113 protein-coding genes and 2 tRNA genes (2 of these 115 cut by a window edge) are annotated in these 112,540 nt (G+C 70.0%); 72 read left to right on the forward strand and 43 right to left on the reverse strand.

Going from position 1 to position 112,540, the window contains the following annotated elements; translation table 11 throughout:
- The 4 genes from fabG to AB0O15_RS06145 form a co-directional block, all read left to right on the forward strand.
- Positions 1-409: the 3' portion of a 3-oxoacyl-ACP reductase FabG gene (gene fabG / locus AB0O15_RS06130; protein ID WP_364314686.1), read on the forward strand. 341 nt of this gene lie to the left of the window's left edge; 409 of the gene's 750 nt are visible here — the last part of the coding sequence; its start codon lies off the left edge, out of view; the stop codon is at positions 407-409.
- Between the two features lie 108 nt (positions 410-517).
- Positions 518-940 (forward strand): hypothetical protein, encoded by a 423-nt coding sequence (locus AB0O15_RS06135; protein WP_364314688.1) that lies wholly within the window; start codon positions 518-520, stop codon positions 938-940.
- A 1-nt stretch (position 941) separates the two neighbouring features.
- Positions 942-2,396 (forward strand): glutathionylspermidine synthase family protein, encoded by a 1,455-nt coding sequence (locus AB0O15_RS06140; RefSeq protein WP_364314691.1) that lies wholly within the window; start codon positions 942-944, stop codon positions 2,394-2,396.
- Between the two features lie 11 nt (positions 2,397-2,407).
- Complete coding sequence (locus AB0O15_RS06145; RefSeq protein WP_364314693.1) at positions 2,408-2,881, forward strand: pyridoxamine 5'-phosphate oxidase family protein; 474 nt, start codon at positions 2,408-2,410, stop codon at positions 2,879-2,881.
- Positions 2,882-2,941: 60 nt separating this feature from the next.
- On the opposite strand, the gene AB0O15_RS06150 is transcribed toward AB0O15_RS06145, so the two are convergent.
- Together AB0O15_RS06150 and AB0O15_RS06155 are read right to left on the reverse strand one after the other, a co-directional pair.
- The gene (locus AB0O15_RS06150; protein ID WP_364314695.1) at positions 2,942-3,364 is read right to left on the reverse strand and encodes a hypothetical protein; all 423 of its coding nucleotides are present in this window, start codon (positions 3,362-3,364) and stop codon (positions 2,942-2,944) included.
- The gene (locus AB0O15_RS06155; protein ID WP_364314697.1) at positions 3,357-3,722 is read right to left on the reverse strand and encodes a hypothetical protein; all 366 of its coding nucleotides are present in this window, start codon (positions 3,720-3,722) and stop codon (positions 3,357-3,359) included. Before AB0O15_RS06155 ends, AB0O15_RS06150 begins: the two co-directional genes overlap by 8 nt.
- A gap of 43 nt (positions 3,723-3,765) precedes the next feature.
- On the opposite strand from AB0O15_RS06155, the gene AB0O15_RS06160 reads away from it, so the two are divergent.
- The 5 genes from AB0O15_RS06160 to AB0O15_RS06180 all read left to right on the forward strand — a co-directional run bounded on the left by AB0O15_RS06160 (position 3,766) and on the right by AB0O15_RS06180 (position 8,691).
- Positions 3,766-4,653, forward strand: a complete 888-nt coding sequence (locus tag AB0O15_RS06160) for a Gfo/Idh/MocA family oxidoreductase (protein WP_364314700.1) — start codon at positions 3,766-3,768, stop codon at positions 4,651-4,653.
- A gap of 238 nt (positions 4,654-4,891) precedes the next feature.
- A complete protein-coding gene (gene sigK / locus AB0O15_RS06165) occupies positions 4,892-5,488 on the forward strand; it encodes an ECF RNA polymerase sigma factor SigK (RefSeq protein ID WP_364314703.1) in 597 nt (198 codons plus the stop codon).
- On the forward strand, positions 5,485-6,225 hold the full coding sequence (locus AB0O15_RS06170; RefSeq protein ID WP_364314705.1) for an anti-sigma factor: 741 nt from the start codon (positions 5,485-5,487) through the stop codon (positions 6,223-6,225). The genes sigK and AB0O15_RS06170 overlap by 4 nt, the downstream gene beginning before the upstream one ends.
- 3 nt (positions 6,226-6,228) lie before the next feature.
- Positions 6,229-6,825: a cadmium resistance transporter gene (locus AB0O15_RS06175; protein WP_364314708.1), complete on the forward strand. Its 597-nt coding sequence runs from the start codon at positions 6,229-6,231 to the stop codon at positions 6,823-6,825.
- 690 nt (positions 6,826-7,515) lie between these two features.
- The gene (locus AB0O15_RS06180) at positions 7,516-8,691 is read left to right on the forward strand and encodes a cytochrome P450 (RefSeq protein ID WP_364314710.1); all 1,176 of its coding nucleotides are present in this window, start codon (positions 7,516-7,518) and stop codon (positions 8,689-8,691) included.
- On the opposite strand, the gene AB0O15_RS06185 is transcribed toward AB0O15_RS06180, so the two are convergent.
- Positions 8,668-9,210, reverse strand: coding sequence for a TetR/AcrR family transcriptional regulator (locus tag AB0O15_RS06185; RefSeq protein ID WP_364314713.1), 543 nt, complete (start codon positions 9,208-9,210; stop codon positions 8,668-8,670). The genes AB0O15_RS06180 and AB0O15_RS06185 overlap by 24 nt on opposite strands.
- Positions 9,211-9,262: 52 nt before the next feature.
- Here AB0O15_RS06185 and AB0O15_RS06190 point away from each other — a divergent pair, with 52 nt between their 5' ends.
- From AB0O15_RS06190 to AB0O15_RS06200, 3 genes are read left to right on the forward strand one after another with little or no spacing between them, the layout of a single operon-like run.
- Positions 9,263-9,748 carry a GNAT family N-acetyltransferase gene (locus tag AB0O15_RS06190; protein ID WP_364314715.1) on the forward strand — a complete coding sequence of 162 codons (486 nt, stop codon included), beginning with the start codon at positions 9,263-9,265 and terminating at the stop codon, positions 9,746-9,748.
- Positions 9,749-9,788: 40 nt separating this feature from the next.
- On the forward strand, positions 9,789-10,187 hold the full coding sequence (locus tag AB0O15_RS06195; protein ID WP_364314718.1) for a helix-turn-helix domain-containing protein: 399 nt from the start codon (positions 9,789-9,791) through the stop codon (positions 10,185-10,187).
- Positions 10,184-10,543, forward strand: a complete 360-nt coding sequence (locus AB0O15_RS06200) for a DUF4180 domain-containing protein (RefSeq protein WP_364314720.1) — start codon at positions 10,184-10,186, stop codon at positions 10,541-10,543. Before AB0O15_RS06195 ends, AB0O15_RS06200 begins: the two co-directional genes overlap by 4 nt.
- A 47-nt stretch (positions 10,544-10,590) precedes the next feature.
- On the opposite strand, the gene AB0O15_RS06205 is transcribed toward AB0O15_RS06200, so the two are convergent.
- Positions 10,591-10,881 (reverse strand): hypothetical protein, encoded by a 291-nt coding sequence (locus AB0O15_RS06205; RefSeq protein WP_364314722.1) that lies wholly within the window; start codon positions 10,879-10,881, stop codon positions 10,591-10,593.
- 423 nt (positions 10,882-11,304) lie between these two features.
- Between AB0O15_RS06205 and AB0O15_RS06210 the strand changes: the two genes are divergently transcribed.
- Positions 11,305-11,649, forward strand: coding sequence for a hypothetical protein (locus AB0O15_RS06210; protein ID WP_364314725.1), 345 nt, complete (start codon positions 11,305-11,307; stop codon positions 11,647-11,649).
- A gap of 4 nt (positions 11,650-11,653) precedes the next feature.
- Here the strand turns inward: AB0O15_RS06210 and AB0O15_RS06215 are convergent, their stop codons facing one another.
- Positions 11,654-12,559: an AraC family transcriptional regulator gene (locus AB0O15_RS06215; protein ID WP_364314728.1), complete on the reverse strand. Its 906-nt coding sequence runs from the start codon at positions 12,557-12,559 to the stop codon at positions 11,654-11,656.
- A 337-nt stretch (positions 12,560-12,896) separates the two neighbouring features.
- Between AB0O15_RS06215 and AB0O15_RS06220 the strand changes: the two genes are divergently transcribed.
- Positions 12,897-13,253 carry an STAS domain-containing protein gene (locus AB0O15_RS06220; RefSeq protein WP_364314730.1) on the forward strand — a complete coding sequence of 119 codons (357 nt, stop codon included), beginning with the start codon at positions 12,897-12,899 and terminating at the stop codon, positions 13,251-13,253.
- An 18-nt stretch (positions 13,254-13,271) separates the two neighbouring features.
- A complete protein-coding gene (locus AB0O15_RS06225; RefSeq protein ID WP_364314732.1) occupies positions 13,272-13,604 on the forward strand; it encodes a YnfA family protein in 333 nt (110 codons plus the stop codon).
- Between the two features lie 1,196 nt (positions 13,605-14,800).
- Here the strand turns inward: AB0O15_RS06225 and AB0O15_RS06230 are convergent.
- Both AB0O15_RS06230 and AB0O15_RS06235 read right to left on the reverse strand, forming a co-directional pair.
- Positions 14,801-16,369 carry an MDR family MFS transporter gene (locus AB0O15_RS06230; RefSeq protein ID WP_364314735.1) on the reverse strand — a complete coding sequence of 523 codons (1,569 nt, stop codon included), beginning with the start codon at positions 16,367-16,369 and terminating at the stop codon, positions 14,801-14,803.
- Positions 16,366-16,989, reverse strand: coding sequence for a TetR/AcrR family transcriptional regulator (locus AB0O15_RS06235; RefSeq protein WP_364314737.1), 624 nt, complete (start codon positions 16,987-16,989; stop codon positions 16,366-16,368). The genes AB0O15_RS06230 and AB0O15_RS06235 overlap by 4 nt, the downstream gene beginning before the upstream one ends.
- A gap of 69 nt (positions 16,990-17,058) precedes the next feature.
- Between AB0O15_RS06235 and AB0O15_RS06240 the strand changes: the two genes are divergently transcribed.
- The 5 genes from AB0O15_RS06240 to AB0O15_RS06260 all read left to right on the forward strand — a co-directional run bounded on the left by AB0O15_RS06240 (position 17,059) and on the right by AB0O15_RS06260 (position 21,823).
- Positions 17,059-17,472 carry a VanZ family protein gene (locus AB0O15_RS06240; RefSeq protein WP_364314738.1) on the forward strand — a complete coding sequence of 138 codons (414 nt, stop codon included), beginning with the start codon at positions 17,059-17,061 and terminating at the stop codon, positions 17,470-17,472.
- A 34-nt stretch (positions 17,473-17,506) separates the two neighbouring features.
- Positions 17,507-18,634 carry a serine hydrolase domain-containing protein gene (locus AB0O15_RS06245; RefSeq protein WP_364314741.1) on the forward strand — a complete coding sequence of 376 codons (1,128 nt, stop codon included), beginning with the start codon at positions 17,507-17,509 and terminating at the stop codon, positions 18,632-18,634.
- A complete protein-coding gene (locus AB0O15_RS06250; protein WP_364314743.1) occupies positions 18,631-18,993 on the forward strand; it encodes a nuclear transport factor 2 family protein in 363 nt (120 codons plus the stop codon). Before AB0O15_RS06245 ends, AB0O15_RS06250 begins: the two co-directional genes overlap by 4 nt.
- Positions 18,994-19,161: 168 nt before the next feature.
- Positions 19,162-20,730: a protein kinase gene (locus AB0O15_RS06255; protein WP_364314746.1), complete on the forward strand. Its 1,569-nt coding sequence runs from the start codon at positions 19,162-19,164 to the stop codon at positions 20,728-20,730.
- A gap of 67 nt (positions 20,731-20,797) precedes the next feature.
- Entirely contained in the window at positions 20,798-21,823 is a 1,026-nt protein-coding gene (locus AB0O15_RS06260) for a LacI family DNA-binding transcriptional regulator (protein WP_364314749.1), read from the forward strand.
- A 378-nt stretch (positions 21,824-22,201) separates the two neighbouring features.
- Here the strand turns inward: AB0O15_RS06260 and AB0O15_RS06265 are convergent, their stop codons facing one another.
- Positions 22,202-22,663, reverse strand: coding sequence for a hypothetical protein (locus tag AB0O15_RS06265; protein WP_364314752.1), 462 nt, complete (start codon positions 22,661-22,663; stop codon positions 22,202-22,204).
- Between the two features lie 68 nt (positions 22,664-22,731).
- Here AB0O15_RS06265 and AB0O15_RS06270 point away from each other — a divergent pair, with 68 nt between their 5' ends.
- Together AB0O15_RS06270 and AB0O15_RS06275 are read left to right on the forward strand one after the other, a co-directional pair.
- Positions 22,732-23,169, forward strand: a complete 438-nt coding sequence (locus tag AB0O15_RS06270; protein WP_364314755.1) for a MarR family winged helix-turn-helix transcriptional regulator — start codon at positions 22,732-22,734, stop codon at positions 23,167-23,169.
- A 262-nt stretch (positions 23,170-23,431) separates the two neighbouring features.
- Positions 23,432-24,334: an alpha/beta hydrolase gene (locus tag AB0O15_RS06275; protein WP_364314757.1), complete on the forward strand. Its 903-nt coding sequence runs from the start codon at positions 23,432-23,434 to the stop codon at positions 24,332-24,334.
- Positions 24,335-24,337: 3 nt separating this feature from the next.
- Here the strand turns inward: AB0O15_RS06275 and fxsT are convergent, their stop codons facing one another.
- The 5 genes from fxsT to AB0O15_RS06300 are packed head-to-tail and all read right to left on the reverse strand — an operon-like array spanning position 24,338 to position 33,059.
- Positions 24,338-28,192 (reverse strand): FxSxx-COOH system tetratricopeptide repeat protein, encoded by a 3,855-nt coding sequence (gene fxsT / locus AB0O15_RS06280; RefSeq protein WP_364314759.1) that lies wholly within the window; start codon positions 28,190-28,192, stop codon positions 24,338-24,340.
- On the reverse strand, positions 28,185-29,387 hold the full coding sequence (locus tag AB0O15_RS06285) for a TIR-like protein FxsC (RefSeq protein ID WP_364314761.1): 1,203 nt from the start codon (positions 29,385-29,387) through the stop codon (positions 28,185-28,187). The genes fxsT and AB0O15_RS06285 overlap by 8 nt, the downstream gene beginning before the upstream one ends.
- Positions 29,384-30,052 (reverse strand): toll/interleukin-1 receptor domain-containing protein, encoded by a 669-nt coding sequence (locus tag AB0O15_RS06290; RefSeq protein ID WP_364314763.1) that lies wholly within the window; start codon positions 30,050-30,052, stop codon positions 29,384-29,386. Before AB0O15_RS06290 ends, AB0O15_RS06285 begins: the two co-directional genes overlap by 4 nt.
- The gene (locus tag AB0O15_RS06295) at positions 30,049-30,831 is read right to left on the reverse strand and encodes an AAC(3) family N-acetyltransferase (protein ID WP_364314765.1); all 783 of its coding nucleotides are present in this window, start codon (positions 30,829-30,831) and stop codon (positions 30,049-30,051) included. Before AB0O15_RS06295 ends, AB0O15_RS06290 begins: the two co-directional genes overlap by 4 nt.
- Positions 30,828-33,059, reverse strand: a complete 2,232-nt coding sequence (locus AB0O15_RS06300; protein WP_364317094.1) for an FxsB family cyclophane-forming radical SAM/SPASM peptide maturase — start codon at positions 33,057-33,059, stop codon at positions 30,828-30,830. The genes AB0O15_RS06295 and AB0O15_RS06300 overlap by 4 nt, the downstream gene beginning before the upstream one ends.
- A 279-nt stretch (positions 33,060-33,338) precedes the next feature.
- Between AB0O15_RS06300 and AB0O15_RS06305 the strand changes: the two genes are divergently transcribed.
- Positions 33,339-33,854 (forward strand): hypothetical protein, encoded by a 516-nt coding sequence (locus AB0O15_RS06305; protein ID WP_364314767.1) that lies wholly within the window; start codon positions 33,339-33,341, stop codon positions 33,852-33,854.
- Between the two features lie 51 nt (positions 33,855-33,905).
- Here AB0O15_RS06305 and AB0O15_RS06310 read toward each other — a convergent pair whose 3' ends face one another.
- Positions 33,906-37,220, reverse strand: a complete 3,315-nt coding sequence (locus AB0O15_RS06310) for an efflux RND transporter permease subunit (protein ID WP_364314770.1) — start codon at positions 37,218-37,220, stop codon at positions 33,906-33,908.
- Positions 37,221-37,360: 140 nt separating this feature from the next.
- Here AB0O15_RS06310 and AB0O15_RS06315 point away from each other — a divergent pair, with 140 nt between their 5' ends.
- Positions 37,361-37,846 carry a MarR family transcriptional regulator gene (locus AB0O15_RS06315; RefSeq protein WP_364314772.1) on the forward strand — a complete coding sequence of 162 codons (486 nt, stop codon included), beginning with the start codon at positions 37,361-37,363 and terminating at the stop codon, positions 37,844-37,846.
- Here AB0O15_RS06315 and AB0O15_RS06320 read toward each other — a convergent pair.
- From AB0O15_RS06320 to AB0O15_RS06340, 5 genes are all read right to left on the reverse strand, one after another.
- A complete protein-coding gene (locus tag AB0O15_RS06320) occupies positions 37,802-38,926 on the reverse strand; it encodes an acyltransferase family protein (RefSeq protein WP_364314774.1) in 1,125 nt (374 codons plus the stop codon). The two genes, AB0O15_RS06315 and AB0O15_RS06320, sit on opposite strands and share 45 nt — an antisense overlap.
- Before the next feature lie 7 nt (positions 38,927-38,933).
- Complete coding sequence (locus AB0O15_RS06325) at positions 38,934-40,079, reverse strand: acyltransferase (RefSeq protein WP_364314777.1); 1,146 nt, start codon at positions 40,077-40,079, stop codon at positions 38,934-38,936.
- Positions 40,076-40,696, reverse strand: coding sequence for a hypothetical protein (locus tag AB0O15_RS06330; RefSeq protein ID WP_364314779.1), 621 nt, complete (start codon positions 40,694-40,696; stop codon positions 40,076-40,078). The genes AB0O15_RS06325 and AB0O15_RS06330 overlap by 4 nt, the downstream gene beginning before the upstream one ends.
- Positions 40,689-41,201 (reverse strand): SigE family RNA polymerase sigma factor, encoded by a 513-nt coding sequence (locus tag AB0O15_RS06335; protein ID WP_364314782.1) that lies wholly within the window; start codon positions 41,199-41,201, stop codon positions 40,689-40,691. Before AB0O15_RS06335 ends, AB0O15_RS06330 begins: the two co-directional genes overlap by 8 nt.
- A 395-nt stretch (positions 41,202-41,596) precedes the next feature.
- Positions 41,597-41,660: transfer RNA gene (locus tag AB0O15_RS06340), tRNA-Arg, on the reverse strand.
- Between the two features lie 364 nt (positions 41,661-42,024).
- Between AB0O15_RS06340 and AB0O15_RS06345 the strand changes: the two genes are divergently transcribed.
- The 3 genes from AB0O15_RS06345 (at position 42,025) to AB0O15_RS06355 (ending at position 45,283) form a co-directional block, all read left to right on the forward strand.
- Positions 42,025-44,313 (forward strand): hypothetical protein, encoded by a 2,289-nt coding sequence (locus AB0O15_RS06345; protein WP_364314785.1) that lies wholly within the window; start codon positions 42,025-42,027, stop codon positions 44,311-44,313.
- A gap of 158 nt (positions 44,314-44,471) precedes the next feature.
- Positions 44,472-44,966, forward strand: a complete 495-nt coding sequence (locus tag AB0O15_RS06350) for a nucleoside-diphosphate kinase (RefSeq protein ID WP_364314788.1) — start codon at positions 44,472-44,474, stop codon at positions 44,964-44,966.
- Positions 44,966-45,283, forward strand: a complete 318-nt coding sequence (locus AB0O15_RS06355) for a hypothetical protein (RefSeq protein WP_364314790.1) — start codon at positions 44,966-44,968, stop codon at positions 45,281-45,283. Before AB0O15_RS06350 ends, AB0O15_RS06355 begins: the two co-directional genes overlap by 1 nt.
- Positions 45,284-45,295: 12 nt before the next feature.
- Here the strand turns inward: AB0O15_RS06355 and AB0O15_RS06360 are convergent, their stop codons facing one another.
- The 3 genes from AB0O15_RS06360 to AB0O15_RS06370 form a co-directional block, all read right to left on the reverse strand.
- On the reverse strand, positions 45,296-45,706 hold the full coding sequence (locus AB0O15_RS06360; protein ID WP_364314792.1) for an NUDIX hydrolase: 411 nt from the start codon (positions 45,704-45,706) through the stop codon (positions 45,296-45,298).
- On the reverse strand, positions 45,699-46,379 hold the full coding sequence (locus tag AB0O15_RS06365) for an NUDIX hydrolase (protein ID WP_364314795.1): 681 nt from the start codon (positions 46,377-46,379) through the stop codon (positions 45,699-45,701). The genes AB0O15_RS06360 and AB0O15_RS06365 overlap by 8 nt, the downstream gene beginning before the upstream one ends.
- A gap of 77 nt (positions 46,380-46,456) precedes the next feature.
- A complete protein-coding gene (locus tag AB0O15_RS06370) occupies positions 46,457-46,807 on the reverse strand; it encodes a winged helix-turn-helix domain-containing protein (protein ID WP_364314796.1) in 351 nt (116 codons plus the stop codon).
- 137 nt (positions 46,808-46,944) lie between these two features.
- On the opposite strand from AB0O15_RS06370, the gene AB0O15_RS06375 reads away from it, so the two are divergent.
- From AB0O15_RS06375 to AB0O15_RS06420, 10 genes are all read left to right on the forward strand, one after another.
- Positions 46,945-47,229: a hypothetical protein gene (locus AB0O15_RS06375; protein WP_364314799.1), complete on the forward strand. Its 285-nt coding sequence runs from the start codon at positions 46,945-46,947 to the stop codon at positions 47,227-47,229.
- Between the two features lie 596 nt (positions 47,230-47,825).
- Positions 47,826-48,059 (forward strand): DUF6284 family protein, encoded by a 234-nt coding sequence (locus AB0O15_RS06380; RefSeq protein WP_364314801.1) that lies wholly within the window; start codon positions 47,826-47,828, stop codon positions 48,057-48,059.
- Positions 48,060-48,099: 40 nt separating this feature from the next.
- A complete protein-coding gene (locus AB0O15_RS06385) occupies positions 48,100-48,324 on the forward strand; it encodes a hypothetical protein (protein ID WP_364314804.1) in 225 nt (74 codons plus the stop codon).
- Positions 48,321-48,920 (forward strand): DUF2637 domain-containing protein, encoded by a 600-nt coding sequence (locus tag AB0O15_RS06390; protein WP_364314806.1) that lies wholly within the window; start codon positions 48,321-48,323, stop codon positions 48,918-48,920. Before AB0O15_RS06385 ends, AB0O15_RS06390 begins: the two co-directional genes overlap by 4 nt.
- A gap of 46 nt (positions 48,921-48,966) precedes the next feature.
- Positions 48,967-49,284: a hypothetical protein gene (locus AB0O15_RS06395; protein WP_364314808.1), complete on the forward strand. Its 318-nt coding sequence runs from the start codon at positions 48,967-48,969 to the stop codon at positions 49,282-49,284.
- Positions 49,285-49,377: 93 nt separating this feature from the next.
- The gene (locus tag AB0O15_RS06400) at positions 49,378-51,519 is read left to right on the forward strand and encodes a cell division protein FtsK (protein WP_364314810.1); all 2,142 of its coding nucleotides are present in this window, start codon (positions 49,378-49,380) and stop codon (positions 51,517-51,519) included.
- A 429-nt stretch (positions 51,520-51,948) separates the two neighbouring features.
- Entirely contained in the window at positions 51,949-53,889 is a 1,941-nt protein-coding gene (locus tag AB0O15_RS06405; protein WP_364314813.1) for a DUF3987 domain-containing protein, read from the forward strand.
- A gap of 178 nt (positions 53,890-54,067) precedes the next feature.
- Positions 54,068-54,340 (forward strand): helix-turn-helix domain-containing protein, encoded by a 273-nt coding sequence (locus tag AB0O15_RS06410; RefSeq protein WP_364314816.1) that lies wholly within the window; start codon positions 54,068-54,070, stop codon positions 54,338-54,340.
- Complete coding sequence (locus tag AB0O15_RS06415; RefSeq protein ID WP_364314817.1) at positions 54,341-55,717, forward strand: integrase; 1,377 nt, start codon at positions 54,341-54,343, stop codon at positions 55,715-55,717.
- A 116-nt stretch (positions 55,718-55,833) separates the two neighbouring features.
- Positions 55,834-56,877 carry a hypothetical protein gene (locus AB0O15_RS06420; RefSeq protein WP_364314820.1) on the forward strand — a complete coding sequence of 348 codons (1,044 nt, stop codon included), beginning with the start codon at positions 55,834-55,836 and terminating at the stop codon, positions 56,875-56,877.
- A 641-nt stretch (positions 56,878-57,518) separates the two neighbouring features.
- Here the strand turns inward: AB0O15_RS06420 and AB0O15_RS06425 are convergent.
- The 3 genes from AB0O15_RS06425 to AB0O15_RS06435 all read right to left on the reverse strand — a co-directional run bounded on the left by AB0O15_RS06425 (position 57,519) and on the right by AB0O15_RS06435 (position 59,135).
- Positions 57,519-57,593: transfer RNA gene (locus AB0O15_RS06425), tRNA-Arg, on the reverse strand.
- A 70-nt stretch (positions 57,594-57,663) separates the two neighbouring features.
- Positions 57,664-58,332: a DUF305 domain-containing protein gene (locus AB0O15_RS06430; protein WP_364314822.1), complete on the reverse strand. Its 669-nt coding sequence runs from the start codon at positions 58,330-58,332 to the stop codon at positions 57,664-57,666.
- The gene (locus AB0O15_RS06435; RefSeq protein WP_364314825.1) at positions 58,332-59,135 is read right to left on the reverse strand and encodes a DUF3105 domain-containing protein; all 804 of its coding nucleotides are present in this window, start codon (positions 59,133-59,135) and stop codon (positions 58,332-58,334) included. Before AB0O15_RS06435 ends, AB0O15_RS06430 begins: the two co-directional genes overlap by 1 nt.
- Before the next feature lie 85 nt (positions 59,136-59,220).
- Between AB0O15_RS06435 and argS the strand changes: the two genes are divergently transcribed.
- The 8 genes from argS (at position 59,221) to AB0O15_RS06475 (ending at position 67,734) form a co-directional block, all read left to right on the forward strand.
- Positions 59,221-60,870: an arginine--tRNA ligase gene (argS, locus tag AB0O15_RS06440; RefSeq protein WP_364314828.1), complete on the forward strand. Its 1,650-nt coding sequence runs from the start codon at positions 59,221-59,223 to the stop codon at positions 60,868-60,870.
- Positions 60,871-60,873: 3 nt separating this feature from the next.
- On the forward strand, positions 60,874-62,259 hold the full coding sequence (lysA, locus tag AB0O15_RS06445) for a diaminopimelate decarboxylase (RefSeq protein WP_364314831.1): 1,386 nt from the start codon (positions 60,874-60,876) through the stop codon (positions 62,257-62,259).
- Entirely contained in the window at positions 62,256-63,551 is a 1,296-nt protein-coding gene (locus AB0O15_RS06450; protein WP_364314833.1) for a homoserine dehydrogenase, read from the forward strand. The genes lysA and AB0O15_RS06450 overlap by 4 nt, the downstream gene beginning before the upstream one ends.
- 91 nt (positions 63,552-63,642) lie before the next feature.
- Positions 63,643-64,692 carry a threonine synthase gene (gene thrC / locus AB0O15_RS06455; protein WP_364314836.1) on the forward strand — a complete coding sequence of 350 codons (1,050 nt, stop codon included), beginning with the start codon at positions 63,643-63,645 and terminating at the stop codon, positions 64,690-64,692.
- Positions 64,693-64,706: 14 nt separating this feature from the next.
- Positions 64,707-65,756 (forward strand): acyltransferase family protein, encoded by a 1,050-nt coding sequence (locus tag AB0O15_RS06460; RefSeq protein WP_364314838.1) that lies wholly within the window; start codon positions 64,707-64,709, stop codon positions 65,754-65,756.
- A 23-nt stretch (positions 65,757-65,779) separates the two neighbouring features.
- Positions 65,780-66,067 (forward strand): DUF6855 family protein, encoded by a 288-nt coding sequence (locus AB0O15_RS06465; protein ID WP_364314840.1) that lies wholly within the window; start codon positions 65,780-65,782, stop codon positions 66,065-66,067.
- A 76-nt stretch (positions 66,068-66,143) separates the two neighbouring features.
- The gene (locus AB0O15_RS06470) at positions 66,144-66,311 is read left to right on the forward strand and encodes a hypothetical protein (RefSeq protein WP_364314843.1); all 168 of its coding nucleotides are present in this window, start codon (positions 66,144-66,146) and stop codon (positions 66,309-66,311) included.
- 175 nt (positions 66,312-66,486) lie between these two features.
- Positions 66,487-67,734 (forward strand): MFS transporter, encoded by a 1,248-nt coding sequence (locus AB0O15_RS06475; RefSeq protein ID WP_364314845.1) that lies wholly within the window; start codon positions 66,487-66,489, stop codon positions 67,732-67,734.
- Here AB0O15_RS06475 and AB0O15_RS06480 read toward each other — a convergent pair.
- Positions 67,682-68,038 (reverse strand): hypothetical protein, encoded by a 357-nt coding sequence (locus tag AB0O15_RS06480; protein ID WP_364314847.1) that lies wholly within the window; start codon positions 68,036-68,038, stop codon positions 67,682-67,684. The genes AB0O15_RS06475 and AB0O15_RS06480 overlap by 53 nt on opposite strands.
- Before the next feature lie 38 nt (positions 68,039-68,076).
- On the opposite strand from AB0O15_RS06480, the gene thrB reads away from it, so the two are divergent.
- The 3 genes from thrB (at position 68,077) to AB0O15_RS06495 (ending at position 72,751) form a co-directional block, all read left to right on the forward strand.
- Positions 68,077-69,021, forward strand: coding sequence for a homoserine kinase (gene thrB, locus AB0O15_RS06485; protein WP_364314849.1), 945 nt, complete (start codon positions 68,077-68,079; stop codon positions 69,019-69,021).
- A gap of 312 nt (positions 69,022-69,333) precedes the next feature.
- Positions 69,334-71,439, forward strand: coding sequence for a transcription termination factor Rho (gene rho / locus AB0O15_RS06490; protein WP_364314852.1), 2,106 nt, complete (start codon positions 69,334-69,336; stop codon positions 71,437-71,439).
- Positions 71,440-71,578: 139 nt separating this feature from the next.
- Positions 71,579-72,751 carry a nitric oxide synthase oxygenase gene (locus tag AB0O15_RS06495; protein ID WP_364314854.1) on the forward strand — a complete coding sequence of 391 codons (1,173 nt, stop codon included), beginning with the start codon at positions 71,579-71,581 and terminating at the stop codon, positions 72,749-72,751.
- A gap of 8 nt (positions 72,752-72,759) precedes the next feature.
- Here AB0O15_RS06495 and AB0O15_RS06500 read toward each other — a convergent pair whose 3' ends face one another.
- Together AB0O15_RS06500 and AB0O15_RS06505 are read right to left on the reverse strand one after the other, a co-directional pair.
- The gene (locus tag AB0O15_RS06500) at positions 72,760-73,335 is read right to left on the reverse strand and encodes an RNA ligase family protein (protein ID WP_364314857.1); all 576 of its coding nucleotides are present in this window, start codon (positions 73,333-73,335) and stop codon (positions 72,760-72,762) included.
- Complete coding sequence (locus AB0O15_RS06505) at positions 73,332-73,742, reverse strand: AAA family ATPase (RefSeq protein WP_364314859.1); 411 nt, start codon at positions 73,740-73,742, stop codon at positions 73,332-73,334. The genes AB0O15_RS06500 and AB0O15_RS06505 overlap by 4 nt, the downstream gene beginning before the upstream one ends.
- Positions 73,743-73,919: 177 nt before the next feature.
- On the opposite strand from AB0O15_RS06505, the gene rpmE reads away from it, so the two are divergent.
- Positions 73,920-74,144, forward strand: coding sequence for a 50S ribosomal protein L31 (gene rpmE / locus AB0O15_RS06510; RefSeq protein ID WP_364314861.1), 225 nt, complete (start codon positions 73,920-73,922; stop codon positions 74,142-74,144).
- A 75-nt stretch (positions 74,145-74,219) separates the two neighbouring features.
- Positions 74,220-75,311, forward strand: a complete 1,092-nt coding sequence (gene prfA / locus AB0O15_RS06515; RefSeq protein WP_364314863.1) for a peptide chain release factor 1 — start codon at positions 74,220-74,222, stop codon at positions 75,309-75,311.
- Here the strand turns inward: prfA and AB0O15_RS06520 are convergent.
- Positions 75,295-76,725 (reverse strand): PQQ-binding-like beta-propeller repeat protein, encoded by a 1,431-nt coding sequence (locus tag AB0O15_RS06520; protein WP_364314866.1) that lies wholly within the window; start codon positions 76,723-76,725, stop codon positions 75,295-75,297. The genes prfA and AB0O15_RS06520 overlap by 17 nt on opposite strands.
- An 84-nt stretch (positions 76,726-76,809) precedes the next feature.
- The gene (locus AB0O15_RS06525; protein WP_364314868.1) at positions 76,810-78,327 is read right to left on the reverse strand and encodes a GGDEF domain-containing protein; all 1,518 of its coding nucleotides are present in this window, start codon (positions 78,325-78,327) and stop codon (positions 76,810-76,812) included.
- An 85-nt stretch (positions 78,328-78,412) separates the two neighbouring features.
- On the opposite strand from AB0O15_RS06525, the gene prmC reads away from it, so the two are divergent.
- From prmC to AB0O15_RS06545, 4 genes are all read left to right on the forward strand, one after another.
- Complete coding sequence (prmC, locus tag AB0O15_RS06530; protein ID WP_364317096.1) at positions 78,413-79,249, forward strand: peptide chain release factor N(5)-glutamine methyltransferase; 837 nt, start codon at positions 78,413-78,415, stop codon at positions 79,247-79,249.
- Between the two features lie 68 nt (positions 79,250-79,317).
- Complete coding sequence (locus tag AB0O15_RS06535; protein WP_364317099.1) at positions 79,318-79,962, forward strand: L-threonylcarbamoyladenylate synthase; 645 nt, start codon at positions 79,318-79,320, stop codon at positions 79,960-79,962.
- Positions 79,963-79,964: 2 nt separating this feature from the next.
- Positions 79,965-80,558, forward strand: a complete 594-nt coding sequence (locus tag AB0O15_RS06540) for a phosphotyrosine protein phosphatase (RefSeq protein ID WP_364314871.1) — start codon at positions 79,965-79,967, stop codon at positions 80,556-80,558.
- The gene (locus AB0O15_RS06545; protein WP_364314873.1) at positions 80,555-81,487 is read left to right on the forward strand and encodes an L-threonylcarbamoyladenylate synthase; all 933 of its coding nucleotides are present in this window, start codon (positions 80,555-80,557) and stop codon (positions 81,485-81,487) included. Before AB0O15_RS06540 ends, AB0O15_RS06545 begins: the two co-directional genes overlap by 4 nt.
- Here the strand turns inward: AB0O15_RS06545 and AB0O15_RS06550 are convergent.
- Entirely contained in the window at positions 81,411-82,922 is a 1,512-nt protein-coding gene (locus AB0O15_RS06550; protein WP_364314875.1) for an SDR family oxidoreductase, read from the reverse strand. The two genes, AB0O15_RS06545 and AB0O15_RS06550, sit on opposite strands and share 77 nt — an antisense overlap.
- Positions 82,923-82,999: 77 nt before the next feature.
- Here AB0O15_RS06550 and glyA point away from each other — a divergent pair, with 77 nt between their 5' ends.
- The 13 genes from glyA to AB0O15_RS06615 all read left to right on the forward strand — a co-directional run bounded on the left by glyA (position 83,000) and on the right by AB0O15_RS06615 (position 93,925).
- Complete coding sequence (gene glyA, locus AB0O15_RS06555; protein ID WP_364314877.1) at positions 83,000-84,259, forward strand: serine hydroxymethyltransferase; 1,260 nt, start codon at positions 83,000-83,002, stop codon at positions 84,257-84,259.
- A complete protein-coding gene (locus AB0O15_RS06560; protein ID WP_364314880.1) occupies positions 84,256-84,783 on the forward strand; it encodes a hypothetical protein in 528 nt (175 codons plus the stop codon). Before glyA ends, AB0O15_RS06560 begins: the two co-directional genes overlap by 4 nt.
- Positions 84,784-84,988: 205 nt before the next feature.
- Positions 84,989-85,225: a hypothetical protein gene (locus AB0O15_RS06565; protein ID WP_364314883.1), complete on the forward strand. Its 237-nt coding sequence runs from the start codon at positions 84,989-84,991 to the stop codon at positions 85,223-85,225.
- Positions 85,226-85,241: 16 nt separating this feature from the next.
- Complete coding sequence (gene atpB / locus AB0O15_RS06570; RefSeq protein WP_364317102.1) at positions 85,242-86,036, forward strand: F0F1 ATP synthase subunit A; 795 nt, start codon at positions 85,242-85,244, stop codon at positions 86,034-86,036.
- Positions 86,037-86,123: 87 nt separating this feature from the next.
- On the forward strand, positions 86,124-86,363 hold the full coding sequence (locus AB0O15_RS06575) for an ATP synthase F0 subunit C (RefSeq protein ID WP_364314885.1): 240 nt from the start codon (positions 86,124-86,126) through the stop codon (positions 86,361-86,363).
- Between the two features lie 24 nt (positions 86,364-86,387).
- Positions 86,388-86,942 (forward strand): F0F1 ATP synthase subunit B, encoded by a 555-nt coding sequence (locus tag AB0O15_RS06580; RefSeq protein WP_364314886.1) that lies wholly within the window; start codon positions 86,388-86,390, stop codon positions 86,940-86,942.
- Positions 86,942-87,760 carry a F0F1 ATP synthase subunit delta gene (locus tag AB0O15_RS06585; protein WP_364314889.1) on the forward strand — a complete coding sequence of 273 codons (819 nt, stop codon included), beginning with the start codon at positions 86,942-86,944 and terminating at the stop codon, positions 87,758-87,760. Before AB0O15_RS06580 ends, AB0O15_RS06585 begins: the two co-directional genes overlap by 1 nt.
- Before the next feature lie 59 nt (positions 87,761-87,819).
- Positions 87,820-89,466: a F0F1 ATP synthase subunit alpha gene (gene atpA, locus AB0O15_RS06590; protein ID WP_364314892.1), complete on the forward strand. Its 1,647-nt coding sequence runs from the start codon at positions 87,820-87,822 to the stop codon at positions 89,464-89,466.
- Positions 89,467-89,468: 2 nt separating this feature from the next.
- On the forward strand, positions 89,469-90,398 hold the full coding sequence (locus AB0O15_RS06595; protein ID WP_364314895.1) for a F0F1 ATP synthase subunit gamma: 930 nt from the start codon (positions 89,469-89,471) through the stop codon (positions 90,396-90,398).
- A complete protein-coding gene (gene atpD, locus AB0O15_RS06600) occupies positions 90,395-91,840 on the forward strand; it encodes a F0F1 ATP synthase subunit beta (RefSeq protein ID WP_364314898.1) in 1,446 nt (481 codons plus the stop codon). Before AB0O15_RS06595 ends, atpD begins: the two co-directional genes overlap by 4 nt.
- 146 nt (positions 91,841-91,986) lie before the next feature.
- A complete protein-coding gene (locus AB0O15_RS06605; protein WP_364314900.1) occupies positions 91,987-93,120 on the forward strand; it encodes an LCP family protein in 1,134 nt (377 codons plus the stop codon).
- A gap of 48 nt (positions 93,121-93,168) precedes the next feature.
- Positions 93,169-93,450 carry a F0F1 ATP synthase subunit epsilon gene (locus AB0O15_RS06610; RefSeq protein WP_364314903.1) on the forward strand — a complete coding sequence of 94 codons (282 nt, stop codon included), beginning with the start codon at positions 93,169-93,171 and terminating at the stop codon, positions 93,448-93,450.
- 7 nt (positions 93,451-93,457) lie between these two features.
- On the forward strand, positions 93,458-93,925 hold the full coding sequence (locus AB0O15_RS06615) for a DUF2550 domain-containing protein (RefSeq protein WP_364314905.1): 468 nt from the start codon (positions 93,458-93,460) through the stop codon (positions 93,923-93,925).
- A 3-nt stretch (positions 93,926-93,928) separates the two neighbouring features.
- Here the strand turns inward: AB0O15_RS06615 and AB0O15_RS06620 are convergent, their stop codons facing one another.
- Positions 93,929-94,504, reverse strand: coding sequence for a cob(I)yrinic acid a,c-diamide adenosyltransferase (locus AB0O15_RS06620; protein WP_364314908.1), 576 nt, complete (start codon positions 94,502-94,504; stop codon positions 93,929-93,931).
- A gap of 41 nt (positions 94,505-94,545) precedes the next feature.
- Between AB0O15_RS06620 and murA the strand changes: the two genes are divergently transcribed.
- A complete protein-coding gene (gene murA, locus AB0O15_RS06625) occupies positions 94,546-95,844 on the forward strand; it encodes a UDP-N-acetylglucosamine 1-carboxyvinyltransferase (RefSeq protein ID WP_364314910.1) in 1,299 nt (432 codons plus the stop codon).
- On the opposite strand, the gene AB0O15_RS06630 is transcribed toward murA, so the two are convergent.
- Positions 95,845-96,174: a hypothetical protein gene (locus AB0O15_RS06630; protein ID WP_364314912.1), complete on the reverse strand. Its 330-nt coding sequence runs from the start codon at positions 96,172-96,174 to the stop codon at positions 95,845-95,847.
- Positions 96,175-96,279: 105 nt separating this feature from the next.
- Between AB0O15_RS06630 and AB0O15_RS06635 the strand changes: the two genes are divergently transcribed.
- Positions 96,280-97,128 (forward strand): 3-hydroxyacyl-CoA dehydrogenase family protein, encoded by an 849-nt coding sequence (locus tag AB0O15_RS06635; RefSeq protein WP_364314914.1) that lies wholly within the window; start codon positions 96,280-96,282, stop codon positions 97,126-97,128.
- On the opposite strand, the gene AB0O15_RS06640 is transcribed toward AB0O15_RS06635, so the two are convergent.
- Genes AB0O15_RS06640 through AB0O15_RS06655 form a run of 4 tightly spaced genes read right to left on the reverse strand, consistent with a single transcriptional unit; the run spans position 97,129 to position 102,437 of the window.
- Entirely contained in the window at positions 97,129-97,860 is a 732-nt protein-coding gene (locus tag AB0O15_RS06640; RefSeq protein ID WP_364314916.1) for a hypothetical protein, read from the reverse strand.
- Positions 97,847-100,459, reverse strand: a complete 2,613-nt coding sequence (locus AB0O15_RS06645) for an FtsK/SpoIIIE domain-containing protein (RefSeq protein ID WP_364314919.1) — start codon at positions 100,457-100,459, stop codon at positions 97,847-97,849. Before AB0O15_RS06645 ends, AB0O15_RS06640 begins: the two co-directional genes overlap by 14 nt.
- 37 nt (positions 100,460-100,496) lie before the next feature.
- Positions 100,497-101,846 (reverse strand): hypothetical protein, encoded by a 1,350-nt coding sequence (locus AB0O15_RS06650; RefSeq protein WP_364314922.1) that lies wholly within the window; start codon positions 101,844-101,846, stop codon positions 100,497-100,499.
- 12 nt (positions 101,847-101,858) lie between these two features.
- Positions 101,859-102,437, reverse strand: a complete 579-nt coding sequence (locus AB0O15_RS06655; RefSeq protein ID WP_364314924.1) for a DUF4126 domain-containing protein — start codon at positions 102,435-102,437, stop codon at positions 101,859-101,861.
- A 56-nt stretch (positions 102,438-102,493) separates the two neighbouring features.
- Between AB0O15_RS06655 and nucS the strand changes: the two genes are divergently transcribed.
- The gene (gene nucS / locus AB0O15_RS06660) at positions 102,494-103,153 is read left to right on the forward strand and encodes an endonuclease NucS (protein ID WP_364314927.1); all 660 of its coding nucleotides are present in this window, start codon (positions 102,494-102,496) and stop codon (positions 103,151-103,153) included.
- Positions 103,154-103,726: 573 nt separating this feature from the next.
- On the opposite strand, the gene AB0O15_RS06665 is transcribed toward nucS, so the two are convergent.
- From AB0O15_RS06665 to AB0O15_RS06675, 3 genes are read right to left on the reverse strand one after another with little or no spacing between them, the layout of a single operon-like run.
- Positions 103,727-105,208: a DUF6297 family protein gene (locus tag AB0O15_RS06665; RefSeq protein WP_364314929.1), complete on the reverse strand. Its 1,482-nt coding sequence runs from the start codon at positions 105,206-105,208 to the stop codon at positions 103,727-103,729.
- A complete protein-coding gene (locus AB0O15_RS06670; protein WP_364314931.1) occupies positions 105,205-105,873 on the reverse strand; it encodes an ABC transporter ATP-binding protein in 669 nt (222 codons plus the stop codon). The genes AB0O15_RS06665 and AB0O15_RS06670 overlap by 4 nt, the downstream gene beginning before the upstream one ends.
- 23 nt (positions 105,874-105,896) lie before the next feature.
- Complete coding sequence (locus AB0O15_RS06675) at positions 105,897-107,390, reverse strand: aldehyde dehydrogenase family protein (RefSeq protein WP_364314933.1); 1,494 nt, start codon at positions 107,388-107,390, stop codon at positions 105,897-105,899.
- A 38-nt stretch (positions 107,391-107,428) separates the two neighbouring features.
- On the opposite strand from AB0O15_RS06675, the gene AB0O15_RS06680 reads away from it, so the two are divergent.
- Together AB0O15_RS06680 and AB0O15_RS06685 are read left to right on the forward strand one after the other, a co-directional pair.
- Positions 107,429-107,758, forward strand: coding sequence for a hypothetical protein (locus tag AB0O15_RS06680; protein ID WP_364314936.1), 330 nt, complete (start codon positions 107,429-107,431; stop codon positions 107,756-107,758).
- 10 nt (positions 107,759-107,768) lie between these two features.
- A complete protein-coding gene (locus tag AB0O15_RS06685; RefSeq protein WP_364314939.1) occupies positions 107,769-108,569 on the forward strand; it encodes an alpha/beta hydrolase in 801 nt (266 codons plus the stop codon).
- A 68-nt stretch (positions 108,570-108,637) separates the two neighbouring features.
- On the opposite strand, the gene AB0O15_RS06690 is transcribed toward AB0O15_RS06685, so the two are convergent.
- From AB0O15_RS06690 to AB0O15_RS06700, 3 genes are all read right to left on the reverse strand, one after another.
- Positions 108,638-109,768, reverse strand: a complete 1,131-nt coding sequence (locus AB0O15_RS06690; RefSeq protein WP_364314941.1) for an AI-2E family transporter — start codon at positions 109,766-109,768, stop codon at positions 108,638-108,640.
- Between the two features lie 45 nt (positions 109,769-109,813).
- A complete protein-coding gene (locus AB0O15_RS06695) occupies positions 109,814-111,226 on the reverse strand; it encodes a Laminin subunit beta-1 (protein ID WP_364314943.1) in 1,413 nt (470 codons plus the stop codon).
- A gap of 220 nt (positions 111,227-111,446) precedes the next feature.
- Positions 111,447-112,540: the 3' portion of a DivIVA domain-containing protein gene (locus AB0O15_RS06700; RefSeq protein ID WP_364314946.1), read on the reverse strand. 229 nt of this gene lie beyond the right edge of the window; only the last 1,094 of its 1,323 coding nucleotides appear in the window; its start codon lies off the right edge, out of view — the gene reads right to left on this strand; it ends in the stop codon at positions 111,447-111,449.

Genomic DNA, 112,540 nt, shown 5'->3' on the forward strand with positions numbered 1-112,540 from the left:
CTTCCTGTTCACCCGGGCCGTGCAGAAGCACATGGTGGACGCCGGCTGGGGCCGCATCGTCAGCCTCTCCAGCACCTCCGCGCTCGGCAACCGCGGCCAGGCCAACTACGCGACGGCCAAGGCCGGCCTGCAGGGCTTCACCAAAACGCTGGCGATCGAGCTGGGCCGCTTCGGGGTGACCGCCAACGCGGTCGCCCCCGGTTTCATCGCGACCGATATGACCCAGGCGACCGCGGCGCGGGTGGGTGTGGATTGGGACGATTTCGTGAAGAACGCCGTGAGTCAGATTCCGGTCGGCCGGGCGGGGCGCCCCGAAGACGTCGCGAACACCGTATCCTTCCTGGTCAGCGAGGGCGCCGGTTTCGTGTCCGGTCAGGTGATCTACGTGGCCGGCGGTCCCCGCGGGTAGACCTGTTTCAGATTCACATCCGAGGCGATGAATCCGAGGCGAATCTGGACCAGGTCTCAACGCCCGGTTGCTCTCGGGCGCTACAAAAGACCTGTGGAGAAGCGGACTGTGAAACGACGGATGACCTCCCGCAGCGTGTCGCTGACCAGCACCTTCCTCCTGCTCGCGGCAGGCGGGACGGCCGCGTGCGACAACGGCAACGACAGCCAGGACGAGGGCTTCTACTGCGCCGACGAGAACGGCACGATCGTCGACGAGGACCACTGCGACGACGACGACGGCAACGGCGGCGGCGGGGGCGGATTCTTCATCTGGCACTCGTCGGGCTACCGGTCCGGCTACCCGGTGGGTTCCCGGCTCCCCTCCGGCGGCAGCAAGTTCGCCTACAACGACCGGGCCGCGCGCTCGTCGTTCGGCCTGCCGTCGAGCGGCCGGATCAGCAACGGCACGATCAAGACCGGCTCGGTGGGCAAGGGCGGCAGCGGCTCGTCCAGCAAGTCCGGATCGTCCGGCTCCAAGTCCGGCAGCTGAGGTGAAACGGGTTCCCTACGGTCCGGTCCGCGACGGCTGGCGGCTGACCAACTACAGCCTCGGTCTCACCTACAACGACACCGAGCTGCCCGACGGCTCGATGATCTCGTACTGGCAGGAGGGGCCGTACTACGACTTCTCGGCGGCCGAGATCGAGGAGCTGGAGACGGCCACCACCACGCTGTACGCGATGTGCCTGGAAGCGGGCGACTGGATCGTGCAGCAGTGCCCGCGGCGCACGGTCGAGGGCCGCAAGCAGGGCTACTTCACGTCGGTGTGTACGCCGGAGACCTGCTTCATGGCCCGGATCGGCATCCCCGAGTACGCCCACGAGCAGATCATCCGGACCTGGTTCGACGGCGACGCGGAAACGTGGACGCACTACGACAAAGATCCGGACATGCGCTTCCCGATGGAGACGCCGGACTTCTCGCCGACCATCTACGGGCGGTTCGACCTCTGGTACAACGGCGCCGGCAGCGTGCCGCGACTGCTCGAGTTCAACGCGCAGACGCCGACGTCGCTGGTCGAGGCCTCGGTCATCCAGTGGCACTGGGCCGACCAGACCAACCTGACCCAGCACCCGTGGCGGCAGTGGAACTCGATCCACGACCGCCTGGTCGGCTGGGAGGCGGCCGACGGCGAGCCGGCCGACCCGGGCGCGTGGCGGCGCAACATCAACAAGCTGCGTGAGGCGCGCACCTGGCTCCCCGAGAAGCCCAAGATCTTCTTCGCGTACGAGACGTCGGAGACCACCGGCGAGGACCGGATGAACGTGGCCTACCTGATGGCCACGGCCGAGGAAGCCGGTTATCCGGTCGAGCTGATCGCGATGAGCCAGATCGGCTGGGACGTGGCCGGCGACCGGGTGCTCTTCGTCCCCGCGCCGGGCCAGGAGAGCAAGGCCGAGCCGATCAACATCATCTTCATGCTCTACCCGTGGGAGTGGTTCTGGAACGAGGAGGGCGGCAAGGCCTTCTTCCGGAACATGGCCGACCCCTCGAAACGGGGCACGGTGTGGATCGAGCCGCCGTACAAGGCCGCGCTGCTCGGCAACAAGGCGCTGCTGCCGGTGCTGTGGAAGCTGTTCGGCGACGACCCGGTGCGCGGCAAGTACCTGCTGCCGGCGTACTTCGCCGAGTCCAAGGCGGCCGGCACGCTGAAGAACTACGCCCGCAAACCCATCTGGGGCCGGGAAGGCGGTTCGGTCACGCTGGTCCGCGAGGACGGAACCTCGACCGACAACCCCAGCGAGTACGGGGCGGACGGGCGTTTTGTCGTCCAGGAGTTGTGCGAGCTGCCGTCCTTCGACGGGCTCGAGGGCACCGTGCACCCGGTCATCGGCTCGTGGCTGATCGACGGCGAACCGGCCGGGATGGGCATCCGCGAGGGCCTCGGCGAGGAGGGCCTGATCACCAAGGACCAGTGCAACTTCGTGCCGCACATCATCACCTAGGGAGAGCGCTCGTGGACCTGGCCGGGATGGCGCGGGACGTCATCGACAGCAACCGCTACATGGTGCTGGGCACGACCGAGCCGGACGGGCGGCCGCGGGTGTCGCCCGTCTACTTCACGCACAACGGCTACCGCGACTTCTACTGGGTCTCCGGGCCGGACGCGCACCACTCGCACAACGTCCGCGAGCGCTCCGACGTCGCGATCGTCATCTACGACTCGACCGCGGCCGTCGGTGAGGGCCGCGCGGTCTACCTGACCGCCCGCGCGCACGAGGTGCCCGAGGAGGACCTGCCGGCCCGGGTCGCGGTGGCGTGGGCGACCATCCCGCCCGGCGGCGCCCGCGCGTTCGACCCCGAAGAGCTGCGCGGCGAGGCCGACCTGCGGCTCTACGTGGCCCGGGCGACCCGGCACGAGGTGCACATCCGGGGCGGCGACCCGACCTACGGCACCGGCATCGACACCCGGCGCGAGGTCATCGTCTGACCGTGGTAGCCCAGGGCGGCATCCGGGCACCGGATGCCGCTCCTGGCCGCCACTGCGGAGTCAGCGGGTGGCCGGGCGGTGGCGCCAGACCCACCACAGGCCGATGAACGGCAGCGCCAGCGGGACGTAGCCGTAGCCCTGGCCGAACCTCGACCAGACCGTGGCGTCCGGGAAGGCCACCGCGTCGACGATGGTCAGCGTGCCCACCACGAGCACGCCCAGCAGCTCGATCGAGCACGAGGTCAGGGCGAGCGCCCGGCCGCGCGGGCCGCCGACGGCCAGACCCACGGTGGCCGCGATGTAGACCAGGCCGGCCAGGCCCGACAGCAGGTAGGCCAGCGGCGCCTCGGAGAAATGGGTGCTGATCTGCACCAGCGCGCGGGCGCTGGCGGACAGCGCGAAGATGCCGTAGACGAGCAGCAGCACCCGGCCCAGGCCGGAGTTGAGCGCCGCGTCCCGCGGGCGGGTCCTCGGTTCAGCCACCGGTCACCGACGCAATCTGCTGCAGCCGCAGCACCAGCACGGGCATGACCAGCGCGGCCACGCCCAGGATCAGAGTGCCCCACCGCGTCGGCTCCATCCGGGCCAGCACGAACGCCGTGGGCATGAACGCCACCGCGGTGAAGAGATAGCCGACGAACGTCGCGACCTCGGCGGGCCGGGTGCCGCCGAAGAGACCGACGACGGCCACCAGGCAGAGCACGGTCACCAGGGCGCCGAGGGCCAGGGCGGCGTACAGGTCGAGCCGGCTCGGGGCCCGGTCCATGGCACTGCGGATCAGGAACCAGACCGCGAACACCAGCGCCACCACGATGGTCGCCACCGACAGAGGACCGTTCACGCGGGACAGCGTAGCCACCTCGCGGCCCGTGTTAGCTTGCGCCATGCGCTTCGGACTTCTCGGCACCGGGCCCTGGGCCCGGCTGGCTCACGCCCCGGGTCTCGCCGCCCACGACGAGGTCGACTTCGCCGGCGTCTGGGGACGCGACCCATCGAAGGCGGCCGCGCTGGCGTCGGAGCACGGCGTCGCGACCTATCCGGATCTCGAGGACCTCCTGGCCGACGTCGACGCGGTGGCGATCGCGCTGCCGCCGCACATCCAGGGAGACCTCGCGTTGCGGGCGGCTCACGCCGGTAAGCACCTCTTCCTCGACAAACCGGTCGCCATGACCGCGGCCCAAGCCGGTCAGATCGCCCAGGTCGTCCACGACAAGGGCCTCAAGTCGGTGGTGTACTTCACCCGCCGGTTCCTGCCCACGCTCGCGGACTTCATCGACTCCGCGGCGGCCGAGGGCGGCTGGATCGAGGCCCGGGTCGACCACGTCGGCACGATCTACGACGAGGGGAACCCGTTCGGCGAGTCCAAGTGGCGGCGGGAGATGGGCGGGCTCTGGGACGTCGGACCGCATGCGACCGCGCTCGTGGTGCCGATCCTCGGAGCGGTCACCGAGGTGTCGGCCATCGTCGCGCCCCGGGACATGACCTACCTGACGTTGCGCCACACGACCGGAGCGGTCAGCAGGATCACACTGTCCGTGGACGTGCCGCCGGCCGCCGCGCGCGAGGAGGCGGTCCTCTTCGGCGAGGCCGGGATCCGGCCGGTGCCCGACCCCGCGTGGGATCCGATCCTCGCCTTCGGCAACGCGATCGACGCCCTGCTGGCCGGGGACACCCGGATGGACGTGGCCTTCGGGACGTCGATCACGGCGGTGCTCGAGGCGGCCGCCGAGTCGGCTTCCAGCGGACGCGTTGTCACGGTCACGACGGCCTAGAACAGTGGTAGGCCGTGGCGGTGTCCGGGCGGGAAATGGCGCCATGGGCTACCACTGGCGGGACCACCGGGACAACCCGGCGGTGGGGCACCGGGGGTGACCCACCGGCCGGCCCGCGGGTGGGCCACGCCGGCGATGGGTCGGGCGTACCCATAAAGGGTTTTTGTGGTGGACCCATCCGACGCGCTGCCCGCGCCGAAGAACGGTTGTGACGATCGATGCGGCGAAAGGGCCATTCATGACGGAGCGTGCCCGGAATCTCTCCGCCGTGCCCGAGCCGCCGCCGACCGACGCCGGAACGCTGCTGCGTGAGGTCGCGCAGGGTGACGAGAAGGCCTTCACCCGGCTGTACGACATGGTCGCGCCGCGGGTGTACGGGCTGATCCGTCGGGTGCTCCGTGACCCGGCGCAGACCGAAGAGGTGACGCAGGAGGTCATGGTCGAGGTGTGGCGCACGGCGGCCCGCTTCGACACGTCGCGTGGATCGGCCACCTCCTGGATCTTCACGATCGCCCATCGGCGGGCGGTCGACCGGGTGCGCTCCGAGCAGTCCGCGGCCGACCGGGTGATGAAGGTCGGCGTGGGGCAGGTCGAGATCCCGCACGACGAGGTGGTCGACGAGGTGACCGGGCGGCTGGAACGCCAGCAGGTGCGGCGCTGCCTCGACGACCTGACCGGCCTGCAGCGCCAGGCCGTGACGCTGGCCTACTACCAGGGCCACTCCTACCGTGAGGTGGCCGAACTGCTGTCCACCTCGCTGCCGACGATCAAGACGCGGATGCGCGACGGCCTGATCCGCCTGCGCGACTGCCTGGGCGTGGAGTTGACGGCATGATCACTACTGACATCCACGCTCTGGTCGGGGCGTATGCGCTGGACGCGGTCGATGACCTCGAGCGGGCCGCGTTCGAACGGCACCTGCGTGACTGCGAGAGCTGCCGCACCGAGCTGGACGAACTGCGCGAGACGGCCGCGCGCCTGGCCGACAGCACGTGGTCGGTCCCGCCGCCGCGCCTGCGGACCTCGGTGCTGGCGGCGGTCGCGCAGACCCGTCAGGTGCCGCCCGCCCCCGCGGTGGTCACCCCGGCCGCCCGCCCGGCCCGTCGCCGCTGGCTCGTCGCCGCGGCCGCCGCGGTGGTCCTGGCCGGTGGGACCGGCACGGCCGTCTATCAGGTTCAGGAGCAGCGGGTACGCGACAAGACGGCGATCGCCGCGGCGGCCGCCCGGCAGGAGGCCCGCACCCGGGACATCCTGGCCGCCCCCGACCTGGTCGTCCGGACCGCCCCGATGATCGGCGGCGGCAAGGTGACCGTGGCCCAGTCCACGGCCCGGAACGCCGGCGTCATCCTGCTGGGCGCGGACGCGGCCCCGGCCGGCGGCAAGGTCTTCCAGCTCTGGACCATCCGCGGCACCGCGCCAACCTCGGCCGGCGCCCTGCGGGTCGGCCAGACCAGCGCGGTCCAGATCGTCGACGGCCTCCCCGGCGCCGACATGGTCGGCGTCACCGCCGAACCGCCCGGCGGCTCGAAGACCCCGACCGTGCCCCTGGTGTCCCAGGTCCCGCTGGTCTGATCGGTGGACCTGGGCATCATCGGCCCGGCGGCCGGCCTGTTCGCGGTGACGAACATCGACGACATCGTGATCCTCGCGCTGTTCTTCGCCCGGGGCGCCGGACACCGCGCGACCACCCGCAACATCGCCGCCGGCCAGTATCTCGGCTTCACCGGGATCCTGGCCGCCGCGGTCGCCGCGGCCTTCGGGGCGACGTTCCTGCCCGCCGCGGCCATCCCCTACCTCGGCCTGCTGCCACTGGCGCTGGGCGTCAAGGCGGCGATCCAGTCGTGGCGGCACCGCGACGACCCCGCCGAGGAGGCCGCGGACCGGTCGACCGCGCCGCGGATCCTCGAGGTCGCCGCGGTCACGTTCGCCAACGGCGGCGACAACATCGGCGTCTACGTGCCGGTCTTCGCGACCGCCGGCGCCGGCGGCATGGCCGGCTACGCGGTCGTTTTCCTGATCCTGGTGGCCATGTGGGTGGCGGCGGGCCGGTTCTTCGCAACGCGCCCGGTGATCGCGAGGGCACTCAGCCGCTGGGGACACGTCCTGCTGCCCGTCGTCCTGATCGGCCTCGGGCTGCTGATCCTCATCGAGGGCGGGGCGTTCGGCCTCTAGCCGTTCCGGGGCAGCCGTTTGCCCGGGCCTTTCCTCCCCCATCGCGACCGCCGCCCGCCGTCACGATCACCGACGCCCGCCAACGCGACCACCGCCCGCCATCGCGACCACCGATGCCCGCCTCGGCCGCTCTGCTCGTCATCGTGCGATAGCGCCGTGCTGCCCGTTGCCCGGACGAGGGCAGTAGTCCCTGACGCGCTTTTGCTCTGCGCACTCATACGCACCCCCTTGTCGTGCGCCAAGTGTCGCCAGAGGACGCGCAGGTCACCGACCCTGAGGGCTTGCGCGCACCCGACGATGTGCCGGGTGCGCGGGGGCGAGAGTGATGACCCCGCCGCCGCCGGCGTGCACGAAAGCGCTGTTCAGCGCGAGGAATGCGGGTGACTCGCGACTAGAGGTGAGTATTTGTGCGCAGAGCAAAGCGGTGGGGAAGGCAGGTGTGGCCAGCGCGGACGGGCGGCGGGGGGTGGGGGGCGGTGTGGCGGTTGCCGGGGTGGAGGTGGAGGAGGTGGTTGCGCGAGAGGCGCGTTCACGGCCTTGCCTGGCAGGGGGTCGCGGAGTGGGGACGGAGCTCGGTGGTGCGGTTGGGGCCTTGCCTGTGCGTACGTTGCGTATTGGGGGTTGTGCATTGCGTTCTTGGCGGGTGGCGGACCATCATCTCGAAGGGTGTCGATGGATGGGAGTCTCCGGGTGACCGCTTCGCAGAGCAGGGCTTCGCAGCGCAAGGTGGGGCGGGGCGAGTTGAGCCCGGGGTGCCCGGTGCGGGTGGACGAGGACGGCGTGTGGCAGGTGCGAGATTTCGCCACGGCGCGGGAGGTGCTGCGGAACACGGCTACGCGGCAGGCCGGGTTCGCGGCTGAGCATGCGACCCGGGCTGAGGGGCGGATGCGGGTGCCGGTGCTCTATCGGGACGGGCCGGAGCATCGGGAGCATCGGCGGCAGACGGCGCGGTTCTTCACGCCCAAGCGGGTTGACGCTTCGTACCGGTTGTTGATGGAGCGGCTGGCCGACGAGCAGATCGCGACGCTCCGGCGGGAAGGCGAGACCGATCTGACCAAGCTGTCGTTCGCGCTGGCGGTCGCCGTCACGGCCGAGGTGATCGGGCTGACCGAAGCCGGGCCGGGGATGGCGAAGCGGCTGGAGAACTTCTACAAGAAGCACGCCTCGGCCAACCGCGTGACGGCGTTCGCCCGGCGGCGGCGCAACGACTTCCACCTGGGCCAGTTCTACTGGTACGACGTCCGGCCGACGGTGCGGGCGCGCCGCGCGGAACGGCGGGACGACCTGATCTCGCACCTGCTCGACGAGGGCTGCAGCAGCGGCGAGATCCTCGGCGAATGCGTGACGTTCATGGCGGCCGGCATGGTGACGACCCGCGAGTTCATCATCGTCGCGGCCTGGCATCTGTTCACCGACGACGCACTCCGCGCGGACTACCTGGCGGGGGACGAGAAGCGGCGGGTGGCCGTCCTGCACGAGATCCTGCGGCTCGAGCCGGTGGTGTTCGACCTGTTCCGGCGGGCCACCGAGGACATCGTGGTGCCGGGGGCGGTGATCCCGGCCGGCGCGCTCGTCGACGTGAGCCTGGCCGCGGCCAACGTCGACCCGTCGGTGGTCGGCGCGGACGGCGACCGGGTGTGCCCGGCCCGGCCGCTCGGTGAGGGGGTACGGGACGAGGTGCTGGCCTTCGGCGAGGGACCGCACCGCTGCCCGGGGTCGTACGTCGCGATCCAGGAGACCGACATCTTCCTCACCCGGCTGTTCGCCGAGCCGGGACTGCGCATGGTCTCGTCGCCGGTGGTGGGCGCCCGCGAGGAGATCTCCTCGTACGAGCTGACGAACCTACGGGTCGCCGTCACGACGTAGCACCGCCGCCGTCGTCCGGGTCAGGTCGCCGGTGGCCAGCAGGTCGAGCAAAGCGCCGCGGAGCAGGGCCAGGGTCGCGGTGCGCTCGGCCTCGCCCGCGGGGGTGTCGCGGATGGACTCCGGCTGGGCCGCGGCCAACAGGTCGAGCCAGTCACGGACGGTTTCGGGGGCGAAGGACGACCACGGACCGTCCGGTTCGATGAGTGACCGGGCGTAGGCCTCCGTCCACAGGGTCAGCAGCGCGCGGAGGGCCGGGTCGGAGATCCAGCCCCACACCAGCCGCGTGGTCGCGGCCAGGTCGCCGGGTGGCGCCGAGCGCAGCAGCGCGATCTCGTCGGCCCGGGCCCGGGCCAGCAGCTCGCGGATCAGGCCGTCCTTCGAGCCGAAGAGGTACAGCAGCACGCGCGGGCTCGACCCGATCGCCGCCGCCAGCGGGCGCAGCGACAGGTCGGCCAGGCCGTGCGCCAGCGCATAGCGGTACGCGGCGTCCAGCAGCTCTTCCCGGCGCGGGCTTCCCATGGCGGCCAGTCTACTGAAACACTCGTTTCAGTCTTCGCGCGGGAGGTTCGTTATGTCGGTGCTGGTCAGACCCCTCGGTGAGCCGGGCGACCTGGGCTGGGTGGTGATGGCGCACGGTGAGATCTATGCGGCCGAGTACGGCTGGGACACCACGTTCGAAGAACTGGTGGCCGGGATCGTGGCGGAGTTCGCGGAGAAGCGGGACCCGGCTCGCGAGGCCGCGTGGATCGCCGAGGTCGACGGGCAGCGGGCCGGGTGCGTCTTCTGTGTCACGGCCGACGAACACACCGCCAAGCTGCGGACCCTGCTGGTCGATCCGGCGTTCCGCGGGCACGGGCTGGGCGCCCGGCTGGTCGGCGAGTGCGTGTCCTTCGCGGCGGCGGCCGGCTACCGGCGCCTGACCCTGTGGACCAACGACGTGCTCACCTCGGCCCGCAAGATCTATCAGGCGGCGGGCTTCACGCTGGACGACGAAGGTCCCGAACACCGGTTCGGCGCGGACCTCACGTTCCAGAACTGGTCCCGTACCCTTCCCTGAAGTTCCTTAAAAGCATGTGTTGAGCGTACGATAGGGAATCATGGAGTGGCACTCACCCGAGCAGGTCGCCGACCTTCTGGGCCTGCATGTGCGGACGGTGCGGGGCTACATCCGTGACGGCCGGCTGCCCGCGGTCCGCATCGGCAAGCAGTACCGCATCGCCCAGAGTGACCTCGACGCGTTCACCGGCCGTCCTGCTCCGGCCGGGCCGGCGGTGAGTGTGACGGCGGTGGTCGAGTTCGACGACGTGCCGGCGGCCCTGGCCGACCGGATCGCCACCCTCGTCGTGGCCGGCGTGCAGGGGGTCGACGGGCTGCGCGTGCAGGCCGTCCACGACGCCTCGCGCGCTCATCTCAAGCTCATCGTCCTCGGTCCGCCGGGCGTCACGGGCGACGTGCTGCACACCATCGACGGGCTTCTCGAAGGGGAGACACGATGACCGACCAGGTGATCGAGCGGCGCAACGGCACACCGGTGCTGGTGTGCGCGGCCGAGGGGCCACGCATCAGCACGCCACAGGACGCGCTCGACGTCATCGGCGGCGCGTTCGGGCAGGCCGACGTGGTCGCGATCCCGGCCGGGCGGCTCGACGACAGCTTCTTCCAGCTGCGGAGCGGGCTGGCCGGCGAGATCATGCAGAAGTTCGTCAACTACCACATCCGGCTGGCCGTGCTCGGCGACATCGGCGCGCACGTCGCGGCCAGCGACGCGCTGCGTGACCTGGTGCGCGAGTCGAACCGTGGCCGGCACATCTGGTTCGTCACCGACCTGGACGAGCTGGATTCTCACCTGTAGAACGCCCGCGGGGCGGACCGGTGGGAAGGGCCGCCCCGCGGACGGGATCAGGGAACGGTGCGCTCGATCGCGGCCGGCCCGTCACGTTCGAGCTCGACCCGGGCGGCCTCGACGTTCGCCGGTGTCGGGTCCTTGCCCTCGGCGACGGCCAGGTCTTCCGGGTCCCACGGCTGGTCCGCGCCGGTCCGGATCTCGGGCTGCGCGCCCGGCGCCACGAACTGCGGGTTGTCGTCGTCGGGGCCGCCCCCGGTGATGAACGCCTCCACCGCGACGTCGTCCTCGACCGCGGCCGCGACCTCGGGCGTCTCCTCGAGCGGCGGCTGATTCGGTTCGACCATTCTTCCTCCCCTGGGAACGCTCCTCCGGGTCCCTTACCCCTGTGCGGGGCCCGCTACCCGCGATCTTCCCCCGGCGCAGCCGTACCCCGTCCGGGTGGTTGTCGCATTTCATCATCGACGCACCGGCCGGGGCGGCGTCCACTCGGACCTGCCGTCCGCCGCCGCCCCTGCTAGAAGCGGCCGCGACCTGCGTCGATTAGCCCTTGCCGGCGCCCTACACCATGCCGCTCGGTGCGAAACGGACGATCAGTGAGTCCGGGGGCGAACCGAGCGTGAAGCGGACAGCGACTGCGCTCTTCGGATGGACGCTGAGTAGCCGGGCGAATACGTTCTCGCTTGTTGCATGTGCACAAACCCTGGCTGGAGCACATGCGTGGGTGAGGAGAACTTGAGCGTAATGACCGATCGCGAGGAACCCCGGCGGTGACGAACCTGCCGGATACCGAACGCGACGCCTGCGACGTGGTGCAGGCGTTGGGCGGTCTCGCTGCTCTGCTGGCCCGGCTCCAGCCCGACGACCCGGCGTTCGACGAGGCCGTTCGCGTGCTGCGGAACCTCGCCGACGACGGGTCGGTCGCGGCGCAACGCGTCGTCGCCTACCTGCAGACCCTTCGCGGAGCCGGCGACGGCGAGGCCGCGGCCGTGCCGCCCCGCCTCGCACCCTGGCGCGACTGGGTCCCCCCGCGTGGCCACCTGCTCGGCGAGCCCGGCCCGATCCAGCACATCGGCGAGCTCCCCCAGCCCCGCCGCACCGATCCCGGCGAATAGCCCCTCACCGGCGCAGCGTCGCCGACGGCGATTCGCCGTAGGAAGCGCGGTAGGCCGATGCGAACCGCCCCAGATGCGCGAACCCCCAGCGGTGGGCGACCGCGGCCACCGTGTCCTTGGCCGGGTCGGCGTGCCGCAGGTCGTCGAACGCGCGCTGCAGACGCACCTGCTGCAGGTAGCTCATCGGCGATCGGCCGGTGTGCTTGCGGAAGCCGTCCTGCAGCGACCGCACGCTCACCCGGGCCAGCACGGCCAGATCGGCCACCGTGAACGCCCGCTCCGGCTCGGCCTCGATCGCGTCCTGGGCGCGGCGCACCGCCCGCGGCGGGCTCGGGCGGGGCGGGGCGGTCAGCTCGTCGTAGTAGCGATGGGGCAGGGCGTAGAGCAGGCCGCTGAGGATGAGCCGGCGCATCCGGCCGGCGATCGGCGGCAGGGTGACCAGGCTGTCCGGGTGCCCGCACTCGTCATGCATGAACCGGACCAACTGGCACCAGCTCTGCCCCGCGCCGTCGCCGAGGTCGATCTCGGACGGGAGGTTCAGGGGTCCCTCGATCGGGTGACCCAGCAGGACGGCCAGTTCCGCCTCGAGGGCGATGCGTTCTATCTTCACATCGATCTCGGCCGAATCGGCGCTGTGCAGCGTGTAGACCGGGTTGCCGGGCCCGAAGACGGCGCCGGTGGACGCGTGCGCCAGCACCTCACGTCCGGCGTGCCGCGACTGCATGCTGCCGGCCGTGGGCATCGTGACGTGATAAGCGTCCAATTCCGACGCTATGAGGGTCACCGGGGCCCCGAAACTGAGGTGCCCGATCGTCACGGGTCCGAGTTGGATCACTTCGGCGGCCACCTTGAAGCTGCCGTGACCCTCGGGCGCACCCACCGAGATCGGGTAGTAGTACCGATTGAGCATGCTCCGTACCTGATCGACATCCGCGCTGTTGAACAGCGACATTACCGGGCGATCAGACATGGCTGAAGGCGATCCACCGCATACCCAGAGTAAAGGGGAAGCGGGCGCCAGGCGTCAACGTTCATGACTGCCCCTGACCGTTCCAGCACATTCAGGCCATATGAACTACTCTGGCGTTCCACGCCTACGTGGCGTAACTTGCAGACCAGCGGAACGTTGTTGGAACGCGGTCCCGAGGCGCCAAGGGCAGGGCGCCGACATGCGCCGCAGGTCAGCGCATCGGGACCCCCGCGGGAGAGGTTGGCGTCGGCCGTACGACGCCAGAAAGAGGGCTGCCGTGTATCTGCCGATCACCACGCGCCAGCTGGCCGACGGCACCGTCGAGATCGCGCCGAGCGGCGAGATCGACCTCGACAACGCCCACGTGATGCGAGACGCCGTCAACGACGTGCTCACCTCCTCGACGCCAGTCAAGATCTGCCTGGATCTCCAACGCGTGATGCTGATCGACAGCATCGGCATCGGCATCCTCGTCGCGTGCTTCCACGCGGCCGCCGCCAGCAACGTCAAACTCGTGGTCAGCCACCCGAGCCCGACGGTCTACCGGCAGCTCTGGGTCTCCGGCCTGGTCGGCCTCCTGGGCTGCGCCGAGCCGCCGTCCCCCCGCACGTCGGTGGGCCTCCGCCCGGCCTGATCAGGTTGACTGCAGGGCATGAACGTCCTGCGGTCGATCGCCCTCTTCATCGTGGCCGCCCTGGCCGAGATCGGCGGCGCCTGGCTCGTCTGGCAGGGCATCCGCGAACACCGCGGCCTGCTCTTCGCCGGCCTGGGCGTCCTGGCCCTCGGCGCCTACGGCTTCGTCGCCACCCTCCAGCCCGACCCCCATTTCGGCCGCATCCTGGCCGCGTACGGCGGGGTGTTCGTCGCGGGCTCCCTGCTCTGGGGCGTGGTGGTGGACGGCTTCCGGCCTGATCGCTGGGATCTCATCGGCGCGGGCCTCTGCCTGGTCGGCGTGGTGGTCATCATGTATGGGCCGCGGGGGTGAGGGAAGGTGAGTACGCCGACGCGTGGGAAGAGGACGCCGGTCTTCTTTCTTGGGTACGGCTGCGTGGTTGGCCAAACGCAATGGCCGCTGCTGTTCCCGCTCCGCGGCCCGGGGGTGCGGCGCCGGGCCGTGAACGCGTGTCTCGCGTGAGGATGTTGGTCGCGCGGCGGGGGTTCTCAATGGCGCGGCGTTCCGTTTGTGGGCTCACGTAGTTGTCCGCTGCGGTGGGCATTGATTCGGCGGGGTCTTGCGATGTCCGGGCGCGCGCTCGGGTTGGGTGCTTTGGCTGTCCACTTTCGACATTGGGCGTGGGGGCGGGCGCCGACTGATTCGGTGTGGAGCCTTTTGCGCTGGTCGTCGAATGTGTTGGTTTTCCACAGTGGTGGTGTCCTGTGGATAGCCGCGGCGAAATGTCATGCGTTGCGGCTACGTTTGCGCCCACCCAGTGGCTGGGTGGGGGAGGTGGCGGTGCGCCGGATTGAAGTCGATCTTGGGGAGATGCTGCTTTCTTGTGGCGGTGGGGCGGCGCTGTGGTGTTTGCGGTGCGGGAACCTGAGGGGAGCTCGGCGGGGAACTTCGCTTGGTCAGGGACGGCGGCTGGGTGATGGCGAGTGGGTGCCTGGGGTGCGGAGGGGCGGCGGGTGACGTCGGGGGCTTTGCTGCTTTGAGTCGTGCGGACAGCTAGAGCGAGGTCGGACCGTGGCGGCTCAGCCTGGGCGTTGGAATGCGCGGTGAGGCGATGCGGTGCGCGGCGATGCGTGCACGGCGCGGCGATGCGGTGCGCGATGCGGCGGTGCGGTGCGGTGCGCGGCGATTCGGTGCGCGATGCGATGCGGTGCGGGATGCGGTGATGTGCGGCGATGCGGGGCGGTGGGCGGCGGTGCAGGGGGCGGCGCGCCATGGTGGTGTTCGGCGGGATGGCTTGAGGGTTGTTGCGCGGCGCGATCGGGAAGGCGGCGCCGGCGGCGGGTGCGTGGTGGTGTGACGGCGGGACTGGCCTGGGCGGGTCGGTCACGCGAGAGGCGCGTTCACGGCCTTGCGCTGCACCCCGGCCGCGGAGGGGGAACAGGACTCGGTGTTGCGGTTGGGGGCCTCGGCTGGGCGTACCTGAGCGGTTTGATCTTGAGGTGGATTCGCTGGAAAGGGAAGGGCGAGGCGGGCCACGTGCGATGCGGCCCGCCTCGGAAGGAGGGAGATCAGTCGGAGAGCATGCGCTCCTGGGCGGCTCGTTCGTCGCCGCTCAGGGTGTGCAAGGGCTTTTCCCTGATGAAGAGGACGGCTACTACGGCCAGGGCGGCGATGGGGGCGCCGACCAGGAAGAGGTCGGCGGTGGCCTGGCCGTAGATGTCGGCGATCACGGACCTGATCTCGGGTGGGAGTTTGGTGATGTCGGGGACCTCGGTGGAACCGCCGGTTGCGGGCAGGGTAGGGAACTTCTCCTGGAAGAGGGTCGTCACCCGGCTGGCCAGGACGGCGCCCAGGGCGCTCACACCGATGGCGCCGCCCAGGCTGCGGAAGAACGTCACCGAGGAGGTTGAGGCGCCCAGCTCGGCGGCGGGCACGTCGTTCTGCGCGGCCAGCACCAGGTTCTGCATGAGCATGCCGACGCCGATGCCCAGGACGGCCATGTAGATCGAGACCGTGACGACGCTGGTGCCGGCGCTGATCCGGGAGAGCAGGAGCATGCCGGCGACCATGATGACGGCGCCGGCCACCAGGTAGGCCTTCCAGCGGCCGTACTTGGTGATCAGCTGGCCGGCGACGGTGGACGAGACGAGCAGGCCGAAGATCATCGGCAGGCTCATCAGGCCGGCGATCGTCGGGGTCTTGCCCAGGGAGAACTGGAAGTACTGGGACAGGAAGACCGTGCCGCCGAACAGGGCCACGCCGACCAGGGTGCTGGCCACGATGGCCAGGGTGACGGTGCGGTTGCGGAAGATGCTGAGCGGGATGATCGGCTCGGCCGCGCGGGACTCGACCAGGACGGCCAGGCCGAGCAGGAGGACGCCGCCGGTCACGAACGCGGCCGTGGTCCAGGAGGCCCAGGCGAACCGGTTGCCCGCAAGGGTCGACCAGATCAGCAGGTCGGAGACGCCGGCGGTGATCAGGAACGCGCCGAGCCAGTCGATCGAGACCTGTTTGCGCGGGGTCCGCGGCAGGTGCAGTGTGCGCTGGAGCAGGAAGATCGCGGCCAGGGTGAACGGCACGCCGATCAGGAACGTCCAGCGCCAGCCGAGCCAGCTGGTGTCGACCAGGACGCCGCCGATCAGCGGGCCGGCGATGGTGGCGACGCCGAAGACCGCGCCGAAGAGGCCGGAGTAGCGGCCCAGTTCGCGCGGCGGGATCATGGCCGCCATCACGATCAGCGCGAGCGCGGTCATGCCGCCGGCGCCGACGCCCTGCACCACGCGGCTGACGATCAGGACGCCGACGTTCGGGGTGAAGCCGGCGATCAAGGAGCCGGCCACGAACAGCGACAACGAGAGCTGGATCAGCAGCTTCTTGTTGTAGAGGTCGGCCATCTTGCCCCAGAGCGGGACGGTGGCGGTCATCGCGAGCAGCTCGGTGGTGACGATCCAGGTGTAGACGGACTGGGTGCCGCCCAGGTCGGCGATGATGCGCGGCAGGGCGTTGGCGACGATCGTGGACGCCAGGATCGACACGAACATGCCGAGCATCAGGCCGGACAGCGCCTGCAGCACTTCGCGCCGGGACATGCGGCCGGAGGACTCGGTGTCCTCCATGACCGCGGGCTCTGAGGTCATCTCACGTCCTTGGAAGGATCAGGCTTGGAAGGATCGGGCAAGCCCGCGGCGAGTGCGCCGAAGGCCTCGTGCACGTGATCGGCGAAGGTTCGAGGCGAGTCGGTCTTCGCCCAGGTGAGCAGCGCCGACCGGACGGCGGCGCCGGTGACGAACGCGGCGAGCAGCGGCCACCCGGTCTCGGGGGCGACTCCGACGCGTGAAGCGATCGCCACGATCAGGTCGTGTTCGGAACGCGCGCTGCGGGTCATCATCCCGGCCACCAGCTGCGGATTGTCGGTCATGACGCGGATCCGACGGCGCCAGATCTCGCGGTCCTGCTCGATGGCGGCCACGACCGGTTCGGCGGCCAGGAGCAGCGCCTCGATCACGGACAGCGAAGGGTCGGCGGCCAGGAACCGGGCCCGCATGGCCGCGTCGTCGGCGGTGTGGTCGCCGATCAGCGCCTCGTCCTTGGTCGCGAAGTAGTTGAAGAACGTGCGCGGCGACACGTCGGCGGCGGCGCTGATGTCCTCGACCGTGACGGCGTCGAGCCCGCGCTCGTCGACCAGGCGCAGGGCGGCTTCGGTCAGGGCGGCCCTGGTTTGTTGTTTCTTGCGATCACGCAGGCCCGAATCGTTCACGCAGCCACAGTACGACCAACATGCAGTCGCTGCAAACTTTTATCGGCTGCATTGGCTAGCGTGGCGGTTGTGCTGCGGCTCCGAGTCCTCTTCCTGGTGTACGCCTTCGGCGTGCTCGCCGTGACGGTGGTGCCGGTGCGCGCCTTCGACTACTGGGGCCACGTCCCGTGGCAGGCGATGATCCGCTGGGTCCCGTTCGTCGTCGACCCGGTGAGCATGGTCCTCAACGTGGTGATGTTCATGCCGTTCGGCGTCCTCGTGCCGCTGCTCTGGCAATGGGCCGGCGCCACCGCGCTCCGCCTCAGCCTGTGCGCGCTGGGCGCCTCGCTCAGCATCGAACTGACCCAGCTGCTGCTCGACATCACGCTCGGCGCGCGCCGCACGGTCGACATCAACGACCTGATCGCGAACACCGGCGGCGCCCTGATCGGGCTCTGGCTGCTGCGGCTGGCGCGCCGGGAGAGCAAGGCTCTGGCAGGCTGAGCGGCATGCCAACCGAAGAACCAGGCTGAGCCGCATGCCAACCGATGAGCTCCGGGCCGCGATGACGGACCGGGTCGAGCGGGGCGAACTGCCCGGCCTCGTGACCCTGGTCGCCCGGGACGACGATGTGACGGTCGAGGAGATCGGCGTGACCGCGTTCGGCGGCGACGTGCCGATGCGGCGGGACACCCCGTTCCGGATCACCTCGATGACCAAGCCGATCGTGGCCGCCGCCGCGCTGATGCTGGCCGAGGACGGGCTGTTCGATCTGGAGGAGCCGGTCCGGCGACTGCTGCCGGAACTGGCCGGGCAGCGGGTGCTGCGGGCGTACGACGCCGAGCTGGACGACACGGTGCCCCTGTCGCGGCCGGTCACCGTGGATGACCTGCTCACCTTCCGGCTCGGGCACGGGATGATCGTGGAGCCCGAGATGGACCCGCCGGTGCCGGTGGTCCGCCGCGGCGAGGAGCTGCGCCTGATGTTCGGGCCGCCCGAGCCGCGGTCGCCGTTCGGGGTGGACGAGTGGATCGGGCGGTTCGCGAGCCTGCCACTGATCCATCAGCCCGGCGAGAAGTGGATGTACAACACCGGGTCGCTGGTGCTGGGCGCCCTGATCGCGCGGGCCACCGGTCAGTCGCTGGGCGCCGTGCTGACCGAACGGATCTTCGAGCCGCTGGGGATGCGGGACACCGGCTTCTCGCTGCCCCGCGAGCGGGCCGAGCGGTTGCCGGCCCAGTACGGTCCCGAGCTCACCGAGACCGTCGCGACCCGGCCCGAGCACTGGGTCGAGGAGCCGCCGTTCCCGTCGGGCGCGGGTGGCCTGGCGTCGACCGCGGACGACTACCTGACCTTCGCGCGGCTGCTGCTGAACCGCGGCGTGCACGGCGGCACCCGGCTGCTGTCCGAGCACTCGATCGACCTGATGACCACCAACCACCTGACCCCGGAGCAGATCGCGGGCGGCGCCTTCCTGCTGAGCGGTCAGGGCTGGGGGATGGGTCTGGGTGTCGGGCCGACCCGGTACGGCTGGTCCGGCGGCTACGGGACCGACTTCTTCGTCGACCCGTCCCAGCGGCTGATCGCGATCGCCCTGACGCAGGTGTCGCCGTTCCTCTGGAACGGCGGGATGGAGGAGTTCATGAAGCTGGCGTACCGGTCATGACCAACCTGGACGCGGTCACCGCGTGGGTGGAGAACTACCGGCGGGCCTGGGAGAGCAACGACCCGGCCGAGATCGGCGCCCTCTTCGCCGAGGACGCCGCCTACTACCCGGAGCCGTGGGGCACGCCGTGGCGCGGCCGGGCCGAGATCGTCGCCCGGTGGCTGGAGCGGCGGGACGAGTCGCGCACGTGGAGTTTCACGTGGCATCCGCTGATCGTCACCGACGAGGTGGCAATGCTTGAAGGCGAGACCACCTACCCGGATCGTACGTATTCCAACCTGTGGGTGCTCCGTCTGGACAATGCCGGTCAGGCGCGGCAATTCACCGAGTGGTGGATGGACCAGTCAAAGAAAAGCTGACTGCATGGGACACGTAACTTTGCGTGATAGTGGCTCGTTGATCCGTGTGGATCAGTAGGATTTGACCTTGCAAAAGCGACATCGCCCACTACTCGATCCGTGAATGTGAATTGAATTCCCCGGGATCGGGGTTCGCGAATTCGGCATTTGGTTGGCAGACTGCCTCGGGTGGAGGTGCAGGAGAATCTGGGCGGCCGCTACAAACTGCTGAATGAGCTCGGCAGTGGCGGCATGGCCGTCGTGTGGAAAGCCCACGACGAGGTCCTGAACCGGCCGGTGGCGATCAAGGTGCTCGCCGGGCGGTACGCGGGCGACGACCAGTCACGGGCCCGCATCCAGGCCGAGGCGCGCGCCGCCGCCACCATCTCGCACCCGAACATCGCGCAGATCTACGACTACGGCGAGTCGGACGACGACGAGGCGAAGCTGCCGTACGTCGTGATGGAACTGATCAACGGACCGACGCTGGCCGAGCGGGTGAGGCAGGGCCCGATCCCGCCCCGGGCCGCGTTCCGGATCGGCGGCGAGGTGGCCGCCGCGCTGGCCGCCGCGCACGCGCACGGGCTGGTGCACCGCGACATCAAACCGGCCAACGTGATGGTCACGCCGGCCCGGGCCAAGGTGGTCGACTTCGGCATCGCGGCGTCGGCCGGCCCGGGGCGGCCGGACGACGAGCTGCTCGGCACTCCGGCCTACCTGGCGCCGGAGCGGCTGCTCAGCGACCGGATCGAGCCGGCCTCCGACGTGTACGCGCTGGGCGTCCTGCTCTACCGGATGCTGGCCAACAACTCGCCGTGGAGCGTGGACACCACCACGCAGATGCTGGACGCCCACGTCTACGTCGAGCCCGAGCCGCTGCCCGACCTGCCCGGCGTCCCGGCCGCCGTGACCGCCCTGGTCAACCGCTGCCTGCTCAAGGACCCGGCCGAGCGCCCGACCGCCGCCGAGGCGTCCGAGACCCTGCTCGAGGCGGCCGACGAGCCGATGGTGATGACGAACGCCGCCAAGGCGGGACCGGGCGTGAAGGCGGGCAACGCGGCCCGCGGGGGTGGCATCAAGACCGGCAACGTCCGTACCGGCGGCTTCAAGGGCGCCAACGCGGCGCCGGTCGCCGCGGCCGCCACCCGGCCCGAGGCGCCGGCCGCGAGGACCGGCAACCGGCGGAAGTTCTTCGTGGCCGGGGGAATGGCCGTCGCCGTGATCGCGGCGCTGCTGGTGTGGACGTTCCTGCCGGAGACGGCCGAAGGCGGCAACGAGCCGGAGCAGGCCGGGCCGGCGCCGCCCGCACCGGTCTCGGCGGCGCCGGTGGCGACCCGCCCGGCGACCCGGCCGACCACCCCCGAGGGCGGGGGCGGGCAGGCGCCGCCACGAAAGGATGACTCGGCGGTCACACCGACGGCGGCCGGACCGTCCAGCCTGCTGCCGAGCACCAGCGCCGGCGGCGGCCCGCCGCCGAGCGCGGAGCCGAGCGACGAGCCGTCCACCACCGGCTCGGCCACGACCGCGCCGCGCACCAAGGTGCTCACCTCGAAGGCCGGCCGGGTGACGGCCCGGTGCACCGAGGCCGGCAAGGCCCACCTGCTGGCCTGGGAGGCACAGGACCCGTGGAAGGTCGATCGGGTCAACAGCGGCCCGGTGCTCGCCGCGAGCGCGATCTTCAAGTACAAGGCTCAGCGGTTCCGGATGACCGTGACCTGCGTGGCGGGCGTGCCGACGACGGTCAATCTGCCGCTCTAGATTTGAGCCGGAACCCGAGATTCCTACGTATCACTGTCGTGCGAATCGTCAGGAAAGCCAAGGGTTCATGAGGGAAGCGGCGGGCCGTCGGCAGGCCGTCCGGATCAGCGACGTGGCGCGCGCCGCCGGGGTCAGCAAGACCCTGGTCTCGTACGCGCTGAACGACCGCGCCGGGGTCAAGGAGTCGACGCGCGCCCACATCGTCGCGACCGCCAGGTCGATGGGCTGGACCCCGAGCTTCCGGGCGCGGGCGCTGTCCGCCTCCCGGGCGTACACCGTCGGACTGGTCCTCCGGATCCCGGCCGAGGGCCACTACTTCACGGGCCTGCTGGCCGGGCTGCAGAGCGTGCTCTCGACCTCGCAGTACTCGCTGCTCACCGAGGTGGTGGACGGTGACGAGGCGGAGGAGGACGCCTACCGGCGGCTGGCCCTGGGCGGCCGGGTCGACGGCCTGGTGCTGACCGACCCGCGCCACGACGATCCCCGGTTCCGGCTGGTGCGCGAGGCCGGCCTGGCCTTCGTGAGCCTGGGCCGCCCGCCCGAGCCGACCACCATGCCGGTGCTGATCCACGACGAGTCCCGGGCCATCGCCGACGCCGTGGCCCACCTGGCCGCGCTCGGGCACCGCCGGATCGCGCAGGTCGCCGGGCCGCAGACGGTCGCGGCGGCCGGCCGGCGTCGCCGGCTCTACCAGAAGGTCCTGCGCGAGCACGACCTCGACGACACGAGCTGGCTCGAGGCCGACCACACCGCGGCCGGTGGCCGGGCCGCGACCGTGAAGCTGCTGGACGAGGAGCCGCGGCCGACCGCGATCGTCTACGCCAACGACCTGATGGCGGTGGCCGGGATGAGCGCGATCCACGAGCGTGGCCTGCGCGTCCCGGCGGACGTGTCGGTCATCGGCTGGGACGACCTGGCCGTCGCGCCCTACCTGAATCCGCCGCTGTCCACGGTCGGCCGGCACCCGTTCGAGGACGGCCGGGCGGCCGCGCGGCTGCTGCTCGAGGCGATCGACGGCCAGGAGTTCGCCGAGCCGGTCCCGGCCGCCGACCCCACGTTCGTGGCCCGCGACTCGGCCGCCAGGCCAGCGTGACCATGTCGGCGTCGTAGCCGGCCGTCCACCGCACCGGCAGAACTCCAGTGCAGCTCGACATGCAGCCCCGTCACGTCGTCCGCGAAGGTCGCTCAGAGCAAAAGGCGCGGGGGAGACGTCTACCGGTCGGAGGAAGAGCACGCCACCGGCCCCGTAGCATCGCCTCCGTGACCGACGCTGACCTGGTCCGGGCGGCTCGCGCCGGGGATGCCGCGAGCCTGGGTGTGCTGCTTGATCGGCACCGCGCCGGGATGTACGCGGTCGCGCCGCCGCCCGCGAGGCCGGTTGCCGCTGGGTGGTCGCCGAGACGGGCTGGTCGGACGCGACGCCCCGGCATTCGTCGCTGAACAACATGAAGCGCGCCGGCCTGCGCCCCAACTACATCCGACCCAGCTGGCGCTGGACCGCCGCCTGATCGAGCCGCCGGAAGGTGTTGAACAACAGGACCGCGGTCGTGGCGGTCAGGGCCATCCGGACCACGTTGAGGACGTTCCAGGTCCACGCGAGCGTCCGGTCACCGCCGTCGCCGAACAGCGGGGTGACCACGGCCGCCACGATCACGGCGTTGAGCACGGTCAGCGCCAGCGCCGCCACCGCCGCCCGCCGATAGGCCGTCCGGTCGATCAACCACAGGATCAGGATCACGAGGCAGGTCAACACCGTGACGGGTACGAAGTAGAGCGTCGGCCCGGTGGTCACGAAGAAGGCGTCCAGGCGCGCCATCTGGGCCGGGGTGTCCACCACCCAGTTCGGCGAGAAGACGACCGCCTCGTAGAGGTTGCCGAAGAACCAGCAGGCCAGCCCGAGCACCGCCGCCAGGGTCCACCACTTGTGCTCCATCGCGTCCCTCCCGCCGTCAGGTGCCTGATGGTACCGTCAGGCACCTGATGGTGGGAAGATGGGCGATCGTGAGCCGGTCCTTCGTACCCCTGGATCCCGACGCCCAACTGGGCTACCTGCTGGTCGTCAGCGCCGACCGGATGTCCCGGGCCTGGCACGCCGCGATGCGCGCGCACGGCATCAACCCGCGCCAGTTCAGCATGCTGGCGTCCATCGCCCATGATCCCGGCCTCAGCCAGGCCGAGCTGGCGCGCCGTGTCCTGATCACGCCGCAGAGCCTGAGCGAGTCGATCGCCCGCCTGATCGAGGCGGACCTGATCGCGCGTACCGAAGCCGCACCGGGCCGCGCCGCCAAGCTGGCCTTGACCGACGAGGGCCGCACCCTCCTGGCCGAGGCCTATCCCGTGGTCGAAGCCGTCAACCGCGACAGCTTCACCGCGCTGGCGCCGGCCGAACGGGCCGAACTGGCCCGTCTCCTGCGCAAGCTTTCCGGCGACCCGGGGTGACCGGTCGAACCGCCCACGGCCCGCGCGCGTAGTGGATGGCGGACGTCGGCCATGCTGGTGGGACGGTCCGGCGCCACGGTGGGTGGCCCGGTACCCGATTTCACCCATCGGAAATCACTGCGTGTCAGAATCGGGACGTAATCGGTTGAAGTCCGGGCTCCTGCCATGCGATGGAGGCTCGCGCAGTTCCTTCGGATGACTGCGAATGAAATAGTCTGTGCACGTCGCTGTTGCGGCGGTGATCGATGTATGAGGAGTCCACGTGTCTCAGGATCGAGTCAGCCGACATCAGATCGAGACTCGTGACCAGCGCGTCCTCACCTTCGAGGTGGCCGGGCATCCGCAGGGTTCGGCGGTGTTCCTGTTGCACGGCTCGCCGGGCAGCCGGATCGGCCCGCGACCCCGCGCCAGCGTCCTCTACCGCTTGGGCATCCAGCTGATCAGCTACGACCGGCCTGGTTACGGTGGGTCCACCCGGCAGGCGAAACGCGCCGTGTCCGACGCCGCCGGCGACATCGCGGCGATCGCCGACCACCTCGGGCTCGACCGCTTCGCGGTGGTGGGCCGCTCCGGCGGAGGACCACACGCGCTGGCGGCCGCGGCCCTGTTACCCGACCGGGTGCGACGCACAGCGGTGCTGGTCGGTCTGGCGCCGTCGGATGCCGAAGATCTCGACTGGCTCGGCGGCATGACCGACGGCAACGTGCGTGAGTACGAGACCGCCGACAACGACTGGCCGAGGCATGTCGAGCGGTTACGGCTGCTGGCCGACCGGGCCCGCCGCGACCCGCAGGTCATGGTCGACTTCCTCCGCGGTCAGATGACCGACTCCGATCGACAGGTGGTCGACGACATCGCGATCCGCCGGCTGCTGGCCGAGACCTATGTCGAGGCGTTCAGCCAGGGCCCGTACGGGTGGATCGACGACCTGGCCGCGTTCCGGGCCGGGTGGGGGTTCCGGCTCGCCGACATCGCCGTGCCGGTGTTGCTGTGGCACGGCGCCGAGGACAACTTCTCCCCGGTCAGCCATGCCCGGTGGCTGGCCGAGCAGATCCCGCACGCGGAGATCCGGGTGCAGGCCCGGACCGCGCATTTCGGCGCCGTCGAGGTGCTGCCCGAGGTGTTGAACTGGCTGGTCGCCAAGCCCTCGCTGACCCTGACCTAGACCCTAGAACGGGTGCGGGTCGAGCAGCCGGTGCAGATAGCGGCCGTCGTAGAGGGCCGCCACCGCCGGGTGGTGCTCGCCCAGCACGGCGACCAGCCGTTCCATCACGTCCCCGTCCTCGGCGGCGGCCCGCCCGGCCGCCTTGCGCATCAGCGCCTGGTTCGCCGCGCAGCGCAGCGTGTCGGGGTGGTCCGGTCCGAGCACGTCACGGTGCACCTGCATGAGCGGCTCGATCATCTCCAGCGCGACCGCGACCTCGCCGGTCTCCGCGTACAGAACCCCGAGGTTCAGGCTCGCCGCCAGGGTGTACGGATGGATCGGGCCGAGCACCTTGGTCAGCCCGTCCGCGGCCCGTCGGACGAAGTCGAGCGCCTTGGCCAGGTCGCCGTCGGCCCGGTGGGCCGCGCCGAGGTTGTTGAGGCAGACCAGCGTGTGCGGGTGGCGCTGGCCGAGGTTGGAGCCGTAGGCCAGCCGGACCTCGTTGAGCTCGCTGATGGCGGTGGAGATCTCCTCGATGGCGAGCAGGCTGACCGCGCGGCTGAGCCGGCAGGCCAGAGTGTCGGGGTTGGTGGGACCGACCACCTCGTTGAGCTGCTCGTACGCGTCTTCGAGCAGGCGGGCGGCCGGTTGGGAGTGGCCCGCGCTGTTCAGTGACACCGCCCAGTTGGCCCGCGCGCTCAGGGTGCGGTGGGAGGTCGGGCCGAACACCTCCTCGTACTGCCGGGCGATGTCCTCCAGCAGCTCCACCGACCGCCGGTATTCGCCGGCCTCACGCAGGTCACGGCCCAGGTTGGTGCCGGTGCCGAGCGTACGGGCATGGGTCTCGCCGTTGATCCGCTTGTTGCGTTCCCACAATTCCTGGTCACGCGCGCGGGCGCCCCGGAAGTCGCCGGCCAGGCGCTGGGTGGTGGCCAGGTTGCTCAGCGCGGAGAGCGTCCGTGAGGAGTCCTCGCCGAAGTGCTCGACCCAGGTCGCGTAGGTCAGCTCGTCACGCTCGCCGGCCGCGGCGTACCGGCCGAGCGCGCGCAGGTCACCGCCCAGGCCGCCGGCCGTCATCAGGGTGTGCGGGTGGGTCGGCCCGAGCAGGTCGAGCTGTTCGTTCAGGACCGCCTCGTCCAGGGCGCGCGCATCTTCGAACTGGGCCATCTGCCGCATGATGTTGGCGACATTGAACCGCAGATGCAGGATCTGGCGGCGCAGGATCGGCTTCGCGCGTTCGGGGACGTCGTGGAGCATCTCGCTCCAGCGCCGGTCGATCTGCTCGCCGAGCTGGCGCCCCTCGGTCAGGCCGCCGGTGTACCACAGGTAGCGCACCCGGTCGATCATGAGCTGGCGGACCAGCTCCTCGTCGCAGGAGGTGGCCCGGGACAGCTCCAGGTGGGGCCAGAGCATGCGGAACCGGCCCCACGAGCGCGAGTCGTCGATCTCGTAGCGCGGGCGCAGCCCGGCCAGCACCAGGTGGATCTCGTGCCGGGCCTCGACCAGCTCCTGCTCGTTCATCCGGTTGCGGACCACGTGCTGCAGCAGGCGGTGCACCTGGAGCTGGCTCCGCCCGACGTCGAGCTTGAGCAGGGCCAGCCGGTTGATGTGCTGCACCAGGGTGGCGCGGTAGTCGCGCTCGGACACCAGCGGGTCGTACCGGCTCAGCACGGTGGCCAGTTCGTCGCTGTAGACCAGGTCGAGGGAGATCTCCGGTGCCAGCACCGAACACAGCTGCAACAGCCGGTAGGCCGCGCCGGACCGCTTCTGCAGCAGGCCGAGCGAGAGGTCCCACACCTCGTCGATGGTGCGGTCCGGGCCCTTCTGCTCGACCCGCCGCAGGTACTCGTCGACCTGTTCGCCGGTCTCGGCGAGCCACGCGCCCGCGGCGGCCACCGCGATCGGCAGGTCGCCCAGCGACTCGGCGATCCGGTCGGCCTGTTCGATCCGCACGGTGCCGACCCGCTGCCGCAGGTGGGCCACGCTCTCCCGGCGTTCGAAGACGTCGATCAGCACCGGCCGGGCGAACTCACCCCACTGGTTGTTCCGGGAGGTGATCAGGACGTGCCCGCGCCCGCCCGGGATGAACGGCAGGACCTCGTTCACGTTCTCGGCGTTGTCGAACACGATCAGCCAGCGGGCGTGCGGCGCGCCCTGTTCGAGCGCCGCGATCACCGCCTTGGCCACGTCGAGGACGCCGGACTGCGGCAGCGGCAGCTCCAGGCGGTTGCCGAGGTCGGACAGCGCGATGTCGATGAACTCGGCCTGGTCGGCGTCGATCCACCAGACCACGTCGTAGGCGTTCCGGAAGCGGTGGGCGTACTCGAGGGCGATCTGGGTCTTGCCGATGCCGCCCATGCCCTGCAGGGCGACCGGCATCAGACCGGACAGCACCACGCGCTGGCCGCCGCGCAGTTGCGCCCGCAGATCGCGCAGGTCGGCCTCGCGGCCGGTGAACCGCGCGTTGCGGGCGAGCGGGTTGAACACGGCCGGCGGCTCACCCGGGAAGCGCACCCCGATGACCTGCGCGTCGACGTCGTCCGCGGTCAGGCCGACCAGCCGCAGGATGCGGTCCATCGCCACCTCGGACGACTTGCCGGCGATGAACGCCGACGGCATCGAGCGGAAGGCCGACAGCGGCGCGAGGTCGTCCAGGTAGATCGCCAGCGGGGGCCGCGTGCCGGTGCGGTCGCGTGGCACCACGTCGGTCCGGGCGCCGCGGTTGGCGTGCGACACCAGCGTCAACCGCGTGCCGCCCGATCCGGTGTCATCGGTCGAGCCGTTCGCGTCGTGCACCTGGAGGCCGGCGGCGGACAATAGCGCGCCGATCCACTCGGCCCAGGCCAGGTCCTCCGGCGCGTACTCCAGGGTCACCTCCTCCTCGGTGAGCGAGACCCGGCGGGTGAACCGGCTCACCGTGCGCGTACGCAACGCCTCGTCCATGACCGGCAGCGACCGCACCTCGCCGTCGGTGATGTACTCGGTCAGCCGCTCGAACGCGGCCAGCATCGAGGTGGTCTGACCCGGGGGATCACCGAAGGTCGAGAGAATCTCCTCGTACGCGTAGTACGGGCGGTAGGGCACCTCGACGGCGTTCCAGTACCGGGTGCGGTCGGCCGGCGCCATCCCGGCCGGGAGCCCGGGGAACAGCTGCATGGCGAACGCCCGCCCGGCGTCGGCCTTCTCCTTCTCGGCCGGGTCCACCCGCATCGGTACGGGCAGCACGCGGATGTCCGGGCGGCTCGGGTTCTGCCCGATCGAGGTGGCCACCCGGGCCGCGCCGGCGATGCCCTGCTCGCTGAAGGTGAAGCAGTCGACCAGGATGTCGGGCAGGTGGATGGTGCAGATGTCGGCGACGTCGCTGAGCCCGGTCCGGCTGTCGATCAGCGTGTAGTCGTAGTTGTTCTGCATGTCCTGGCGCAGGGCGTCGAAGAACGCGCCGCCGCCGAGCTGCTCGTAGAAGTCGTCCCAGTTCATGCCGGTCAGGCTGGCCGCGTACTGCTGGTTCTGCCGGCCGGCGGACAGGAAGTCGAGCTGCCCGCCGTCGCGGAAGTGGTTCCAGTCGAGGGAGAACGCGTACTTGCGGGACCGGGCGAACTGCTCCTGCCAGCCGGGTCCGCGTTCGACCGTGCGGGTGGTCTGCCACTCGTACTCGCGAACCATGTCGATCACCCCGCCGGTGGTCTCCACGGTCTCGGTCCGGATGAACGGCGCGAAGAACCGGTGCAGGCCGGGCGACTCGAGGTCCCAGTCGGCGACCAGCACCCGCTTGCCGTTGGCGGCGAGGATCCAGGCGACGTTCGCCAGCGCCATCGTGCGTCCGGTGCCGCCCTTGAACGAGTAGAACGTCACCACTCGGCCGTTCCGCTGCTCAGTCATCGTCGCTTCTCTCGGGTACGGGTGGGCCGGACCGGTCGGGCGGGCTGATCCGCGGCCGGGGCGAACCCTCCGGGACGTGGTCGCCGGTTCGCCGGAAGTGAAGATAGTGCCGGCGGACCTCACTCACCGCGGCCGGCAGCAGCGCCGCCAGCTGCTCCACATCGAGCGCCTGGTAGACCCGGGCCGCACCGAGTTCGGTCAGCCGGGCCCGGGTCCGGGCGACGGCGTCGGCGCCGTGTTCGTTATAACGTGGATCTTCGCGATCGGTCACCACGATCGGGGTGACCCACCGGTGCAGGTGACCCCGCACGGCGGCGAACCGGTCCACGTCGTCCGGCGACGGCCACGGGTCGATCAGGACCACCGACGGCGACCCGTCCAGGGCCTTGAGGTCGGAGGGGCGGTCGACCACCTTGGTCGGCAGGCCGAGGCGTTCGGCCACATTGGCGACGTATTCCGCGATCGGGGGGTCGAGCGCCCCGCCGAACGGCTTCCACGTCACCGGCCGGCGGCGGTTCCCGTCGCGACCGGTGAGCACGCCGACCACGAACGGTGTCTCGCTCGAGGCCGGCTCCGGCACGGTGACCTCGTCGATCGCGACCGCCCGGCTGGCCGGCAGCCGGTGGCGGCCGGTGACCTCGACGATCCGGTGGGCCAGCCGGTCGATGATCCGGGCGTAGTGCTCGCGGTAGGAGGCCAGCCGGCCCAGCGCCCGCAGGCCGTTCTCCGAGTACTCCGCGATGCCGGCGCCGAGCGGCAGCGCCGCGCTCACCTCGGCCACCCGCTCGCCGGCCGGGAACGGCGTCCACAACACCGGGAGGACGTGGGCGCGGGCCTCGTCGGGCCGGCCGGCGTACGCCCGGTCGAGCCGTTCCAGAAAGACCGCGCGTTCGCGCATCGGCCAGGACTTGTTGAAGTAGCCCGGCGAGTACAGCGGCACGAAGACCTCGGCCGTGCCGAGCCGGTCGGTGAGCATCGCCTTCCAGTCGGTCCCCGGCTCGACCAGGTAGTCGACGAACCCGACCTGGGCCGGGTCGGCGCCGAGCAGACCGGCCACCGCCTCGGACAGGTTCTCGAAGCAGGTGCGGACCCAGACGTCGGTGTCGGTGTCGCGCCGGCCGGACGTGTTCAGCGGAGCCGAATGCGCGTAGCTCAGGAAGAAGCGGCATCGTCCGGAGTTGGCAGCTGCGTTCATGGTGCGCCCTCCATGAAGCTGGTACGAAGGTCGTCGATGCCGTCGGGGATTCCGGGCTCGACCCGGTATCGGCTGTGGACCCGCTGGATGTGCAGGGCGAGCTTCCACACGATCGCCTCGTAGATCGCGGTCTGCCCGGTGCGGGCCAGCCCGAGCAGCCCGTCGGCCAGGTAGCGGGCGGTGTGGTCCTCGTCGGGGAGGCCGGCCGGCACGAACAGGTTGACCGCGGCGATCGGTGGCGGAAGCTGACCTTCGAGCGGTGTCCACAGCACCGGGATGATCGCGCTCTCGATGCCCGGGGCCGGGCGGCCGCGGGGTACGACGGCCCGGCGGGTGAAGATGTCCCACTCCCGCGGGCACCAGGTGCTCTGGAACAGGTAGGGGTGGGAGATCAGACAGACCAGCACCTGGCAGGTGCCCGCTGCCTGGAGCACACCCTTCTGCCACAGCTCGCCGCCGCCGCGACCCAGGTCGAGATAGCCCGGGTCGCCGCCCACGGGCGAGCCGATCAGTTCGTTGACCAGCTCGTTCAGCTCGTCGAAGAGTTTGATGACGTTGCGGTTGGGCTCGCGTGGGGGACCGACCGAACGGGATCGGTCCGGCCGCGAGTAGCTGAGGAAGAACACCGGTGCGCCGGGGTCGTCGTCGGCGGTCATGTCTGTCATGTACCTGACTCCCCTCCCGGCGTCCTGTTCTCAGACAACCATCCGACCGCAAAGTCCACTGCGGGGCGGATCGGCACGATCAGGACGGGTGACTGTCCGATGCGTCCGGACACCGCGAGCCCGGTCCGTTCGAAGGCGGCCCCGAGCTGCGGGAAGTCACGGTCGTCGTGATCGACGCCGAGGAATCGCTCGGTGGCCCGCCGGCCGTCGCGCTCGACGAAGCAGCGGTACCACTTGTGCTGCGGCTGCTTCACCCGTTCCTCGGCCAGGTGCAACGCGGTGCAGGCCTCCCAGCCGCAGCCGATCATCAGCGCGTGGGCGCCGTCCTGGTAGAGCCGGCCCAGCGGCGAGCGCTCACCCAAATGACAGTCGAGGTCGTGGACGGACATCAGCTCGGCCGCGCGCGGGCCGACCGCCGAGAACGACGTCTGCGGATGGGCGCTGCGGACCGCGCCGGGTGATCGGCGTACGAACTCGGCGAACGCGCCGCAGCCGCTCGACGGCATGTCCGGGGTGAACCCCGGCATCGACGCGATGTAGGCGTTCCGCTGATCGTCGTCCAGTCCCTCGGTCGCCGCGCGGAAGGCCGGGCTGGTCGTGGAGTTGTGCGACGTCTGCGTCGGCACGATGATCGTCCCCTCCGGACCGGCGGCCTCGTGCAGCGCCCTGAGCAGCGCCGCCGGCCCGCCGGCCACCGGGCCGAGCCGACGCAGCGAGACGTGCACGAGGAGGTCGCCGGCCGGCAGGCCGAGTGCCCGCAGGCCCGCACCCAGGTTCACACCGGCAACTTCTCGATCGTGGCGGCCAGCCGGTCGACGAACCGCCGGCCCGGCTCGGTCAGGGCGTCGGACGTCCCCAGCGCGATGACCGCCTCGGCGATCCAGCCCCGATATCTCGCGTAGTGCTCGGCCGTGCCCGGCTCACCGCGTTCGGCCCGCGCCCGCCACATGTCGGCGACGGCCAGGTGGGCGTAGGTGCCCTGCAGGGCGCTCTCGGCCGGGCGGGCGTCGGGGCGCCAGCCGACCCGCAGCAGATCGGTGGCGTCCGGCTCGACCAGGTCGACCAGGTCGAGCAGGGCGCCCAGCTTGGTGTGCTGGAACTCGTGCACCAGCAGGATGGCCAGGGCCCGCGGGTCGGGGCTCCAGGCGACGCCGGTGGCGCCGAACGCCTGGCGCGACGTGGCGCTGCGCAGCGTCTCCGCGTCCGGTACCAGCGGGGTGATCGTGGTCAGGCCGGCGGCCACCCCCGCGGCGTAGCCGGGCGCGTCCCGGGTCACCGTCTGCCACGCCGGGCCCAGCACCCGCTCCCAGTCGCGCACCTGCGCCGGCGTCAGACCGCCGACGGCCGGCCAGCCGTGGCAGTCGCGGTAGGGATCGGCATCCTCCAGCCGTACGGTGAGGTCGTCCCGCGCGATCGTCACGGTCGGAGTCAGAACGTGGTCGTGCGCCCCGTTCACGCTGGTCACACCATTGGCGAGCGAAAGCGTGCCGAGGGTCGGCAGGTGCACGCCACCGTCGCGCGGGCGGACCGCCACCTCGACGTCGGCCCGGGCCAGCACCGCGACCGCCGCGGCCAGGTCGGCCAGCCGGTCGGTGCCGCCGGCTCCACTGAGGACACGGACCGCCCAGACCCGGACGAACGGATGGGTCAGCACCCGGCGCACCGCCTCGGGCGCCCGCCGGTCAAGCTCGCTCAGCAGCTCCCACGCGGCCGCGGCGGTCCGGCCCTCGGGGGCGTCGGCGACGGCGACCAGCAGGGCGCGGGTGATCGACTCCTGGGCGGCCGCCAGCCGGGCGACCGCGTCGGATCCGCCGCCGCCGGACGCGAGATCGTCGAAGACCGACTCGGGAAGACCGGGCTGACCGGTCCAGGCGACCGGCGTCTCGCTGTTCATCGCGGCGATGAGTCCCTTCAGATCGGCGCAGTACACCGACGGGTTGTCGAACCCGGTAGCGGAGCTGAAGCGATGGGCGAAGAGGCCGCCCCCGCACTGCCGGACCACCGGGCACGCGCGGCAGGTGGCCGACAGGCCGGCCAGACCACTCTGGCGGACCCGCATCGCGGGCGCGGCGAGCAGCTCGTCGGCCGACGCGGTGAACACGGTCAGCCCGGTCGCCGCGGCGCCGTGGAAGGTGGTCTTCATCGAGTCGGGCTGCTCCCAGGACCCGTCGGACTCCACCACCGCGACATCGCCGCGGTCGATGCCGACGGCCTCGGTCGCGCTGGGCCGGCCGGCGGCGGTGGCCCGCAACGAGTCGAACAGCCGGATCGGCACCGGACGCCCGTCGGCCAGCCAGCGCCGGTACAACCGGATGAGCCAGTCCGCGTGCGGCGCCTCGGGCGGGTTGTCCCAGGTCGCATGAGGCAGCAGCAGGTCGATGCGGGGCGGCTCCTCGGCCAGCAGGGCCTCGTAGACGGCGATCGGATCGTTGCGCGCGTCGATGGTGCAGAGGATCCCGGCGTACGCCGGCCGGTATCGATCCGAGCGCAACAGCGCCAGGCCGCGCAGCGTCCGGTCATGGCTGCTCGCTCCGTTGCGGTAGCGGCGGTGCCGATCGTTGGCCGCCTCGTCGCCGTCCAGCGAGACGCCGACCCGGACCCCGAACTCGAGCAGCAGCTCGGCCATCGGCTCGGTGAGGCGGATGGCGTTCGTCTGGAGACGCACGTCCAGTGCGGTGGTCGCGCCGATGCTCCGGTGCAGGATGGTCAGAACCTCGCGCAACCGGGTCGCCCCCAGCAACAGCGGCTCGCCGCCGTGCAGGACGACCCCGACGGCGGAGAGCTGGTGCCGGGCGGCGTGCTCGGCGATGCGGGTGGCGGTCTGCCGGACGACCTCGGCCGACATGATCGCCGGCCGGTCACGCCAGGTCTGGTCGGCGTGCTCGTACACATAGCAGTGATCGCAGGCCAGATTGCAGAGCTGGTGGACCTTGAGGACGAACTGACGCAGCGGTCGTGCCGGTGCCGGTGCGAGCTCAGACAGCGGACTGGAAAGAGGAGACCTCAGGAGGCCGCTCCCGCGATGGCACCCGGTCCGTGGGGGCGGCCGAGCGCAGGATTCGGTTGACGATCGCAGTGACGTCTCGCGCAGCCCCGCGATCGAGCGGGATTGGCAGGGTCAGCTGGCGTGATGTGGGTTCTTCCACGGCGCTTGTCTCCCCGGGGACCGGTCGGCACGCACGCTCATCCGGTCGGAACGAGCGGGTGCCCTAGAGCATAGACATCATTCGACATAAAGTCACCACGATCTGACGGACCGTGGCGGCTGCTGTTCATGATTGTGGGTATGACGGACGAGCCGAAGCCGGGGACCTTGTGGACGGACGCGGTCGGACCCTCCACTTACGAGGGCTCGGGCGAGAAGTACCAGGCGGCGATCCTTGATCAGTACAAGCTCTACGTGGAGATGGCCGATCGGATCAGTGCCCGCCGCGCCCTGGCCAACACGTTCTTCCTGACCCTCAACTCCGCCATCTTCACCAGCGTCGGCGTCTTCTGGTCGGTCCGGCCGACCGGTCCGGCCGGCTGGCTGGCGCTGCCGTTCGTGGCGTTGATGGTGCAGTGTGCGGCGTGGTTCTGGCTGCTGCGCTCGTACCGCGAGCTCAACAAGGTGAAGTACCGGGTGATCGGCGACCTCGAGGAGAGGTTGCCGGCCTCACCGTTCTGGCGGGCCGAGTGGAAGGAGGGCTGGCCGACCCGGCGGATCTTGCGCAACGCCCCGCTGTCGGCGGTCGAGCAGATCCTGCCGGTCTTCTTCATCGTCCTGTACGCCACCGGGCTGCTGATCGTGCTCACCTCCTGAACCCACAAAAGCCCCGGCGCACGGCCGGGGCTTTCGTGATCACTCAGTGGGTCAGGCCGGTTCCGGCGGGGTGGCCGGGCGCCGCGGCATCTTCAGGACCTCGAACTGGTCGGTGTGGCCGCGGAGCGCGCCGGTCGCCGGCTGGTCGGCCTGGGAGCGGAGGGAGTTCTCCCGCTCGGGCTCGGCCTCGTGGGCGCCGCCGCTGGAGTCGGGCACCTCGGCGTCCGCGGGCAGCGGAACCTCGGGCTCGTCGGCCGCGTGCTTCGGACCGGCCTTGGCCAGGCGCTTGCGTTCCCGCCGGGCCCGCGACTTCTCCTTGCGGTTCTCCACCATGGTGTAGAGCGTCGGCACCAGCACCAGGGTCAGCAGGGTGCTGGTGACCAGGCCGCCGATCACCACGATGGCCAGCGGTTTGCTGATGAAGCCGCCCTCGCCGGTGAGCCCGAGCGCCATCGGGAGGAGCGCGAAGATGGTCGCGATCGCGGTCATCAAAATCGGCCGCAGCCGGTGTCGGCCGCCCTCGATCACCGCCTCCTGCACGCCCATGCCCTGCTGTCGATAGTGGTTGATCAGGTCCATCAGCACGATGGCGTTGGTCACCACGATGCCGACCAACATCAACACACCGATCAGGGCGGGTACGCCCAGCGGGGTGCCGGTCGCCAGCAGCAGCGCGATCGCGCCGGTGGCGGCGAACGGGATCGAGATCAGCAGGATGATCGGCTGCACGATGCTCTTGAACGTGGCCACCATGATCACGAAGACGATCGCGATCGCGGCGAGCACGGCCAGCCCGAGGTCGGCGAACGCGTCCGCCTGGTCGGCGCTGGCGCCGCCGATCTCGTAGGAGGCGCCGGCCGGCAGGTCGAGAGCGTCCAGGTTCTTGGTCAGGGTCTGGGTCACCGCGCGAAGGTCCTTGCCGGTGAACGTGCCGCTGACCGTGACGCTGCGGTCGCCGTCGACCCGGGTGACCTCTTCCGGACCGTCCACCTGGGCGACCGTCGCCACCCGGGACAGCGGGATCGGGCCCCGCGGGGTGGTCAGCGGCAGCGCCTTGAGCTTGGCCTCGTCGGCCGGCGGCGTGCTGAACGCGATCACCACGTCCTGGCTGGCGCCGTCGACGCTGATCTGACCCGCGGGCGCCGGCCGGAACGCGCCGGCCACCGACTGTCCGATCTGGCCCTCGGTGAGCCCGGCGGCCGCCGCCTTCTGCCGGTCGACCGTGATCTGCAGCCGCGGCACGCTGGCGGCCAGCGACGACTTCACGTCGGTGACGTCGCCGAGCCCGGTCAGCGTCGTGCGGACCTTCTCGGTGGCCTGGGTCAGCGCGTCGTTGTCGGCCGCCTTCACCTGGACCGACAGCTCACTGCCGCTGAGGCCGGTGCTGCTGTCCCCGCCGACCGTGATCTCGCCCAGGTCGGACTGCTTGCCCAGCTCGGCGCGCAGCTCATCGCCGACCTTGACCGCGTCGGCGTCCTCGTCGAGCGCGATGTTGAAGTCGGCGCCGCTGGCGCCGCCGGAGCCGGCGAACGGGTTGAACTCGCCCTGGCCGACGGTCACCTGGTACGACTTCACGTCGCCCCGGGCCGAGACGATCTTCTCGACCTTCTTGGCCGCCTCGTCGGTGGCCGCCAGGCTGGTGCCGACCGGCAGCTGCTGGCTGATGTTGACCGAGTCCTGGCCGGACTGGTCGATGAAGTTGGTCTCCAGCCGGGTCGCGAGGGCGCCGGTTCCCCCCAGCACGAGCAGGCCGATCAGCACCGTGGTCCAGCGCCGCTTGGTGGCGAACCCGATGATCGGCAGGTAGCCGCGCTGCAGCGGGCTGCGCCGCTCCTTCGCCTCGGCGGCCTGACGGGTCGCCTCGGACTCGGCGCCACCGGCGGCCGGCCGCAGGAACCAGTAGGCCAGGATCGGCACCACGGTCAGGGACACGAACAGGGACGCGACGAGCGCCACCGTGACCGTGATCGCGAACGGCGCGAAGAGCTGCCCGACGAACCCGCCGACCAGCGCGATCGGCGCGAACACGGCCACCGTGGTCAGCGTCGAGGCGGTCACCGCGCCGGCCACCTCACGCACGCCGGTGGTGATGGCGTGCACCTTCGTCTCGCCGTACCCCAGATGTCGTTTGATGTTCTCGAGCACCACGATCGAGTCGTCCACGACCCGTCCGACCGCGATGGTCAGCGCGCCCAGGGTGAGCAGGTTGAGCGAGTAGTCGCCGATCCACAGCCCGATCAGCGCGATGAGCACCGACAGCGGGATGGACACGGCGGTGACCAGCGTGGACCGGATGGACAGCAGGAAGACCAGGATGACGATGACCGCCATCACCAGGCCGAGCAGGCCCTCGGTGGTCAGGCTCTCGATCGAGCGCTCGACGAACGGCGCCTGGTCGACGATCACCGTGAGGTCGGCCCCGGACGCGTCGCGCAGGGCCGCGAGCTTGTCGTTGACCTCGTGCGAGATCGCCACCGGGTTGCCGTCGGGGGAGGCGGTGACCGCGATGCCGAGGCTGTTCTTGCCGTCCGTACGCGTGAACGAGGTGGCCGTGGCCTCCTTGCTCTCGACATCGGCCACGTCGGACAGCTTCACCGGCCCCCGGGCGCCGCTGAGGTAGAGGCCCTTGAGCTGGTCGAGCGTGGTCAGCGGGGTGCCGACCTGGACGCTCAGCGCCTTGTCGCCCTCGGTGACCGCGCCGGCCGGGATCGAGATGCCGTTCGCCCGGAGCAGTTCGGTGAGCGCGGTCGGCTGGACGCCCCGCTGGGCCATCGCGGCCAGGTTCGGCGTGATCACGACCTGTTCGCCGCGGGTGCCGGTGACCTGCACGTCACGGACGCCCTCGATCGCGCTGAGCTCGGGGACCACGGTCTCGTTGAGCTTCTGCGCCAGCGCCTTCTGGTCGGTCGCACCGGTCGCACCGGCGCCGCCGGCCGCCGCGGCCAGCACGATCGCCGGGATGTCGTCGGTGCTGCCGGCGAAGACCGTCGGCTCGACGCCGTCCGGCAACTGGGCCTGGATCCGGTTGATCGACGTGGTCAGCTGGTTGACCGCGTCGTCGATGTCGGTGCCGAACTCGAAGGTCACCGAGATCGTGGCGAAGCCCTCGCGGGTGCTCGACTGCACCGTGTCGAGGCCGTCGGCGCCCTTGATGGCGTCCTCGATCGGCTTGGTGACCTGTTCCTCGATGATCTCCGGGGAGGCGCCCGCGAGCTGCGCGCCGATGAACGCGCCGGGGAACTCCAAGGACGGCAGCAGTTGCTGTTTGAGTGACGGGATCGCGTAGACACCGAAGCCGGTGATCACGATCGCGATGAGTGCCACGAGCCCGCGATTGGCGAGACTCAGCCTGGTCAGAACCGACATGTGCGCTCCCCCGAGAATGGTTCGGTCAGCACTGATAGTTTGCCCCACGCGAACAAATGGTTTTCGGCCGGGGTGGGCTGGTAGCGTTCGTCACCAGTTGGACACAATTCGGCCATCAGCCGGAGACACAGGAGAACGCGGTGGCCGAGAACGAGCAGCTCATCGCCGATATTATGGTCGCGCAGCAACGGCTCCAGCGGCTGTTTGCCTACGACCGCACGGATCCGCTCTTCACCTCGCATCTGACCCTGACCCAGATCAAGATCCTGATGCTGCTGGCCCGTCACCGCACCGTCTCCGGCGGCGAACTGGCCCGCATGCTCGGCGTCGGCCTGGCCGCGCTGAGCGGAATGATCGATCGTCTGGTCGCCCAGGACCTGGTCGCGCGCACCGAGGACCAGCGCGACCGGCGGGTGCGCCAGATCGGCCTGACCAAGGCGGGCAGCGAACTCATCGGCGGAATCTTCGACGCCGGCATGGAGAAACAGCGAAAGCTACTCAGCCGGCTCTCAGCAGATCAGCTGCGGACCATCGCCGAGGCCACCACCCTGCTGGTGAAGGCGGCCTCGGACGAGTTCGTGTCAGAAGACGGCCCGGAGGTACGGGACCCGAGCTGCCACCAGTGACACCGCGAACGACGCCACCACCACGACCGCCCAGGCCGCGAGCATGACGCTCAACGAGGCGGCCTCGGCCACCGCGGGCACCAGGCGCCGCACGATCTCGAAGATCAGCAGATGCGCCAGGAAGACCCCGAACGACGCGTCGGACAGCTTCTTCATCACGTTGCTGACACGTGGGCCGGGGGCGAAGCGGTGGCCCAGCCCGGTCGCCACGAGCATGACGCAGATCGAGGCCAGCGCGGTCGCCGCCCCGAGATAGCTGGTCGGCACGAGCTGCTGCAGGATCGGGTACGCCGGCTTGTGGCCGTACTGCCAGATCACCTCGGCGAGCAGCGCGACGCCGGCCACCGCGGCGGCGACGACACCCCAGACCGGCAGCACGACGCGGTGCAGGGCCCATCCCGCGATGAAATAGCCGACGTACGGCAACCACATGGTCAGCGCGCCCAGCGCGATCGGCCGGGGCGTCCCGTTCAGCGCGGCGGCGCCCGAGGCGGCGAAGACCAGCAGCGTGAAGCCGAGCACCGCCGCCGCCGTCACCGCCGTCCGCCGCCGCCCACCACTGTGGAGGAAGGCCGCGATCAGCGGCGCGACCAGGTAGAGCCCCGCGATCAGCCAGAGGAAGTAGAGGGCGGTGTAGACCTTTCCGTCCAGCAGCCAGGCGACCACGGTCGCGCGGTTCAGCTCCTCGCCCTTGAGCCAGGCCCGAGCCCCGAAAAGATAGATCAGATGCCAGACGATCAAGGCCGGGATGACGCGTACGAGACGCTTCTGCCAGAAGACCGCCGGCCCTCGTTGATGTGCCCGGGGCGACAACACCAGCGCCCCGCTGATCATCACGAAGACCGGCACCACCCAGACCAGCCCCAGATCGATGGCGACGGCCGCCCACCAGCGCCGCGACCCGGCCAGATCGTCATTGCCCAGCATCATCCCGACGACGTGGATCGCGACCACCCCGCAGATGGCCGCCACCCGGAGCGCGTCGAGCTCCCATCGCCGACGCTGCGCCGGCGCCGCCGCCGGCTCCCCGGTGCCCTTCTGGGTCGGCAGAACAGCGACATTTGGGATTACCTGGGTCACATCCCGGTCAACGAGTCATAACGTCCCTAGGTGTTTCATTGACCCGCCGCGGTTGGGGCGGGACGAAGACTCGAGCGGTGATCCGATCTTGATCTCTCGGCCTCGGTGGGGTCAGGACCAGATCGCGCACCGGACGGGCCAGGGGTTGCTCGACGTAGCGGTGCACCAGCCAGGCCAGGCCCATCATGAGCGCGGTCGTCGTGGCGATCGTCACCCAGACCGGCACGGTGCTGTGCTCGTGAACAGCACGGATGAGGGTGTGACCGAGCCGGGAGTGCAGCAGGTAGAGAGGGTAGGTCAGCGCGCCGGCGACGGTGAGCCAGCGCCACTGGATGCGGTCGGTGAATCCGAGCGCGACCATCAGGAGCGCCGCGAAGGACAGCGTGACGATCACCATGCCGGGCCACGCCGGCACCGGGAAGCCGGAGTGGATGTCGCTCATCCGGTCGTTGACGCGGGCCAGGCAGACCAGCCAGGCGAAGCCGGTGATGGCGAGAAGCAGCGGCGCCGGGCCGAAGCGGTGGATGAGGTAGAGGGCGATGCCGCCGATGAAGTACGGGGCGTACTCGCTGATCGTCAGCGCGTTGAGGGCCGGGTTGTTCAGCGTGGGCACCAGCACGGCGACGGTCATCCAGACCGCGCACAGCAGCACGACCCGCCGGTAGGTCAGCCCGCGGGCGAGCATCAGCGCCATGATCAGGTAGAACTTCAACTCGACGAACAGCGTCCAGTAGACGCCGTCGATCGCGCCGTGGCCGAGCGGCTGCTGCAGCATGGTCAGGTTGACCAGCAGGTCGATGGGCCGCGGCCGGTCACCGTCGGTGACGCCACCCGAGAGTGGGTACGCCATGGCCACGACGCCGGTGATGACGACGGCGGCCCAGTAGGCGGGGAACAGCCGGCTGACCCGCGAGGCGAAGAACTGACCGAGGGTTCGTCCCCAGCTGCTCATGCAGATGACGAACCCGCTGATCAGGAAGAACAGCTCGACGCCGAGCAGACCGTAGACGGTGACGTGCACGGTCGTCGGCAAGAAATACTCCGGCACCCGTACGCCGTCGATCCGCCACGCGACGGTGTAGTGGAACGACAGGACGGCCAGGGCGGCGAGCAGCCGGAGGCCGTCGATCACCGCCAGCCGGGAGCGCCTCACAGTTTCGTCAACTTCAGTGCGTAGGCGTCGAACTGGCCCCCCTGATCGAACACCACGGTTACGGTCCCCTCACGCGGCATGGTGAACTCGTAGTCGCCGGCTTCGCCGTCATCGGTGCAATCGAGCACGCCGTCCTGATCGACCTGGTCGTCCAGCATGATCGTGAACGGCAGACTCGCCGGCCCGGAGCAGCCCACCGTCAACCGGTAGAGGCCCTCTGCGGCCTCCAGCTCCACGTTCTGGCCGGACGCGTCCATCTCGTCGGTGTAGGTGGCCCCCGGCACCAGCGCGGCGGCGACCTCGGCCTTGTCGAGCCGCCCGGACCCGAACTCGCTCGACGCGCTCGGCCCGGCCTCGTCGAGCCGCCCGGGCTCGAGGTCGCTCGACGCGCTCGGCCCGGCCGACGCGGAGGCCGCCGGCAGAACTGTGCCGCCGCTGGTGCGCTGAGTGACGATGAAGGTCCCGAACGCCGCGAGGACGACGGCGGCCAGGACGGACGCGCGGACGGTGGCCCGCCGGTGCACCGTGCGGCGTGCGGCGTCCGGGCCCGGCGGCCGCACCTGGGGCAGCGCCCGGCCCCGGAGGTCGTCGAAGAGAGGGCTCAGCTGGTCAGGCACGACGGACCTCCGGGTGCTCGGGCTGATGCAGCTGGACGGCGAGACCCGCGCGGCCGCGGTGCAGCCACGACTTGACGGTGCCGACGGCGACCTGCTCGCGCTCGGCGATCTCGGCCACGCTCATGTCGCCGAGGTAGTGCAGGACCACGGCACGGCGCTGGACCGGCGGCAGTGTCGCGAGAGCCTCCACCAGCTCGATCCGCTCGGTGGTCGGGCCCTCCACGTGCGGTTCGCGAGGCGGTTGCCGGCGCAGGAAGGACAGCGCCGTCCGGGACCGCCGCCAGCGGCTGACCGCCAGATTCCAGGCCACCCGGCGCACCCAGGCCACCGGGTCGTCGTAGCGCGCGACCTTGGACCAGCGGCGCAGCGCCCGGCAGAACGCCTCCTGAACGACGTCCTGCGCCTCCTGCCGGTCGCCGAAGTACGCGTACAGCTGCACGGTCAGGTCGGCGTACTGGGCGGCGTACACCGTGTCGAAGTCCGCAGGGGGCTCATCAGCCGGCATGGGCCCCTCCGTAGCGACTCTCATGGCGACTACACGCGGTACCGACGATCAAGGTTGCAACCAATTCCTCGATCCCGTGTTCGTCATCATCGGGAACTGAACGCCATCAGGCGGCGCAATCACCAGGACCGCTCTGTGCTCGAACGTGGGCGGGCGCGTTGCGCAAGGCGCGCGAGGCCGCGGAGATCGCGGGCCGTGCTGCGCGAAGTGCCTCGACGGCGGCGTGACTGAGCTGCGGCGTCGGATGAACGCCCTGGCGGTGCTCGAAACTTCGGCCCGAATACGGGTCAGATGCCCTTGAGGCGGCCGGCAATGACCGGGTGACAGCCGGACAGATGTTCGGGGGCCGGCCTGTAAGTTTCCACTGCTCAGAGGCCCGAAACGGCTGGCTGGATTGGTGCCCCCGGCAGGATTCGAACCTGCGCTTTCGCCTCCGGAGGGCGACGCGTTCATTCGGCTCGCACTTGCCCTGAGCTGCGGCTTCGCGGCCGACGGACCTGAGCGGCGTAGGACTTCGGCACGTATGAGGCACGGTCGTGCACAGACCGCTCACCGAGATCTCGCCTGGGCGGTCTAGCACTCCCACTCGTTGGCCTCGATGCTTGGGAGATAGAGACAAACCGCCCGCTCTTGTCACCTGCGCGGCAGGCCTAGCGTGCCATGCGGCGCTAATCGCGGGAGATGTGTTGCTAGTCACACACGGTTGGTTACGAACCGTGTACCCACTGTCGGAAACCCGTCGCATCCACGGTGCCCGCTAGACAGCTCTGAGCACATAGTGTGATGTAAGCCACATAACTGATCACGAGTGACGGGACCAGCCTTGGGCGGACGTGCTCCTCAGATACGGCAGCTTCTGCTTGAGATCGCCGGAAGACTCTTCCTTTCCGAAGCTCACCTGGTTGAAGTTATTCGAGATCGAGTCGGCCGCGCCCTAGACCGAACCCTCGTCTTAGCCAACGACGCGCCAGTAGATGCCGCGGTACGGCTAGTGCTGGAGGATCCCGAGTTCGGACATCCGACAGAGCGACTGGGCGCCTATAGAGAGGTTTACGAAACTGCGAGCGCTGCCATCAACCAGTATCGGAGTGAACGGGCCTCTGAAGACGCCCTGGATAACGAAGATGATGAAGAGCGAGAACCGCATTTCTCACCAATACTCAAGTTCGTAGCATTTCTCATTTGTGTCGCGCTACTCGCCCTGTGCGCCCTATCCGCGAAGCTCAACAGTTGGATCGAAGGCCTAAGCCCTGGGAGGAATATCGCCGCCTCGGCTTTGCCCGCCTGGAGGCGCATCGTCCAAAACTGGCATTCCATTTCCGCAATTGACCAGGCGTTCACGTGCGCTGGATTGATATGCGTTACGCTTCTGGTCATCCTAGTTTTCCGGACGATGAAGCGACAGCTTAAAAAGGCTTGGAACAGCGAAATAGCTGAATATGCAGAATTGCTGCGACCGACGCTCCGAGCTCTCCTGAACGAGTTATCGAATGAAGACGAAGATGTGCTCTACATAGATCGAGCTCCCGGGCTCGGAGACACGGACGCTGTTGAACGCCTGATTTCCAGGCCCGAGCTGGATCAAATCAGAGTCCTAAATACCACGTTGGGCGCACGCGCTATTGCGGTAAGTGGCCCGAGGGGTGTGGGAAAGACCGCTCTACTAACCGCATTTTCGAGGCAACTGCATGGAAATCATGGACCGACGTTAAAAGTATTGGTTTCGGCTCCCGTCACCTACGATGCGCGAGAGTTTCTGGTTCACCTCTACATTCAGATTTGCGAAAGAGTTCTTGAAGCTGCGGGTAATCCTTCGAGGCCCGCATCGAGAATCGCCCTTGCCAGTATCCGGAAGTTAATCAGAACCGCTGCCATACTAGCCGCATTCTCCGCATTTTTCGCGTCGTTGTTTCCTGGATTCCGCGCGGTCGTCGAAGGCCTTGGCATTGATTTACCGAGTCCGGGATTAGCGTCCTACCTGGGGCTACCAGCGCTGATTGTTGTTTGGAAAGTTACCGATCGCCTCCGATCAGGGCTGGTCTGGCAACCGACTTCAGCCATCGTCCGTAGAACGCACCGAGAGCTGCGGATGCTTAGATACCTGCAAACATCCACGTCGGAACGTTCCGGCTTCTTCAAGAAGGCTGGCGTCGAACTTGGCGGAAAGGCAGTGCGCCAACTCGCTCAGCAACCCACCACTTTGCCTGAGGTTGTCAGCTCGTACCGATCATTTGTCGGAGCTACGGTGCACTGGCTAACCAGCATCCGGCAGGGCGAACCACACTTACTCATCTGCATTGACGAGGTCGATCGAATAGCGAAGGCCGAAGACGCAGAACGATTTCTCAATGACGTGAAAGCGATTTTCGATGTTCGCGGCTGCAGTTACATAGTTACCGTCTCGGAGGACGCACTCGCGGGATTCGAGCGGAGAGTTATGCGGGTTCGGCCGGCACTCGACAGCGCATTCGATGAGGTTGTCAGGCTCCAACCATTCACTTTTAATCAATCTCTACAACTCGTCACGCGGAGCGTTATCGGGCTCCCTCCAAAGTATGTCATGCTCTGCCACTGTATAGCGGGTGGTATTCCGCGAGACTTGGTAAGAGCGGTAAGGGCGATTTTTGCGCATAGGCACCGCACAGAGGCAACCGACATCGACACAATCGTGGAAGAACTGGTAGCTGGTGAAGTTCGTGCGCTGAAACGAGGGCTGCTTGCGAGGGTGGTGGGGAATGATGATTTCTCGTCCGCACCCCAAGTTCTTAGCGTCTTGGGTGATGATTCCAAGATGACCGCAAAAGGATTACTAGAAGCGGCTTCATCCCTGAGTTTACTTGAGACTGAGAGATCATCCACCGAGGCTGTGGCCAAAGAGCTTGCATCGGCCCTTTGCTTCTACGCCACAATTCAAGAAGCCTTCGTGAGTCGTAGCATCTACCTCGCAAATAGTACCCAGATCGTTGACCAGTTGGCCGCCACTCGCGGCCTGCTTCCTGTTAGCTCGTTGCTGGCTATGGATAAACTCAACCGTCTAAGGCGAACAATCAAGCTGAAGACCATCGCCGACGAAAGTAGCTCGGGGATGAGCGAAAAAGGCTCCAGTCACTAGAATGGTTGATAATCTCCATGGATTCGCCGTGTAGAGTTTCGAAATGCAGCCGACAAGCCGGTAATCGGACTAGGCAGCAAGGCGCGACGATGCCGTCTAAATCGCAAACGGCATATGCGGTACCCTGCGTTCACCCGATATGACATGGAGTGTTGGCTATGAGCGCAGTCGAGCGGACCCTTGTACTACTGAAGCCTGATGCGGTTGCTCGTGGGTTGGCTGGGCGGATTCTTCAGCGGTTTGAGGAAGCCGGGCTGAAGGTCGTGGGGACCAAGATGGTGCTGATGGATGCCGAGCTGGCGAAGAAGCACTACTTCGACCTGGAAGAGCGGTTCGGGAAGTCTGTGTTCGAGGTGACTGCGAACTTCATGCAGACCGGGCCGGTTATCGCCCTGGTGCTGGAGGGCGTGGCAGCTGTCGCCAACGTTCGCCGGCTTGTGGGGTCTACGTTCCCGAACCAGTCGGCGCCGGGGACGATCCGCGGGGACTTCGCGCACACGTCGAAGGCGTACACCGAGGCTCAGCACACCGTTGCTGCCAACCTCATCCACGCCTCCGGCAATGTTGAAGAGGCTAAGTACGAGGTTGACCTGTGGTTCGACAGCGCTGAGCTGTTCGAGTACCCGAGCGTGGCCGAGCGGTACCTGTTCTGATGGTTGACGAGGACGTCGCTCAGCGCCCCTCGCTGAGCGAAATCCGGAAGCAGTACGAGGAAGAGCTTCACTTCCAGGACGACCGGGCTGCTGCGGAGTACGCCTATGCCCTGGCTGTCCGGCTGCGTGAGATTGGGCTGATCGGCGAGGCTCGGCGGTTTGCCGCTGAGTGCGTCGAGCTGGCCGAGCGTCTGCCGGCTAAGACGCTGGACGACGTCGTGTCATCTCGGCAGTCTGTCGGAGGCGTTCCGCTGCCAGACCACTTCCATGATGGTGTGGTCCGGGCGCGGCTCGCTGACCTGCTCGGCGCGGCCTGAGCCGGAGAGACGTCAGCGCAGGTTGGCGTCCAGGTGCTGTTGCACCGGCTCGTAAAACGGATATGGGACGTACTCGGTGAGGGTGGCGCGGTCGCACCACGCCACCTCTGCCAGTTCTTCCTCATCGCCTACGTGGGCGGTTCCGCTCACGACCTCGCAGGCGAAGTAGTACATGGTGCGGCCCGTGTTGGGGTGGACCCGCCAACCAAGGTCGCTGGTCACGCGTACGGTCAGGCCGGTCTCTTCCTCAGCCTCACGGACGGCGCCGGCGCCAGGCGTCTCACCAGCCTCGACCTCGCCCGCCGGGAACTGCCAGGAGAGCTGGCCTTCCTTCACCCGGCGCCGGGCCATCAGGACTTTGCCGTCGTTGACGATGACTGCGGCCGCGATGGGTGGGCGCTCGTCGGTTTTGGGATCACTCATTGTCGGCCTCCAAGGCGCGCAGGACTGGCTCGTAGATGCGTTGTTCGGGGATGAAGCGGGTGACGTCTGCCTTGGCCGCCCACAGCGCGCTGGTGTTCTCGATTTCGTCGCGGTTGACGACGTCGCCGGCGAGGTAGTCGCAGAGGAAGTAGGTCGCGTTGACGCCGGAGAGCGGGTGGACGCGTGATCCCAGCTCGTCGCGGATGACGCAATGGATGCCGGTCTCGGCGAGGGTTTCGCGGATGGCGACGGTTGCGGAGTTGGCGCCGGGCTTGACGATGCCGGCGGGGAACTGCCAGGTGATGCCGCTCGGGTCGGCGTCACGGCGACAGACCAGCAGGACTTCGGCGTCGTTGACGACTACCGCGATCGCGACCGACAGGGCTACGGCGCCGCCGACTGCTGCGGCTTCTGCGTCGTCTTCGGCCTTGAGCTGGCGAGCGAAGCGGAGCTTGGCCGGCTCATCGGCTCGGCTGTAGGCGGTGTCCAGCGCCCGTTGTAGCTCGGGTCGGATGACGATCTCTGGGCGCTCGCTCCAGGCGGCGATCGTGCGTTTCGCTACGCCGATCAGGGCGGCCATCTCGTCTTGCGACATGCGCAATGCGGCTTGAAGTGCGGTGGCGTGGCGACCGGTCCATTGATCGATGACCGTGTCTCTGGCCGGCTGACTCATGCGGCTGCCACCGATGACCGATCGCAGGGCAGGCTCGACTGCGCTTTCCGCGTACGGCGCAGGCGGTATCCCATCGGTCAGTTGGGAACCACGAGCGTCGTGCCGGTCGGGAAGGTCTCCACCTCACCGCTCGCTCGCGTGACGGTCACCGCGGCGGCGGAGGTGATGGTGTCCCCCGGCGCCAGCTCCACACGCTCGGGCGCCTCGGCGACAAACGTGCCGTGGCCCTGGCGGATCTCGATGAGTCCCTCGGCGCGTAGCACTGCCATGGCGCGGCGGACGGTTTCGCGCGCCAGGCCGAATTCGTCGTGGAGATCTTTCTCGGAGGGCATCCGCTGGCCGGGTTGCAACTCTCCGTTACTGATGCGATCCCGCAGGATGCCGGCGAGCTGCCTGTAAGCAGCGCCTTCGCGATCCGGGGTAATCACATGCTCACGTTAGGTACAGGCATATGGTCGGCTAGTGGCGTATGCGTCTAGACGTCTGTATCTTTTGCGGCATAGTCATCACGCCAGCCTCACTGGCGCTCACCCGCCTCTGGGGCCACTTGACCGGGGAGCCAGACATGGCCGGAAAGACCACTTCCAAGCGGCGCAACTGCCCGCTCTACTGCACGATCGACCACAGCTTCGATGCCACGCAGCACGTGCACCACATCGCGGAGGTCTACGTGCCACGCGGACACGTCGCCGTCAACGTCAACTTGGTCCGCGGCGACGGAGCCGACGAGATCGAGCTGAGCGCCGGCCGGGACGGACTTGAGCCGGCCATCACGCACATGACGGCCAATGAGGCGCGGACCCTCCGCGATGCGCTCAACGTCGCGGTCGCCTTGCTGGATCGCACGTAAGCCTCCGTGTGCGCGTGAGCCCCGGGTGCCGATGGGCGCCCGGGGCTCGCTACTTCACCGGAACTGCATCAGAGATGCATTCGCGATGGTCGTTGCCTCATCGGCAGCGCACGGCTTTCCCGGTTGACTTGGTCTTACCGGAAAGCAGCGCTGACGAGAGGAGGTGAAGAGCCGATGTTGGATCAGGCTTCAGAGGATCCGCGGCGTGGCCGGGATGCTTGCCACTCCCGGACGGCCGCCGGCCGCCAAGCGGGCGAACGCCCGAACGTCCGGTCGGGGGCCGGCGCCTGGCCGCGCGACACGTAAGACCGCCAGGTGGCAGGACTGATCGGCACTCCCACGGAATCCAGGAACGCCACGACGTCATCGGTCGTCCACCAGTCGCGGGGCAGTTTGTCGCTCGCTTCAGCCATCACCGGCGAGGTTACGCGATCCGTCGTCGCCTCCGCTGATCACCACTCGCCATCCCGCATCTACGCCGGACGGCTCGTTTGCTCGAATACAACGTCGCGTTGTAGCGTCGCTCTCATGAACACAACGCCACGTTGTATTCGGCTCATGTTTCGTCCGGTCGGCATCCCTCCGAAAGGACACCCGTGTTCCGCGTACCCGATGAACCCACCCCGGCCCACCTCGCAGCGATCGAGCGCGAGCAACGCCTGCTCGACGCCGAGATTGCGCTGGTCGACGCCGAGATCCGCTTCCTCACCGCAGAGCCGGCACCGACCCAGCTCGACTGGCGCCGTCTGCGCCGCGCGCAGAACCGCGTGCTGCGCGAGATGGTCGCGCTTGTCGAGCGCTACCTCCGCTCGATCGACGAGGTGGCCTGATGCTGGCGACCGCGGTGGAAACCCATGTCAGGAGACCCAGATGAGCCTCGGCATCTTCTCCCTGATCCTCATTGCCGCTCTCGTGATGCTCGGCATTGACCGCAGGACGCGCGGCCGGATCGTCTTCACGGCGGTGTGCGCGCTGATGCTCGGTCTGGTCATCGCGGGCAGCAGCGGCGTTCTCGCGAAGCCGTCGCATGCGCTGGTCGACGGCGTCCGCTCGGGCCTCACGTCCATCGGTCACTCGCTGAGCGGCAGCAAGTGAACTCCACTCAACTGATTCGGGTGCGGTGGGGCGTACGCGGCGCATTGGTCCTCGGGGTTGCGGCCTCGGTCGCGGCGAACATCCTGCACGCCCTGCCAAACCCGATCAGCCAGACGATCGCGGCGTGGCCGCCGCTGGCGCTGCTGCTGACCGTCGAGCTGATCTCCCGGATTCCCGTGCATCGCCAATCGCTGGCGGTGGTGCGGCTCGCGGCCACTGCCTCAATCGCTGGCATCGCGGCCTGGGTGTCCTACTGGCACATGGCCGGCGTCGCGGCCCGATACGGCGAGGTGGGGGCTGCGCCGTATCTCATCCCCTTGTCCGTGGACGGGCTGATCGTGGTCGCGTCGATCTGTCTCGTCGAGCTGACCGGCCGGATCCAGCTCGTGGCGAGCAACCCGGTGGCCAAGGCGGCCGCCAAGGCGGACATCCCGGCGGACGCCAAGCCGGACACGCGGCGGACGCGCAAACGGGACACCGGCACGGCGGTCGCACGGCTGCGGTCCCGTCATCCCGATCTGTCCAACCAAGAGATTGCCGCCCGGCTCGGCGTGACCGATCGCACGGTGCGACGCCACCTGTCCGCCGCCGCGTGATCCAGAGGAGAAACCTATGTCCGACAACGCAGAGGACCGACTCTCCATGGTCCTGAACGCCCTTGGGGACAACGCCGAAGACGTCGCCCACCTTCTGGAGTACGGCGGATGGCGCGGGCTTCAGCACAACCTCGACGCGTGTCCGGTCGCGCTCTACCTGCGCACGGTCGTCACAGACGTCACGGAAGCGCAGGTGGGCCGGAAGCGCGCCAAAGTGCGCACCACCGACGGCACGGACGTCATCGTCTACCTGCCGCCCGCGGTCGCCGGCTTCGTCGTGGCCTTCGACGTCGGCGCGTACCCCCGCTTGATCACCACCATGACCGACGACAACGGCGACGTGATCGACGACCTCGAACGCTAGGTCCGCCCGAGGCGCGGCCCTCCGGCCTGCAAACCAACGGCCGCGCCTCGGCCCACCCGATCGGCCAACAGACCTCCCGGAGGAACAACCATCATGGCAACGCCAAACCCCGAAGGCGAGTTCGACTGGACCGCCGCCGAGGCCGACGTCGTCCACTTGGGCGACACGCGCCGCAACCGGCGCCCGGAATCCTGGTCGGCCGATATCGACGACGAACACGACGAGGTGGGCGACCAGCCGATCCCCGTCGACCCGCCCATCACTCCGCCGGCGGTCACGAGGCTGCCTATCGTCCCCGCCTGGCTTCGCTCCAAGACAGAAGCCCTTGCTTTCGTACGCTGGTTTGCTGGCCACTATGCGCACATCAGCACGTACCACCTTCTCCGCCTGCCGCTGTACCTGTGCCGGCTCGTCTTCCGGTCACCACGCGGCCTGCTCCGTTCCCTCGCGGCGACGGCGCGGTGGTCGTCTGATGCCGAAGGGCGACCCGTCCGGCTGGCGGCCGTGCGCCGTGAAGACGCCGAGGACTACCTCCGGTTGTCGCGGCAGCGTGACGGCCGGGTGCGGCTCCGCACGCTCATCCTGATTCTCGCCCTGGGCGTCGGAGCATCGGCCGTGACAACGATGCTCGTCGTGGCTCCCCGATGGGCCTGGTACTGCGCCCTCGCCGCGATCGCTGGCCTGTTCGGCGTGATCGGCTCGTCGCCGGACAGACCGCTGATGGACGTCGCGGCGATCAAGCCGCGTGTGCGCAAGCTGACGGCAGATGTGCTGATGCGGGCGTTCCTTGCGGCCGGGCTGTGCAAGGTCGACGAGCCGATCACGTTTCCGATGCCGATCATGCGGGACGGTCCGGGATGGCGGGCGGTCATCGATCTGCCGTACGGGACCAAGGCCGACACCGCGATCAAGAAGCGCAACGACCTCGCCGCAGGGCTCGACCTGGACGAGGTGCAGGTCTGGCCGGAGCGGGTACGCGGCGCGGCGGGCTCCGCTCGACGGCTGGCGCTGTGGGTCGCGGACGAGGATCCGTACGCGAAAGCCTCTGCTCTTTGGCCCTTGATCGCGAAGGGCAGCGTGGACGTCTTCGAGCCGTTCCCGTTCGGCGAGGACCAGCGCGGGCGGCCAGTGCGGTTGCTGCTGATGTTCACGTCGCTGCTCATCGGGGCGATTCCGCGGATGGGCAAGACGTTCGCCGCACGTGTGCCGGCGCTCGCCTGCGCGCTGGACCCGATCGTCGAGCTGCACATCTACGACGGCAAGGGCGGCCAGGACTGGCGGGTTTTCGAGCGCGTCGCCCACCGGATCGGCTTTGGCGTACGCGACGAGGTGGTCCTGGCGCTGGTCGAAGACCTGCGCGCCCTGGTCGCCGACATGAACCGGCGCTACGACACGATCGCGACGCTGCCGGCCGACATCTGCCCCGAGTCGAAGGTGACTCGCGCCATCGCCGAGCGGCGCGCGCTCAAGCTCTGGCCGATCCTCGTGCTGATCGACGAGTTCCAGCGCTACAGCGGGCACCCGGTCCACGGCGCCGAGATCGTCGAGCTGTTGACCGAGCTGTGCAAGGTCGGCCCGTCGGTCGGCATCATGATCGAGCTGGCGACCCAGAAGCCGGACGGCAAGGCGGTGCCGACTGATCTGCGCGACAACATGGGTACGCGGTTCGCGCTCAAGACGATGACGTGGCAGTCGTCCGAGGCTGTCCTGGGAGCCGGCAGCTACACCGCTGGGCACGACGCGTCGCGATTCCAGCGGGCGCATAAAGGTGTCGGCATCCTGCTTGGCGCTGACGACTCCGGCGCTGCCGAAGATGCCGTGACGGTGCGGACCAACCGCACACCGCTCGCCGACATCGACGCCGTCATCACCCGGGCACGTGCCCTCCGCGAGGCCCACGGAACGCTCACCGGGCACGCGGCCGGCGAACTGGCCGACTCGGCCGATCCCGCGGCCACAATCCTCGACGACATCCTCACCGTGGTCCGGGTCGACGAACCCAAGGTCTGGTCGGAAACCGTGGCCGCGCGGCTCGCCGAACTGCGGCCTGAGACGTACGGCGAGTGGAAGCCGGAGCAGATCGCGGCAGCGCTCAGGCCCTACGGCATCACGGTCGGCCGGCAGGTATGGGCCACCGATCCCGCGACCGGCGAGAAAGCCAACCGCAAAGGCATCCATCGCAACGACGTGGCGGCCGCGGTGGCTGAACGTAACCAGCGGCGCAGAGCCGCGTAGGGCTAGCAAGCCGCTAGATCTAGCCCCGAACACCGCTAGGGCTAGCGGCACCGCTAGCCCCCTCCAGCCCGATTCACCAGGACGCTAGCCCGCTAGCGGCCATGGCCGAATGCACCCCAAAACCGCCCTGGAGGCCACCAGTGGACGCCGCCCGCCTCGCCGCTAGCCTGCTCTGCCCCGCCTTGATCGCCATCACTTTCAGCTACGCCGCCCTGTGCGCCGCCAAGCCGTTTCGCTCGTGCCGTAGGTGCTCTGGCACCGGCACGCGGGGCTCTCGACGTGGCCGGCGTGGGCGGTCGTGCCGCCGCTGTGACGGCGTCGGCATCCGCATCCGGCTTGGCCGCCACCTCTTCAACGAGGTTCGCCGGCTCTACCGCGACGGCAGCCGATGAGCGAAGCCAGTCCCCGACTCGACAGGACTTCCACACTGTGACCCGCACTCCACCGCACGACGAGGCTGCCGAGCGAGCCGTGATTGGTTCCGCGCTTCTCGCTCCCAGCCTTGTCGCGGACCTCGCCGACGTCGTGCAGGCCGACGACTTCTACCGCCCGGCACACGCCGAGCTGTGGCGCGTCCTTGTCGGCCTGCACGCCGCGGGAGCGCCAGCAGATGCGATCGCCGTCACGGCTCACCTCGCCAACGCCGGATCGCTGGTCAGGCTAGGGGGAGCGCCCTACCTGCACACCATGATCGCGGCAGTCCCTTCCCCAGCGAACGCGTCGCACTACGCCCGGATCGTTGCGGACCACGCACGGCGTCGAGACGTTGCCGACCTGGGAAGCCGGCTGACCCAGCTCGCCAGCAGCACCGGAGACACCCGCGACGTGCTCGCTGCTGGTCGTGCTCTTCTCGCTTCCGTGCCCTCGGCTGCTTGGCCGGCGCCGATGCCGTTGACCGCACGCACACTCCCGCGGCCGTTCCCCGTGGAGGCTCTCCCGGCGTGGCTGGGTGACATGGTCGGCGCCGTCGCGGAGTTCACACAGACTCCGGCAGACCTAGCCGGCTGCATCGCGCTCGCCGTACTGTCCACAGCGGCTGGCGGGCGGGCCGAGGTTGAGATACGCGGGTCCTGGCGCGAGCCGGTCAACCTGTTCACGGTCGTGGTGCTACCACCCGGGTCGCGGAAGTCGGCCGTCTTCACCGCCTTGGTTCGGCCTCTGCTCGCGGCCGAGGCTGCCCTGATCGAGCGCACTCGTCCTGCGATGGTCGAGGCCGAGCTGGCTCTCCGCGTCGCGGCGAAGGCCGCGGACCGAGCTGCGAACGCTGCGGCAGCCGCATCCGATGCGGCGGGCCGAGATCGCCTACTTGCCGAGGCTGCCGCTGCCGCGATGAACGCCGATTCCATCAGCGTTCCGCCGTTGCCGCGCCTTGTCGCTGATGACATCACGAGCGAGCAAGCCGCTTCCCTGCTTGCCGAGCAGGGTGGCCGGCTTTCAGTGCTGTCGCCAGAGGGCGGCATCTTCGCCACTCTCGCCGGCCGGTACTCCGGAGCGCCAAACCTCGAGGTCTTCCTTAAGGGCCACGCCGGCGACATGCTCCGCGTCGATCGCCGCTCTCGACCTGCGGAGCGTGTCGACCAGCCTGCACTGACGCTCGGCCTGGCCGTACAGCCAGAGGTGTTGCGCGACATCGCGCAGATGCCGGGGTTCCGCGGCAAGGGCCTGCTCGCCCGCATCCTCTTCGCCGTACCGGAGAACACCGTCGGGCGCCGTCGGATCGGCGCCGACCCGATCTCTCGCACAGTCAGCGACGCCTACGCCGCGAATCTGAGTGCCTTAGTCCTTGGTCTGGCCAGCCGCCGCGACCCTATTCTCCTGCCGCTGACGCCCGAGGCTAACGAACACATGCTGGCGATCGAGCGGGACATCGAGCCGCGCCTGGCGCCGTCGGGGAGTTGGGCACACATCGTCGACTGGGCCAGCAAGTACGCCGGCGCTGTCGCACGCATAGCCGGACTCCTGCACCTCAGCGAGGTCGGACCGAGCGGGTCGATCGGTGCCGGCATTTTCACTCGTGCCGCCACGATCGGCGCCTACTTCGCCGAGCACGCCCTGGCCGCCTTCGACGACATGGGCGCAGACCCGACCGTCGAAGACGCGCGGCACATCTTGAGTTGGATCGGACGGACTCAGACTGAGCGATTCACCAAGCGTGACCTGTTCAGCGCCATGTCCCGCGGCCGATTCCGCAAGGCTACGGATCTCGATCCGGCCCTGAACCTGCTTTTGGGTCACGGCTACCTGGCGACTGTTGCAGCGCCCGACCGCCGAGGCGCAGGACGCGCGCCGTCGCCGACCTGGCTCGTCCACCCGGAGGTCATCCGGCCGGCGGGCACGGTCAAGCCCATCAGCGCAGGGCGGGCCTCGTGAACGCATCTCGTCGTCCGCAGAATCCGCGGAATCCGCTCTATGGCAGTTCTGCGGGCGATCTGCGGATTTCGCGGATTCTGCGGAGCCCATCACGTCTCGCTCCGCGGGCGCCTCCCCGCCGCGCTGAGAGCCCTGGTGATGAGAAAGCCCGACGCAACGACTCAGGGGAGGCCCGACTTTGGCTGCCAGACAGGCCAACAACAAAACGGTCATCGACCTGGCGCAGGAACGCGAGCGCCGTGGCCGCTCTGGACGCGCTGACGCGACGCCCAAGGCGTATCTGACCGTCGCTGACTTCTGCACGGAGATGGATGTCGCGCGATCCACCTTCTACGACTGGCGGGCCAAACGTCTGGCTCCCCAGTGCATCAAGCTCCCGAACGGCGAGCTGCGGATCCGTCGGAGCGAGTTCGAGCGGTGGCTGGCCGAGCACGAGGAAAGGGCGGCATAGGTGCCCACGACATACGACGTGCGGATTCACAAGACGGACGTCTACAAGGGCTCGCGTACCACGACGCACTGGGTGCGGTGGAGCGTTGCGGGCGCTCCCAAGAAGGAGCCGTTCAAGGAGAAGCGGCTCGCCGAGAGCTTCCGCTCCGATCTGGTTGGCGCGGCCCGCAAAGGCGAGGCGTTCGACGTATCTACCGGCTTGCCGGTCTCAATGAGCCGAGCCGGCGTGCAGATCTCTTGCTACGAGCTGGCGTGCAGGTACGTGGATCTGAAGTGGCCTCGGTCGGCCGCTATGACCCGCAAGACGACCGCCGAGGCGCTGACAGCCGCATTACCTCACCTGTTCAAGAGCACGCGAGGCAAGCCTGATGCCCGCCTGATCCGCACGGCTCTCCGTCGGTGGGCGTTCAACACCGTCTCGCGTCAGGGCGAGGACATGCCGGCCGACATCCGCGCTGCGCTCGCGTGGGTGGAGCGCAACACTCGTCCTGCGACGGATCTTGCCAACGCGGCAGTGGTCCGCACGGTTCTGGACGGGATAACGCTGAGGTTGGACGGCAGAGAAGGTTCGCCCGTGGTCGTCACCCGCCGGCGGAAGATCTTCACGGCGATGCTCGAATTCGCGACGGAGATCGATGCGACGACGGCCAACCCCTGGCCTGCGATGAAGTGGACGCCTCCGAGAACGGCTTCCGGCGGCATCGACCGCCGTAAAGTCGCCAACCCGGTGCAGGTGCGAACGCTGCTTGATGGCGTACATGACCAGGGCCGGACCGGCCCACGGATGGTTGCCTTCTACGCCTGCCTCTACTACGCAGCGATGCGGCCGGAGGAGGCGGTAGGGATCATCTTGCCCCGCAACCTCGTGCTGCCGGCCACGGACGACGAGTGGGGCAAGTTCGTGCTGGAGGTGGCCGAACCACACGCAGGAAAACACTGGACGGACAGCGGCGAGAACCGTGATACCCGGCAGCTCAAGCAGCGCGCGTTGGGGGAGACGCGCGAGGTGCCGTGCCCTCCTCCGCTTACCGCGATCCTGCGGAGTCACGTCGGTGAGTTCGGCCTCGGACCTGGCGGCCGGCTCTTCGTAGGCGAACGCAACAAGCGTGAGCTTCCGATCTTGACTATCAACCGCATCTGGCGACAGGCACGAGCGGCGGTGTTCACGCCGGAGGTCGTGGCATCCCCCTTGGCCGAAACGCCGTATGACCTGCGACACGCCGCAGTGTCGACCTGGCTGAACGCAGGAATCTCACCGACCCAGGTGGCTGAATGGGCAGGTCAGTCAGCCGAAGTCCTCTGGAGGAACTACGCGAAGTGCTTGGACGGAGGAGAGGCTGAACTGAAGCGTCGGATCGAGGCCGCTTATTGTGTATAGCAGTCGCCCGATGCGCTACGGGCCAAGAGGCGACCCGTTAGGCACCTTGACAGCTTCGTTCCGCTCCCCACTCAGCCGCGCTCGCCCTGAATGCGATCTTGCGATATATTGCCGTCGTGGATATCGATTCCATTGTGCAAACCGTAACCGCAGTCGCCACACCTCTTGCCGCCTTGGTCACCGTTCTAAGTCGGCGGCAGAGACTGCGGAAGGACATCCGTGAGAATCTCTCGCTTGTGGAAGAGATCGAAAAGAATCAGACTCTCCGCGAGCACACCCCTACGGCGTTCTGGATTCACGGTCGAATCACGCTCGATGTCGCGCGCCTGACCGGACAGAAACTCGGCACACCGAAGAAGCCCGTACCTGTCGGCTCATTAATCCTCGCTGCCATCATATTCGTCGGCTTCGGAATTTGGACCTACTACATTGTTCGAAACGGCTTCCAGTGGTACGCCGTTTTCCCCGGTGTCGTGTGTGCGATGATGCTTATATCCATCATGGGCATGTTCATGAATCGCGAGTTGCCGCCGGATCAAGATCCCGCTCTCCCACCTGGAGCCACTCCTGTTGCAGGAATGAGCGAAGGGGAGAAGATCGCCAACCGCATCGCTTTGTCAGAGTCGGGAATGAGCGACAGGTATGCCGAAAGCGGCCCTGTCGGAGTAGTTTACAAGTTCATCGAGGCTGCACGGGATGGCCGTCATGAAGATTGGCTCATTGCGGTAGATCAGAACTGGATTCTATGCCGCGTTCAAAGCTGGATTTGGGAAAATGAAGACCACACAGATGATGACCTTTCCCGACTAGATGAACTGGCGCAATCTCTATCCACCGAGGGGCAACCTGAAGGGCTGTGGGAGAGATTCCTGAACGATGAACGCGAGCATTTGCAAAATCTTTGGCGGGACGTGGATATCGATAGGCTAGGCGCGGGAAGCACAAAGAGAAAGATCGGACCAGGGTACGAGCTCGTTATTCTTGTTCCGACAGGCGATACAGATGGATACCTCGTCCAGTCTGCAACAGTTGTTCAGGGCGCCTTCACCTTCGTGGTCCACAAGGTCAACACTTCATGGAAGGTGGCTAACCATGTCGGGAATGCCTCACCGAGTCCCGGATGGCCGCCAGCTTGGTGGACAACGAGCGAAGAAATTTAGCGTTCCCGCCTATAGCGAATTGCCGACGACGGACGCCTCGCCGTCGATTGTGTCAGCCGCCTCGGAAACCGTCACACTGAAAATCTCAATGAACTTGAGGGTGATTCCTACTCGACGCTAAGTGCGAGGACGAACGCAAGCCGTCTGTAACCGGTCGATGGTCATCCTCATGGACGGTGGCGACCTTAGCGCTTAGGCCGATGGCCGCGAAACAAGCTTGCTCGACCTCAAGTGCCCCATCTGCCCTAGCCCGTCGCACTGGTCTGAGATCCGCAAGGTTTAGAGACACGCAAGGCTGCTAGGGAAGTCATCTACCTGCTCGAAGGGTCCGGCAGCGAGATCTGGCGCAACTACGCAAAGTGCTTGCACGGTGGCCAGTCCGAACTGCGACGCCGTGCCGAGGCCGCTTATGGCGGTGGGCAGCTCAACCCGTTAAGCGGGCCGCGTCTCTTAGCAGTTCGCTGGATCGATACAACCCTGAGCAGGAGCAAGAGAACGCGGACGAACGTCGGCGGAACTTCGGCACCTATTCGGCAAAACTAGCCGTGGAAAGCCAGTGATGGCCGGATGCGGCCGGACAGGCAACCCGAGCCAGAGACCGCCTTGCTGCTGGTCAGTGGCCCTGGGGTCCTGGTGGACTCTGGTGCCCCCGGCAGGATTCGAACCTGCGCTTTCGCCTCCGGAGGGCGACGCTCTATCCCCTGAGCTACGGGGGCTCAGGAACGCTCAGAAGCCTAGCAGGCACCCAGGAACACCCACCAACCGGATACCTCCCGGGCGGGTTGGCTACTTGGTGGCCTGGGCCTTCTTGAGCAGGTTGTCGATCAGGTTGAGGTCGCTCTGCTGGCCGGTGACCATGGAGCCGGCCAGCCAGGTGACGTCGGGGTTGTCGGTCTGGTCGAGGATGGCCTGGGCCATGTGCAGGCCGCCCAGGTGGTGTGACCTCATCAGGGTCAGGAACTGGATGTTCAGGTCTTGGCCGGTGGCCTTGCCGAGTCGGTCGATCTCGGCGGGGGTGGCCATGCCGGGCATGAGGCCATTCTTGACCGAGGCGGCGCCGCCGGGCATCCAGCTCATGGCCGGCTTGGAGCCGGTCGGGCTCAGGCCCCAGTCGCGCAGCCAGGCCTGCATGTAGCCGACCTGGCCGTGCTGGGTGAGGGCGATGTCGGCGCTGAGGCTGAGGATGTTGGGGTCGGTGGTGCCGGCGTGGGCGATCATCGCCATCTGGACGGCCTGGGCGTGGTGGGTGCTCATGTCGCGCAGGAAGCCGGCCTCGGGCGAACTGTCGCCGGGCACGCCGGCCTTGCGGGTGGCCAGGAACGTGCCGCCGGCGCCGAGGAGCAGGCCGACGATCAGCAGGGTGGCCAGCCAGGCCACGCCGAAGCGGAACTCTTGGCGTGGCTCGGCCACGTCGCCCGGAGCGGCCGCCCCGGGCGACGATGTGGTGACGGTCATCAGCTGTCCTGGGGCGTCGTACCCACCGCGTTGACGCCGTCGGAACAGACCGCGCCGGGCTCGACGGAGGCGTTCTGGCGCAGGGCCTTGATGAAAGCGTCGATGCGGGCGTCGTCGACCGAGTCGAGTTTGAGCTGGTAGCCCCAGGCCTGCAGGGAGACGTTCTTGTCGAGGTTGGCGATCGGGCTCATCAGCGAGTAGGGCTGGCCCTCGATCTTGCCCTTGAGCTTGGCCACCTGGTCGGCGGGCAGGCCCTGCTTGTAGGTCAGCCAGACGGCGCCGTGCTCGAGGCTGTGCACGGCGTGCTCGTTGGGGATGGGCTGGTCGTAGACGTCGCCCATGCAGTTCTCCCAGCGCGGGTTGTGGTCGCCGCCGACGGGAGGGCTGGTCTTGTACTGCTGGACGCCCGCCTTGTGGTTGCGGGCGAGCAGGGTGGCGTCCTTGTCATCGCGGTAGTTCACGATGCCGTCGATGCCGGCCGCGCGCTCCTCCCACGGGGTGCCCGCCTCGTTGCTGCTCTTGGCGGCGGCGTACACGCCGTACCCGATGATGCCCGCGGCGATCAGGACGACGACGCCGGCGACGACGATCGGGCCCCAGTTGCGCCCACCGGCGACCTTGACCGGGGTGACCGGCTTACGGCCTTTGCCCTTCGGGCCGCCCTTGGCGCCACCCGGGCGTGTTCCGCCAGGCTTGCCGGCCGACGCCTTCTTCGCGCCGGTCGGGGGCTTGCCCTGGCCGGAGGTCTTGTCGACCTTCACCGTGGACGGGACCCGCTCGGGACCCGGGGTGCTCATGCTCATCGTGCCTCGTCAATCCATCCGCAAGTCGATCGCCACCCAGCGGGACGCCGCCAAGCACGAAAGTCTACCCGGATAGCATGGCTCGGTGACTCCCGCCGACCTCGCTGCCACTGTTCTCTCAGCTGCCCGTGCCGTATTCGTTGCCCGGGGACTGGATTTCGCCGCCCTGCCGGCCGCGACGACCGTGGAGCGACCCCGCAACCCCGAGCACGGCGATTATGCCTCGACGCTGGCTCTGCAACTCAGCAAGAAGGTCGGAGTGCCGCCCCGCGATCTGGCCCAGGCGCTCGCCGCCGAGCTGGGCGCGCAGCCGGGCATCAAGTCGGTGGAGATCGCCGGGCCGGGCTTCCTGAACATCCGGCTCGACGCCGCGGCCGCCGGTCAGCTGGCCCGCGACATCGTGCTGGCGGGCGACCAGTACGGCCACACCGCCCGCCTCGCCGGCCAGCGGATCAACCTGGAGTTCGTCTCGGCCAACCCGACCGGCCCGGTGCACATCGGCGGGGTCCGGTGGGCCGCGGTCGGCGACGCCCTGGCCCGGCTGCTGCGCGCGGCGGGCGCCGAGGTCGGCACCGAGTACTACTTCAACGACGCGGGTTCACAGATCGACCGCTTCGCCAAGTCGCTGTACGCCTCCGCGACGGGCGAGCCGGTGCCCGAGGACGGGTACGGCGGCGAGTACATCGCCGAGATCGCGGCGACGGTCAAGGCCGAGGCGCCCGACGCCGACCTGGAGACGTTCCGGGTGCGCGGCGTCGAGCTGATGTTCGCCGAGATCAAGCAGTCGCTGACCGAGTTCGGCGTGCGCTTCGACACGTACTTCAACGAGAAGGACCTGCACGACCGGGGTGAGTTGCAGACCGCGCTGGACCGGCTGCGCGCGCAGGGGCACACGTTCGAGGCGGACGGCGCGACCTGGCTGCGCACCACCGACTTCGGCGACGACAAGGACCGGGTGCTGCGCAAGTCGGACGGCGACTGGACCTACTTCGCCGCCGACTGCGCGTACTACCTGGACAAGCGCGAGCGCGGCTTCGACCGCGTGGTGATCATGCTGGGCGCCGACCACCACGGTTACCTCGGCCGGATGCGGGCGATGTCGGCGTGCTTCGGCGACGACCCGGCGGTCAACCTGGAGATCCTGATCGGTCAGCTGGTCAGCCTGGTGCGCGACGGTGAGCCGGTGCGGATGAGCAAGCGGGCCGGCACCGTGGTCACGCTGGAGGACTTCGTCGAGGCGCTGGGCGTGGACGCGACGCGGTACGCGCTGGCCCGCTACTCCTCCGACTCCCCGATCGACATCGACGTCGACCTGTGGACGTCGGCCAGCCGGGAGAACCCGGTCTACTACGTGCAGTACGTCGCCGCCCGCACGGCGAGCGTGGCCCGGCAGGCCGCGGCGGTCGACCTGACCCGCGGCGAGCCGGACGCGTTCCACGCCGATCTGCTCACCAACGACAAGGAGAACGACCTCCTCAAGGCGCTGGGCGAGTACCCCGACACCGTCAGCCGGGCGGCCGAGCTGCGTGAACCACACCACGTGGCCCGCCTGCTGGAGAAGATCGCCGGCGCCTACCACCGGTTCTACGACGAGCCGGCCTGCCGGGTGCTGCCCAAGGGCGACGAGCCGATCGGCGACGGCAACCGCGCCCGCCTGTGGCTGAACGACGCCACTCGTACGGTGATCGCGAACGGTTTGGGGCTGCTGGGCGTCAGCGCACCGGAAAGGATGTAAGGCGTGAGAGCGCATGAGGCGGGTGCCCTGCACGGTGACCTGGGCACCCGGGGGCCGGCGTGGCTGCGTACCCCCGAGAATGTGAACGCCCTCGTGCCGGAGCTCTGGCCGCGGACGGTGACCCGCGCCGAGGCCGGCGATCTGACCATCGGCGGCGTGAGCGTGCGCGAGCTGGCGACCGAGCACGGCACCCCGGCCTACCTGCTGGACGAGGACGATCTGCGGGCCCGCTGCCGCGACTTCAAGGACGCCTTCAGCGACGCCGACGTCTACTACGCGGGCAAGTCCTTCCTGTGCAAGGCGGTGGTCAAGGTGGTCGCCGAGGAGGGCCTCTTTCTTGACGTGTGCACGGGTGGGGAGCTGGCCGTGGCGCTGGCCGCGGGCTTCCCGCCGGAGCGCATGGGCTTCCACGGCAACAACAAGTCGACGCGGGAGTTGCGGCGAGCGGTGGACGCGGGCGTCGGCCGGATCATCGTCGACTCGTTCCAGGAGATCGACCGCCTGAGCGAGATATCCAGGCGATCGGGCCGAAGGCAAGCTGTTCTCGTACGCGTCACCGTCGGCGTCGAGGCGCACACCCATGAGTTCATCGCCACCGCCCACGAGGACCAGAAGTTCGGCTTCTCGCTGGCCGGCGGGGACGCGTTCGCCGCCGTCACCAAGATCCTCGACGAGGACGTGCTCGATCTCCGCGGGCTCCACTCGCACATCGGCTCGCAGATCTTCGACACCAGCGGCTTCGAGGTGGCGGCCCGCCGGGTGCTGGAACTCCAGGCCCGGATCCGCGACGCGCGCGGCGTCGAACTGCCCGAGCTCGACCTGGGCGGCGGCTTCGGCATCGCGTACACCACGCAGGACGATCCGTCCCCGGCCGGCGATCTGGCCAAGCGGATCAACAAGATCGTCGAGAGCGAGTGCGAGCTGGCCTCGCTGGCCAAGCCCAAGCTCTCGGTCGAGCCGGGGCGCGCGATCGTCGGCCCGGCGGTGATCACGCTGTACGAGGTGGGCACGGTCAAGGACGTCGACGGGATCCGGACGTACGTGAGCGTCGACGGCGGGATGAGCGACAACATCCGGACCGCGCTCTACGACGCCTCGTACAGCGCCACCCTGGCCTCGCGGAAGAGCGGGGCCGAGCCGCTGCTCGCCCGCGTGGTGGGAAAGCATTGTGAGTCCGGGGACATCGTCGTGAAGGATGAATTCCTGCCCGCCGACGTGCAGCCCGGAGATCTTCTCGCCGTGCCCGGCACCGGCGCGTACTGCCGGAGCATGGCCAGCAACTACAACCACGTGCCGCGCCCGCCGGTGGTCGCGGTCCGGTCCGGCGCCGCGCGGGTGATCGTCCGCCGGGAGACCGAGGAAGATCTGCTCGCATTGGATGTTGGATGAGGTCTGTGAAACTCGCGCTGCTCGGCTGTGGCACGGTCGGCTCCGAGGTCGTCCGGCTGCTGCACGATCAGGCCGACGACCTGACCGCGCGGATCGGCGCGACCCTCGAGATCGCCGGCATCGCGGTCCGCCGCCCCGGCCGTGAGCGCGGCGACGTACCCAAGGATCTCTTCACCACCGACGCGCTGGGCCTGGTCAAGCGCGACGACGTCGACATCGTGATCGAGGTGGTGGGCGGCATCGAGCCGGCCCGCACCTGGCTGACCGAGGCGTTGCGCGCGGGCAAGAGCGTGGTGACGGCCAACAAGGCGCTGCTCGCGGAAGAGGGCGCGGCGCTGCACGACGCGGCCGCCGAGGGCAACGCCGACCTCTACTACGAGGCGTCCGTCGCGGGGGCGATCCCGCTGCTCCGGCCCCTGCGCGAGTCCCTGCACGGCGACCGGGTGACCCGGGTCACCGGCATCGTCAACGGCACCACCAACTTCATCCTGTCGTCCATGGACGAGAGCGGGGCCGGCTTCAGCGAGGCGTTGGAAGAGGCCACCGAGCTGGGGTACGCCGAAGCCGACCCGACCGCCGACGTCGAGGGTTTCGACGCCGCCGCCAAGGCCGCCATCCTCGCCTCCCTGGCCTTCCACACCCGGGTCACCGCGGCCGACGTGTTCCGCGAGGGCATGACCGCGGTGACCGCCGGCGACATGGCCAGCGCCAAGGCCATGGGCTGCACGATCAAGCTGCTGTGCATCGCCCAGCGCGGCCCCGACTCGACCGGCCACGAATCGGTCAGCGTGCGGGTGCACCCGGCGATGATCCCCCGGTCACACCCGCTGGCCAGCGTGGGCGACGCGTTCAACGCGGTGTTCGTCGAGGCCGAGGCGGCCGGTCAGCTGATGTTCTACGGCCGCGGCGCCGGGGGCACCCCGACCGCCAGCGCCGTGCTGGGCGACATCGTCGCGGCGGCGCGCAACCGGCTCACCGGCACCCGGGCGCCGAGCGAATCGGCGTACGCGAAGCTCCCGATCCGCCCCATCGGCGAAGCCGTGACGCGCTACCACATCAGCCTCGACGTGGCCGAGCGCCCGGGCGTGCTGGCCGCGGTGGCCGGCGTCTTCGCGCGGCACGAGGTGTCGATCGCCACGGTCCGGCAGTCGGGCCGCTCCGAGGACGCGCAACTGGTGATCGTCACCCACGGCGCGCCGGACGCGAACCTGGCCGCGACGGTTGCTGAGCTGGGCAAGCTCGATATCGTTCGGTCCATCGCCAGCGTGTTGCGGGTCGAGGGTGGGGACTAGTCATGACCGACTGCACCGAGCGGCAGATGCCGGCGCCTGCCTACGGCGCCGCAGGCGAGGGCCAGAAGGGCATGACGAAGGAGGCTCTGCGATGTGGCACGGACTGATCGAGGCGTACCGGGACCGGTTACCCGTCGGGCCGGACACTCCCGTGGTGACCCTGCATGAGGGGAACACCCCGCTGGTGCCGGCGCCGGTGCTGTCGATGCGAACCGGGGCTGACGTCTACCTCAAGGTCGAGGGGGCCAACCCGACCGGCTCCTTCAAGGACCGCGGTATGACGATGGCCGTGTCCAAGGCGGTGGAAGAGGGCGCCAAGGCGATCATCTGCGCCTCCACCGGCAACACCAGCGCGTCGGCCGCGGCGTACGCGGCCAGGGCGGGTCTGACCTGCGCGGTTCTCGTGCCCCAGGGCAAGATCGCGCTCGGCAAGCTGGCCCAGGCCCTGGTCCACGGGGCCAAGCTGCTCCAGGTCAACGGCAACTTCGACGACTGCCTGGCGCTGGCCTCGAAGCTGTCCCAGGACTACCCGGTCTCGCTGGTCAACTCGGTGAACATCTTCCGGCTGCACGGTCAGAAGACGGCGTCCTTCGAGATCGTCGAGGCGCTCGGCGACGCGCCCGACATCCACTGCCTGCCGGTCGGCAACGCGGGCAACATCTCCGCCTACTGGATGGGCTACCAGGAGGAACTGGACGCGGGCAACATCAAGAAGACGCCGCGCATGTTCGGTTTCCAGGCCGCCGGCGCCGCCCCCATCGTGAACGGCCAGGTGGTGCCCGAGCCGTCCACGATCGCCACCGCGATCCGGATCGGCAACCCGGCCAGCTGGACCAAGGCCCTCGACGCGCGCGACGCTTCCGGCGGCCTGATCAACGCGGTGACCGACCGCGAGATCCTGACCGCCTACCGGCTGCTCGCCCGCGAGGTCGGTGTCTTCGTCGAGCTGGCCAGCGCGGCCAGTGTCGCCGGCCTGCTGCAGCAGAGCGAGGCCGGCCTGATCCCGGCCGGCGCGCGGGTGGTGTGCACGGTGACCGGGCACGGCCTCAAGGACCCCGAGTGGGCGATCTCCACGGCGCCCTCGCCGACCACCATCAAGAACGACGTGCTCGCCGCGGCGAAAGCCCTCGACCTGGCGTAATCGTTGGTCCCTGCGTGGCACCCCAACCGCGCACCCCACGACAGTGGGAACTCGATGCTCTCCGGGTCTTCGCGATCGCCGGCGTGGTCATGATCCACGTGTCCGGCCTGCTCCTCGCCCACGACGACCTGATCGGCACCGCGCGGCGGCAGGCGGCGGTCGCCGTGAACGTCGGCCTGACCTGGGTGGTCCCGGTCTTCGTGATGATCAGCGGCGCGCTCACCCTGTCACCACGGGCGCACGCCGACGGACCGGTCGCCTTCTACCGCAAACGCTTCGCCCGCATCCTCCCCGCGCTGCTCGTCTGGCATGTGATCTACCTGGTCGTGGTCCGGTTGTGGATGCGCGGCGAGCCGTTCCACCCGCGCGTGGTGGTCGTCGGCCTCCTCGACGCGAAGATGTTCACCGCCCTCTACTTCCTCTGGCTGATCGCCGGCCTCTACGTGATCGCCCCGGTGATCGCGGCCTTCCTCGCGGGTGGCGGCCGGCGGCGCGCGTTCGGCGTCGCCGGGGTCGCGCTTCTTTGGACCCAGCTGGTGTACGCCCTGAGCACGCTCTCGTCCCTGCTGGGCGAACCCCGCCCGATCCACCTCGGCGCCTGGACCCAGTGGTGGCCGTACGTGGGGCTGTTCGTGGCCGGCTGGGCGCTGCGTGACGTCGTGCTGCGTCCGGTCGGCCTGGTCATCGCTTCTGTCGTCGGGTGTGCGGCGGTGGCCGAGCCGATCTGGCAGTACGGCGTCCACGGCCCCCGCGCCCTGGTCCTGCTGCCGATCACCCGGCTGGGCCCGATGATGGCCGTCGCGGCGATCAGTTTCTTCCTGGTGGCGATCGGTCTCGGCGCCCGTCTCACGCCCGGCCCGGGGGTGGCCGTGGTGTTGCGCCGCCTGTCCGACGCCGCGTTCGGGGTGTTCCTCGTCCACCTGCTGATCCTCGAGGTGCTGAAGCCGGCCGTCCCCACGCGCTCGCTCTGGGCGCTGGCCGGCGCGTTCGTCGTCACCCTGGCGGCCTCATTCATGATTTCCCTGGTGGCGGGCCGCATCCGGTACCTCAGAATGATCTTCTAGAGCCGACTTTGAGGAGGCCCGCGATGGCCGGCACACCGGACGACCCTTGGCAGCTGACCACCCCGCCCGGCAAGGGCGCGTTCCAGATGTGGCGCGACGAGCAGGCCGACCCGCCCGCCCTCGTCTGCCAGGTCGGCGCCACCCAACTGCGCTACCACCTGCGTGCCGTCGACGACCTGCACGCCATGCTCGTCGCCCACGGCGAGTGGATGCCGCTGGGCGGCGCCGACGAGCAGAAGCCGGCCGCCGACGGCGACCGCGCGATCGTCGTCATGGAGGTCGGCCGCAGTCAGCACGTGAGGCAGTCGTAACGCCCAGCGTGGCAATGTTCCGGCCCGATCTCAATGTGGCTCCTGAGGTCAGCACAACGGCCGCTACACCAACGCCGTGCTCACCGAGCAGGGATGGGAGCTGGTTCGCGCGGCGGCGCCGGGGCACGTCGCGGCGATGCGCAGCCTGGTCTTCGAGGGGCTGACGGAGGAGGAACTGCGCGACCTCGGGCGGCAGGTCGACCGGCTGGCGGACGCCGTGGGCCGGCCGGCCTGGCGAGAGTGATCGGCCCGGAAACGGCGTACGTGATCGGCTGGGAAGCGGCGTGCGTGATCGGCCGGGGAGCGGGACGACCCGGCGGTGGGCGCGGAGCCGGACCACGACGGTGGCCGGGCCCGGGTCACGAGCACCGGCTGTGCCCGTACCCGTCGAACGGGTTTGATCTGTAGCGTCGGGTCACGTGAGCTCATTCGGGGTGGTGGGCCGCAACCGCGACTTCCGCCGGTTGTTCGCCGCCGAGCTGGTGGTCTTCGGATCCGACTGGTTCGTGATGGTGCCGTTGCTCGTGCTGCTGCCCGAGCTGACCGGCAGCGGGGTGTGGGGCGCGCTGGTGCTGGCCGCCGACACCGGCATCATCGCGCTGCTGCTGCCGTACACGGGGACCATCGCCGACCGCTACGACCGTCGCAAGATCATGATGATCGCGAACCTGGCCGCGATCGTCGCCGTCGCCCTGCTGTTCCTGGTGCGCTCGGCCGCGACGGCGCCGCTGGCCCTGGTCGCGGTGGGCGCGGTCGCCGTGGCCAAGGCGTTCTACTCGCCGGCCGCGTCGGCCGCACTGCCCAATGTGGTCGATGCCGAGGATCTGGCCGCCGCCAACGCGATCGCCGGCTCGGCCTGGGGCACGATGACGATCGTCGGCGCGTCGCTGGGCGGCGTGGTGAGCAGCTTCTTCGGCCCGTACGTGAGCTTCGCCGTGACCGCCGTCTGCCTGCTGCTGGGGGCGCTCGCCACCAGCCTGATCCGCCGCCCGTTGCAGGCGCCGCGCACGTCCGACGGGAACGTGCGAACCTGGCACGCGCTGGCCGAGTCGTTCCGCTACATCGCGGCCCGGCCAAGGATCCGCGCGCTGGTCACGGTCAAGTCGGCGGTCGGGCTGGGCAACGGGGTGCTGACCGTCTTCCCGTTGCTGGCGGGGCTGTTCGGGGTGGGCGCGCTGGGCGCCGGCCTGCTGTTCGCGGTGCGCGGCGCCGGCGCGCTGGTCGGCCCGCTCGTCATGGCGCCGGTGCTCCGCCGGCGCAGCTGGTTGCTGCCCGGTCTCGCCCTGTCCATGAGCCTGTACGGCCTCGGCTACCTCGGCGTCGCCGTCTCGCCGTGGTTCTGGCTGGTCCTGGTGCTGGTCTTCGTCGCGCACTTCGCCGGCGGGACCAACTGGGTGCTGTCCAACTACGCGTTGCAGGGTGAGGTGCCGGACCGGCTGCGCGGCCGGGTCTTCGCCACCGACATGATGCTGGCGACGCTGGCCATCGCGGTGAGTCAGCTGGGGGCGGCGGCGGTGGTCGATCACGTCGATGAGCGGGCGATTCTGGCCGGTTGCGGTTTGATCACATTGGTGTACGCCGTCGGCTGGCGGATCGCCACCCGACGACTGAGCCTCACTGAGCCGGCGGCTGATAGTGCGGCGGAAACGGGTCGCGGGGGCGGCTGACCAGGGCCGCGAGCAGCAGGGCGATCCCGACCGCGGTCAACGCGGTCAGCACCAGCCCGACGCCGGCGCTGATCAGGCCGAAACTCGACACTTCGAGGTCGAGCGACGAGACAAGGCTGGGGAACGACATCGTCCAGATCGTGGTCAGGACGAGTTCGGCGGTGAGCAGGGCCAGCCCGATGAAGGCGAACGTCGTGCTGCGCGGACCGAGCCGGGCACGACGCGAGCCGACCAGGACAAAACCGACGATCATCACCACGAGCAGGGGCAGCTGGACGACGAAACTCGAGAACGCGAACGCCATGACCAGGCACGTTATCGGGTGGGTGCGACAATGATCGGGTGGCCCTGACCTTCGTCGCCGGTTCGGCGCATGTGCGCACCCCGGCGACCAGTGCGAACCTCGGCCCGGGCTTCGACGCGCTTGGCCTGGCCCTGTCCCTGCACGACGAGCTCAGCGCCTCGGTGACCGACGCCGGCTTCCGGGTGGAGATCTCCGGCGAGGGCGCGGGCGAGCTGCCCACCGACGCCGGGCACCTGGTGGTCCGGGCGATGCTGGCGACCTTCGACGAGCTGGGCGAGCGGCCACCCGGACTGGCCGTGAGCTGTGTGAACCACATCCCGCAGGCGCGCGGCCTGGGTTCCTCGTCGGCGGCCATCGTGGGCGGCGTGCTGCTGGCCCGCGGCCTGGTCATCGGGGGTGAGGCGCGGCTCGACGACGCCGGCGCGCTGCGGGTCGCGGCCAAGCTCGAGGGCCACCCGGACAACGTCGCGCCGTGCCTGCTGGGCGGCTTCACGATCGCCTGGACCGAGGGCGCCGGGGCGCGGGCCGTCACGATCGACACCCATCCCGGCGTACGCCCGACCGTCTTCGTCCCGGCCGAACGCGGCTACACGGCCTCGGCCCGCCGCGCGCTCCCGCCCGAGGTGCCACACGCCGACGCCGCGTTCAACGCCGGTCGCTCCGCCCTCCTGGTGCACGCGCTCACCAACGACCCCACGCTGCTGCTCGCGGCCACCGAGGACCGCCTGCACCAGGGGTACCGCGCCGAGTCCATGCCCGGGACGGCCTCCCTGGTGGCCGGCCTGCGATCGGTCGGCGTGGCCGCCGCGGTCAGCGGGGCGGGGCCCTCCGTGCTGGCATTCACCGAGGTCCCGGGCGATTTCCGGGCGGGCCGGGAATGGCGCGCCGTGTCGTTGGGCGTGGATGGCACCGGAGCCCTTGCGAAAGGGAGTATGGTTAGACACGCCGAGCGGAGCACTGTTGCCGCAGGTCGCACGAGTTGACTACGCTCAGGACCTAGCACAGCCGCGAGGCAAGGCGATCTACCGCGGTTCGGCGCGCACCCCCGAGAGCATGGCAGTTCTTTGCCTCTTCTCTTCTCTCTCACCAAGGCACACGCCGGGCAGCAGCTCCCCAGATCGGAAGACCGGTGCACTCGCCGAGACCTATCCCGTCGTCATGAGTCGGGGTCGGGAGACCGTCGAGCTGCCGTGCTGCACAAACTCCCGCGCCGCTGGCGGTTGTGGGATCCGAGGCACCCGGCCACCAAGGCTGCAGACCCGGGTGACTTGGCTTTTTTCGACGGAAGGAATCCATTGAGCGACACCACCGACGTGACGTCGGGTGTTTCTGACGTCGCTGACGACGGCGCCGGCACTCCGACGGCCACGAAGCGTCGCCGTGGCGGCACCGGCCTGTCCGCGATGCTGCTGCCCGAGTTGCAGAGTCTCGCCGCGTCCCTCGGCATCTCCGGCACCGCCCGGATGCGCAAGGGCGAGCTGATCACCGCGATCTCCGAGCGTCAGGCCGGGGGCGCCCCCGCGGCCGCCGCCGAGCCGGTCCGCGCCTCGCGAAGCCGTTCCAGCGGCTCCACGGCGCGGGTGGCCGAGGCCCCGGTGGTGGCCGACGCTCCGCCGGTCGCCGTCGCGACCGCGCCCGTGGCGACCCCGCCGGCCGCGACGATCACCGACGCGCCGACCGCTCCGCAGCCGAACAGCGCGCCCGAGCAGGGCGTTCCGGCCGGCGAGACGCAGGCCGCGCCGTCCGGCGAGACCGAGCAGCGCGAGCGTTCCGAGGGCCGCGAGCGCAACGATCGCGGCGGCCGCAACCGCAACCGCGGCGACCGTGACCGTGGCGAGCGCACCGACCGGGGCGACCGGGGTGAGCGCCCCGACCGGGGTGAGCGTCCCGACCGGGGTGAGCGCCCCGACCGGGGTGAGCGTCCCGACCGCGGCGAGCGCAACGACCAGGGCGGCGAGCGCCCGGGCGGCGATCGGCCGGTCGGCGACCGGCCCGACCGTGACCGCAACGAGCGCAACGACCGGGACCAGCGCAACGACCGCAACGACCGCGGTGGACGCAACGACTCGGACGACGACGACAACGACGGCAGCGATGGTGGCCGCCGGAGCCGGCGCAGCCGGTTCCGGGACCGGCGCCGGGGCCGCGACCGTGACCAGGGCGACCGCGACGGCGGCGGCGGTGGTGGCGGCAGCGGAAACACCGACCGCGCTGACCGCGGTGGCCGCGAGCCGCACGTCGCCGAGGACGAGGTGCTCGTCCCGGTGGCCGGCATCCTGGACGTGCTCGACAACTACGCCTTCGTCCGGACCACCGGTTACCTCTCCGGCCCGAACGACGTCTACGTGTCGATGTCCCAGGTCAAGAAGCACGGCCTGCGCCCGGGTGACGCGGTCACCGGCGCGGTCCGGTCCGCGCCACGAGACAACGCCGGCGACAACAGCGGCAACTCGCGGCGGGACAAGTACAACCCGCTGGTCCGGCTGGACACGATCAACGGGATGGAGCCGGACGAGGCCCGGCGGCGGCCGGAGTTCTACAAGCTGACTCCGCTCTACCCGCAGGAACGGCTTCGTCTCGAGTCCGAGCCGCACATCCTGACCACGCGGGTCATCGACCTGGTCATGCCGATCGGCAAGGGGCAGCGCGCGCTGATCGTGTCGCCGCCCAAGGCCGGTAAGACCATGGTGCTCCAGGCGATCGCCAACGCGATCACGCACAACAACCCCGAGTGCCACCTGATGGTCGTGCTGGTCGACGAGCGGCCCGAAGAGGTCACCGACATGCAGCGCACGGTCAAGGGCGAGGTCATCGCGGCCACGTTCGACCGGCCGCCGCAGGACCACACCGCGGTCGCCGAGCTCGCCATCGAGCGGGCCAAGCGCCTGGTCGAGCTGGGCCACGACGTGGTCGTGCTGCTCGACTCGGTGACCCGGCTCGGCCGGTCGTACAACCTGGCCGCGCCGGCCTCGGGCCGGATCATGTCCGGTGGTATCGACTCGACCGCGCTCTACCCGCCGAAGCGGTTCCTCGGCGCGGCGCGCAACATCGAGAACGGCGGCTCGCTGACCATTCTCGCCACCGCGCTGGTGGAGACCGGCTCGATGATGGACACGGTCATCTTCGAGGAGTTCAAGGGCACCGGTAACGCCGAGCTCAAGCTGGACCGCAAGATCGCCGACAAGCGGGTCTTCCCGGCCGTCGACGTCAGCGCCTCCAGCACGCGTAAGGAAGAGATCCTGCTGGGCAAGGAGGAGCTGGCCATCGTGCACAAGCTCCGCAAGGTGCTCAGCTCCCTGGAGTCCTCGGCCGCTCTCGACCTGTTGCTCGACCGGCTCAAGCAGAGCCGGACGAACATCGAGTTCCTCATGCAGATCGCGAAGTCGACACCGGGCGAGTAATCGCACGCTGAATCGCCGGACGCGGTCCCTTCCATGGTGAAGGGGCCGCGTCCTTTTTGTCGCACACCGTGTGTGAGCTGCCGCGACCAGGGTCGTGCGAACCTCGCTGCCAGGTTCGACGCGAGGTGGGGAGGCAGCGATGAAGGTGCCGGGGTACCGGGACCATCCGACCGAGCCGTGGGACCCGGCCGCCCCGGCGGACCCGAGGGAGGCCGAGGAATTTCTGCGGCAGTGCTACCTCGACAACGCCAAGCTGGGACCGGTCGAGCCGCGGCTGGCCATCGTCCGGGCCCAGATCGCCGCCACGGGCACCTACACGCACACCACCGAGGAGCTGGCGTACGGCGCGAAACTGGCCTGGCGCAACGCGAGCCGGTGCATCGGCCGGCTCTACTGGCGCAGTCTCGTGGTGCTGGACCGGCGCCGGGCGCGCACCGCGGACGACATCTTCTCGCTGCTGGTGCACCACCTGACGGCTGCGGGACGCGACGCGATCCGGCCGGTGATCAGCATTTTCGCCGCGGCGGCACCGGGCCGGCCGTACGCCCGCGTGTGGAATGAGCAGTTGATCCGCTATGCCGGTTATCCCGGGACGGGCGGATGCCCGGTCGGCGACCCGCGCCAGGCGCGCTTCACCGCGGCGATGCAGGGATTCGGCTGGCGCGGCAAGGGCGAGGCGTTCGACGTGCTGCCGCTGGCGATCGAGACGCCGGCCGAGGGGGTCCGGCTGTACGAGCTGCCCGAGCGCGCGATCCGCGAGGTGCCGATCACCCACCCCGAGTACGACTGGTTCACCGAGCTGGGCCTGCGCTGGCACGCGGTCCCGGCGATCTCGAACATGCGGCTGACCATCGGCGGCGTGCACTACCCGCTGGCGCCGTTCAACGGCTGGTACATGGGCACCGAGATCGGGGCACGGAACTTCGCCGACACCGACCGCTACGACCTGCTGCCCACGGTGGCGGCGCGGCTGGGCCTGGACACCAGCCGGGAGAGCACGCTGTGGCGGGACCGGGCGCTGGTCGAGCTCAACCGGGCCGTGCTGTGGTCGTTCGAGCAGGCCGGCGCGAAGATCGCCGACCATCACACCGAGTCCCAGCGGTTCATGACCCACGTACGCAACGAGGAACGCGCCGGCCGCCCGGTGCCGGCCGACTGGACCTGGATCGTGCCGCCGATGTCGGGCGGCGTGACCCCGGTCTTCCACCGCTACTACGACGAGCTGGACCTACGCCCGGCGTTCTATCTGGACGACGAGGCGGCCACCCTGGCCCGTGAGGGCTCCAGGCACTGCCCGCACGCGCCGGATTAGGGCCTGCCCTAAGCGAACTCGTTGACCGCGGCGCCGGGCGGGACGGTGGCGAACTGTGGGCGTACCCAGCAGAGAAGTTTGTGTGGCAGGTCGGCGGCGGCGATCCGGCCGGCGCTCCGCACCACGAAGCCCTCGGAGGCCGCCGGGTCGCGGGTGCGCGACCAGATCGTGCGCGCTGCGGACAGGCCGACGCCGCGGTAGAGGACCGGGACCACCGGCAGCTCCAGGCGTTCCGCCCAGTCCACCGTGTCGTCCCAGCCCAGCAGCGTGCCGGTTTCGTCCCAGATGCCGAAGACGATGAAGACGCCGGGCAGGTCCGTGTACGCGATCCCGCGGCGCGCCCACATCGACTCGCCGCAGACCCGCCACTCGTCGGGGATGCGGTGCGCGATCATCGTCCACAGCGCGGTCGCCGGGCGGTCCCACGCCTCGGCCGGCGTGCCACCGGGACCGTGCACGGCGTCCCGGGTGAAGGTCAGCTCGCCGCCGTCCAGCTTCTCGGTCACCACCAGCTCACCGTCCAACCACGACAGGTCGGGCTGGACCGGGCCGCCGGCCGAGCCGGGCAGGTGATGGAAGCTCATTTCAGGTACTTCCGGTGCAGGGTACGGATGCCCGGCTCGCCGACCCGTTCGTCCGCCGGCCGGGCCGCGTCGCGGCGGATGCACACCTCGAGCGGCACCCGGGTGAAGTCGTGGATCTCGAACTTCGCCCCGAACCGGCGGGCCAGCGCGCCCCACTCGCGGACCAGGCCGCGGCCGAGGTTGGTGTCGTCGATCATCACGTCCGCCCTCGCCTCGAGCAGCCTTTCCACCGTGCCCCGCTGGACCGTGCTGACCAGCCCCTCGGCCCACGGAGTGTAGAGCGGGCGGCCGTGCAACATTCGTCGGAGTTCGTCACGATTCACCCGGACCACCCACGGCTGGAGCCGGCGGGCGAAGGTGGTCTTGCCCGAGCCCGGCAGGCCCCGGGTGATCAGCAGCCTGGTCACCCCGACATCTTGCCCTGATGAGCGGGAATGCGGCGAGGGTGGCTCACGTTTCAACCCCCGGAAGCCCAGTACGCCGCACCACATGGCAGACTGGTACATCGGCCACTGGTTCCGGTTCACGCCCATTGAACAGCAAGGGCGACCCGGCGACCGCCATTCGAGAGGACCGAGCGACTCATGAAGCCCGACATTCACCCGCAGTACCAGGCGACCGAGGTCATCTGTTCCTGCGGCAGCACCTTCACGACCCGCAGCACCGCCAAGGGCGGCGAGATCCGCGTCGAGACCTGCTCCGCCTGCCACCCGTTCTACACGGGCAAGCAGCGCGTGCTGGACACCGCGGGCCGGGTCGCCAAGTTCCAGGCGAAGTACGCGAAGGTCAACGCAGCCAAGAAGAAGTAGCTACCTCGACGGCGCCCGCCCCGGAGATCCGGGGTCGGGCGCCGTTTGCGTTCTTCACCGACCCGGGAGAGCACCGTGAGCAACGACCGGTTGTCCAGCCTGCTAGAGGAATACAAGAACCTCGAGAAGCAGATGGAGGATCCCTCCATCCACGCCGACCAGGCCCTGGTCCGCCGGGTCGGGCGCCGCTTCGCCGAGCTGGCGCCGCTGAACACCGCCCACCTCGAGCTCGAGGCGGCCCGTGCCGACCTGGCCGCCGCCAAGGAACTGGCGGCCGAGGACCCGAGCTTCGCCAGTGAGGTCGAGGCGGTCGCCGCCATGCTCCAGCCGCTGGAGGAGAAGCTCGGCGAGATGCTCGCCCCGCGCGACCCGCACGACGCCAAGGACGTGATCGTCGAGATCAAGGCCGGCGAGGGCGGCCAGGAATCCGCGCTGTTCGCCGGTGACCTGCTGCGCATGTACACCCGGTACGCCGAGCGCCACGGCTGGACCGTCGAGGTGATCGACTCGCAGGAGTCGGACCTGGGCGGGGTCAAGGACATCTCGGTGGCCGTGAAGACCAAGGGTGTGCCCGCGGGCGGCCACGGCGTCTGGTCCCGGCTCAAGTGGGAGGGCGGCGTGCACCGGGTGCAGCGGGTCCCGGTCACCGAGTCGCAGGGCCGGATCCACACCAGCGCGGCCGGCGTGCTGGTGCTGCCCGAGGCCGAGGATGTTGACGTGCAGATCGAACCGGGGGACATCCGGGTCGATGTGTTCCGTTCGTCCGGTCCGGGCGGCCAGTCGGTGAACACCACCGACTCCGCCGTCCGGATCACCCACCTGCCCACCGGCATCGTGGTGAGCTGCCAGAACGAGAAGAGCCAGCTGCAGAACCGCGAGTCGGCGATGCGCATCCTGCGGGCCCGGATGCTGGCCGCGGCGCAGGAGCAGGCGGACGCGGCGGCGTCGGACGCGCGCAAGGCCCAGGTGCGTACGGTCGACCGCTCCGAGCGCATCCGCACCTACAACTACCCGCAGAACCGCATCACCGACCACCGGATCGGCTACTCCGCGTACAACCTCGATCTGGCCCTCAACGGCGACCTGGACGGCGTGCTGGACGCGCTGGCCGAGGCCGACCGGCAGGCCCGGCTGGCCGGGGACGCCGACATCAGCCGACGTCAGTGACCACGATCTCCTGATTGGCCGGGTCGGCGAGGACCAGGGCCGGGTCGGGGTTCGCGCCCTGATCGCGACGGTTCAGGCAGACCAGGCGTGAGCCGGACATCTGGCAGCCCTGCTCGCCGAACGGTGGCAGCGCGCCGGCCAGCCGCAGCGTGTTGTCCGGCTGGAGGACGTTGACGGTCATCCGGGTCGGCTGCTCCCTGGTGAAGCCGAGCAGCACCAGGCCGCCGGTCTGCTGGTCGGTCACGACCATGCCGGCCGGGAACCGGGCCACCAGCCGGCCGGTGCGGATGTCGAGGACGCCGTTGCCGCCGCCGTCGTGCGACTCGACGAACATCCGGGTGTCGCTCAGCGGGTGGCCGTAGTCCCAGCCGTCGCTGCGCCACGTCGGGCGGCCGGTGTGCGGGTCGAGCGCCTCCATGCCCAGCCGCGAGGAGCCGCGGCAGATCAGCCCGAGGCAGTCGAAGATGCCGCCGAGCTGGGTGTTCTCGGTGAACTGGCTCCACCGCGGGCGCAGCGTGGCCACGTCGTGGGCGGAGACGTTCATGGCCCCGTTCTCCACGGTGACCGCGATCAGGACGTCACCGAAGACCATCAGGTACGCGTACGCGTCGTCGCCGGGGTCGGCCGGGAGCCACGGCAGCTTGCCGGTCCGCACGACCTTGCCGTCGGCCAGGCTGTGGACCTCGACGCCGCCGATCCGGTCGACCATCAGGATCTCGGCCGGCTCGTCCGGGGTGCCACCGATGAGGGTCGTGGTGCTGACGAAGGCGGCCTCTTCGGGGGTGTACGACCACAGCGTCGCGCCGTCGGCCACGCGCACCATGTGCAGTCGCAGGATCGAGCCGCCGCGGGCGCCCCACTCGACCAGCAGCGTCCGGTCGGCGCCGATCCGGCCGTACGGCTCGCCGCGATGCCGCCAGCGTTCCCGGCCGGTGGCCGCGTCCAGCGCGATGACGCTGCGCGTCGGGTTGCTGCCGTCCGCCTGCTGTTCCGGCTGGGGCACCATCACCAGGCCCGGAACACCGGCGTCGACCGAGCCGCCGCCCGCCTCCTCGAGCGCGACCTTCCACCGCAGCTTGCCGTCGGCCATCGCCCGCGCCTCGAGCGTCGGCCGCTGGTCCTCGGGGCCGCGTGGTTTGGTGCCGGGCAGCGCGGTGCTGGGGAACTGCGGGGTGAAGGACCGCTGCACGTAGAGGGTGTCGCCCTGCACCGTGAACGGCTCCTGCGTGGCCGGGATCCGCCACGAGGTCCGCAGGCCTCGCGGCTCGGGCCGGGACGAGCCGGTCACCCCGAGCACGGTGAGCAGGGCGATCACGGCGACCAGGCCCCGGCGCAGATCACGCGGGTGGAACGGGCGGGCGGGCGCCGGGCCGGCACTGCTCGTGGAGACCTCGCCGAGCTCGATCACCGTCATGCTCTGCTCACCTTGGCATGCCCTTCTGGCCCTCGCCGGCGAGCCCGTGGACACGCGCGAGCGAGCGCCGGTCGGTGCGGGCGCTCATGCCGGAACGGCCGGGATCCGGTTCGCCGCTGCTGCCGCCAGCGCCGCGGCCAGGGTGCGGCCGTTCACGCCGACCTCGGACCAGCCCGCCGCCATGCCGATCGGCGTTCCGGGCACGATGGTCTGCCAGTTCTCGGCCGCGGTGGCCGCGCTGATCCGCCGGGACACCTCGGCCGCCTGGGCCGGGCCGGCGCCCGGGAGCACCACCACGAACTCGTCACCGGCGAACCGGGCCACGAAATCACCGCGCCGCATGACCCGATTCAACACCCCGGCGATCCGCTGCAGGACGAGATCTCCGCGCTGGCGGCCGTGCCGGGAGTTGACCTCGCTGAACCCGACCAGGTCACAGACGCCGACCGCGGCCCGTTCGCCCCGGGACAGCATGCCGGTGATGTAGCGCTCGAGCTGCCGGCGGTTGGGCAGGCCGGTGAGTGGGTCGGTGAGCGTCTCGTCGCCGTACCGGCCGTGGTCGCGCGGCTCGACCCGCTGGGCGTCGATCCGGGCGGCCACGCCGTCCAGGTAGCCGTCGCGGAGCCGGTCGATGCGCTGGGCGGCCAGCCGGAACGCGTGCCGGTCGGCGGCGTGCGCGGCCGCGTGGTCGCCGGCCGCGGTGTAGCAGATGCTGCGCAGCCGGGCCGGTTCCGCGGCGCCGAGCACGTCGGCCGCCACCGGGACGGCGTCGAGCTGGGCCAGCGCCTCGGCCGGCTTGCCGTCGGCGATGGTCAGGCAGACGCCGCCGAGGTGGCGCAGGTCGCGGGTGCGGGCGCTGTCGCCGCCCCGGGACAGCCAGCTGGTCGCGTCGGTCTCGGTGCGCTCGCCCAGCGCGGCCCGGCGGGCCAGGGCGTAGCCGTACACCGCCCGGCTGTGTGGCCGCAGTTTGGCATCGGCGCCGGTCGCCACGTATCGGGTCAGCTCGGCGTCGATGTCGCGCAGCACCCGCAGGCAGCCGTCGGTGTCGCCGTGGTGGTCGAGGGAGACCGCGTTGCGGAGCCGGATGCCGGGCGCCGCGAACACCTCGGGGGCCAGACCGGCCGCGGCGCCCACCTCGCGAGCCTGCTCGATCGCGGTCAGCGCGTGGCCGTGGAAGCCGAGGTACGAGTACGCCATGGCCAGGTCGTGCCAGCCCCAGGCGGTCTCGGTGTCGCCGTCGGTGACCGCGGCCAGCGCCCGGGACGCCTGCACCAGATGGGTCACGCCACGGTCGAGCGCGCTCTGCAGATGGGCCGCGAGCGCGGCGAAGGCATGCATCTGGCCGCGCAGATAGGGGTCGGGGACCTCACGGACGGCCTGGGCCGCGGCCGTCATGGCCGAGGCGAACTCGGCCACCCGGCCCAGGTTGATCAGGGCGCCGAAGCGCTGGATCAGCGCGTACGCCCGGGTCGTCGGATCGGTCGTGGCGTCCAGCACACGGTCGAGGATCGGAAGAGCCTTGGCTGACTTGCCACCCTGCTGCAGACGCCCGGCCTCCCGCAATTCCCCGACATGATCCGCGAGCTGGTCCAACCAACTCACCAGGCGCCTCCCCGGCCGCTCAGCGTCATACGCGACGTTCCATGATTATGCCGTGACACCGCGAGACGAACACCCCTCGCCCGGCATGGACCGGACACCGCTCGCACCGATTCTCAGACGGGCTACATCTTCGCTGGTCGATGCCGGGGTGGCCAGTCCGCGTACGGATGCCGAACTCCTCGCCGCCCACGTGCTCGGGATCGGACGCGGCCGGCTGGCCCTCGTCGACACGGTCCGGGCGGACGAGGCCGGGCGTCTCGACGAGCTGATCGCCCGCCGCGCTCAGCGGGTCCCGTTGCAACACCTGATCGGCTCGGCCGCCTTCCGCCACCTCGAGCTGGCCGTCGGTCCCGGCGTCTTCATCCCGCGCCCGGAGACCGAGCTGCTGGCCGGCTGGGGGATCGAGCACACCGCGCCGGGCGCGACCGTGGTCGACCTGTGCAGCGGCAGCGGCGCGATCGCCTGCGCGGTGGCCGACGAGACGCTGGCGGGCCGGGTGATCGCGGTCGAGCGGTCGCCGGAGGCCCTGGTCTGGCTGCGGCGCAACGCCGGGGACGCGGTCGAGGTGATCGAGGCCGACGTGACCGACCCGGCGCTGCTGCGCGAGCTCGACGGGGCGGTGGACGTGCTGCTGTGCAACCCGCCGTACGTGCCGGACGGCACCCGGGTGCCCGCCGAGGTGATCGTGCACGACCCGCTCGAGGCGGTCTTCGGCGGTGGTGACGGCCTGGCGGTGATCCGCCCGGTGATCGCGCTGGCGGCCCGGCTGCTGGGTACGGGCGGAGCGCTCGGCCTCGAGCACGACGACACCCAGGGCTCGGCGGTGCCCGGCCTGCTCCGCGCCGACGGGCGGTTCACCGACGTCACCGAACACCGTGACCTGACCGGCCGCCCGCGCTTCGCCACCGCCCGGCGAAGGTGACCGCGCGGCATCGCGGTGTGGTGGAGCCGACAGGGTGATCAGGTGGCCATGGCAGACTGCACCTCGTGATGCTCTACGACTGCCGGACCGTGGCCGACCGCGATCGCGGGATCGCCGCCGCCGTCGATGCCGCCAAGAGCGGTGAGCTGGTCGTTTTCCCCACCGACACGGTCTACGGCATCGGGGCCGACGCGTTCACCCCACACGCCGTCCGGGCCCTGCACAGCGCCCGGGGCATGGACCAGCAGGTGGCGCCCCCGGTGCTGGTCGGCTCGCGGCACACCCTGGACGGCCTGGTCTACTCGCTGCCCAAGGCCGCGCGTGAGCTGGCCGACGCGTTCTGGCCGGGCGCGCTGACCATCCTGGTCGAACACTCGCCGAGCCTGCAGTGGGACCTGGGCGAGACCGACGGCGTGGTGGCCGTGCGGATGCCGCTGCACCCGGTCGCGCTCGAGGTGCTGCGTGAGGTCGGCCCGATGGCGGTCACCACGGCCAACAAGGTCGGGGCCGGCGCCCCGGTCACCGCCGAAGAGGCTCGCGAACAGCTCGAATACTCCGTACGCGTCTATCTCGAGGCCGGCCAGGCGGCCGACCCGGCGCCGAGCACGGTCGTCGACGTCACCGGTGACGTGCCCCGGGTGATGCGGGTCGGCTCGATCCCGTGGGAGAAGCTGCGCGACGTGGTGCCGGACATTGCCGCCGCGGAGGCCTGACCGTGGCGCCCTTCACCGTCCTGCATGTCTGCATGGGCAACATCTGCCGGTCGCCGATGGCCGAGCGGTTGCTCGACCGGGCGGTCCGCGACCGCGCTCCGCAGGCGGGTGACCTGGTGCGCAGCGTGAGCGCCGGCACCGGGGGCTGGCACGAGGGCGAAGAGATGAACCCGCCGGCGGCTCGACAGGTGCGCGCCCGCAACGGCACGCCCGAGGGCTTCGCCGCCCGCAAGCTGCGCGGCGACTTCCTGGACGACGCCGACCTGATCCTGACCGCCACCGCCGACCAGTACGACTACGTAGTGGCGCTGCGCCCCGACGCCGCCGGCCGCACCTTCGTGCTGGGCGAGTTCGGGCGCCTGGTGGCCTCGATCGACCCGACCGGCCTGCCGCCCGCCTCGGCCGACGCGCCCGACGCCGTGCACGCCCGCGGCGTGGCCATCGTGGAGGCGGCACACGCCCTGCGCGATGACAAGGAAGCCCTGCCCAGCGACGATCTGGACGACCCGTGGGGCCGTGGCGACCAGACCTTCCAGCGGGTCGGCGACGAGATCGAGGACACCACCGTCCCGTTCGCCACGCTGCTGCTCCCGTGACCGTCGTCCCGCCCGACGAGGCCGGGCTGCGCCGGGCCGCCGACCTGCTGCGCGCCGACTCGGTGGTCGCCTTCCCGACCGAGACCGTGTACGGCCTGGGCGCGCATGCCTTCTCCGAGAAGGCGGTGGCCGAGATCTACCGCCTGAAGAACCGCCCGTCCTGGAACCCGCTGATCGTGCACGTGGCCGGCGTCGCCGAGGCGCGCAAGCTGGCCGCGGAGTGGCCGGACGTGGCCGACGACCTGGCCGCCCGGTTCTGGCCCGGCCCGCTGACCCTGGTGGTCCGCCGCGCGCCGCACCTGACCGTGGCCGGCGCCGCCAATGACACGATCGCCATCCGGGTGCCGGCCCACGACGTGGCCCTGCGACTGCTCGAAGCGAGCGGCCTGCCGCTCGCCGCGCCCAGCGCGAACCGGTCGGAGGGGCTGTCGCCGACCACCGCCGAGCACGTGGTGCGCGGCCTGCCGGACGTGCCGCTGGTGCTTGACGGTGGCGCCTGCCGGTGGGGCATCGAGTCGACCGTGCTGGACGTGGCCGCCGGCGCGCCCCGGCTGCTGCGGCCCGGAGCGCTGAGCCTGCGGGCGATCCGCGAGGTGATCGGCCGGGTCGCGTTGCCGTCGGAGCAGGTCGCGGACGGTAGCGCCCGGCCCTCGCCGGGGATGAGCAAGCGGCACTACGCGCCGCGCGCGCGGCTTGTTCTCGCCGACACGATCCCCGAGCGGGAACGAACGTCCGGCCTGGTGACCCTGGACGACGTCGAGGGCGCGGAGGTCCTGGGCCACGACCCGGCTGAGTACGCCGCCGACCTCTACGCGGCGCTGCACCGGCTCGACGACCGGGGCGTCGCCACGATCATCGTCCAGAGGCCGCCGGCGACCGAGGAGTGGCTGGCCGTACATGATCGTCTGAATCGCGCGGCGGCGCGCTAGCGGCCCGGGCGATGTTGCGGACCATGGCGCCGAAGACCAGGCCGTGGAACGGCAGGATCGCCGCCCAGTAGACCTGCCCGGCCAGCCCGCGCGGCAGGAAGATGGCCCGCTGCAGGTAGATGCTGCGGTCCGGCCCGTCCGGCACGGCCCGCATCTCGAGCCAGGCCCGCCCCGGCACCCGCATCTCGGCGCGCAGCAGCAACAGCTCGCCCGGGCGGATCTCCTCCACCCGCCACCAGTCCAGCGCCTCGCCGACCTGGAGCCGATCCCGGTCCCGGCGGCCCCGGCGCAGGCCCACCCCGCCGGCCAGCCGGTCGGCCCAGCCGCGCACCGACCAGGCCAGCGGGATCGAGTGCCAGCCGTTGTCGCCGCCGATCCCCTCGATCACCCGCCACAGCGAGGCGGCCGGAGCGTTCACCCGGCCGGCCCGCTTGTCCTGATGCAGCGTGCCGCCGGACCAGTCCGGGTCGCTGGGCAGCGGCTCGGCCACCGGGTCCAGCCCGGACGCGGTCGACCAGCGGGTCTCCACCTCGGCGTCGCGGATCTTGCCCAGGGCCCGGCGGACGGCCTCGTCGAAGCTCAGCGTCTCGCCCGGCACGTACTCGAGGATGTCCTGCTCGTGGGCGAACGCCTCGTGGATCAGGCTGCCCACCAGCGGCCGGGCGATCGCGCTGGGCACCGGGGTGACCAGCCCGACCCAGTGCGCGGACAGCCAGGGGGTGAGCGGGCGCAGCGGCTTGACCCGGCGCCGGGGCAGTCCCGCGACCCGGGCGTACCGCTGCATCATCTCCAGGTAGGTCAGCACGTCGGGGCCGCCGATGTCGAAGCCCCGGTTCACGTCGGGCGGCAGGCCGGCGCAGCCGATCAGGTAGCGCAGCACGTCGCGGACCGCGATCGGCTGGATCCGGTTGCGCACCCAGCGCGGGGTGACCATCACCGGCAGCCGCTCGGTCAGGTAGCGCAACATCTCGAAGGACGCCGAGCCGGAGCCGATGATCACCGGGGCGCGCAGCACCGCGGTCGGGACCGGGCCGTCCAGCAGGATCTGGGCGACCTCGGCCCGGGAGCGCAGGTGGGCCGACTGGGTGCCGTCGGCCGGGGGCTGGGGGCCGCCGAGATAGACGATCCGGCGTACGCCGGCCCGGTCGGCCGCCTCGGCGAAGTTGCGGGCCGCCTCCCGGTCGCGCCGCTCGAAGTCGGGCTTGCCGAGCGAGTGCATCAGGAAGTAGGCGACCTCGATGCCCTCGAACGCGGCCGGTAGCGTGCTCGGATCGGACAAATCGCCCTCAACGACCTCGACGTCGGACGCCCAGGGCACGTCCCGGAGCCGGGCCGCGCTCCGTGACAGACAACGAACCTCATGGCCCTCGACGACCAGGCGAGGCGCCAGGCGCCCGCCGATGTAGCCGGTGGCGCCGGTGACCAGACAACGCATAACCGCACTGTGCCCGCGTGCTCACGAACTAACCCATATGCTGCGAGCAGGCAGCGAGGCCGTCCGAGGGAGCGGGTATGGACACGTTCTGGGGTCCCGACTTCGACATGCTCGCGCACACCGATCCCGAGGTCGCCGCGATCGTGCTGGGCGAGCTCGACCGCCAGCGTTCCGGTCTCCAGCTGATCGCCAGCGAGAACTTCACGTCCCCGGCCGTGCTGGCCGCGCTCGGCTCGACGCTGACCAACAAGTACGCCGAGGGTTATCCCGGGGCGCGCTACTACGGCGGCTGCCATGAGGTGGATCAGGCCGAGGAGCTGGGCGTACGCCGGGCGCGAGAGCTCTTCGGGGCGGAGCACGCGAACCTCCAGCCGCATTCCGGCACGGCGGCCAACCTGGCCGCGTACGCCGCCATGGTCCAGCCCGGCGACACCGTCCTCGCCATGGACCTGCCGCACGGCGGCCACCTCACGCACGGCAGCCGGGTCAACTTCTCCGGCAAGTGGTTCCACCACGTCGGCTACCGGGTCCGCCCGGACACCGAGCTGATCGACTACGACGAGGTCCGCGAGCTGGCCCTGGCCCACCGGCCGGCCCTGATCATCTGCGGCGCCACCGCCTACCCGCGGCTGATCGACTTCGCCGCCTTCCGCGCCATCGCCGACGAGGTGGGCGCCTACCTGATGGTCGACGCGGCGCACTTCATCGGGCTGGTCGCCGGCCGGGCCGTGCCGTCCCCGGTCCCGTACGCCGACGTGGTCACCTGCACCACCCACAAGGTGCTGCACGGCCCGCGCGGCGGTATGATCCTCTGCCGCGCCGCCCTCGCGCCGCGCATCGACAAGGCGGTCTTCCCGTTCAGCCAGGGCGGCCCGATGATGCACGTCATCGCGGCCAAGGCGGTCGCGCTGCGGGAGGCGGCCCAGCCCGCCTTCGCCCGGTACGCGGGCCAGGTCGTCGCCAACGCGCGGGCGCTGGCCGAGGGCCTGGCGGCCGAGGGGATGCGCCCGGTCACCGGCGGCACCGACACCCACCTCGCCCTCACCGACCTACGCGGGCTGAAGGTGAGCGGTTCCACCGCCGAGGGACGCTGTGACCGGGCCGGGATCACCCTGAACAAGAATGCGATCCCGTACGACCCGGAGCGGCCGATCGTGGCCTCCGGGATCCGGGTGGGCACGCCGTGCGTCACCACCCAGGGCATGCGGGAGGACGAGATGCGGCGGATCGCCGGTCTGATCGGCACGGCGGTACGCGACGAGGCCGACGTCTCCGGTGAGGTCGCCGAGCTCGTGCGACACTTTCCCGCCTACGGAAGGCAGGAGGTGTTCGCGTGACCGAGAAGGACCGCGACCTCGACGTCGAGGAGACCGTTCCGGCCCAGCGCGCGCATGCCGGGGTGATCAAGACGATCCTGGGTCACGACGAGGACGACGATCGTCCGCTGCCCGACCTGCCGCCGCTGCCCGAGGACCCGCGCTGGCGCATCGAGCACCTGCCGTTCGTGCTGGCCGTCGGGTTCGCGCTGGTGCTCTGCGCCGCGTCCGCCGGCTTCCTGATCGGCGGGACCACGGCCGCGGTGGGCGCCGCGGCCGGCCTGCTCGTGGTGACCGCCGGCGTGAGCCTGACCACGCTGGCGATCGCCTGGGCCGACGCGATCCGGCCGCAGCTGGTGATGCCGATCGGTCTGACCGCCTATGTGGTCAAGTACGCGGCGATCGTCTTCCTCATGATCGCGGTGGCGAACTCCGGGTGGCCGGGCGGTGAAGCGATGGCGTGGGGCCTCGCCGCCGGCGCCGTGCTGCTGACCGGCGTGCAGGTCTTCTGGTTGAGCCGGATCGCTCGGCAACGCACGCCGTGATATCCGGAAATTGTGCGTTTAGGCAGGCCAACGGGGGACACCACACGCCCGTTTTGGTGACAGATGCGCGTCACTCATGGCGTCGGCTTGCCGGGCAGGAGTACTGTCTCGCTCCAGTTGAGCGCCGACCCGCGCCCGGACAACATCACGTTGCCTGGGGGGTCTTGGCTAGGCTCCTGTTTCCGGCTGATATCGTTCGCCCGTCATGGCCGGTCAGCAGCCCCCTTCCGAACCTCCCAAGGATGACGCCCCACCCCCGATCAATTCGAGCGGTGGTTGGACGGCGATCAGTTACCTCATCGGAGGGATGCTCGTCTGGGGTGGGATCGGCTGGCTGGTGGACCACTACCTGCTCGGCACCAAGGGCATCGCGATGGGTATCGGCGCGGTGATCGGCGGTGCCGCTGGTGTCTACCTCATTGCGCGCCGGCTCGGCGCCTGACCTGGAAGGGCTCTCGGTGACCGGTCAGACGTTGACTGTCCTCGCGGCGGATGTTCCGTTCCCGCCCAGCGTGGAGGACTTCTACCTGCCCAGCATCGTCCCCTGGGGCGGGCACGCGGACACGTGGTTCACCAAGATCACGTTGATGCTGTGGCTGTCGGTGGCCATTCTGATCATCTTCTTCATGGTCGCCTATCGGAAGCCTCAGCTGGTTCCGTCCAAGAAGCAGTGGCTCGCCGAGTCGATCTACGGCTTCGTGCGGAACAACATCGCGGTGGACATGATCGGCAAGGAGGGCGTCCGTTTCGCGCCCTACCTGGCCACGCTGTTCTGCTTCATCTTCATGATGAACCTCTGGGGGATCATCCCGTTCTTCCAGATCTCGCCGAACTCGCACATCGCCTTCCCGATCATTCTCGCCCTGATCAGCTGGGTGTTGTTCATCTACCTCGGCTTCAAGAAGCACGGGGTCGGCTACCTGAAGATCGCGCTGGTCCCGCCGGCGCCGTGGTTCATCCTGCCGATCCTGGTGCCGATCGAGTTCTTCTCGAACTTCATCGTGCGGCCGTTCTCGCTGGCCGTCCGGCTCTTCGCGAACATGTTCGCGGGCCACATGCTGCTGCTGGTCTTCACCCTCGGCGGGTTTGCGATGATCAACTCGAACGCGCTGCTCGCGCCGGTCTCGGTGCTGAGCTGGCTGATGACGATCGCGCTGACGTTCCTGGACTTCGCGATCATCGCGCTCCAGGCGTACGTGTTCACGGTCCTGACCGCCAGCTACATCCAAGGCTCGCTCGCCGAGGGGCACTGACCCGCCGCCTCGGTCCCTGATTTCCCTTGTAACACCCGTTGTCGTCCCGCATGAGACCTCATGCGAGATACGAGGAGGAACCCGGAAATGCCTTCGACGCTTCTCGCCGAAGTAGTGGGTAGCACCGCCGCCATCGGTTACGGCCTCGCGGCCATCGGCCCCGGCATCGGTGTGGGCCTGGTCTTCGCCGCTTACATCCAGTCGACCGCCCGCCAGCCGGAGGCGGCCCGCATCACGCAGCCGTTCCTCTGGATCGGCTTCGCCGTGGTCGAGGTTCTCGCTCTGCTGGCGATCGCGTTCGGCTTCATCTGGGCCGGCGAGCTCTGATCCCTGCCTCGTTAGGAGGTGCCCATGCCGTCATCACTCATCTTCCTGGCCGCTGAGGGCGGCGAGGTCAAGCACAGCCCCATCGTTCCGCTGTGGCAGGAGCTCGTTCTCGGCTCCATCGCCTTCGCGCTGATCTGCTTCGTCCTGATGAAGTTCGTCTTCCCGCGGATGGAAGAGACCTTCCGTGCCCGGGTCGACGCGATCGAGGGCGGGATCAAGCGGGCCGAAGAGGCCCAGGCCGAGGCCAACAAGCTGCTCGAGCAGTACCGCGCGCAGCTCACCGAGGCCCGCACCGAAGCGGCTCGCATCCGCGACGAGGCGCGCGCCGACGCCGAGGGCATCCGTCAGGACGTCCTGGCCAAGGCTCGCGAGGAGTCCGACCGCATCATCGCGGCCGGTCGCGAGCAGCTCGCCGCCCAGCGCGAGAGCATCGTCCGCGACCTGCGCTCCGAGGTCGGCACGCTGGCCGTCGACCTGGCCAGCAAGATCGTCGGCGAGTCGCTCGCCGACGAGGCTCGCAGCCGTGGCACGGTCGACCGCTTCATCGCCGACCTGGACGCGACGGGCGGGCGGCGCTGATGGCGACGGCCACCCGCGAGGCCTACGGTGCGGCGGAGGAGAAGCTCGCCGCCGGCACCGCCCAGGCCACGGCCGCGCAGCGTACTCAGATCGCCGACGAGATCCTGTCGGTGGCCGGGTTGCTGCGCGGCGAGCCCCGGCTCCGGCGTGCGCTGACCGACCCGGCCCGGCCGGGTAGCGACCGCGCCGAACTGCTGGTCTCGCTGCTCGGTGGCAAGGTGTCGGCCACCACGGTGGACGCGCTCGCGGTGCTGGTCGCCGGCCGCTGGTCGCGGCCGAGTGAGCTGCTGAACGCCACCGAGCGGCTCGGCGTGGACGCGGTGCTCGGTGCCGCGGACAAGTCCGGGAAGCTGGCCGACGTCGAGGACGAGCTGTTCCGGTTCGGCCAGATCGTCCGGGGCAACCCCGCGCTCTCGGTCACGCTCAGTGACCCCGGAGCGCCGTCCTCCCGCCGGGTTAAGCTGGTGGAGGACCTGCTCAAGAGCAAGTCCCAGCCGGCCACCGTGCGGCTGATCCAAGAGGCGCTCGAGGGCTTCGGTGGCCGGGGCTTCGAAGCCTCGCTGACCCGGCTGGTCGAGCTCACGGCCGCGAAACGGGACCGCGAGGTGGCGTACGTGATCGTCGCCAAGCCGTTGACCGACGCCGACGAACAGCGCCTCGGCGCGAAACTGTCCGAAATCTACGGCCGCCAGGTCTCGCTGAAGGTCGACGTTGACCCGCGGGTCATCGGCGGCGTCAGCGTCCAGGTCGGTTCCGACCTTTACGACGGCACGATCCTGCGTCGCCTCAACGAGGCGAAGCAGGCGTTCGCCAAGTAACTGATTCTTGACAGCCCCCTCGGTGACCGATGTACCGAGCTGACTAGAGAAGGCAGAGGATGGCCGAGCTGACCATCTCCTCGGACGAGATCCGGGGGGCGCTAGAGCGCTACGTCTCGTCCTACACGCCCGAGGTCTCCCGTGAGGAGGTCGGCATCGTCTCCGATGCGGGCGACGGCATCGCTCATGTCGAGGGTCTGCCCTCGACGATGGCGAACGAACTGCTCGAGTTCGAGGACGGCACGCTGGGTGTGGCCCTGAACCTCGACATCCGCGAGATGGGTGTCGTGGTGCTGGGCGAATTCGCCGGCATCGAAGAGGGGCAGCAGGTCAAGCGGACCGGCCGCGTCCTCTCCGTGCCGGTCGGTGACGCGTACCTGGGACGCGTCGTCAACGCCCTGGGCGAGCCGATCGACGACCGCGGCGAGATCGAGAACGAGGGCTTCCGCGAGCTGGAGCTGCAGGCGCCGAACGTGATGGCGCGGCAGCCGGTGAAGCAGCCCCTGCAGACCGGCATCAAGGCGATCGACGCCATGACGCCGATCGGCCGGGGCCAGCGCCAGCTGATCATCGGCGACCGCAAGACCGGTAAGACCACGGTCGCGCTCGACACGATCATCAACCAGCGCGCCAACTGGGAGTCCGGCGACCCGGAGAAGCAGGTCCGCTGCATCTACGTCGCCATCGGCCAGAAGGCCTCCACCATCGCCAGCATCCGCGGGACGCTGGAGGAGAAGGGCGCTCTGGAGTACACGACGATCGTGGCCTCCCCGGCGTCCGACCCGGCCGGTTACAAGTACATCGCCCCGTACACCGGCTCCTCCATCGGGCAGCACTGGATGTACAACGGCAAGCACGTCCTGATCGTCTTCGACGACCTGACCAAGCAGGCCGAGGCCTACCGCGCCGTGTCGCTGCTGCTGCGCCGCCCGCCGGGCCGTGAGGCGTACCCGGGCGACGTCTTCTACCTGCACTCCCGGCTGCTGGAGCGCTGCGCCAAGCTCTCCAACGACCTGGGTGGCGGCTCGATGACCGGCCTGCCGATCATCGAGACCAAGGCCGGCGACATCTCGGCCTACATCCCGACCAACGTCATCTCGATCACCGACGGCCAGATCTTCCTCGAGGGCGACCTGTTCGCCTCCGGTGTGCGTCCGGCCATCAACGTGGGCACCTCGGTGTCCCGGGTGGGCGGTTCGGCGCAGGTCAAGGCCATGCGGTCGGTGTCCGGCCGGCTCCGCCTCGACCTGGCCCAGTTCCGTGAGCTGGAGGCCTTCTCGGCCTTCGCCTCCGACCTGGACAAGGCGTCGCGGGCCCAGCTGGAGAAGGGCGTGCGCCTGGTCGAGCTGCTCAAGCAGCCCCAGTACTCGCCGTACTCGGTGGTCGAGGAGGTCCTGGTGATCTGGGCCGGCACCACCGGTCAGCTCGACGACATCCCGGTCGGCGACGTGCGCCGGTTCGAGGGCGAGATGATCGAGTGGTTCAAGCGCCACCGCAGTGACGTGCTGACCAGCATCGAGTCGACCGGTCAGCTCTCCGACGACAACGTCGAGAGCCTCCAGTCGGGCATCAACGAGTTCAAGGACCTGTTCAAGCAGGGCGACACCGGCGTCAAGCTGAACGAGCCGGACGCCGCGCCGCTCGAGGGCGAGCAGTCGCACGAGACCGTGACCCGCGAGGTCCGGCCGGCCAAGGACGAGAGCTAGCCATGGCCGGTCAGGTACAGGCCCTGCGGCGGCGCATCCGCACCGTCAAGTCGACCAAGAAGATCGCCAAGGCGCAGGAGCTCGTGGCCACCAGCCGGATCGCCAAGGCGCAGGAGCGGGTGAACGCCTCCAAGCCGTACGCGGAGGCGATCACCCAGGTCCTCACCGCCCTGGCGTCCAACGCGTCGGTCGACAACCCGCTGCTCAAGCCGCGCGACACCGTGCGGCGGGCGGGCGTCCTGCTGATCACCAGCGACCGTGGCCTGGCCGGCGCCTACAACGCCAACGCGATCCGCACCTGCGAGCAGCTGATCTCCCGGCTGCGCGAGGACGGCAAGGACGTGGCGCTGTACGTGATCGGCCGCAAGGGCACCGGTTACTACCGGTTCCGGAACCGGGACATCGCGGCGAGCTGGACCGGCTTCTCCGAGCGGCCCACGTTCGACGACGCCAAGAAGGTCGGTGACTCGCTGCTGGAGGCCTTTGTGGCCGGCGCCGACGACACTGGCGAGAGCCACGGACCGGACGGCATCCAGGGTGTCGACGAGTTGCACATCGTCAGCACCCGGTTCAAGTCGCTCATGACCCAGTCCTCGGAGGCGCATTTCCTGGCGCCGATGCAGGTCGAGGAGCGCGAACGCGAGCCCGGGCTGCGCCCGGCCTACGAGTTCGAGCCGGAGGCCGAGGAACTGCTCGACGCGTTGCTGCCGAAGTACCTCAACACGCGGATCTACGCGGCGTTGCTCGACTCGGCGGCCAGCGAGTCGGCGTCCCGCCGGCGGGCCATGAAGAGCGCGTCCGACAACGCGGACGACCTGCTCAAGCGGTACACGCGCGAGATGAACTCCGCGCGGCAGGCTGCGATCACCCAGGAAATCAGTGAGATCGTCGGCGGCGCCAACGCGCTGGCCGCGGCGGGAAGTGATGAGTGATGACTGCTGTTGCTGAGCCCACCAAGACGGAGACCGGCGTCGGCCGCGTCGTCCGGGTCATCGGCCCGGTCGTCGACGCCGAGTTCCCCCGTGACCAGATCCCCGACATCTACAACGCCCTGCACGTGGACGTGACGCTGTCCGAGGGCACCCGCACCCTGACCCTGGAGGTCGCCCAGCACCTGGGTGACAGCCTGGTCCGGGCGATCTCGATGCAGCCCACCGACGGCATGGTGCGCGGCAGCGAGGTCCGGGACACCGGCGAGCCGATCTCGGTGCCGGTCGGCGACGTGACCAAGGGGCACGTGTTCAACGCCCTGGGCGAGGTGCTCAACGTCGACCCGTCGACGCTGGACATCCAGGAGCGCTGGCCGATCCACCGCCAGCCGCCTCCCTTCGCCTCGCTCGAGCCGAAGACCGAGATGCTGGAGACCGGCATCAAGGTGCTCGACCTGCTCGCGCCGTACGTGCGCGGTGGCAAGATCGGCCTGTTCGGTGGCGCCGGCGTGGGCAAGACGGTGCTCATCCAGGAGATGATCATCCGGGTCGCCCGGAACTTCGGCGGCACCTCGGTGTTCGCCGGCGTCGGCGAGCGCACCCGTGAGGGCAACGACCTCATCCTGGAGATGGACGAGGGCGGCGTGCTCGACAAGACCGCCCTGGTCTTCGGTCAGATGGACGAGCCGCCGGGCACCCGGCTGCGGGTCGCGCTGAGCGCCCTGACGATGGCGGAGTACTTCCGGGACGTCCAGAACCAGGAGGTGCTGCTCTTCATCGACAACATCTTCCGGTTCACCCAGGCCGGCTCCGAGGTGTCCACGCTGCTGGGCCGCATGCCGTCCGCGGTGGGTTACCAGCCCACCCTGGCCGACGAGATGGGCCAGCTGCAGGAGCGGATCACGTCGGTGCGGGGCAAGGCGATCACCTCGCTGCAGGCGATCTACGTGCCCGCCGACGACTACACCGACCCGGCCCCGGCCACCACGTTCGCCCACCTGGACGCGACCACGAACCTCGAGCGGTCGATCTCCGACAAGGGCATCTACCCGGCCGTGGACCCGCTGGCCTCCAGCTCGCGGATCCTGGCGCCGGAGTACGTCGGCGCCGAGCACTACGCGGTCGCCCGTGAGGTGCAGCGGATCCTGCAGAAGTACAAGGACCTGCAGGACATCATCGCCATCCTCGGCATGGACGAGCTCTCCGAGGAGGACAAGGTCACGGTGCAGCGGGCTCGCCGCATCGAGCGCTTCCTCTCGCAGAACACGTACGCCGCCGAGCAGTTCACCGGCGTGCCGGGCTCGACGGTTCCGCTGAAGGAGACCATCGAGGCGTTCAAGAAGATCTCCGAGGGGGAGTACGACCACTTCCCCGAGCAGGCCTTCTTCATGTGCGGTGGCCTCGAGGACCTCGAGAAGAACGCGCACGAGCTGATGAAGGGCTGACCTCAGCCAGTCGTCGACGCCGCGCCGGACCGTCAGGTCCGGCGCGGCGTTTGCGTTTCCTGCCCCGTTCGACGTCGTTTGACCAGGTCATGGGTGCACCTTCCGCTCAGGTTCGGCGGTTAGTGTTGGCGGGTATCAAGCGCTGGATGGCAGGAGAACTGGTGGCTGAGCCCAAGAGGAAGGCGCCGTTGTGGGCGCGGCTGTGCGCCATCTTCGGCTGCATCCTGATGGCGATCAGCGGCGGCACGATCGTGGCCAGTCAGGTGCTGGCCGCCAGGGTGGCCGGGGCGGTGGAGAGTCGTAAGTTGCTGCCCGGCGACGGCCCGGCGCCGCCCAAGAAGGTCGACATCAAGGGCCCGCTGAACATCCTGCTGGTCGGCATCGACCCGCGCAACGACACCACGGCGCCGCTGTCCGACTCGATCCTCGTGGTGCACATCCCGGCCAGCATGGACCAGGCGTACCTGTTCAGCGTGCCCCGCGACCTGATCGTGGACATCCCGGCGTTCCCCAAGACCGGTTTCCGCGGCGGCACCGCCAAGATCAACGCCGCGATGTCGTACGGCAGCTCGGTCGGCAACGGCAAGCACGACGTGCCACAGGGCTTCAGCCTGCTGGCCAAGACCGTGAGCAAGCTGACCGGCATCAAGGACTTCGACGCCGGCGCGATCATCAACTTCGGCGGCTTCAAGAAGATCGTGGACGCCATGGGCGGCGTCACCATGACGATCGACCAGACCGTGAAGTCGGAACACCTGGCCCCGGACGGCTCGGCGCGGCCGCGCTCGGAGCGGTGCCGCAACCCGAGGTCGAACTGCGACCACCCGTACATCGGCCCGCAGAAGACCTACAAGCCCGGCACCTACCACCTGGAGGGCTGGGAGGCCCTGGACTACGTCCGGCAGCGCTACGGCCTGAAGAACAGCGATTACGACCGTCAGCGCCACCAGCAGCAGTTCGTCAAGGCGATGGCCCAGCAGGCGCTCAGCAAAGACGTGGTGAGCAACCCGGCCACGCTCGACCGGGTGCTGCAGGCGGCCGGCAAGTCGCTGATCTTCGACGGCAACGGCAACTCGGTGGTCGACTGGGGCCTGGCGCTGAAGAACATCCGGCCCGGGAACATGACGCTGATCAAGCTGCCCGGCCGTTCGGTGATCACCAACGGGTCGTACAAGGGCGAGGCCCTGCAGTCCACGGCCGATCCGTTCTTCGCGTCGATCCGGGACGGGACAGTGGCCACGTTCCTGTTGGACCACCCCGAATTCATCAACAAGGCCTGACCACCTAGACTTTCACTCGACTGAGTTTTACAGAGCTGAGGAGACCTCGTGGCCAACCAGCTGCACGTCCAGGTCGTCGCCGTCGAGGAGAAGATCTGGTCCGGCGAGGCCGAGATGCTCGTCGCGCGCACCACCGAGGGCGAGATCGGCGTTCTGCCCAACCACGCCCCGCTGCTCGGCCTCCTCAAGGAGCCGTCGCAGGTGCGGGTCAAGCTGGCCGGCGGCGAGCAGCTGACCTACGACGTGACCGGCGGCTTCCTGTCGATCGACGCGGACGGTGTGACCGTGCTGGCCGAGAGCGCGTCGCCCGCTCAGCCCGAGTCCCACTGACCTCGCGATGCGGATTCTGGAGATCGCCGGAATCTGCGTCGCCGCGCTGCTCGCGCTGCTCCTCCTGCTCTTCTTCCGCCGCCGGCTGCTGATGGCCGGCGGCGGAACCATCCGGTTACAGGTCCGGGTCACCACGATGGTTCCCGGTCGTGGCTGGTCCGCCGGCGTCGGCCAGTTCATCGGCGACGAACTGCGCTTCTACCGCATCTTCACCTTCTCGATCCGGCCCAAGCGGGTGCTCAACCGGCGCACGCTCACGGTCGGCGCGCGCCGCCTGCCCGAGGGCCCCGAGCGGCTCATCCTTCCCGGCGACTCGATCATCCTGGCCTGCACCACGCCCGACTCGCCGGTCGAGATCGCGATGGCCGAGTCGACGGTCACCGGCTTCAGCTCATGGCTCGAGGCCGGCCCGCCCGGGCCGCCCGGCAGCAGCCGGCTGATCCCGCGTCATCACGGCGGCCCGGCGCCGAGCTAGCCCTTACCGCACCGAACCGCCCGGCACCCATTTGACGTCGCCGTCCGGGTTGGCCGTGCGGGACAGGATGAAGAGCAGGTCCGAGAGCCGGTTCAGGTATTTCGCCGGGAGGTCGCCGGTGCGGTCCGGGTCGTCGGCCCGCAGCGCCCAGGCCGAGCGTTCCGCCCGCCGCGCCACCGTGCGGGCCACGTGCAGCAGCGCCGCGCCGGGCGTGCCGCCGGGCAGGATGAACGAGTCGAGCGCGGGCAGTCCCTCCAGGTATTCGTCGCACCAGCCCTCGAGCCGGGTCACGTACGCCTCGGTGATGCGCAGCGGAGGGTACGGCGGGTCGTCGGCGATCGGATTGCACAGGTCGGCGCCCACGTCGAACAGATCGTTCTGCACCGCGGTCAGCACCGCGCGTACATCGGGCTTGAGGTTGCCCAGCGCCAGCGCCACCCCGACCGCGGCGTTGCACTCATCGGTGTCCGCGTAGGCCACGATCCGCGGGTCGGTCTTCGCGGCCACCTCGTTGTTGCCCAGCCTGGTCTCGCCGGCGTCGCCGGTACGGGTGTAGATGCGGGTCAGATGAACGGCCATCCCCCAACCCTACGGACCGCGGGCGGCCGGGCACCCCTACCATGGCGCGGGTGGATGTGATCAGGGTCAAGGGCGGTGTGCCGCTCAACGGCGACGTGCGGGTCGGCGGCGCGAAGAACTCGGCGCTCAAGCTGATGGCGGTGGCGCTGCTGGCCGAGGGCCGCAGCGTGGTCGAGAACGTCCCCCGGATCACCGACATCGCGATCATGGCCGAGGTGCTGCGCCGGCTGGGCTGCCAGGTGACGCTCGCGGGCGAGGAAGAATTCAGCTCAGCGACCATCGACGTGCCCGCCGAACCGGGCAGCGAGGCCGACTACGACCTGGTGCGCCGGCTGCGCGCCTCGATCTGCGTGCTGGGCCCGCTGCTGGCCCGCCGCGGCTACGTCCGGGTGGCCCTGCCCGGCGGCGACATGATCGGCTCCCGCGGCCTCGACATGCACGTCTCCGGCCTGGCCCGGATGGGCGCCGACATCTCCGGCGAGCACGGCTTCGTGATCGCCTCGGCGCCGGCCGGCCTCAAGGGCTCCAAGATCTGGCTCGACTTCCCGAGCGTCGGCGCGACCGAGAACCTGCTGATGGCGGCCGTGCTGGCCAAGGGCGTCACCGAGATCGACAACGCGGCCCGCGAGCCCGAGATCGTCGACATCTGCGAGATGCTCACCGCGATGGGCGCGCGGATCTCCGGCGCCGGCACCTCGACGCTGGAGATCGAGGGTGTCGAGGCGCTGCGGCCGGTCCGGCACACCACGGTGGGCGACCGGATCGTCGGCGGCACCTGGGCGTTCGCCGCGGCCATGACCCGGGGCGACGTGACGGTCCAGGGTGTGCGCCCCGAGTTCCTGACCGTGGCGCTGGACAAGCTGGTGGCGGCGGGCGCGGCGGTCGAACCGGGTGACAACCAGTTCCGGGTGCGGATGGCCGACCGCCCGAAGGCCGTGGACATCGTGACGCTGCCGTACCCCGGTTTCGCGACCGACCTGCTGCCGATGGCGCTGGGACTGGCCGCGGTGTCCGACGGCTCGTCGCTGATCACCGAGAACATCTTCGACGGCCGGTTCATGTTCGTGAACGAGATGGTGCGGCTGGGCGCGGACATCCGGACCGACGGCCACCACGCGGTGGTGCGCGGCCGGGCCCGGCTTTCCGGGGCGCCGGTGCGGGCGACCGACATCCGGGCCGGCGCCGGCCTGGTCATCGCCGGCCTGTGCGCGGACGGGGTGACCGAGGTCGGCGAGGTGCACCACATCGACCGCGGCTACCCGAACTTCGTGAACGACCTGGCCGCCCTCGGGGTCGAGGTGGAGCGGGCCGACGTACCCGAGCCGACCTTCGATTTCTGATCAGAGCATCAACCGGCGCGCGGCTTCCAGCTCCTCGCCGAAGACCAGCACGGCGATCCGGCCGTCGCGGCGCATGCCGAGCGTCGACCGGATGCCGGCGTCGGCGAGCAGCATCCGGATGTCGTCGGCCTCGTCCGTGGTGTCGGTGACCGCGGCCGCGCAGAGCAGCCCGAAGTCGTCCGGGTCGAAGAAGATCGCCAGGCCGCCGTACGGGTCGTCGGCCTGCTCGATCCAGGACAGCCCGAGCCGCCAGAAGACCAGGCCGAGCAGGCCCACGACAGCGACGGCAAGCAGCGGTCCGAAGAGGTACCAGCCGTCGCTCGGGGCCATGGGCACAGTCTGGCACCGAGGATCGGCGATTTTCCGAAGAATTGACTCGATAGAGTGGCTGAGCCTGCGTTAAGGAGCAGGCGTCGGTCTACTGGGAGGTTGAACATGGCGGGTCGGCTCGCGGTCATTGGGTCGGGTCTGATGGGATCCGGCATCGCGCAGGTGTCGGCGCAGGCCGGTTGGCAGGTGACCATGCGCGACGTCGATGACGCCGCCACCGGCCGGGGGCTGGCCGCCATCCGCGACTCGCTGGGCCGCTTCACGGCCAAGGGGAAGATCAGCGAGGAAGACGCCGAGGCGACCCTGAGCCGGATCACCACCACCACCGACCTCGACGCGGCGGCCGACGCCGACATCGTGGTCGAGGCCATCTTCGAGCGGCTCGAGGCCAAGCACGACGTGTTCCGCCAGCTCGACAAGATCTGCAAGTCCGGCGCGATCCTCGGCACCAACACGTCGGCCATCCCGATCACCCAGATCGCCGCGGTCACCCAGCGGCCCGAAGCGGTGGTCGGCATCCACTTCTTCTCGCCGGTGCCGATGATGAAGCTGGTCGAGCTGGTGCGCGGCTACCAGACCTCGGACGAGACGCTGGCCGAGGCGCGCGATTTCGCCGAGGAGGTCGGCAAGACCTGCGTCGAGGTGAAGCGGGACGTGGCCGGCTTCGTCTCCAACCGGCTGTTCTCGGCGCTGCTGGTCGAGGCGATCAAGCTGGTCGAGTCGGGGGTGGTCTCGGCGGCCGACCTGGACACGGTGATGAAGCTGGGCTTCGGGCACACCATGGGCCCGCTGGCCACGGTGGATCTGACCGGCCTCGACGTGATGCTCAACGCGACCGGCAACATCCACCGCGACACCGGTGACGCCAAGTTCTTCCCGCCTGAGCTCCTCCAGCGCATGGTCACCGCCGGCGACCTCGGCCGCAAAACCGGCAAGGGGTTTTACACCTACTGATCAATGGGATGCGGCGAAGCTGAGGGAGAGCAGGGCGGCGGCGATCATGCCGCCGAGGAGGGTCAGGCCGATGCCGCCGATGTCGAGGCGGGCCTGGAGGCGGCGGTGGGCCCAGAGGGCGGCGATCGGGACGCCGGCCGAGGGGGCCAGGAGGAAGCAGAGCCAGCCGATGGCCCGGACGGCCTCGCCGCCCATGATCCCCGAGTCGCCGATGGTGACCAGGCCGGCGGCGATCAGGCCGGTCATCCCGGCGATCAGGGCGCCCAGCAGGGGGAGCAGGGGCAGCGTCCAGCGGGGGAGGGGGCGGCGCGCGGGTGGTCGTACCGTGAGGTCGATCCGCTCGGCGGCGCGGGAGAGCAGGGCGCGCGCCGAGTCCCGGGGCGGCTGGGCGTCGTCGGTCGGCCGGCGCTGCAGGGCCACGCGGGGCAGAGACTCCACCGAGGATGGTTCCGGCACCTCGCCCAGGGCCCGGATCCGCAGGCCACGCGCGCGGCGGAGCTGGTCCCAGAGGCGGGCGGCCTCCCGGTCGACGTCGAGGACCTGTGCCGCGGCCGCGGCGGCCCACCGGTCGGCCGAGGCCGCCTCGCCCTCGGCGCGGGCCAGTTCGCCGGCCGCCCGGGCGGTGCTGTCCTGGTAGGCCTGTTCGGCGCGGTCCAGGTCGGCGTCCCGGCGCCGGGTGATGTCGGCCAGCGCGTTCATCATGAGCTGGTAGTCGCGGTCACGTGGGGTCATGGTTCACCTCGTAAGGGATGATCACTTCGGGGACGCGGTGCACGGAACGGTCGAAGAACAGCGCCCGGCGGGTGCGCGGGTACCACGCCGGCCCGCCCGGCACCGGGCACAGCGGTCCCAGGTCCGCGCCTTGCACATCCAGCGCGACCCAGGCGCCGATCGCGTCCAGGCGCGCGCCCGGCCCGCCCAGGTCGTCACGCAGCCGTGGCACCGACCGCCACCAGCCGAGCACGTGGGTGCGCTGGGACGGCCCGTCGGCCAGCATCCGCCGCAGCCGGTCCTTGTGGCCGGGCACCGCGTCCAGCGCGTACCCCAGGACGTAGTGCGGGATCTCGTCCGGGATCACCTCGAAGAGCTGGGCCAGGTCGGACTCGTCGTACCAGTCGGCCTCGGGCAGCTCGGCGACCAGCCGGGCCGCCGAGTGCTGCGCCTCGGGCAGCGTGCAGACCACGCTGAAGTGCGCCGGCCCCTGCGCGGCCAGCGACAGCGCGGCCGAGGCCAGGATGGCGCAGGCCTCGTCCACCCGGGTGCCGAGCACGGCCAGGTTCCGTCCGGGCATCCGGCCCAGCCGCAGCCGCGCCGGCCGGGCGGCGACATCGATCCGCTCGCCGAGCACCGCCCCGGGCGAGGAGCCGCCGGCACCCGGCGAGGACCCGGCCGCACCCGGCGAGAAGCCGGCCGCGCTCGACCTGAACCGCGGCAGCGCCGGCACCGTGTCACCGTCGAAGAGCCGGGGCGGTGAACACCCCGCCGGCCGGGCCCGCCACAGCCGGCGCTGGAGCGTACGCCAGGAAAGCCGGTCCGACGCATCCGGGAGCCGCACGATCTGATTGGCCCCGGCGACGCCGGAATCGGTGTTGACCACCGCGTGGAAGCGCGGGATCACCGCCGCGGCCAGGTTGTTCTCGGCCAGGATGCGCCGGGCCTTGGGCAGCGCGATCCGCAGCGTGAACTGCCCGATCAGCCCGGACCGGCCCCACAGCGCCTCGATGCCGGAGACGTCCTGGCTGGCCAGCACCAGGTGGATGCCCTGCGAGCGGCCGCGCCGGGCCAGGTCCTCGAGCAGCGTGACGGCCTCCTCGGCGACCGCGTCCCGGCCGGCCAGCAGCACCTGGAACTCGTCGATCACCGCGACGATCCGCGGCCAGTCCCCGGCCGGGTCCTCGGCGCGCAGCTCGGCCAGCTTGGTCGCCTCGTGCCGCTTCGCCGCCTGGGCCCGGGTCCGCAACTCGTCGCCCAGGTGCCGGAGCAGGGCCAGGCCGAACTCGCGGTCGTGGTTGACGTTGACGCCGGCCAGCCGGACGTGCGGCAGCCAACTCTCGTCGCGCGGCCCGGGCGTGAACCGGGCGAAGGACACGCCCTCCTTGAAGTCGAGCAGGTACAGCGCCAGCTCGGACGGGTCGTACCGGGCGCACAACGAGCCCAGCCAGGCGTAGATCAGGTTGGTCTTGCCGGATCCGGACGGCCCGCCGATCAACGCGTGCGGCGGGTCGTCGCCGAGCGGCACCTCGACCAGCGCGCCGTCCGGGCCGTCGCCGATCGGCGCCACCAGCCCGTGCGCGGACGACCGGCTCCAGATCTTCTCCGGCTCGAGGTCGGCCAGGCGGGCCGGTGGGGGGCCCTCACGCAGGCGCTCGGCGGCGCCGCGGCAGAACGCCGCGATGCGCTCGGCGGGCGGTGGCGGGTCGAGGCGGATGGGCAGGTCACCGGTGGTGTCGGTGGTTCCCGTGCCGTGGCGTACGACGATCCGCTCGGCCCCCTCGACGGCCGCACCGCGGATGATCAGGTGGACCCCGCACGCGACGCCGGCCCGGAGGATCCGGTCGAGCTGGGCCCGCTGCGCCGGAGCGACCTCGGCGTCGAACAGCAGCACCACCACCCGCCACGGCTCCGGTCGCGGCCCGACGGTGGCCGCGGTCAGCTCGGCCAGCGACCCGAACTCGCCGGCCAGCACCGTCTCGTTGACCCGGCAGATGTGCTCGACCAGGTCGTCCAGCATCGGGCCGAGCCCACCCGGCCCGACGAAGGTCAGCCCGAGCGGCGCGAACGCGGCCAGCGTCCCGCCCAGCCGCTCCGGGTCGTAGACGGTGAGCTTCACGTCGCCCGGCCGGGTCGTGCCCAGCGCCCGCAGCAGCACCCCGGAGATCACCCCGTCGACGGCGATCCGGTCGTCGCCGCTCACCTGCAGATGGGCCGCGTCGAGCAGCGGGACCAGGGCCGGCATGGTGGCGTGCTCGAAGTCGATGGTGCCGATCCGGAGCAGCCCCGGGCGGCCGCCCTGTTCCGGCTCCGTCGGCGACCACATCCGCCAGGACGAGCTGGCGGCGCCCGGCGCGCACAGGGCGGCCAGCGAGCCGGCGTTACCGGCCAGCGCGTTCGCCTCGCCCTGGAACCGTCGCTCGATGGTCGAGCGGGCGGAGTCGCGGGCCTCGGCCAGCTGGGTCAGGCAGGTCGCGTACGCGTCCCGGACCAGTCGCCGGCGTCGTTGCGCCTCGGCGCGGGCCGACTCGGCGGCGGCCAGCACCGCTCGAGCGGTCCCACGGGCTTCGGCGAGCTCGTGCCGGACCGCCTCGACAAGCGCGTTGCGGTGGTTACCCACCCGGAGATATTAGCCACTTTCAGGCTTAATGCCCGATTTAGGAGCTGCGTGTCGGTGGCGCCGCCAAGGTGCCGGCCCGGGTCAGCCACCGAGGATCCGTACGCATCAGATCGCCCCACAGCCGGGCCGCCACCATCGCCGCGCCTTCCCGCTGCCACTGCCGCAGCGAGCGGCGCGGCACATAGCGGCGGAACCACTCCAGCGCGCGCCGCGAATCCCGGTCCAGCCCGTCGCCCACCGGCTTGCGGTCGTACGGCCGCAGCCCCACCACGCAGCAGTAGTGCAGCGCGTTGTAGTGCCGCCACTCCTCGGTCGTCCCGAACAGCCCGTCCGGCTTCAGCCGGGCCACGCTCTCCTGGAGCACCGCCCGCAGTTGCAGCGCCCGCGCCATCGGCTTCTCGGCGTTCTCCCCGGTCAGCCGCCGGTCCACGGTCGGCAGGTCGATCAGCGGGCTGCGCAGCAGACGCGCCAGGTCGCCGAAGTTGTCCAGCGCCTGACCGGTCAGCCGGCGGAACTCGTCCTCGCTCACCGCCAGCAGCGTGTGCCGCTCCCGCCGGCGCGGCAGGGCCTCGCTGAGCAGGGCCAGCGCCTGCCGGTCCTGGCGGAGGCGGTCGTCGTGCGGGAAGGCGATCCGGTCCAGGCCGCGGCGCACCGGGCCGAACAGGCCGGCGTACGCCATGACGACGCCGACGATGACGAACTGGAGCACGGTGACCAGCCACCGGTCCGGCACCGCCAGCATGGTCAGGGTGGCCAGCCCGCCGACCAGCAACGCGCCCATCGCGGCGCCGGTGGCGGAACGGCGCAGGTCGGGCCAGAGCCGTTCGCCGGCTTCGGTCGCGTCGGACACCGCCACCAGGTAACCCAGCACCGCCAGGTCGAGGCCGGCCGCGGCGAGCACCAGGGCCGGGGCGCCCAGATCGATCGGCACGAGCAGCGCGACCAGGGTGAACGTGTAGAGCAGGGCGACCACCGTCACGGCCGCCGGGAGCACCGACGGGCGTACCCGCTCGCGGAAGCGCCAGAGCAGCACCAGCCCGCCGACCAGCGGCGCCACCGCCACCAGCCGGATCGCGCCGGGCGCCACGATCACCGCGGCCAGGAAGACCGCCGAGGTCACCAGCCAGCCCCGGTCGAGCGGCGCGCGCTCCGGCATCTCCTCGGGCAGCAGCCCGATCGCCACGCCCGCCCAGAGCAGCGCGGGCACGCAGAGGAACACCTCGGCCACCGGGCCGGCCGGCGCGATCGTCCAGGCGGCCACCCCCACCGCGTACGCCACCAGCGCGGCGGCGGCCCGCCAGAGCAGCCGGCGGCGCGGGTCACGGCCGATCAGATAGCTCGCCAGCCAGCAGGCCAGCGCGAAAACGGGTACGGCGACGGAGGGCACGACGTCAGTCAATCAAACGCGCGCTTTCCGCTTTCTGAAGACCCATATCGCTGTGGACACCATCAGCACCAGGGCCAGCAGAACCAGGATCGGCAGGAGGATGGCCAGGATCGACAGCACGACGCTGGACACGTCCTCGGCGGTGCTCGCGACCGGCGCCCCCACCCCCGCGGTGCTCGCGTTCACCACCGGCCGGGCCGTCGCCTTCACCCCGTGCACGGTCAGCGCGATGATGACGCCCGCCGCGACCGGCACCCACTGATGCGACGAGAAGAACGACCCCGGGTCGCTGACCGTGACCGTCTCGGACGACGACCCGGCCCCGAACGCCAGCCCGCCCGCCGTCGGCCGCACCACGGTCTGCACGACGTCGTTGACGTGGTCGACCACCGGCACCTTGTCGGCGACCACCTCGATCGCCAGCAGCACCACGAGGATGCCGATCACCCAGCCGTTGGACAGCCACTGCCACCCCGACGGCAGGTCGATGAGATCGGTGTACCGGGCCATCAACCCCATCGTGAGCAGCGGAATGTAGGCATTGAGCCCCGCGGATGCGGCCAGCCCGGCTCCGGTCAGCGCTTCGAACACGCCTTCAGGATGGCACCGCCACGCACGTGCCGCTGTGCTGCCGCTACCCTCGTCGGGTGCGCCTGGTCATCGCGAAGTGCTCCGTGGACTATGTCGGCCGCCTCTCCGCCCACCTGCCGTCGGCGATCCGGCTGGTGATGGTGAAGGCCGACGGTTCGGTCTCGATCCACGCCGACGATCGTGCGTACAAACCCCTGAACTGGATGAGCCCGCCCTGCAAACTGCAGGAGGCCCCCGGCGTGTGGAAGGTCGTCAACAAGGCCGGCGAAGAGCTGCGCATCACCCTGGAGGAGATCTTCCAGGACACCTCGTACGAGCTGGGCATCGACCCCGGCCTGGTCAAGGACGGCGTCGAGGCCCACCTCCAGGAGCTGCTGGCGGCCCACCCCGACACCTTCGGCGAGGGCCACACCCTGGTCCGCCGCGAGTTCATGACCGCCATCGGCCCGGTCGACCTCCTGCTCCGCGACGAGTCCGGCGCCGCCGTGGCCGTCGAGGTCAAACGCCGAGGCGACATCGACGGCGTCGAACAACTCACCCGCTACCTCGAGCTGATGAACCGCGACCCCCTCCTGTCCCCGGTCAAGGGCGTCTTCGCCGCGCAGGAGATCAAGCCGCAGGCGAGGGTGCTGGCCACCGACCGGGGCATCCGCTGCGTCGTCGTCGACTACGACAAACTCCGCGGCATGGAACGCGACGAGCTCACCCTTTTTTAGAGATCAAGATCAAGATCAAGATTTTAAAGATCAAGATCAAGCTGTCGTACCTGGGTGGTGCGTGCAGACCGCAGCTCCCGCCGAGGCCGGGCCCGCGGCTCCTGGCCGCTGCGCGTCCATAACAGAGCCGCGAACCCTTCATTCTGCGTAAGTGGTCACCCAACCCCCGGCCATGAGCGGATCACCGCGAGTCTCCGGTCTACGGTCGTGAGTCACGCCACGAAGAGCAAGCATTAATCCGTGACCGGGCCTGATGATTGCGCGAATTTTGCTCAGCGGCGAAGGCGCCGCCACCTCCCCCACCCAGCCACTGGGTGGGCGGCAAACGTAGCGCGCGAATTCGACGATCGCGCGGTTATCCACAGGGCGACTGTCGGGCGACCGTGTGATTCGGATGACGCGAGAAGAAGCGTCAATCGGGATGAGCCGCCAGCGGCTCGATGAGCGGCGTCCGCGCGGAAGGGTCGGGAGTGAGCCACCGGTCATGTCGTCGGCGGGCAGCAGCGCCGCCCAGTCAGTGGCCTCGCGGGACTGAATGCCCGGCCAGTAGTTCTGCTCGTCCGCCGAGGGGCCTCAGGACGGCTTGGCCAACTCGACCCGCGAAGGGTCGGTGGTGCCGGACAGGTAGAAGCGGGCGCCCAGGGCCGCGAAGCCCACCTGGACCGCGACGCCGACCCAGGTCAGCGGGCTGCCTTCGGCGATCAGGACGATGGCGGGCAGGCCCAGGAGCAGGAGGTCGTAGCCGACCACCGAGGCCAGGGCGGGGCCGGTGGACACCGTACCCATCGGGGTTTCCAGGGGTAGCAGGGAGTTGTCCACGAAGCCGACGCGGGCCCGGCGGATGGCGGCCGCGGCGCCGACGGGGCCGAGCGCGAGGCCCAGCGCCCACCACGGGCCGGGCGGCAGGGCCGACAGCAGTTGCAGCAGGGTCAGGGAGGTGGCGCTCCACAGGGCGGCCAGGACCGCCGGCACGATCAGGCGCTGGGTGAGGGCCTGGCGGGAGCTCAGCGCGAGCATGCGGAGCATCACGGGGTTGGCGGCGTCGCTGCGGGTGTTGGCGGCCGTGGTGCCGGCCGCCAGCAGGGCGCCGACCAGGACCGCGATGCCCAGCAGCCAGGTGGGGGCGTGGCTGAGCAGGGCGGGCAGGGCGGTGGCGAGCATCAGCCAGAGGAGGCGGCGGGGGCGGCGAAGGGCCAGGCGCAGGTCCTGGGCGGTCAGCACCGGCAGGTGGGCGTTCAGCCCGGCGGAACGCAGTTTGCGGTGGGCCCAGTACTGGCGCTCGAGCATGTCGGCCACCCAGGACGGTTCCACGCCGAAGGCCGAGTCGGCCAGGGTGCCGGCGGTGCGGGAGGCGTCGAGGATGCGGTCGGCGGGGGTGCGGTTCAGATTGCGTACGGCCAGCACGAAGAACGCCCCGACGACCAGCGCGAGGGCGCCCGTGGCCGGCCCCACCAGGCTCGGGAAACCGGAGACCAGAGGCGCTCCGACGGCCGCGTCGGCCACCAGCCCGGCGAGACCGCCCGCCACCACCAGGGCGACAACGTTGTCCAGGAGCCGGGCCCACCGGCGGCCGGGCTGGGCGGCCAGCGCGACCAGCAGCACCCCGAGGCCGGCGACCGCGCCGAGGATGATCAGCACGAGGGGCAGCGGCCGCGGGCTGGCGTGGCCGGTGATGGCCAGGGCCGCCACGGCCGACAGGATGAAGGCGAAGACCGAGGCGACCGCCAGCGACGGCCACAGCAGACGGCGCCGGCTGACCGGCGCGGTGAGCAGCCAGGAGGCGGCGGGGCGGCTGATCGCCAGCGGGCCGAGGCGGCGCAGGGCCAGGTACAGGCCGCCGGTCAGGACCGTGGTCAGGGAGCCGGCGGCCAGGCCGGAGATGTCCGGGTGGGTCGGCCAGACGAGGCCGTGGATGTGGTTCCAGAACATGCTGCCGAGGATCAGCACCGACAGCACGATGACGTAGAAGGTTCCGAAGCGTTCGCCGCGCTCCAGGTGGGCGACCTGGGTCTGGTGGATCCAGCGGCGGACCGGCCGGACCGCCACCGTGGTCACGTGGTCGGCCCCGGGGAAGACGACGAAGCGGGCGAGAGCGACTCCATCGTGGTGATGTCGGTGCCGGAGGCCGCCGCGAAGTCGTCGTCGTGGCTGGCCATCAGGATCGAGCCGCCGGTCTTCAGGTATTCGGCGATCAGGTCGGCGACCAGGGCCCGGCCGTCACGGTCGAGGCGCTGCTCGGGTTCGTCCAGGATGAGCAGGGAACTGGGGCGCAGGAAGGCCAGCGCGAGGGTCAGGCGCTGCTTCTGGCCGGAGGACAGGGACGCGGGGATGGCGTCGCGGTGTCCGGTCAGCCCGAACTGCTCGAGCGCGTCGTCGACGCCGGCCGCGGCCGGGTCTTGGCCGTGCGCGCGACAGACCAGTTCGGCGTGCTCGCGGGCGGTCAGGCCGGGATACCAGGTGGGCGGCTCCACCGTGGTCACCACGGCCCGCCAGTAGTCCGGAGTGGAGCCGGGGCGGCCGCCGAAAACCCGGATCTCGCCGTCGTCGGGGCGCTGCAGGCCGGCCACGCAGCGCAGCAGCGTCGACTTGCCGATGCCGTTCTCGCCCGTGACACAGACGCCGGCGCCGGCCGGGACCAGCAGACCGACGCCGTTCAGGACCGGGGTCGAGCCGTAGCCGACCACCAGCCCGTCGACCTGCACCGCAGGGTGATCTACCACCTCTGGAACGCTAGCAGCGCCGGTCACGGCTTTCGGGCGTACAGCATCTTGACGGTCTTGATCAGCCGTTGCATCTGGGCCGGGGTGCGCTCGAAGGTCATCGCGGGGATGAGTGACGGGCCCCGGCGCACCGAGACGGCCTTGGCCCGGGCGAACTCGCGCAGCCCGTCGTCGCCGTGGATGCGGCCGAAGCCGGAGTCGCCGACCCCGCCGAACGGCAGGTTCGCGTTGCCGACGAAGGCGAGCGCCGAGTTCACCGCCACCATGCCGGAGCGCATCCGGCGGGCGATGCGGATCGCGTTGGCCTTGCCGAAGACGCTGCCGCCCAGCCCGTACGGCACCGCGTTGGCCTTGGCCACCGCCTCGTCCGCGTCGGCGACCTTGGTGATGGTCAGCGTGGGACCGAACGTTTCCTCCCGGACGGCCGCGGATTCTTCGGGTACGCCGACCAGCACGGTCGGGGCGACGTATGGCGCTTGCACCGAGTCGCGTCCGCCCAGCACCGCCTCGCCCCCGGAGTCGAGCGCGTCGTCGATGTGCCGCTTGATGATCTCGATCTGCTTGGGCATGGTGATCGGCCCGATCTCCTGCCCGGTGCGCAGCTTGCCGGCCTTCTCGGTGACCGCCGCGACGAACGCGTCGTAGACCGGGGCCACCGCGTACACCCGCTCGATGCCGACGCATGTCTGCCCGGCGTTGGTCATCCCGCCCCAGACCGCCGCCTCGGCCGCCGCGGTGACGTCGGCGTCCGCGTCCACGATCATCGCGTCCTTGCCGCCGGCCTCGATCACCATCGGCGTCAGCGTCTCGGCGCAGGCCGCCATCACCTTCTTGCCGGTGGCGGTGGACCCGGTGAACGCCACCTTGTTCACGCCGGCCCGGCACAGCGCCCCGCCGACCTCGCCCAGCCCGTGCACCGCCTGGAAGACCGGGTGCTCGGGCACCACCTCGGCGAACGTGTCGACCAGCCACTGACCGACGATCGGGGTGTATTCGCTCGGCTTGAACACCACGGCGTTGCCGGCGGCCAGGGCGCCCGAGATCGACCCGATCGGCGTGAGGATCGGGTAGTTCCACGGCCCGATGACCGCGACCACCCCGTACGGCTGATATTCCAGGTGGCCGCTGTGCTCGAGGACCATCACCCGGCTGCGGACCCGGCGCGGGCCGAGCACCCGCTTGGCGTTGCGGGCGGCCCAGTCGATGTGTTCGATCGCGGCGGTCGCCTCGACGATCCCGTCGGCGACCGGCTTGCCACCCTCGAGCTGGGCGAGCTCGCCCAGCTCCTCGATGCGCTCGGCGATCACCGCGCGCCAGCGCAGCAGCCGCTCCTTGCGCCCGTCGAAGCCCAGCCCGGCCCACCAGTCCCCGGCCGTGCGGGCCGCCGCCACCGCCTCGGTCACCGCGGCCTCGGCGGCCACCGGTACCCGCCCGGCCTCGGCCCCGGTGGCGGGGTTGGTGGAGATGAGCAGGCCGTCCTCGATCGCCGGGACACCCGGCGTACGCGTCGCCGTCATGAATGTGAGCTTAGTTCGCGCACGTATCCTTGGTACCCGTGAGCCCGCGACGAAATCGCCCGCGCCGGGCGGCCGCCCCCGAGCCTCCCCGTGAGGAGAACGTGCGCCGCGGTATCGAGGGCGTCCAGCAGTACCAGGACGGCGAGTGGATGGTCCGGTCCATCTTCGGCGGCGCGGCCACCAAGACCTACCTCTGCCCGGGCTGCATGCAGCAGATCCAGCCCGGTGTCGCCCACGTGGTGGCGTGGCCGGCCGACGAGCGGGGCGACGCCGGCGACCGCCGCCACTGGCACACCGGCTGCTGGCGGGCCCGTGACCGGCGTGGCCCGTCGGCGGAGCGGTCGCGGAACGCGCCGAGGTATGGGTAAGGATGATCGAGTGAGTGCACCCATCCGCGCCAACAGCGTGCTGCCCGCTGAGCGGGACGACATCGAGCTCGAGACGGCCGACGGCCTGACCCTGGTCGGTGAGCTGGCGCTGCCGCTCGACCGCCCGCCGGTGGCCACCCTGGTCTGCCTGCACCCGCTGCCCACCCACGGCGGCATGATGGACAGCCACGTCTTCCGCAAGGCCGCGTGGCGGTTGCCGGCGCTGGCCGGGGTCGCGGTTCTGAGATTCAACACCCGGGGTACGAGCAGCGTGCGCGGCACCAGCGAGGGCTCCTTCGACAACGGGAACGGCGAGCGGTTCGACGTGGCCGCGGCGATCGAGTTCGCCGAGTTCCACGACCTGCCCAACATCTGGCTGCTGGGCTGGTCGTTCGGCACCGATCTGACGCTCATGCACGGCCTCGACCCGGCGGTGGCAGGCGCGATCCTGCTGTCGCCGCCGCTCCGCTTCTCCCAGCCGGCCCACCTGGCCGCGTGGGCCTCCTCGCGGAAACCGCTGGTCGCGCTGGTGCCCGAGCTGGACGACTACCTGCGCCCGGCCGAGGCGATCGAGCGCTTCGCGGTGGTGCCCCAGGCCGAGGTGATCGGCGTCGACGGCGCCAAGCACCTGTGGGTGGGCGACGCCGAGACCGTGCTCGACGAGGTGGTCCGCCGGGTGGCGCCGGCGGTGGCGACGCCGCTGCCGGCCACCTGGGACGGCCCGATGGAGACGGGCGACATGAACGCGTACGCCAACCGCACGGTCGCCGCCTTCGCCGACACGCCGGTGCCGAAGCCGCTCTCGGAGTAGTGCTCTCGAAGTAGTGGTAGCTCAGAGCGGCATCCGAGCCCCGGATGCCGTTCCGAGCTACCACTGGCCTACTTTCGCTCGGCCGCGGGGAGCACGACCTCGCGGCCGATGAGCTGGATCGCGGCCACCATCGGGATCGCCGCCAGCGCGCCGATCACGCCGAACAGGGCCGCGCCCACCAGCGCCGCCACCACCGCGGCCACGTCGCTGACCTCGACCGAACGCCGCATCACCCGCGGGTAGATGAAGTAGTTCTCGACCTGCTGGTAGAGCAGGAAGAAGCCGGCGCAGACCAGCCCGGCGGTGAGCGAGTGGGCCAGCCCGACCAGGCTGACCACGATCGCGCCGAGGGTCGCGCCGATCTGCGGGATGAGGTCGAGCACGGCGACCACGACGGCCAGCGCGAAGGGGTACGCCAGGCCGAGGATGAGCACCAGGATCCAGGTGCTGATGCCGGCCAGCAGCCCGATCATCACCGCGCCCACCATGTACGCACCGACCTTGGTCAGGATCTCGTCGGTGAGCAGCTGCACCCGCTCGCGCCGGGTGGCCGGGACCATCCGGAACGCGCCCTTCTTGATCCGCTCGAACGCGGCCAGGAAGTAGATCGTGAGGACCAGCACGGTCAGCACGTTGAAGATCGTGCCGAAGATCAGCCCGGCCGCGCCGGCGATGCCGCCCAGCGTGTTGCCGACCGTGCTGGCGCTGATCGCGCTCTGCGCCTTGGCCAGCAGGTCGTACCGCTGGATCAGGTCGCGCAGGGTCTCGTTGCGCTGGAGGCTCTCGATGTAGCCGGGGATGTTGCTGATCAGCTCGCCGCTCTGGGTGACCACCGGCGGCACCAGGGCGACGAGGGCGCCGCCGAGCACGATCAGCCCGACCAGGGCGACGATCGCGACGGCGCCGCCGCGCGGCACGCCCCACTTCTGGATGCGGGTGACGGCCGGGTTGAGCCCGATGGCGAGGAACATCGCCACGAAGATCAGGACCAGGATCGAACCGGCGCCGCGGATGCCGTTGAACGCCGCATAGGCCAGCAGCGCCCCGATGGCGCCGAGGAAGCCGATGAAGAACGGGTTGCGCCGGTCGATCGGGGGACCGGGCGTCCCGAAGCGCGGCGTGGCATCGGCCGGTTCCTCGGGAGTCGGTTTGTCGTCCTCGGGCGGCGCGGGCGAACCCTTGGTCTCGTCGGCCGTCACCGGTCTACCTCCGGGGGAGCGTCAGTCGGCGTCCGCGCCGGCCTTCTAGGACGGCGGAACCGTCACCTTAGCGGACGCTGTGACCTTCCCGGGGGCGGGCGCGGCGTCCTGCTTCTCGGCCACCTTCTCCACCGGCTTGTCGGCCGGTTTCTCGACCGGCGCCGAGGCGACCACCGGGGCGGGCGCCGGGTCGTCGTCGTAGTCGTCCTCGCCGTCCGGCGAGGCGGCCGCGGCCATCACGGCGGCGGCGGCCAGCTCGGCCACCCGCTTCGCTTCCCTCTGCACCTGGCGGCGGACGTCGGCGGCGCGCCGCTCGGCCGCCTCACCGGCGCGCTTGGCCTCGGCCACCCGCTTGAGCTCGGCCTCGAGCTGCTTCTGCACCTCGGCCAGCCGCTGCTGCACCCGCTCGGTCTCGCGCTCGGCGCCCTGAGCCCGCTCGGCCGCGGTCCTGGCCCGGGTCTCGGCCTCGGTCACCTTGGCCTGCGCGGCGGCCAGCTCTTCCGACGCCTTGGCCAGTTTCGCCTGCTGCGCCTCGATCTCCTTGCGCACCTTGGTGGCCTGCTCGTCGGACTTGCGGAGCACGTCCTCGGCGTACTTGTCGGCCTCGCTGCGAAGGTCGGCGCACTGCTTCTCGACGCCGGTGCGGAGCTGGCCCAGCTCTTGCACCACGGTCTGCCGGCGCTGCACCAGCTCGTGCTCGAGGCCGGCCTTGAGCTCGCCGCGCTCGCGTTCGGCCGCGGTGCGCTGGCTGGCGACCTCCATCGCGGCCTTCTCGCGCAGAGCCTTGACCTCTTGGTCGGCCTGCAGGCGGGTGGACTTGGCGTACCCCTCGGCCTCGCTGCGGGCGCGCTGCGCCTCGGCCGTCGCCGTCTCGTTGAACTGCGCCGCCTCGGCCCGGGCCCGGCTCAGCGTGGACTCGGCCTCGGCGCGCATCTGCTCGGCGGCCTGCCGGCTCGCGGCCAGCGCCTTCTCGGCGGCGGCGCGCCGGGCGGCGTCGGCCTTCTCCTCCTCGGCGCGCCGGGCGGCCAGCGCGATCTCGAAGTCGCGGATGCCGTCGTGGGCGTGCGCCTCGGACTCGGCCCGGATCCGCTCGGCCTCGGCCAGCCGGGCGGCGATGTCGTCGGTCGCCGAGTTCTTGATGTCGGCCGCGACCTCTTCGGCGGCGGCCAGGATCTGTTCGACCTTGGGGCCGAGGTGCCGGAAGGACACCTCGCCGCCCACCCCGCCCTGCCGGCGGGCCTGGGTGAGCTCCTGCTGGAGCCGGTCGACCTGCGAGGCCATCGCCTGGATCTGCTGATAGGCCTGTTCCCGCTCGGTCGACAACGCCGAGATCTCGTTCTCGGCCCGGGCGACGTAGCGCTCGACCTGCTTCTTCTCGTAACCCCGCAGGGCGGTCTCGAAGCTGGGCTCGGAGGCCGCGTCCCCACCGAGGCCGAAGATTTCACCGCCGTGCGACATGCTGTCCATCCTCACATACGCATCGTCCGCTGATGTGCCGATACACACCGGCTTGGACGGAAGGTGCGTCTGGTTGTGATTTTGTCAGGTGCGCCGGGCACGCAAGCGATCGGGCCGCACCGGAGTGTTCTCCAGTACGGCCCGCATCGATTCATGCCACCGAACTACCGTCGCGCACTAACCCCGAAATGTGCAACCGCTGTACGCCGTCGGCAACGTCTCAGGAGTTCGTCTTGGCGGCCACCGGCTTGTCGCCGGCGTCCTCCTTCTCGCCGTCACGCTGGGCCGGAGCAGCCTCGGCGGGCTTGTCGGACTTCTCCGCGGCCGGCTTGGTGGCGTTCTCGACCGCCGCCTTGGCCGCGGCGCCCACCGAGGGCACCAGGCCGGAGAGCCCGGAGAGCATCTGACCGAGCTGGTTGGTGACCTGGTCCTTCTGACGGGTGAGATCGTCGACCTCGCGGCGGGCCGCCTGGGTGGTCAGCTCGGCCTCGGTGCGGGCCTCGCTGAGCAGCCGGTTGGCCTCGGAGCGGGCCTCGGTGACCGTCTTGTCGGACAGGGCGCGGGCCTTCTCGACCGTCTCGTTGGCGTTCCGGTCGGCCTCGACCCGGCGGTGCTCGGCGCGCTGCTCGATCTCCTTGGACCGGTCCTCGGCCGCCCGGGCCCGCTCCTCGGCCTCGGCCACCATCTTCTGGGTGGCGCTGACCTGGGCCGCGTGCCGCTGGGCCTCTTCCCGCTCGGCCTTCTCGCGGCGCTCGGCGATCTCGAGGGCCAGGGCCTGCAGGTCTTTGTCGCGCTTGTCACGGGCGTCGGAGAGCATCTTGGTCGCCTCGGCCCGCTTCTCTTCGGCCTCGCGGCCGGCCTTGGCCCGCTGCTGGGTGATCTCGCGCTCGGCGGTCGCCCGGAGCGCGTTGACCTCGCGCTCGACGGTGGACTTCAGTTCGGCGACCTCGTGCGCGGTGACCGTACGCAGCTGCTTGGTCTCGCGGTCGGCGTCGCCCCGCAGCGTGTCGGCCTCACGCCGGGCCTGCACCCGGGTCTCGGCCGCCTCACGCTCGGCGTGGGTGCGCATCTGACCGGCCTCGCGCTCGGCGGACGCCTTCATCGCGGCGGCCTCGGCCCGCGCCTTGTCGGTGATCTCGCGGGCCTCCAGGCGGGCGGCGGAGAGAATGCCCTCGGACTCCCGCTTCGCCTCGCTCCGGTGGTCGTTGGCCTGTTCCTCGGCCAGCCGCAGGATCTGCTCGACCCGGGTGCCCAGCCCGGACAGCGTCGGTCTGTTGTTCTCCTCCAGCTGTTTGTTGCTGTCGGCGAGCTTCT

The organism is Actinoplanes sp. NPDC089786 (assembly GCF_040684855.1).
Taxonomy (GTDB): domain Bacteria; phylum Actinomycetota; class Actinomycetes; order Mycobacteriales; family Micromonosporaceae; genus Actinoplanes.

Excerpts from the sequence above, each read along its gene's own strand:
- AB0O15_RS06160 (WP_364314700.1), top strand. The coding sequence starts at position 3,766 with ATGCGCTTCGGACTTCTCGGCACCGGGCCCTGGGCCCGGCTGGCTCAC.
- sigK (WP_364314703.1), top strand. The coding sequence starts at position 4,892 with ATGACGGAGCGTGCCCGGAATCTCTCCGCCGTGCCCGAGCCGCCGCCG.
- AB0O15_RS06170 (WP_364314705.1), top strand. The coding sequence starts at position 5,485 with ATGATCACTACTGACATCCACGCTCTGGTCGGGGCGTATGCGCTGGAC.
- AB0O15_RS06185 (WP_364314713.1), bottom strand. The coding sequence starts at position 9,210 with ATGGGAAGCCCGCGCCGGGAAGAGCTGCTGGACGCCGCGTACCGCTAT.
- AB0O15_RS06190 (WP_364314715.1), top strand. The coding sequence starts at position 9,263 with ATGTCGGTGCTGGTCAGACCCCTCGGTGAGCCGGGCGACCTGGGCTGG.
- AB0O15_RS06195 (WP_364314718.1), top strand. The coding sequence starts at position 9,789 with ATGGAGTGGCACTCACCCGAGCAGGTCGCCGACCTTCTGGGCCTGCAT.
- AB0O15_RS06200 (WP_364314720.1), top strand. The coding sequence starts at position 10,184 with ATGACCGACCAGGTGATCGAGCGGCGCAACGGCACACCGGTGCTGGTG.
- AB0O15_RS06205 (WP_364314722.1), bottom strand. The coding sequence starts at position 10,881 with ATGGTCGAACCGAATCAGCCGCCGCTCGAGGAGACGCCCGAGGTCGCG.
- AB0O15_RS06215 (WP_364314728.1), bottom strand. The coding sequence starts at position 12,559 with ATGCTCAATCGGTACTACTACCCGATCTCGGTGGGTGCGCCCGAGGGT.
- AB0O15_RS06225 (WP_364314732.1), top strand. The coding sequence starts at position 13,272 with ATGAACGTCCTGCGGTCGATCGCCCTCTTCATCGTGGCCGCCCTGGCC.
- AB0O15_RS06230 (WP_364314735.1), bottom strand. The coding sequence starts at position 16,369 with ATGACCTCAGAGCCCGCGGTCATGGAGGACACCGAGTCCTCCGGCCGC.
- AB0O15_RS06245 (WP_364314741.1), top strand. The coding sequence starts at position 17,507 with ATGCCAACCGATGAGCTCCGGGCCGCGATGACGGACCGGGTCGAGCGG.
- AB0O15_RS06250 (WP_364314743.1), top strand. The coding sequence starts at position 18,631 with ATGACCAACCTGGACGCGGTCACCGCGTGGGTGGAGAACTACCGGCGG.
- AB0O15_RS06260 (WP_364314749.1), top strand. The coding sequence starts at position 20,798 with ATGAGGGAAGCGGCGGGCCGTCGGCAGGCCGTCCGGATCAGCGACGTG.
- AB0O15_RS06265 (WP_364314752.1), bottom strand. The coding sequence starts at position 22,663 with ATGGAGCACAAGTGGTGGACCCTGGCGGCGGTGCTCGGGCTGGCCTGC.
- fxsT (WP_364314759.1), bottom strand. The coding sequence starts at position 28,192 with ATGACTGAGCAGCGGAACGGCCGAGTGGTGACGTTCTACTCGTTCAAG.
- AB0O15_RS06285 (WP_364314761.1), bottom strand. The coding sequence starts at position 29,387 with ATGAACGCAGCTGCCAACTCCGGACGATGCCGCTTCTTCCTGAGCTAC.
- AB0O15_RS06290 (WP_364314763.1), bottom strand. The coding sequence starts at position 30,052 with ATGACAGACATGACCGCCGACGACGACCCCGGCGCACCGGTGTTCTTC.
- AB0O15_RS06305 (WP_364314767.1), top strand. The coding sequence starts at position 33,339 with ATGACGGACGAGCCGAAGCCGGGGACCTTGTGGACGGACGCGGTCGGA.
- AB0O15_RS06310 (WP_364314770.1), bottom strand. The coding sequence starts at position 37,220 with ATGTCGGTTCTGACCAGGCTGAGTCTCGCCAATCGCGGGCTCGTGGCA.
- AB0O15_RS06335 (WP_364314782.1), bottom strand. The coding sequence starts at position 41,201 with ATGCCGGCTGATGAGCCCCCTGCGGACTTCGACACGGTGTACGCCGCC.
- AB0O15_RS06350 (WP_364314788.1), top strand. The coding sequence starts at position 44,472 with ATGAGCGCAGTCGAGCGGACCCTTGTACTACTGAAGCCTGATGCGGTT.
- AB0O15_RS06355 (WP_364314790.1), top strand. The coding sequence starts at position 44,966 with ATGGTTGACGAGGACGTCGCTCAGCGCCCCTCGCTGAGCGAAATCCGG.
- AB0O15_RS06360 (WP_364314792.1), bottom strand. The coding sequence starts at position 45,706 with ATGAGTGATCCCAAAACCGACGAGCGCCCACCCATCGCGGCCGCAGTC.
- AB0O15_RS06365 (WP_364314795.1), bottom strand. The coding sequence starts at position 46,379 with ATGAGTCAGCCGGCCAGAGACACGGTCATCGATCAATGGACCGGTCGC.
- AB0O15_RS06375 (WP_364314799.1), top strand. The coding sequence starts at position 46,945 with ATGGCCGGAAAGACCACTTCCAAGCGGCGCAACTGCCCGCTCTACTGC.
- AB0O15_RS06385 (WP_364314804.1), top strand. The coding sequence starts at position 48,100 with ATGAGCCTCGGCATCTTCTCCCTGATCCTCATTGCCGCTCTCGTGATG.
- AB0O15_RS06395 (WP_364314808.1), top strand. The coding sequence starts at position 48,967 with ATGGTCCTGAACGCCCTTGGGGACAACGCCGAAGACGTCGCCCACCTT.
- AB0O15_RS06400 (WP_364314810.1), top strand. The coding sequence starts at position 49,378 with ATGGCAACGCCAAACCCCGAAGGCGAGTTCGACTGGACCGCCGCCGAG.
- AB0O15_RS06430 (WP_364314822.1), bottom strand. The coding sequence starts at position 58,332 with ATGACCGTCACCACATCGTCGCCCGGGGCGGCCGCTCCGGGCGACGTG.
- AB0O15_RS06435 (WP_364314825.1), bottom strand. The coding sequence starts at position 59,135 with ATGAGCATGAGCACCCCGGGTCCCGAGCGGGTCCCGTCCACGGTGAAG.
- AB0O15_RS06450 (WP_364314833.1), top strand. The coding sequence starts at position 62,256 with ATGAGGTCTGTGAAACTCGCGCTGCTCGGCTGTGGCACGGTCGGCTCC.
- thrC (WP_364314836.1), top strand. The coding sequence starts at position 63,643 with ATGTGGCACGGACTGATCGAGGCGTACCGGGACCGGTTACCCGTCGGG.
- AB0O15_RS06465 (WP_364314840.1), top strand. The coding sequence starts at position 65,780 with ATGGCCGGCACACCGGACGACCCTTGGCAGCTGACCACCCCGCCCGGC.
- AB0O15_RS06480 (WP_364314847.1), bottom strand. The coding sequence starts at position 68,038 with ATGGCGTTCGCGTTCTCGAGTTTCGTCGTCCAGCTGCCCCTGCTCGTG.
- AB0O15_RS06495 (WP_364314854.1), top strand. The coding sequence starts at position 71,579 with ATGAAGGTGCCGGGGTACCGGGACCATCCGACCGAGCCGTGGGACCCG.
- AB0O15_RS06500 (WP_364314857.1), bottom strand. The coding sequence starts at position 73,335 with ATGAGCTTCCATCACCTGCCCGGCTCGGCCGGCGGCCCGGTCCAGCCC.
- rpmE (WP_364314861.1), top strand. The coding sequence starts at position 73,920 with ATGAAGCCCGACATTCACCCGCAGTACCAGGCGACCGAGGTCATCTGT.
- AB0O15_RS06520 (WP_364314866.1), bottom strand. The coding sequence starts at position 76,725 with ATGACGGTGATCGAGCTCGGCGAGGTCTCCACGAGCAGTGCCGGCCCG.
- prmC (WP_364317096.1), top strand. The coding sequence starts at position 78,413 with ATGGACCGGACACCGCTCGCACCGATTCTCAGACGGGCTACATCTTCG.
- AB0O15_RS06535 (WP_364317099.1), top strand. The coding sequence starts at position 79,318 with ATGCTCTACGACTGCCGGACCGTGGCCGACCGCGATCGCGGGATCGCC.
- AB0O15_RS06550 (WP_364314875.1), bottom strand. The coding sequence starts at position 82,922 with ATGCGTTGTCTGGTCACCGGCGCCACCGGCTACATCGGCGGGCGCCTG.
- glyA (WP_364314877.1), top strand. The coding sequence starts at position 83,000 with ATGGACACGTTCTGGGGTCCCGACTTCGACATGCTCGCGCACACCGAT.
- AB0O15_RS06565 (WP_364314883.1), top strand. The coding sequence starts at position 84,989 with ATGGCCGGTCAGCAGCCCCCTTCCGAACCTCCCAAGGATGACGCCCCA.
- AB0O15_RS06575 (WP_364314885.1), top strand. The coding sequence starts at position 86,124 with ATGCCTTCGACGCTTCTCGCCGAAGTAGTGGGTAGCACCGCCGCCATC.
- AB0O15_RS06580 (WP_364314886.1), top strand. The coding sequence starts at position 86,388 with ATGCCGTCATCACTCATCTTCCTGGCCGCTGAGGGCGGCGAGGTCAAG.
- AB0O15_RS06585 (WP_364314889.1), top strand. The coding sequence starts at position 86,942 with ATGGCGACGGCCACCCGCGAGGCCTACGGTGCGGCGGAGGAGAAGCTC.
- atpA (WP_364314892.1), top strand. The coding sequence starts at position 87,820 with ATGGCCGAGCTGACCATCTCCTCGGACGAGATCCGGGGGGCGCTAGAG.
- AB0O15_RS06595 (WP_364314895.1), top strand. The coding sequence starts at position 89,469 with ATGGCCGGTCAGGTACAGGCCCTGCGGCGGCGCATCCGCACCGTCAAG.
- AB0O15_RS06605 (WP_364314900.1), top strand. The coding sequence starts at position 91,987 with ATGGCAGGAGAACTGGTGGCTGAGCCCAAGAGGAAGGCGCCGTTGTGG.
- AB0O15_RS06615 (WP_364314905.1), top strand. The coding sequence starts at position 93,458 with ATGCGGATTCTGGAGATCGCCGGAATCTGCGTCGCCGCGCTGCTCGCG.
- AB0O15_RS06620 (WP_364314908.1), bottom strand. The coding sequence starts at position 94,504 with ATGGCCGTTCATCTGACCCGCATCTACACCCGTACCGGCGACGCCGGC.
- murA (WP_364314910.1), top strand. The coding sequence starts at position 94,546 with ATGGCGCGGGTGGATGTGATCAGGGTCAAGGGCGGTGTGCCGCTCAAC.
- AB0O15_RS06630 (WP_364314912.1), bottom strand. The coding sequence starts at position 96,174 with ATGGCCCCGAGCGACGGCTGGTACCTCTTCGGACCGCTGCTTGCCGTC.
- AB0O15_RS06635 (WP_364314914.1), top strand. The coding sequence starts at position 96,280 with ATGGCGGGTCGGCTCGCGGTCATTGGGTCGGGTCTGATGGGATCCGGC.
- AB0O15_RS06640 (WP_364314916.1), bottom strand. The coding sequence starts at position 97,860 with ATGACCCCACGTGACCGCGACTACCAGCTCATGATGAACGCGCTGGCC.
- AB0O15_RS06675 (WP_364314933.1), bottom strand. The coding sequence starts at position 107,390 with ATGACGGCGACGCGTACGCCGGGTGTCCCGGCGATCGAGGACGGCCTG.
- AB0O15_RS06695 (WP_364314943.1), bottom strand. The coding sequence starts at position 111,226 with ATGTCGCACGGCGGTGAAATCTTCGGCCTCGGTGGGGACGCGGCCTCC.